Annotated in this window: 91 protein-coding genes, 14 tRNA genes and 1 rRNA gene (1 of these 106 running past the window's edge); 44 read left to right on the forward strand and 62 right to left on the reverse strand. The window is 40.9% G+C overall.

What is annotated here, in order from left to right; translation table 11 throughout:
* Positions 1 to 282 (reverse strand): 16S ribosomal RNA (locus tag BWD47_RS13130); the annotation flags it as partial.
* A 610-nt stretch (positions 283 to 892) separates the two neighbouring features.
* Between BWD47_RS13130 and BWD47_RS13135 the strand changes: the two genes are divergently transcribed.
* Positions 893 to 2,311 (forward strand): sodium:alanine symporter family protein, encoded by a 1,419-nt coding sequence (locus BWD47_RS13135; protein ID WP_036969309.1) that lies wholly within the window; start codon positions 893 to 895, stop codon positions 2,309 to 2,311.
* 17 nt (positions 2,312 to 2,328) lie between these two features.
* Here the strand turns inward: BWD47_RS13135 and BWD47_RS13140 are convergent, their stop codons facing one another.
* From BWD47_RS13140 to BWD47_RS13200, 13 genes are all read right to left on the reverse strand, one after another.
* Positions 2,329 to 2,790, reverse strand: a complete 462-nt coding sequence (locus tag BWD47_RS13140; RefSeq protein ID WP_075594111.1) for a hypothetical protein — start codon at positions 2,788 to 2,790, stop codon at positions 2,329 to 2,331.
* Between the two features lie 181 nt (positions 2,791 to 2,971).
* Positions 2,972 to 3,058 (reverse strand) — tRNA-Leu (locus BWD47_RS13145).
* A gap of 34 nt (positions 3,059 to 3,092) precedes the next feature.
* A tRNA-Cys gene (locus BWD47_RS13150) sits at positions 3,093 to 3,166 on the reverse strand.
* An 18-nt stretch (positions 3,167 to 3,184) separates the two neighbouring features.
* A tRNA-Gly gene (locus BWD47_RS13155) sits at positions 3,185 to 3,260 on the reverse strand.
* A gap of 46 nt (positions 3,261 to 3,306) precedes the next feature.
* Positions 3,307 to 3,393 (reverse strand) — tRNA-Leu (locus BWD47_RS13160).
* 39 nt (positions 3,394 to 3,432) lie between these two features.
* Positions 3,433 to 3,508, reverse strand: a tRNA-Gly gene (locus BWD47_RS13165).
* Positions 3,509 to 3,571: 63 nt separating this feature from the next.
* A tRNA-Leu gene (locus tag BWD47_RS13170) sits at positions 3,572 to 3,658 on the reverse strand.
* Between the two features lie 34 nt (positions 3,659 to 3,692).
* Positions 3,693 to 3,766: transfer RNA gene (locus BWD47_RS13175), tRNA-Cys, on the reverse strand.
* A gap of 12 nt (positions 3,767 to 3,778) precedes the next feature.
* A tRNA-Gly gene (locus BWD47_RS13180) sits at positions 3,779 to 3,854 on the reverse strand.
* 140 nt (positions 3,855 to 3,994) lie between these two features.
* Positions 3,995 to 4,540 (reverse strand): CDP-diacylglycerol--glycerol-3-phosphate 3-phosphatidyltransferase, encoded by a 546-nt coding sequence (gene pgsA / locus BWD47_RS13185; protein WP_036969313.1) that lies wholly within the window; start codon positions 4,538 to 4,540, stop codon positions 3,995 to 3,997.
* A gap of 41 nt (positions 4,541 to 4,581) precedes the next feature.
* Positions 4,582 to 6,405: an excinuclease ABC subunit UvrC gene (gene uvrC, locus BWD47_RS13190; protein WP_036969315.1), complete on the reverse strand. Its 1,824-nt coding sequence runs from the start codon at positions 6,403 to 6,405 to the stop codon at positions 4,582 to 4,584.
* Positions 6,406 to 6,413: 8 nt separating this feature from the next.
* A complete protein-coding gene (gene uvrY / locus BWD47_RS13195) occupies positions 6,414 to 7,064 on the reverse strand; it encodes a UvrY/SirA/GacA family response regulator transcription factor (protein WP_036971600.1) in 651 nt (216 codons plus the stop codon).
* A 108-nt stretch (positions 7,065 to 7,172) separates the two neighbouring features.
* A complete protein-coding gene (locus BWD47_RS13200) occupies positions 7,173 to 8,324 on the reverse strand; it encodes a dicarboxylate/amino acid:cation symporter (protein WP_036971603.1) in 1,152 nt (383 codons plus the stop codon).
* A gap of 216 nt (positions 8,325 to 8,540) precedes the next feature.
* On the opposite strand from BWD47_RS13200, the gene BWD47_RS13205 reads away from it, so the two are divergent.
* The 3 genes from BWD47_RS13205 (at position 8,541) to BWD47_RS13215 (ending at position 12,636) form a co-directional block, all read left to right on the forward strand.
* The gene (locus BWD47_RS13205) at positions 8,541 to 10,874 is read left to right on the forward strand and encodes a carbohydrate binding family 9 domain-containing protein (protein ID WP_075594112.1); all 2,334 of its coding nucleotides are present in this window, start codon (positions 8,541 to 8,543) and stop codon (positions 10,872 to 10,874) included.
* A gap of 202 nt (positions 10,875 to 11,076) precedes the next feature.
* On the forward strand, positions 11,077 to 12,045 hold the full coding sequence (gene cysK, locus BWD47_RS13210) for a cysteine synthase A (protein WP_036969317.1): 969 nt from the start codon (positions 11,077 to 11,079) through the stop codon (positions 12,043 to 12,045).
* 150 nt (positions 12,046 to 12,195) lie between these two features.
* Positions 12,196 to 12,636 (forward strand): hypothetical protein, encoded by a 441-nt coding sequence (locus tag BWD47_RS13215; RefSeq protein WP_036969320.1) that lies wholly within the window; start codon positions 12,196 to 12,198, stop codon positions 12,634 to 12,636.
* A gap of 49 nt (positions 12,637 to 12,685) precedes the next feature.
* On the opposite strand, the gene BWD47_RS13220 is transcribed toward BWD47_RS13215, so the two are convergent.
* A complete protein-coding gene (locus BWD47_RS13220; RefSeq protein WP_075594113.1) occupies positions 12,686 to 14,965 on the reverse strand; it encodes an acyl-CoA dehydrogenase in 2,280 nt (759 codons plus the stop codon).
* Between the two features lie 208 nt (positions 14,966 to 15,173).
* Between BWD47_RS13220 and BWD47_RS13225 the strand changes: the two genes are divergently transcribed.
* Positions 15,174 to 17,018 (forward strand): M2 family metallopeptidase, encoded by a 1,845-nt coding sequence (locus BWD47_RS13225; protein ID WP_075594114.1) that lies wholly within the window; start codon positions 15,174 to 15,176, stop codon positions 17,016 to 17,018.
* Positions 17,019 to 17,075: 57 nt separating this feature from the next.
* Here the strand turns inward: BWD47_RS13225 and BWD47_RS13230 are convergent, their stop codons facing one another.
* The 11 genes from BWD47_RS13230 to BWD47_RS13280 all read right to left on the reverse strand — a co-directional run bounded on the left by BWD47_RS13230 (position 17,076) and on the right by BWD47_RS13280 (position 27,679).
* A complete protein-coding gene (locus BWD47_RS13230) occupies positions 17,076 to 17,864 on the reverse strand; it encodes a putative porin (RefSeq protein ID WP_075594115.1) in 789 nt (262 codons plus the stop codon).
* A gap of 220 nt (positions 17,865 to 18,084) precedes the next feature.
* On the reverse strand, positions 18,085 to 18,459 hold the full coding sequence (locus BWD47_RS13235; protein WP_036969326.1) for a PH domain-containing protein: 375 nt from the start codon (positions 18,457 to 18,459) through the stop codon (positions 18,085 to 18,087).
* Between the two features lie 2 nt (positions 18,460 to 18,461).
* A complete protein-coding gene (locus BWD47_RS13240; protein ID WP_075594116.1) occupies positions 18,462 to 19,370 on the reverse strand; it encodes an ABC transporter ATP-binding protein in 909 nt (302 codons plus the stop codon).
* The gene (locus tag BWD47_RS13245; RefSeq protein ID WP_036969330.1) at positions 19,367 to 20,185 is read right to left on the reverse strand and encodes an ABC transporter permease; all 819 of its coding nucleotides are present in this window, start codon (positions 20,183 to 20,185) and stop codon (positions 19,367 to 19,369) included. The genes BWD47_RS13240 and BWD47_RS13245 overlap by 4 nt, the downstream gene beginning before the upstream one ends.
* 112 nt (positions 20,186 to 20,297) lie before the next feature.
* Complete coding sequence (locus BWD47_RS13250) at positions 20,298 to 21,476, reverse strand: cystathionine beta-lyase (RefSeq protein WP_036969333.1); 1,179 nt, start codon at positions 21,474 to 21,476, stop codon at positions 20,298 to 20,300.
* 17 nt (positions 21,477 to 21,493) lie between these two features.
* The gene (gene nudC / locus BWD47_RS13255; protein ID WP_075594117.1) at positions 21,494 to 22,411 is read right to left on the reverse strand and encodes an NAD(+) diphosphatase; all 918 of its coding nucleotides are present in this window, start codon (positions 22,409 to 22,411) and stop codon (positions 21,494 to 21,496) included.
* A gap of 168 nt (positions 22,412 to 22,579) precedes the next feature.
* A complete protein-coding gene (gene nagB / locus BWD47_RS13260; RefSeq protein ID WP_075594118.1) occupies positions 22,580 to 23,374 on the reverse strand; it encodes a glucosamine-6-phosphate deaminase in 795 nt (264 codons plus the stop codon).
* A 215-nt stretch (positions 23,375 to 23,589) separates the two neighbouring features.
* Positions 23,590 to 24,720, reverse strand: coding sequence for a transmembrane glucosamine N-acetyltransferase NagX (nagX, locus tag BWD47_RS13265; protein ID WP_036969338.1), 1,131 nt, complete (start codon positions 24,718 to 24,720; stop codon positions 23,590 to 23,592).
* 64 nt (positions 24,721 to 24,784) lie between these two features.
* Positions 24,785 to 25,897 (reverse strand): N-acetylglucosamine-6-phosphate deacetylase, encoded by a 1,113-nt coding sequence (gene nagA, locus BWD47_RS13270; RefSeq protein ID WP_036969341.1) that lies wholly within the window; start codon positions 25,895 to 25,897, stop codon positions 24,785 to 24,787.
* Entirely contained in the window at positions 25,897 to 26,811 is a 915-nt protein-coding gene (gene nagK, locus BWD47_RS13275; RefSeq protein ID WP_036969344.1) for an N-acetylglucosamine kinase, read from the reverse strand. Before nagK ends, nagA begins: the two co-directional genes overlap by 1 nt.
* Before the next feature lie 373 nt (positions 26,812 to 27,184).
* Positions 27,185 to 27,679: an NYN domain-containing protein gene (locus BWD47_RS13280; RefSeq protein WP_081759726.1), complete on the reverse strand. Its 495-nt coding sequence runs from the start codon at positions 27,677 to 27,679 to the stop codon at positions 27,185 to 27,187.
* Positions 27,680 to 27,835: 156 nt separating this feature from the next.
* Between BWD47_RS13280 and BWD47_RS13285 the strand changes: the two genes are divergently transcribed.
* Positions 27,836 to 28,453, forward strand: a complete 618-nt coding sequence (locus BWD47_RS13285) for a hypothetical protein (RefSeq protein ID WP_075594119.1) — start codon at positions 27,836 to 27,838, stop codon at positions 28,451 to 28,453.
* On the forward strand, positions 28,450 to 29,196 hold the full coding sequence (locus BWD47_RS13290; RefSeq protein ID WP_075594120.1) for a DUF3307 domain-containing protein: 747 nt from the start codon (positions 28,450 to 28,452) through the stop codon (positions 29,194 to 29,196). Before BWD47_RS13285 ends, BWD47_RS13290 begins: the two co-directional genes overlap by 4 nt.
* A 62-nt stretch (positions 29,197 to 29,258) precedes the next feature.
* On the opposite strand, the gene BWD47_RS13295 is transcribed toward BWD47_RS13290, so the two are convergent.
* Together BWD47_RS13295 and BWD47_RS13300 are read right to left on the reverse strand one after the other, a co-directional pair.
* Entirely contained in the window at positions 29,259 to 30,665 is a 1,407-nt protein-coding gene (locus BWD47_RS13295) for a DEAD/DEAH box helicase (RefSeq protein ID WP_036969351.1), read from the reverse strand.
* A gap of 161 nt (positions 30,666 to 30,826) precedes the next feature.
* Positions 30,827 to 31,669 (reverse strand): isopenicillin N synthase family oxygenase, encoded by an 843-nt coding sequence (locus tag BWD47_RS13300; RefSeq protein WP_036969353.1) that lies wholly within the window; start codon positions 31,667 to 31,669, stop codon positions 30,827 to 30,829.
* A 236-nt stretch (positions 31,670 to 31,905) separates the two neighbouring features.
* Here BWD47_RS13300 and BWD47_RS13305 point away from each other — a divergent pair, with 236 nt between their 5' ends.
* Positions 31,906 to 32,793 carry an MBL fold metallo-hydrolase gene (locus BWD47_RS13305; protein ID WP_075594121.1) on the forward strand — a complete coding sequence of 296 codons (888 nt, stop codon included), beginning with the start codon at positions 31,906 to 31,908 and terminating at the stop codon, positions 32,791 to 32,793.
* A gap of 17 nt (positions 32,794 to 32,810) precedes the next feature.
* On the opposite strand, the gene BWD47_RS13310 is transcribed toward BWD47_RS13305, so the two are convergent.
* From BWD47_RS13310 to aspS, 5 genes are all read right to left on the reverse strand, one after another.
* Complete coding sequence (locus BWD47_RS13310) at positions 32,811 to 33,533, reverse strand: alpha/beta fold hydrolase (RefSeq protein ID WP_178387090.1); 723 nt, start codon at positions 33,531 to 33,533, stop codon at positions 32,811 to 32,813.
* A 12-nt stretch (positions 33,534 to 33,545) separates the two neighbouring features.
* Positions 33,546 to 34,130, reverse strand: a complete 585-nt coding sequence (locus BWD47_RS13315) for a GNAT family N-acetyltransferase (protein ID WP_074989717.1) — start codon at positions 34,128 to 34,130, stop codon at positions 33,546 to 33,548.
* A 30-nt stretch (positions 34,131 to 34,160) separates the two neighbouring features.
* Positions 34,161 to 34,763 (reverse strand): pentapeptide repeat-containing protein, encoded by a 603-nt coding sequence (locus BWD47_RS13320; RefSeq protein ID WP_371915644.1) that lies wholly within the window; start codon positions 34,761 to 34,763, stop codon positions 34,161 to 34,163.
* A complete protein-coding gene (locus BWD47_RS13325; protein ID WP_036969362.1) occupies positions 34,760 to 34,966 on the reverse strand; it encodes a hypothetical protein in 207 nt (68 codons plus the stop codon). The genes BWD47_RS13320 and BWD47_RS13325 overlap by 4 nt, the downstream gene beginning before the upstream one ends.
* 107 nt (positions 34,967 to 35,073) lie before the next feature.
* Positions 35,074 to 36,843, reverse strand: a complete 1,770-nt coding sequence (gene aspS / locus BWD47_RS13330; protein ID WP_036969365.1) for an aspartate--tRNA ligase — start codon at positions 36,841 to 36,843, stop codon at positions 35,074 to 35,076.
* A 227-nt stretch (positions 36,844 to 37,070) separates the two neighbouring features.
* On the opposite strand from aspS, the gene BWD47_RS13335 reads away from it, so the two are divergent.
* Positions 37,071 to 37,919 (forward strand): DUF72 domain-containing protein, encoded by an 849-nt coding sequence (locus tag BWD47_RS13335; RefSeq protein WP_075594123.1) that lies wholly within the window; start codon positions 37,071 to 37,073, stop codon positions 37,917 to 37,919.
* A 13-nt stretch (positions 37,920 to 37,932) separates the two neighbouring features.
* A complete protein-coding gene (locus BWD47_RS13340) occupies positions 37,933 to 38,427 on the forward strand; it encodes a M48 family metallopeptidase (protein ID WP_075594124.1) in 495 nt (164 codons plus the stop codon).
* Between the two features lie 47 nt (positions 38,428 to 38,474).
* Here the strand turns inward: BWD47_RS13340 and BWD47_RS13345 are convergent, their stop codons facing one another.
* Positions 38,475 to 38,870 carry a hypothetical protein gene (locus BWD47_RS13345; protein WP_075594125.1) on the reverse strand — a complete coding sequence of 132 codons (396 nt, stop codon included), beginning with the start codon at positions 38,868 to 38,870 and terminating at the stop codon, positions 38,475 to 38,477.
* Between the two features lie 125 nt (positions 38,871 to 38,995).
* Positions 38,996 to 40,012, reverse strand: coding sequence for a DUF5924 family protein (locus tag BWD47_RS13350; protein ID WP_075594126.1), 1,017 nt, complete (start codon positions 40,010 to 40,012; stop codon positions 38,996 to 38,998).
* A 248-nt stretch (positions 40,013 to 40,260) separates the two neighbouring features.
* Here BWD47_RS13350 and BWD47_RS13355 point away from each other — a divergent pair, with 248 nt between their 5' ends.
* The gene (locus tag BWD47_RS13355) at positions 40,261 to 40,653 is read left to right on the forward strand and encodes a hypothetical protein (protein ID WP_143474495.1); all 393 of its coding nucleotides are present in this window, start codon (positions 40,261 to 40,263) and stop codon (positions 40,651 to 40,653) included.
* 46 nt (positions 40,654 to 40,699) lie between these two features.
* Here the strand turns inward: BWD47_RS13355 and BWD47_RS13360 are convergent, their stop codons facing one another.
* Entirely contained in the window at positions 40,700 to 41,380 is a 681-nt protein-coding gene (locus tag BWD47_RS13360; RefSeq protein WP_036969376.1) for a DUF3334 family protein, read from the reverse strand.
* Between the two features lie 118 nt (positions 41,381 to 41,498).
* On the opposite strand from BWD47_RS13360, the gene cmoA reads away from it, so the two are divergent.
* The 5 genes from cmoA (at position 41,499) to BWD47_RS13385 (ending at position 45,869) form a co-directional block, all read left to right on the forward strand.
* Positions 41,499 to 42,224 (forward strand): carboxy-S-adenosyl-L-methionine synthase CmoA, encoded by a 726-nt coding sequence (gene cmoA, locus BWD47_RS13365; protein WP_036971611.1) that lies wholly within the window; start codon positions 41,499 to 41,501, stop codon positions 42,222 to 42,224.
* A 26-nt stretch (positions 42,225 to 42,250) separates the two neighbouring features.
* A complete protein-coding gene (cmoB, locus tag BWD47_RS13370) occupies positions 42,251 to 43,219 on the forward strand; it encodes a tRNA 5-methoxyuridine(34)/uridine 5-oxyacetic acid(34) synthase CmoB (RefSeq protein WP_036969378.1) in 969 nt (322 codons plus the stop codon).
* A gap of 193 nt (positions 43,220 to 43,412) precedes the next feature.
* Positions 43,413 to 44,465, forward strand: a complete 1,053-nt coding sequence (gene purM, locus BWD47_RS13375) for a phosphoribosylformylglycinamidine cyclo-ligase (RefSeq protein ID WP_036969381.1) — start codon at positions 43,413 to 43,415, stop codon at positions 44,463 to 44,465.
* Positions 44,465 to 45,112, forward strand: a complete 648-nt coding sequence (gene purN / locus BWD47_RS13380; protein WP_036969383.1) for a phosphoribosylglycinamide formyltransferase — start codon at positions 44,465 to 44,467, stop codon at positions 45,110 to 45,112. Before purM ends, purN begins: the two co-directional genes overlap by 1 nt.
* On the forward strand, positions 45,057 to 45,869 hold the full coding sequence (locus BWD47_RS13385; RefSeq protein ID WP_083422938.1) for a DUF3108 domain-containing protein: 813 nt from the start codon (positions 45,057 to 45,059) through the stop codon (positions 45,867 to 45,869). Before purN ends, BWD47_RS13385 begins: the two co-directional genes overlap by 56 nt.
* Before the next feature lie 19 nt (positions 45,870 to 45,888).
* On the opposite strand, the gene BWD47_RS13390 is transcribed toward BWD47_RS13385, so the two are convergent.
* Positions 45,889 to 46,653 carry a class II glutamine amidotransferase gene (locus BWD47_RS13390; protein WP_036969389.1) on the reverse strand — a complete coding sequence of 255 codons (765 nt, stop codon included), beginning with the start codon at positions 46,651 to 46,653 and terminating at the stop codon, positions 45,889 to 45,891.
* A gap of 336 nt (positions 46,654 to 46,989) precedes the next feature.
* Between BWD47_RS13390 and fadE the strand changes: the two genes are divergently transcribed.
* Positions 46,990 to 49,446 (forward strand): acyl-CoA dehydrogenase FadE, encoded by a 2,457-nt coding sequence (fadE, locus tag BWD47_RS13400; RefSeq protein ID WP_074989728.1) that lies wholly within the window; start codon positions 46,990 to 46,992, stop codon positions 49,444 to 49,446.
* Here the strand turns inward: fadE and BWD47_RS13405 are convergent.
* Both BWD47_RS13405 and BWD47_RS13410 read right to left on the reverse strand, forming a co-directional pair.
* On the reverse strand, positions 49,443 to 50,528 hold the full coding sequence (locus tag BWD47_RS13405) for a DUF6136 family protein (RefSeq protein ID WP_256213681.1): 1,086 nt from the start codon (positions 50,526 to 50,528) through the stop codon (positions 49,443 to 49,445). The genes fadE and BWD47_RS13405 overlap by 4 nt on opposite strands.
* A gap of 8 nt (positions 50,529 to 50,536) precedes the next feature.
* Entirely contained in the window at positions 50,537 to 51,127 is a 591-nt protein-coding gene (locus BWD47_RS13410) for an ATP-binding cassette domain-containing protein (protein ID WP_036969395.1), read from the reverse strand.
* Positions 51,128 to 51,274: 147 nt separating this feature from the next.
* On the opposite strand from BWD47_RS13410, the gene BWD47_RS13415 reads away from it, so the two are divergent.
* From BWD47_RS13415 to BWD47_RS13425, 3 genes are all read left to right on the forward strand, one after another.
* Positions 51,275 to 53,200 carry a S9 family peptidase gene (locus BWD47_RS13415; protein ID WP_075594129.1) on the forward strand — a complete coding sequence of 642 codons (1,926 nt, stop codon included), beginning with the start codon at positions 51,275 to 51,277 and terminating at the stop codon, positions 53,198 to 53,200.
* 301 nt (positions 53,201 to 53,501) lie between these two features.
* The gene (locus tag BWD47_RS13420) at positions 53,502 to 53,939 is read left to right on the forward strand and encodes a SulA-like leucine-rich domain-containing protein (RefSeq protein ID WP_036969400.1); all 438 of its coding nucleotides are present in this window, start codon (positions 53,502 to 53,504) and stop codon (positions 53,937 to 53,939) included.
* 40 nt (positions 53,940 to 53,979) lie between these two features.
* Positions 53,980 to 54,459 carry a YchJ family protein gene (locus BWD47_RS13425; RefSeq protein WP_036969402.1) on the forward strand — a complete coding sequence of 160 codons (480 nt, stop codon included), beginning with the start codon at positions 53,980 to 53,982 and terminating at the stop codon, positions 54,457 to 54,459.
* Between the two features lie 171 nt (positions 54,460 to 54,630).
* Here BWD47_RS13425 and BWD47_RS13430 read toward each other — a convergent pair whose 3' ends face one another.
* Both BWD47_RS13430 and BWD47_RS13435 read right to left on the reverse strand, forming a co-directional pair.
* A complete protein-coding gene (locus BWD47_RS13430) occupies positions 54,631 to 54,930 on the reverse strand; it encodes a DUF6172 family protein (RefSeq protein WP_036969405.1) in 300 nt (99 codons plus the stop codon).
* A 158-nt stretch (positions 54,931 to 55,088) separates the two neighbouring features.
* Entirely contained in the window at positions 55,089 to 55,604 is a 516-nt protein-coding gene (locus BWD47_RS13435) for a VC2046/SO_2500 family protein (RefSeq protein WP_036969407.1), read from the reverse strand.
* Between the two features lie 112 nt (positions 55,605 to 55,716).
* Here BWD47_RS13435 and BWD47_RS13440 point away from each other — a divergent pair.
* Together BWD47_RS13440 and BWD47_RS13445 are read left to right on the forward strand one after the other, a co-directional pair.
* A tRNA-Tyr gene (locus tag BWD47_RS13440) sits at positions 55,717 to 55,801 on the forward strand.
* 48 nt (positions 55,802 to 55,849) lie between these two features.
* Positions 55,850 to 55,934 (forward strand) — tRNA-Tyr (locus BWD47_RS13445).
* 320 nt (positions 55,935 to 56,254) lie between these two features.
* On the opposite strand, the gene BWD47_RS13450 is transcribed toward BWD47_RS13445, so the two are convergent.
* The gene (locus BWD47_RS13450) at positions 56,255 to 56,944 is read right to left on the reverse strand and encodes a M48 family metallopeptidase (RefSeq protein WP_036969409.1); all 690 of its coding nucleotides are present in this window, start codon (positions 56,942 to 56,944) and stop codon (positions 56,255 to 56,257) included.
* Positions 56,945 to 57,042: 98 nt separating this feature from the next.
* Between BWD47_RS13450 and BWD47_RS13455 the strand changes: the two genes are divergently transcribed.
* Complete coding sequence (locus BWD47_RS13455; protein WP_036969411.1) at positions 57,043 to 58,023, forward strand: ion channel; 981 nt, start codon at positions 57,043 to 57,045, stop codon at positions 58,021 to 58,023.
* Here BWD47_RS13455 and BWD47_RS13460 read toward each other — a convergent pair.
* The gene (locus BWD47_RS13460) at positions 58,020 to 59,090 is read right to left on the reverse strand and encodes a GGDEF domain-containing protein (protein WP_036969415.1); all 1,071 of its coding nucleotides are present in this window, start codon (positions 59,088 to 59,090) and stop codon (positions 58,020 to 58,022) included. The two genes, BWD47_RS13455 and BWD47_RS13460, sit on opposite strands and share 4 nt — an antisense overlap.
* Before the next feature lie 138 nt (positions 59,091 to 59,228).
* Here BWD47_RS13460 and BWD47_RS13465 point away from each other — a divergent pair, with 138 nt between their 5' ends.
* Positions 59,229 to 62,546 (forward strand): PAS domain S-box protein, encoded by a 3,318-nt coding sequence (locus BWD47_RS13465; protein ID WP_036969417.1) that lies wholly within the window; start codon positions 59,229 to 59,231, stop codon positions 62,544 to 62,546.
* A 9-nt stretch (positions 62,547 to 62,555) separates the two neighbouring features.
* On the forward strand, positions 62,556 to 63,545 hold the full coding sequence (locus BWD47_RS13470) for a two-component system response regulator (protein WP_036969419.1): 990 nt from the start codon (positions 62,556 to 62,558) through the stop codon (positions 63,543 to 63,545).
* Positions 63,546 to 63,567: 22 nt separating this feature from the next.
* On the opposite strand, the gene BWD47_RS13475 is transcribed toward BWD47_RS13470, so the two are convergent.
* Positions 63,568 to 63,960 carry a VOC family protein gene (locus BWD47_RS13475; protein ID WP_036969421.1) on the reverse strand — a complete coding sequence of 131 codons (393 nt, stop codon included), beginning with the start codon at positions 63,958 to 63,960 and terminating at the stop codon, positions 63,568 to 63,570.
* 2 nt (positions 63,961 to 63,962) lie between these two features.
* Positions 63,963 to 64,610 (reverse strand): HD domain-containing protein, encoded by a 648-nt coding sequence (locus BWD47_RS13480; RefSeq protein WP_075594130.1) that lies wholly within the window; start codon positions 64,608 to 64,610, stop codon positions 63,963 to 63,965.
* 135 nt (positions 64,611 to 64,745) lie between these two features.
* Here BWD47_RS13480 and BWD47_RS13485 point away from each other — a divergent pair, with 135 nt between their 5' ends.
* Positions 64,746 to 65,936, forward strand: coding sequence for a class I SAM-dependent methyltransferase (locus tag BWD47_RS13485; protein ID WP_036969427.1), 1,191 nt, complete (start codon positions 64,746 to 64,748; stop codon positions 65,934 to 65,936).
* 12 nt (positions 65,937 to 65,948) lie between these two features.
* Here BWD47_RS13485 and BWD47_RS13490 read toward each other — a convergent pair whose 3' ends face one another.
* From BWD47_RS13490 to BWD47_RS13515, 6 genes are all read right to left on the reverse strand, one after another.
* Complete coding sequence (locus BWD47_RS13490) at positions 65,949 to 66,248, reverse strand: PilZ domain-containing protein (RefSeq protein ID WP_036969429.1); 300 nt, start codon at positions 66,246 to 66,248, stop codon at positions 65,949 to 65,951.
* A gap of 9 nt (positions 66,249 to 66,257) precedes the next feature.
* Entirely contained in the window at positions 66,258 to 66,665 is a 408-nt protein-coding gene (locus BWD47_RS13495) for a two-component system response regulator (protein WP_256213682.1), read from the reverse strand.
* Between the two features lie 83 nt (positions 66,666 to 66,748).
* On the reverse strand, positions 66,749 to 70,639 hold the full coding sequence (hrpA, locus tag BWD47_RS13500) for an ATP-dependent RNA helicase HrpA (protein WP_075594131.1): 3,891 nt from the start codon (positions 70,637 to 70,639) through the stop codon (positions 66,749 to 66,751).
* A 260-nt stretch (positions 70,640 to 70,899) separates the two neighbouring features.
* Positions 70,900 to 71,790: a peptidylprolyl isomerase gene (locus BWD47_RS13505; RefSeq protein WP_065979368.1), complete on the reverse strand. Its 891-nt coding sequence runs from the start codon at positions 71,788 to 71,790 to the stop codon at positions 70,900 to 70,902.
* A 296-nt stretch (positions 71,791 to 72,086) separates the two neighbouring features.
* Positions 72,087 to 75,788 (reverse strand): translocation/assembly module TamB domain-containing protein, encoded by a 3,702-nt coding sequence (locus tag BWD47_RS13510; RefSeq protein WP_065979369.1) that lies wholly within the window; start codon positions 75,786 to 75,788, stop codon positions 72,087 to 72,089.
* Positions 75,788 to 77,515, reverse strand: a complete 1,728-nt coding sequence (locus BWD47_RS13515; protein WP_065979370.1) for an autotransporter assembly complex family protein — start codon at positions 77,513 to 77,515, stop codon at positions 75,788 to 75,790. The genes BWD47_RS13510 and BWD47_RS13515 overlap by 1 nt, the downstream gene beginning before the upstream one ends.
* Before the next feature lie 170 nt (positions 77,516 to 77,685).
* Between BWD47_RS13515 and BWD47_RS13520 the strand changes: the two genes are divergently transcribed.
* Entirely contained in the window at positions 77,686 to 78,015 is a 330-nt protein-coding gene (locus BWD47_RS13520; RefSeq protein ID WP_036969441.1) for a ribonuclease E inhibitor RraB, read from the forward strand.
* Between the two features lie 36 nt (positions 78,016 to 78,051).
* Here the strand turns inward: BWD47_RS13520 and BWD47_RS13525 are convergent, their stop codons facing one another.
* The 4 genes from BWD47_RS13525 to BWD47_RS13540 all read right to left on the reverse strand — a co-directional run bounded on the left by BWD47_RS13525 (position 78,052) and on the right by BWD47_RS13540 (position 87,990).
* A complete protein-coding gene (locus tag BWD47_RS13525; RefSeq protein WP_036969443.1) occupies positions 78,052 to 79,800 on the reverse strand; it encodes a DEAD/DEAH box helicase in 1,749 nt (582 codons plus the stop codon).
* A 67-nt stretch (positions 79,801 to 79,867) separates the two neighbouring features.
* Entirely contained in the window at positions 79,868 to 80,173 is a 306-nt protein-coding gene (locus BWD47_RS13530) for an H-NS family nucleoid-associated regulatory protein (RefSeq protein ID WP_036969446.1), read from the reverse strand.
* Between the two features lie 91 nt (positions 80,174 to 80,264).
* A complete protein-coding gene (locus BWD47_RS13535; RefSeq protein ID WP_305954741.1) occupies positions 80,265 to 84,464 on the reverse strand; it encodes an ATP-binding protein in 4,200 nt (1,399 codons plus the stop codon).
* A gap of 628 nt (positions 84,465 to 85,092) precedes the next feature.
* Entirely contained in the window at positions 85,093 to 87,990 is a 2,898-nt protein-coding gene (locus BWD47_RS13540; protein ID WP_036969450.1) for a TonB-dependent siderophore receptor, read from the reverse strand.
* 1,100 nt (positions 87,991 to 89,090) lie between these two features.
* Between BWD47_RS13540 and BWD47_RS13545 the strand changes: the two genes are divergently transcribed.
* Positions 89,091 to 91,004, forward strand: a complete 1,914-nt coding sequence (locus BWD47_RS13545; RefSeq protein WP_065978828.1) for a S9 family peptidase — start codon at positions 89,091 to 89,093, stop codon at positions 91,002 to 91,004.
* A gap of 332 nt (positions 91,005 to 91,336) precedes the next feature.
* Here the strand turns inward: BWD47_RS13545 and BWD47_RS13550 are convergent, their stop codons facing one another.
* From BWD47_RS13550 to BWD47_RS13560, 3 genes are all read right to left on the reverse strand, one after another.
* Positions 91,337 to 92,254, reverse strand: coding sequence for a class I SAM-dependent methyltransferase (locus BWD47_RS13550; RefSeq protein ID WP_075594133.1), 918 nt, complete (start codon positions 92,252 to 92,254; stop codon positions 91,337 to 91,339).
* Positions 92,255 to 92,434: 180 nt separating this feature from the next.
* Positions 92,435 to 95,032: a TonB-dependent siderophore receptor gene (locus BWD47_RS13555; RefSeq protein ID WP_036969455.1), complete on the reverse strand. Its 2,598-nt coding sequence runs from the start codon at positions 95,030 to 95,032 to the stop codon at positions 92,435 to 92,437.
* A 231-nt stretch (positions 95,033 to 95,263) separates the two neighbouring features.
* On the reverse strand, positions 95,264 to 97,612 hold the full coding sequence (locus BWD47_RS13560) for a DNA polymerase II (protein ID WP_075594134.1): 2,349 nt from the start codon (positions 97,610 to 97,612) through the stop codon (positions 95,264 to 95,266).
* 150 nt (positions 97,613 to 97,762) lie between these two features.
* Between BWD47_RS13560 and dinG the strand changes: the two genes are divergently transcribed.
* The 8 genes from dinG (at position 97,763) to BWD47_RS13600 (ending at position 103,896) form a co-directional block, all read left to right on the forward strand.
* Positions 97,763 to 99,838: an ATP-dependent DNA helicase DinG gene (gene dinG, locus BWD47_RS13565; RefSeq protein ID WP_075594135.1), complete on the forward strand. Its 2,076-nt coding sequence runs from the start codon at positions 97,763 to 97,765 to the stop codon at positions 99,836 to 99,838.
* Positions 99,838 to 100,614, forward strand: a complete 777-nt coding sequence (locus tag BWD47_RS13570; protein ID WP_036969465.1) for a TSUP family transporter — start codon at positions 99,838 to 99,840, stop codon at positions 100,612 to 100,614. The genes dinG and BWD47_RS13570 overlap by 1 nt, the downstream gene beginning before the upstream one ends.
* Positions 100,615 to 101,223: a primosomal replication protein gene (locus BWD47_RS13575; protein ID WP_036969469.1), complete on the forward strand. Its 609-nt coding sequence runs from the start codon at positions 100,615 to 100,617 to the stop codon at positions 101,221 to 101,223.
* Complete coding sequence (locus tag BWD47_RS13580; protein ID WP_178387091.1) at positions 101,220 to 102,113, forward strand: histone deacetylase; 894 nt, start codon at positions 101,220 to 101,222, stop codon at positions 102,111 to 102,113. The genes BWD47_RS13575 and BWD47_RS13580 overlap by 4 nt, the downstream gene beginning before the upstream one ends.
* 45 nt (positions 102,114 to 102,158) lie before the next feature.
* On the forward strand, positions 102,159 to 102,437 hold the full coding sequence (locus BWD47_RS13585; protein WP_065978833.1) for a late competence development ComFB family protein: 279 nt from the start codon (positions 102,159 to 102,161) through the stop codon (positions 102,435 to 102,437).
* Positions 102,427 to 102,585, forward strand: a complete 159-nt coding sequence (locus BWD47_RS13590; RefSeq protein ID WP_075594137.1) for a YbaM family protein — start codon at positions 102,427 to 102,429, stop codon at positions 102,583 to 102,585. The genes BWD47_RS13585 and BWD47_RS13590 overlap by 11 nt, the downstream gene beginning before the upstream one ends.
* Positions 102,586 to 102,692: 107 nt before the next feature.
* The gene (locus tag BWD47_RS13595) at positions 102,693 to 103,580 is read left to right on the forward strand and encodes a DMT family transporter (protein ID WP_075594138.1); all 888 of its coding nucleotides are present in this window, start codon (positions 102,693 to 102,695) and stop codon (positions 103,578 to 103,580) included.
* Between the two features lie 73 nt (positions 103,581 to 103,653).
* A complete protein-coding gene (locus BWD47_RS13600; protein WP_036969480.1) occupies positions 103,654 to 103,896 on the forward strand; it encodes a hypothetical protein in 243 nt (80 codons plus the stop codon).
* Positions 103,897 to 103,901: 5 nt separating this feature from the next.
* On the opposite strand, the gene BWD47_RS13605 is transcribed toward BWD47_RS13600, so the two are convergent.
* Genes BWD47_RS13605 through BWD47_RS13620 form a run of 4 tightly spaced genes read right to left on the reverse strand, consistent with a single transcriptional unit; the run spans position 103,902 to position 108,866 of the window.
* A complete protein-coding gene (locus tag BWD47_RS13605) occupies positions 103,902 to 104,561 on the reverse strand; it encodes a tRNA (adenine(22)-N(1))-methyltransferase TrmK (RefSeq protein ID WP_075594139.1) in 660 nt (219 codons plus the stop codon).
* The gene (locus BWD47_RS13610) at positions 104,561 to 105,490 is read right to left on the reverse strand and encodes a class I SAM-dependent methyltransferase (protein ID WP_075594140.1); all 930 of its coding nucleotides are present in this window, start codon (positions 105,488 to 105,490) and stop codon (positions 104,561 to 104,563) included. Before BWD47_RS13610 ends, BWD47_RS13605 begins: the two co-directional genes overlap by 1 nt.
* Before the next feature lie 5 nt (positions 105,491 to 105,495).
* Positions 105,496 to 107,490 carry an excinuclease ABC subunit UvrB gene (gene uvrB, locus BWD47_RS13615; protein ID WP_075594141.1) on the reverse strand — a complete coding sequence of 665 codons (1,995 nt, stop codon included), beginning with the start codon at positions 107,488 to 107,490 and terminating at the stop codon, positions 105,496 to 105,498.
* The gene (locus tag BWD47_RS13620) at positions 107,487 to 108,866 is read right to left on the reverse strand and encodes an MATE family efflux transporter (protein ID WP_075594142.1); all 1,380 of its coding nucleotides are present in this window, start codon (positions 108,864 to 108,866) and stop codon (positions 107,487 to 107,489) included. Before BWD47_RS13620 ends, uvrB begins: the two co-directional genes overlap by 4 nt.
* Before the next feature lie 1,054 nt (positions 108,867 to 109,920).
* On the opposite strand from BWD47_RS13620, the gene BWD47_RS13625 reads away from it, so the two are divergent.
* The 8 genes from BWD47_RS13625 to rsxC form a co-directional block, all read left to right on the forward strand.
* Positions 109,921 to 109,997: transfer RNA gene (locus BWD47_RS13625), tRNA-Asn, on the forward strand.
* Between the two features lie 21 nt (positions 109,998 to 110,018).
* Positions 110,019 to 110,095, forward strand: a tRNA-Asn gene (locus tag BWD47_RS13630).
* A 19-nt stretch (positions 110,096 to 110,114) separates the two neighbouring features.
* Positions 110,115 to 110,191 (forward strand) — tRNA-Asn (locus BWD47_RS13635).
* 26 nt (positions 110,192 to 110,217) lie between these two features.
* Positions 110,218 to 110,294 (forward strand) — tRNA-Asn (locus BWD47_RS13640).
* A gap of 184 nt (positions 110,295 to 110,478) precedes the next feature.
* A complete protein-coding gene (locus BWD47_RS13645; protein WP_036969491.1) occupies positions 110,479 to 112,422 on the forward strand; it encodes an EAL domain-containing protein in 1,944 nt (647 codons plus the stop codon).
* Positions 112,423 to 112,591: 169 nt separating this feature from the next.
* The gene (gene rsxA, locus BWD47_RS13650; protein ID WP_036969494.1) at positions 112,592 to 113,173 is read left to right on the forward strand and encodes an electron transport complex subunit RsxA; all 582 of its coding nucleotides are present in this window, start codon (positions 112,592 to 112,594) and stop codon (positions 113,171 to 113,173) included.
* Position 113,174: 1 nt separating this feature from the next.
* A complete protein-coding gene (rsxB, locus tag BWD47_RS13655; RefSeq protein WP_036969496.1) occupies positions 113,175 to 113,729 on the forward strand; it encodes an electron transport complex subunit RsxB in 555 nt (184 codons plus the stop codon).
* 8 nt (positions 113,730 to 113,737) lie between these two features.
* Positions 113,738 to 115,343, forward strand: partial view of an electron transport complex subunit RsxC gene (gene rsxC, locus BWD47_RS13660; RefSeq protein ID WP_075594143.1) — the 5' portion only. Its footprint extends 1,019 nt past the window's final position; only the first 1,606 of its 2,625 coding nucleotides appear in the window; its start codon is at positions 113,738 to 113,740; its stop codon lies off the right edge, out of view.

Below are 115,343 nucleotides of genomic sequence, written 5' to 3' on the forward strand. Positions count from 1 at the left end.
TCGTCGCCTTGGTGAGCCATTACCTCACCAACTAGCTAATCCCACTTGGGCTGATCTTATGGCGCGAGGCCCGAAGGTCCCCCGCTTTGGTCCGAAGACATTATGCGGTATTAGCAGTCGTTTCCAACTGTTGTCCCCCACCATAAGGTACATTCCCAAGCATTACTCACCCGTCCGCCGCTCGTCAGCAGAGTAGCAAGCTACTCTCTGTTACCGCTCGACTTGCATGTGTTAGGCCTGCCGCCAGCGTTCAATCTGAGCCATGATCAAACTCTTCAATTAAAAGTTTTTTCTGTCCTCCCCATAAGGGAGCGGACATGCTCAATGAATTCTGAATTTATTTAACATCTTTCGATGTTGAATTGACTGTGCTGAAATAAGTAAACTTATTTCCGTTGGTCACTCAGTTCAATTGAGACTCTAAATTTGTTTGTCTTACTACCTAAGTAGATCGACTGTTAGAACTCAATCTGTACGAGTGCCCACACAGATGATTGCTTTATATTGTTAAAGAACGTTTCGAGTTGCTTTCGCGTCTCGAGGGATGCGTATAATACATCCTTAATTTTTCGAGTCAACACTTAATTTCAAACTTTCTTTCGAAGACTTAAAACCGAAGTTTTACTTAACTCTCTGCTACGTTGTTCAGCGTCTTTCGTTGCTGCCCGCCGTGTCAGTGGATGCGCATTATAGGGAGATGGATTTTTTACGCAAGCACTTTTCTTACTATTTTTTAATTATTTTTAAATACGTTAGATACCCACTAAGTACCAACATCTTACCCACAAAACCCTGTGGATAACTCTGGTTTTTTAACAGAATTACTAAACTATCCCTCTATGTTGTGGTAAGTTGCGCCGCAGATTTTCCACTCGCTCACAAGGCATGTAAAATGACAGATATTATAAATAGTATAAGTGGCCTACTTTGGGGTCACATTCTGGTTTACCTATTAATAGCTGCGGGGCTATTTTTTACTCTTCGACTCGGTTTCATTCAATTCACCCAATTCCCCCATATGATCAAGGTTATGTTTCATAGCCGCCAAGGTTCAGGAGAAGGCATCTCCTCTTTTCAAGCTTTTTGTACTTCTTTAGCAGCTCGCGTTGGTACAGGTAATATGGCGGGTGTAGCAGTTGCACTTTATTTAGGGGGCGCAGGTGCTATTTTTTGGATGTGGTTGATTGCTTTAATTGGTATGGCAACCAGTTTTGCTGAAAGTACACTTGCGCAAGCTTATAAAACGGTCGATGAAGACGGTAACTTTCGAGGTGGTCCTGCTTATTATATGGAATACGGTTTAGGTAAACGTTGGATGGGCGTGATCTTTTCGCTGTGTTTGATCCTTGCCTTCGGCCTTGTATTTAATGCTGTACAATCTAACTCTATCGCTGCAGCGTTTGACGTCGCGTTTGGTATTCCAAAGTATATTGTCGGTATTACGCTTGTGCTTGGTTCAGGCATTATTATTTTTGGTGGTTTAAAGACAATTTCTCGATTCGCAGAGATGGTTGTTCCCTTTATGGCGCTTGCCTACTTACTCGTCGCACTTTATGTCTGTGCAATCAACTATGAATTATTACCTAATGTGTTTATGCATGTAATTAATAGTGCATTTGGACTTGAACAAGCAGGTGCAGGTGCTATTGGTTATGGCGTGATGCAAGCAATGATCCAAGGTATAAAACGTGGTTTGTTCTCAAATGAAGCAGGTATGGGTAGCGCCGCGAATGCTGCTGCAACAGCAACACCTAATCCGCCACACCCAGCTTCACAAGGTTATGTACAAATGCTTGGCGTCTTTGTTGATACCATTATTATATGTACAGCCACAGCGGCTCTTATTTTATTATCTCAACAATTAATCCCAGAATCAGGGGTTACGGGTATTGCACTGACACAAGCAGCACTTGAGGAGCATGTTGGAAGTTGGGGCGCAACCTTTGTTGCAATTGCGATTTTATTCTTTGCATTCACATCGATAGTTGCCAATTACTCATACGCTGAAACAAATCTATTATTTCTAGAACATAACCACGCTGCAGGTATGGTGATCTTCAGATTATTAGTGCTGGGTATGGTAATGTTTGGCGCACTTGGTGAGTTACCTATTGTCTGGACTCTCGCTGATATATCCATGGGCCTTATGGCTATCGTCAACGTTATTGCGTTATTTATGTTGTCAGGTGTCGTAATTTGGCTTGCTAAAGACTACAACACCCAACGTAAAGCGGGCAAGCTACCCACGTTTGATCCGTCACAAAACGAAAAATTAAATCAAACAATACCAAAAGGTGCTTGGCGTAAGTAAGCTTGATAGGTCTTTGCTTAATTTAGTGTCGTATTTTCAGGGAGCTGTTCAGCTCCCTTTTTTGATTCTGCAAGCTTTTCAAAAACCGTGAGTAAGAATGTAACTTGCTGTTCGGTTAACGTTACTTTTAGCTTTTCTGTTAACTGAGCTTTGACTTTTGTTTTAAGGGCTTGCTTTTGTTCTGCCGAAAATAGCGGCTGAGTTTGTTGTTGGTAAGATTGCACTGCCGTGAGCACTTCCATCACCACTTCATTGTCAAAATCAACAAGTGCTGTTTTCGCTTTTTCGAGAGCTTGTTCTGTTTTATTAAATGCCGTTGAGACTTTTTTGACTAACACACTGACTTCATGAATCTTCAGTACGTCATTGATGTTAGACATGATAATCGCAACCGGAATAAGAACAAGCGCAATGGCGAAACATACACCAAACACTGCGCCTACCCAAAACTGATTTAAACCACGTTTAAATTGTTCCATTATCTGTCCTTGATACTTTATGAATAATACCACTGATAATGTAAGGAAATTTAACGCATACATTAATCAAGTAGCCATAAACAAACTATAAAGCTATTTTGGAAATAACAAAACTAATTAGAGTAAATAAGGAAATAGAAATAAATATGAAATAGAGTAGATATAAACTTTGAAGTATAAATGGTGCCCGGGGCCGGACTTGAACCGGCACGTCCTTACGAACGAGGGATTTTAAATCCCTTGTGTCTACCAATTCCACCACCCGGGCATCGGGTCGCTCTAAGAGCATGTGGAGTATTAAATGGAGGCGGAACCCGGAGTCGAACCGAGGTAGACGGATTTGCAATCCGCTGCATGGCCACTCTGCCATTCCGCCTTATCGCTTCCAAATAATTGGAGCGGCACACGAGGCTCGAACTCGTGACCTCAACCTTGGCAAGGTTGCGCTCTACCAACTGAGCTAGTGCCGCAAATTTAGTGTTTTATCCATACAGTTTAAACTAAATAAAGTTTAAATGGTGCCCGGGGCCGGACTTGAACCGGCACGTCCTTACGAACGAGGGATTTTAAATCCCTTGTGTCTACCAATTCCACCACCCGGGCATCGGGTTTGCTATTTAAAGCAAGTGGATAAAGCTAATATGGAGCGGCACACGAGGCTCGAACTCGTGACCTCAACCTTGGCAAGGTTGCGCTCTACCAACTGAGCTAGTGCCGCATCATATTAACTCTAAAGTTAAACTATTTTAAAACTACATTTGGTATTGTAGTTAACCACAAATGGTGCCCGGGGCCGGACTTGAACCGGCACGTCCTTACGAACGAGGGATTTTAAATCCCTTGTGTCTACCAATTCCACCACCCGGGCATCGGGTTGCTCAAAGAGCGTGTGGAGTGTTGAATGGAGGCGGAACCCGGAGTCGAACCGAGGTGGACGGATTTGCAATCCGCTGCATGGCCACTCTGCCATTCCGCCAAATTAGATAATTGGAGCGGCACACGAGGCTCGAACTCGTGACCTCAACCTTGGCAAGGTTGCGCTCTACCAACTGAGCTAGTGCCGCTTTTCTTTATCTTGTGGGCTATGCCCTCTCAACACGGACGCATTCTACAGAGATTATTAAACGCGTCAATATAAAAAATGCGAGTTTTAAACTGTTTGCTTATTTTTTATCTAAAATGGTGTGTAATTATACGTTTAGGATCAATTTTTGGTCAATTCTGACCAAGCAGCAAACAAATATTGCAGCATCGAACTCAATGTTAAGAACGTGGCAATATATAAAAGTCCATAACTTAAATAAATCATCCAGGTATCAAACTGCCAAATAAGTCCGATTATCGCCAACATTTGTGCAGCTGTTTTGAACTTGCCCATATTAGATACAGCAACGTTATCTCGTTTGCCCTGCTCTGCCATCCATTCGCGTAAGGCAGAAATAACTATTTCACGGCTAATGATAACAAGTGCGGGAATCGTCATATATAAATTCTGATAATGACTAGATAATGCCACTAATGCAGCACAGACCATTACTTTATCGGCAACAGGGTCTAAGAATGCACCAAAAGGTGTAGACTGATTTAAACGGCGTGCTAAATAGCCATCAAGAATATCAGTTATTGATGCAAGCCAAAAAACAAACGCGGCCGCGAAAAACGCCCATGAATAAGGTAAATAAAATATCACCAAAAAAATGGGGATAAGAAAAAGTCTAAAGGTTGTGAGTGTGTTTGGAATATTCCACATAACTACTTGGAGATGTCTTTTTTTCTATATTCGCATGAAGGCTACGCCTTGTCATGCAAATGATTAAATATCTTTTCAGCCATTTCAGGGCTGATCCCAGGAACTTGTTTTAGTTGTTCTATATTAGCAGCTTTTACCCCTTGCATGCCCCCTAAATATTTTAATAATGATTGTCGGCGCTTTTGCCCCACACCATTTATTTCTTCAAGTAATGATTGAGTCCGTTGTTTCTGACGCTTATTACGATGTCCTGCAATTGCGAAACGGTGTGATTCATCGCGAATATGTTGGATCAAATGAAGTGCCGGCGCATCTGAATCAAGCGGAATAGTCTTCCTACCGCCGTCAATCAATAGGGTTTCTAAACCGGGCTTACGGCTCGTGCCTTTTGCTACGCCAACTAACAGTGGCATTTTGCTATGGGGCCAATTTTCAAAATATTGCTCAGCACGCGATAATTGCCCCTTACCACCATCAATAAAGATAACATCTGGGATCTTGTCTTCATCAACAACTTTGTTATAACGCTTGTTTAACGCAAACTCCATGGCGGCATAGTCATCACCGCCAGTAATACCCGTCACATTAAAGCGACGATACTCTTTATTATTTGGCCCTTGTGAGTCAAACACGACACAACTTGCTACTGTGTTTTCACCCATTGTATGGCTGATATCAAAACACTCCATGCGATTAATGTCGTCAAGCCGAAGTGTTTCTTTTAATTGCGCATAACGCTTGTTAATTGAGTCTTGCGTGCTTTGTTTTACACTTATGCTGTTAAGCGCATTCTTATTTGCAAGCTTTAAGTATTGCGCTCTCTCACCTCGATTCGCTACTTTCAAGCTGACTTTACGTTCTGAAATTGTGGTAAGCGCATTACTCAATGGCTCACTTTCTTCAATAGCAAACGGCAAGATGATTTCTTTTGCAATTCGCCCTGTTGCACCCGGTGCTAAATAGTATTGCCCTAAGAAGGAGCTGAGAATTTCTTCTTGCCCTGAATCCTTAGGGACTTTCGGAAAATAAGTCTTACTGCCTAATACTTTATGATCGCGGATCATTAATAAATGTACGGCATTTAAACCGTTTAAATGTGCAAAGCCCACCACATCCATTTCAGCATGATTACCTGAAATAGATTGTTGCTCTTGCATTTTTCTAAGCAACAAAATTTGGTCACGTACTTTAGCAGCCAGTTCAAACTTTAGTGCTTTACTGGCCTGTTCCATTTTTGTAATTAAATCGGCAATAACTTCATGTGACTTGCCAAGTAGAAACTTACGAACAAAGTCGACTTCTTGACTGTACTCTTCATCAGATACTTTGTTGACACAAGGTGCAGAACAGCGTTTTAACTGATACTGAAGGCATGGGCGACTTCGTGCACGATAATAGGCATCTTCACATTGACGAACAGGAAAGATTTTTTGCATTAGCCGTAAGCTTTCTGATACCGCACCCGCACTTGGAAAAGGACCGAAGTACTCACCTTTAATTTTGCGACTACCACGATGAAACGCCAAACGGGGATGTTTATGATTTGTCAGTAAAATATACGGATACGATTTGTCATCTCGCAGTAAAATATTATAGCGAGGCTGATATTTTTTTATAAGGTTGTTTTCGAGAAGAAGAGCCTCAGTTTCTGTATTCGTCAGGGTAACTTCAATGCCACAGATATTGCTAACTAATACACGCGTTTTACTGTCTGTTACATTGCTGCGAAAATAACTTGTAACACGCTTTTTGAGGTTCTTTGCCTTACCGACATAAATAACTTGCCCTTCACTATCAAGCATTCGGTATACACCGGGTTCGCTTGATAGTGTTTTAAGAAAACGGGCGGAATCGAAATCAGACATTGAGCAAATTAATGCGAGCTATCAATGTCGATCATTTTATGACGTATCGCCAAATGGGTTAACTCAACATCGCCACCCACATTTAGCTTTTCAAACATACGATAGCGATAGCTATTGACTGTTTTAGAGCTGAGGTTTAAACGCTCTGCGATATCTTGTGCTTTTTCACCTTTGGTGATCATAAGCATAATTTGCAGTTCACGCTCAGATAAACTTTGGAAAGGGTTTTCATCAGTACGACCGCTAACTTGCGCAAGAGCAATCTGCTGGGCAATTTCAGGCGCAATATAACGCTGACCCGCATTAACAGCACGAATGGCATTAACCATTTCATCAGACCCAGCCCCTTTGGTTAGATAACCATGGGCACCAATTTGCATTACTTTACTTGGGAATGGATCTTCACAATGTACAGTAAGCACAATAATTTTCACATCAGGGCAGTAACGACAAATTTTCTTCGTCGCTTCTAAGCCGCCAATACCTGGCATATTCATGTCCATTAACACGATATCAGGTGAGTTTTGACGGCAAAATTGCACCGCTTCTTCACCGGTTTTAGCTTCACCCACCACTTTAAAACCACGAACATCATCAAGTATACGTCTGATCCCTGTCCGTACAAGCTCATGGTCATCAACTAAAAGTACATTAATCAATGGAACACCCTCAAATAACCCAAATATATGCTTTTGCACTATTTAATGTGCCACATTAGCACAGAAGAAGTGAAACGATAAATCAAAATATCGTTTCACTCGTTAATTTTACGCAGCGGCTTTCTCGCTAAAGCGATCAACCCACAACGCAATGATACCATCGCCTGTTACATTACAGGCAGTACCAAAACTGTCTTGCGCTAAATAAAGGGCAATCATTAATGCCACTGCACCTTCATTAAAACCGAGCATACTTGTTAACAAGCCTAACGCAGACATCACTGCACCACCTGGTGCACCCGGTGCTGCAATCATTACAACGCCTAACATCATAATAAATGGCAACATACCAAACAATGACGGCACATCCATATTAGGTGATAAAAACATGACAGCCATCGCACAGGTAACGATTGTAATCGTCGAACCTGATAAATGAATGGTTGCACATAGAGGCACAGTAAAGTTTGCAACATCTTCTTTTACATTGTTGGCTTTACTAGAGCGTAACGAAACTGGAATCGTCGCCGCGCTCGACATTGTACCTAAAGCAGTAAAATAAGCTGGCAGCATATTTTTTACAAGCTCTAATGGGTTACGCTTTAATAATAAACCAGTTGTTACATATAAAACGGTTAGCCATAACCAATGCATTATAAGTGCGGCAAGTAACACAATACCGAAGGTTTGAAGGGTATCAACGACGGTACCAGCCACTGTCATTTCAGCAAACACACCAGCAATATAAAATGGTAATGCTGGAATAATTACTTTCGCCAACAAGCCATCAATAACATCGCGACCTTGATCTGACACTTTCTTTAAAGTATCTAGCTGTAACTGGCTCATACCAATACCAAACACAAATGCGGTTGCAAGCGCGGTCATCACACCCATTAACGGCGGAATTTCTAGATCAATAAAGCTACCCACTTCTGTGGCAACTTCAGCTTCAAATGTTAAGCCACCATCAAATAATGGGATCATGGCACTGACGAGTAAAAATGCCAATGTGCCAGCAATGATGGTAGAGCCATAGGCAAAGCCAACTGTTTTGCCAAGTAAGTGGCCCGAGCCTTTTGGCAAACCAGCAATACCTGATGCAATAAAAAATAAAATAATCAGCGGAATCGTAAAGGTGATCAACTGACCAATAATTTCTTTTGCTGTATAAAGGAGTTCAACACCCGTTAGTGGCACATACAAGCCCACTAAAATACCGGCAACAATACCGGCAATTAATTTAAGAATTAACTTCATAACGATCACTTCTTTTTTTTGGTGGTAACCTTTTACCACGTTTTGATTTACTTTTGTTATAAAACAGCCAAATTTGTGTTTGATTGCCTAATTTACCACCACGATTATCCTGAATCTAATTTGAACGTAAATATATGCACCCTATCGCGTTGCATTTGTTAACAAACTCGTAAATTAATAACATGCGCGCAGTTTTGAATACCAAAAATACTACTTATGTATAAATCAATTTTAAGTGTGGCCCTTTTGTGTGCGCCTTTTACAAGCTTGGCGACTAGCCTACCCATTCAACTTCCATTTGTTGCCGAATCTGCAACAGTTGATGGTCAACTGGATGAACCTAGTTGGCAGCAAGCCAGAAAAATAGTAATCGATAATGTCACTTGGCCTTACGAGAATGCTAAGAGCCCAGTTACTACCTTTGCCTATGTCTATGAAGATGGCGAAACCTTATACATAGGTTTTGAAGCAAACGATCCGAACCCTGAACTTATTCGCGCTTTTTACCGTGACCGTGATGCTGCATGGAATGATGACCTAGTCGGCCTAAAAATAGATTCATATAATAATTCGCAGCTTGCTTATCAATTTTTTATTAATCCATTAGGTGTGCAACAAGACTCCATTGAAAATGAGCTTACAAAACATGAAAGCTCTTCATGGGATGGTATTTGGGATAGCGAAGGCGTTATTCATGAGCGTGGTTATACCGTTGAAGTGGCTATTCCACTTCGCGTACTTAACTTCGATGACAGCATTAAAACCAAAACCATGGCTATGGAGTTTGTCAGGTTCTTACCACGCAGCGAACGTTTGCGTATTTCTAATATGAAAATTGACCACGGCAATAACTGCTGGATTTGCCAAATGCCAAGCTATCAAGGTTTTGAAGAAGCCAAACAAGGGAATAACGTGGCCGTGATCCCCTCTATTGTATTAGGCAAAAATGAAACCCGAGAGATAGAGAATGCTCATATTGATGAATGGGAAAGTGAAAACACCACCGAAGCAAGCTTAGATTTGAAATGGGGTATAACACCCGATATCACATTAAATGCCACTATTAATCCTGACTTTTCACAAGTTGAGGCCGATGTAGCGCAGTTAAGTGTTAACAACAACTTTAGCTTGTTCTTTCCTGAAAAGCGGGCATTTTTTCTTGATAATGCAGACTACTTTGCTTCAACACTCAATTTAATCCACACCCGTAATATTGCTCAACCTGATTACGGCACAAAAATAACGGGTAGCAAAAATGGTCATACTTTCGCAGGCTTTATAGCCAACGACAATCAAACCAATGTGCTGATCCCTGGCAACTTGGGCTCGTCGCTTGTCTCTCTGGATAGTAAAAGTGAGAACGGTGCTTTGCGCTATCGATACGATTTTGAATCAGGTTTGTCATTAGGCTCAACAGCCACACACCGTCAGAGTGATGACTACAAAAACACGGTGTACAGCATCGACAGCAAATATAAACCAACGGTGAACGACACGTTTCTCGTACAAGTCCTGAAGTCGGAAACTCAGTACAGTCAAACATTTATCGATGAGCTTTGCGATGGCAATAACTGCACACAGCCAGAACAAGTGACATGTGAAATCAATCGCGACTGTGATTATAACGAAGGAGTTTTACGGGTACTCAACCAACAGGAGCAATCAGGGAACGGTTACTTTGTAAAATACCAACACGACGAAAAATATTGGCGTGCGTTTGCAGACTATAATTACCGCGATGCCGACTTACGCGCTGATTTAGGTTTTATTTCACAAGTTGATTTTAAAAAATTTACCACCGGTGGTGAATACCGCTGGTATGGCGATAAAGGTAATTGGTGGAATCGAGCTAACCTTTATGCCGATTGGGATATTACACATAACGAGAATAACGAACTACTTGAGAAGGAAGCGCAGTCAAGTTTTTCAGTCAGTGGCCCATTACAAAGCTTCTTTGAGTTATCAGTTGAACATCGAAACCGCAGAGGGCTTCGTCATGACAAGTCACGACTAGACATAGATGACAACACGGATCTATTTAGCGAAAACGGCATTGGCTTTTACAGTGACTTTAAGCCACAGGCAGGTTTGTTTGCCTCTCTATATATGTATACCGGAAATGCAGTCGATTTAGCGAATAACCGTGTTGGTGAAAAGCTGCATATTCGCCCTGTTCTAAATATGAACTTAGGTAAGCACTTTGAAGTACGATTACGTCATACATACGAACAACTAGAAGCTGATGGTAGCGATGTTTTCACTGCTAATTTAAGCGATGTACGTTTGACTTACCAATTTAACGTCAATAGCTTTTTACGTCTCGCTGTTATTTACACAGACCTAGAGCGCAATCAAGCTAACTATCAAGACGACGTAGACAGCCAATACAAAAAGCTCGCCACACAATTACTGTATTCATACAAATTGAACCCACAAACAGTCTTTTTTGCTGGCTATTCTGATAATGGCTACCAAGATGATAAACTGTCATCAATCACCCAAGAACAACGAACCTTATTTGCTAAGTTCAGCTACGCTTGGTTATTGTAGACTCATTGAGGGCACTCAAACGAAGTGCCCTTTTTTTCCTTTAGTTTTAAAGCTTATTCCTAAATGCTATAAGCCTATTCGCTATATGTTATAGCCAAACTTTACTTTCGTTTTTTATTAGGCGAAGTAAAGTGTGACTATTACAGATCGATAGCCTAAGCTATTTGATCCCGATTGAATAAATTGCTTCCAAGGGAACATTATGTCTAACATTTTTGAAGATAATTCATTAACGATTGGTAACACACCAATTGTAAAGCTTAACCGCGTTACCACAGGTAATGTGTTTGCTAAAGTAGAATCACGTAACCCGAGCTTCAGTGTTAAATGCCGTATCGGCGCTTCAATGATCTGGGAAGCTGAAAAGTCTGGCGTTTTAACAAAAGACAAAGAGTTAATTGAACCTACATCTGGTAATACGGGTATTGCATTAGCATTCGTAGCCGCTTCTCGTGGTTACAAATTAACTCTGACTATGCCAAATACAATGAGCTTAGAACGTCGTAAGCTATTAAAAGCATTGGGTGCAAACCTTGTGTTAACCGATGGTGCTAAGGGGATGAATGGCGCAATTGAAAAAGCGAAAGAAATTCAAGCGAGCGAGCCTGAAAAGTACATTCTTTTACAACAATTCGAAAATCCAGCCAACCCTAAAATCCACTTTGAAACCACGGGCCCTGAGATCTATGATGCAATGGATGGAAAAATCGATATCTTCGTAGCTGGTGTAGGCACGGGCGGTACAATCACTGGCGTGAGTCGTTACCTTAAGCTTGAAAAAGGCCTAAATGTGCAATCTGTTGCTGTTGAGCCAACAAATTCACCTGTTATCAGCCAAACGCTTGCTGGTGAAGAAATCAAACCAGGCCCTCATAAAATTCAAGGTATCGGAGCCGGCTTCATCCCGGGCAACTTAGATTTAGAAGTTGTCGATTCAGCGGAGCAAGTATCAAATGAAGATGCGATTGCAATGGCACATGAATTGATGAAAAACGAAGGGATTTTAGTCGGGATTTCTTCTGGTGCAGCGGTTGTTGCAGCTAAACGTTTAGCTGAAAAACCAGAAAATGCAGGCAAAAATGTTGTCGTTATTTTACCAAGTGCAACAGAGCGTTACTTATCTAGCCCATTGTTTGCAGAAGAATTTAGCGACAAAGAATTAGTACAGTAATCACACACTCAAAATCAAAAAAAAGGATGCATGTGCATCCTTTTTTATTACATAAAATTCAATATTATCCAATAAATTTACTGAGTTAACTTTACATCACTGCCATTTCGTCACACACTTAAAGTTATCTTGAACTGCCAAACAATAACAATGAAAAAAATACTCTTTATTTGTGCTCTATTAAGTGGCGTGCTGCTGTTCGGTTGCGGCTCTGAAGATTCTCCAAAAGGTGAAAAGAACACACCAGGAAACACGGCAACCTTATATTTCGATGCCCTTTATAATCAAAAAGATTTCGACCTTGCAATGCAATATGCCACCCCTAAAATGGCGCGCATTATGAAATCTTACGGCACAGCAAGCCAATTTGCGCGTAACCTTATTAATATGCAATACGATGAAGTCGTGATTGAAGTCGATATGACAAATATGAGTCTACGCGAACAGTACGGTGATAAAGCGAATATAAACCTAATATTTACCGGCTACTTTAATGGTAAGAAAATAGATGATATGCGCAGTGTTCAAATGATACGTAAAAAGAGCAATTGGTATATCGAAAAAATTAATCCAGACCCATTTGCACGATAAATAACGTTTAAAAAAGCCTTGCTCTTGCAAGGCTTTTTTATGCTATGAGCTACAGCTCACCGGGGGCAAAGTTATCAACAGCAATGGCTCGTTTTCGCAGCGCATTTGCTTCATTCATTCGCTCAACAACCGTGTCGTTAATCAAGTTTTTTTCTGCCGCCACCGCTATCGCATCTTCTAGCTCTAAATTACGGCCAATGGTGCCCTCTTTTTGCCACTTGCGCAGCTGCTTGAAGTCTTCATGAGTATCAATCATCGCCATAAAGGCATTTTCCATCACACCCGTCCCAGCATTCTCATCTACATAGCACAAGTGTGTTAACCTATCTCTGAACACACCAGGCTTACTCATGTGCTCACACATAGTTTGCGCCAGCTCATCACTTGGGCGGTGATAATGGTTGCCTAATGGAAACACAATACGTTTAAGTAAAAAGTTCACTACAGGGTTTGAGAAGTTTTTGAAAAAGCCATCAAATGCTTGGCCAATACTAAACAGTGAATGTTCTACTGCGTATTGAACAAACGGTAAATCGGCCTGTTGACGCCCTTCATCTTCGTAACGTTTAAGTACACAAGAAGCTAAATACAGGTGGCTGAGAACATCGCCTAAGCGTGCTGAAATCATTTCTTTGCGCTTTAACTCGCCGCCTAAAACTAACATCGCTACATCGGTGCAAAACGCTAAGCCTCGGCTCATGCGCCCTAATTGCTTATAATACACAGAAGTGGCACCACTCACAGGCGCTTTGGCAAAATAACTACGCGTTAAACCGTGTACAAAAGCCATCCCCGCATTACTGCCAGCAAACAAAATATGCTGTAGTAGTAGCGCGTCGAACTCTTTTAACGCTAAGTCGTGATCTTCCATTGCAGCAGCTTCCATTTCTTTAAGTACAAATGGATGACAGCGGGTTGCGCCCTGACCAAAAATCATTAAATTACGGGTAAGAATATTCGCGCCTTCTACCGTAATAGACACTGGGATCCCCATATAACCATGAGCTAGATAGTTATTAGGCCCGACTTGAATTCCCTTGCCTGAATGAATATCCATTGCGTCGTTCATAACTGTACGACCCATTTCTGTCATATGGTATTTGGCAATTGCAGTGACTACCGAAGGGCTCAATTTTAAATCAATGGCTCCTGCGGTCATGAGTCGAGCAGACTCAAGCGTGTAAGTTAACCCGCCGATGCGTGCCAAAGCCTCTTGCACTCCTTCAAATTGACCAATAGAGACACCAAACTGTTGACGAACAGTGGCATAGGCAGATGTCATCCGTGAAGCTAAATGCCCGGTTGCTGTGCTTAAGGCGGGTAACGAAATACCGCGGCCTGCGCTTAAGCATTCAACCAACATACGCCAACCTCGTCCTGCACCCTGCTTTCCACCAATAATCCAATCAAGCGGAATAAATACATCTTTACCGTACGTGGTGCCATTCATAAACGCCATATTCAATGGATAGTGGCGCTCACCTGTTTGCACGCCTTCGTGGTCGGTTGGAATTAACGCACACGTAATGCCCAGCTCTTTTTTATCACCTAGTAAACCATCGGGGTCATACATTTTAAACGCGAGCCCCAACACGGTCGCAATCGGTGCAAGCGTAATGTATCGTTTCGACCAGTTAAGTTTTAAACCAATGACTTCTTCGCCATTAAACTCACCTTTACACACGACACCCGTATCAGGAATACTCCCTGCATCTGAGCCGGCCTCAGGTCCTGTTAATGCAAAGCATGGCACATCATCACCTTTTGCAAGGCTTGGTAACCAACGCTCTTGCTGCTCCTTTGTACCGTAATGAAGCAGTAATTCTCCCGGTCCTAAGCTATTAGGAACCATAACCGTCACAGCGGCTGTTAGACTCTTAGTGGCAATTTTAGACACAATGGTCGAGTTAGCAATTGCCGAAAATTCACGACCACCAAACTTCTCTGGAATGATCAGTGCAAAGAAACCTTCTTTTTTCAGGTAATCCCATACTTCTTTAGGCAGGTCTTTATCTTTTTGAACAATTTGATAATCGTCGAGCATTGCCAGCAAGGTTTCTACTTGCTCAGCTAAAAATGTACGTTCTTTTTCGCTCAACTCAGGCTTAGGAAAGCGATGTAGCTTTTGCCAATCAGGGTTACCACTAAATAACTCACCATCCCACCAAACATCACCCGCTTCCATTGCTTCGCGTTCTGTTTGAGATAAAGGCGGTAATACCCTTTTAAACATACTAAATGTAGGTCGCGTGATCAGGTTTATGCGAATATCTTTCACAGCAAAAATCACAATCACAGCAACCAGTAACAGAATAATTACAGTAGTCATTGTGCAATCCTTTTATTTTAATCAACTGCCTCAAGTATGACTGATCGTGCCATAAATACAACGTGTCAAATTGTAACGGTGACTCAATTCGGCTCTTCGCTTGTTCTTTTTTTCGACACTGCTATTATGCCACTACCATACTAAAACTACTGACACATCAGAGCTCAGCCAGTAGTTCGATAACAATAACATTCTTTAGGGAAAAACTATGAAGACTCCATTTAAGCTCAGTGTGAGTGCTGTAATGGTCGCAAGTGCGTTGGCACTTTCTGGCTGTAACGACGAAGCGCCTACTGCGAAAACAACGACCACGCAAACACCACCCCAAGCAACAGCACAAGATGCAGATAAATTTATCGCAGAAACAGAAAAAGAATTAAGTGCACTGTTTTTAGAATCGAGCCGTGCTGAATGGATTTACGCAAACTTCATTACTCATGACAGTGCTGAGTTATCAGCAGAAGTTAATCGAAAAATGACTGAATCGGTTGTGCGACTCGCTAACGAAGCAGCCAAGTTTGACAGTATAGAGCTTGATTACGATGCGCGCCGAAAACTCGATAAACTAAAGCTAGCTCTCACATTGCCTGCACCTCAAGATGCAGCAAAAACTGCTAAGTTATCACAGCTTGTGGCTGAACTCGGCGGTATTTATGGTAAAGGGAAATATTGTAAAGAAGAGGGAAGTTGTTTAAGCCTAGGTGAAATGACCGCTAAAATGGCCACCAGCCGAGACTACAACGAACTACTCGATTTATGGCAAGGTTGGCGACAAGTATCAAAACCTATGCGCCCGTTGTATGAACAACAGGTTGTGCTAACCAATGAAGGCGCTAAAGAGCTAGGTTACGCAGATACAGGTGCAATGTGGCGAAGCAAGTACGATATGCCTGCTGATGATTTTGCCAAAGAACTCGATCGTATTTGGAGTCAAGTTAAACCACTTTACGAATCGCTTCATTGTCACGTTCGTGCAAAACTGGGTGAACAATATGGTGAAGATAAAGTACCCCAAGACCAACCAATCCCAGCACACTTATTAGGCAACATGTGGGCACAAACGTGGGGCAATATCTATGATGTTGTTGCGCCTGAAAACGCAGATCCTGGTTACGATGTGACAGCATTGCTTGCTGAACACGATTACGATGAACTAAAAATGGTTCGCGGTGCAGAAAAATTCTTTACATCAATGGGATTCGCACCACTTCCTGACACGTTCTATGAACGTTCATTATTTATAAAGCCTCGTGATCGTGATGTGTTGTGTCATGCCTCTGCATGGAACATCGATAGTAAAGACGATTTACGAATTAAAATGTGTATTCAACGCACAGGCGAAGAATTCTCAACTATTCACCACGAGTTAGGGCATAACTTTTATCAACGTGCCTACAACACTCAACCGGTTTATTATCAAGAAAGTGCGAACGATGGTTTCCATGAAGCAATTGGCGACACCATTGCCCTCTCGGTAACGCCGGGTTACTTAAAAGAAATAGGCCTGTTAAATGAAGTGCCTGATGAGTCTAAAGATATTGGGCTATTAATGAAAATGGCTCTTGAGAAAGTCGCCTTCATTCCATTCGGCCTGCTTGTCGACCAATGGCGCTGGAAGGTATTCTCTGGCGAAGTAACACCTGAAAACTATAATAAAGCATGGTGGGAGTTACGTGAGAAATATCAAGGTGTGCAAGCGCCAATCGCTCGAAGTGAATCAGACTTTGATCCCGGTGCAAAATACCATGTTCCAGGTAATGTGCCTTATACACGTTATTTCTTAGCCCATATTTTACAGTTTAATTTCCACAGAAGCCTTTGTGAAATTGCGGGCAACGAAGAAGCCATTCATCGCTGTTCTGTGTATAACTCTAAAGAGGCTGGAGAGAAACTAAATGCAATGCTTGAAATGGGCTCGAGTCGTCCATGGCAAGAAGCACTTGCAACCATTACCGGTAAAGAACAAATGGATGCCACTGCAATCTTAGATTACTTTGCACCATTACAAAAATACCTTGATGAACAAAATAAAGACCGTAAGTGCGGTTGGTAAACAACCTAAAGCAAAAAGCCCGCATATGCGGGCTTTTTCATATCATCAAATAAATGATTAGAACTGCAGGCTAACGTTTGCGAAGTATGCATCGTAATCTGAGTCATCCCAGTTGTTTGCATAACCCACTTTTAAGCCCACATTTTTGTTGAAATAATGTTGAGCACCAAAGCTGTAATCATCTTCTTTGTTAAATGTAACAAATGCCGATGTTGCTTTTGAGAAATAGTAGTTAGAACCTAACTCCCATGAACTACCTGCATTATCAGTATCAGAGATAGTCCCTTCAACCGTTAAGTAATTACCTTGTTTAAGGTCCATGAAGTACTTCGCATTCACTGCGCGATAATCAAAGTCATCATCTGCTGTTAATGTGAAGCCCACGTAATCTGTGCTGTTTAGCTGGTGATTGTACTTAAGATCAAACATCACCGAATTTTCACCGTCTTCAACGTCGATGAATGTCGCTTTTAACAGAAGGTTCGGATTCAAGAAATAACCCGCAGATACGTTAAATACATCTGTGCTCGAACCATAGTCATAATTGTTATAGCCCGCACCGAATACGAAATCTTTTACAAAGTACTCACCGCCAAGACCCGTCACATCACCAAAGTCATCATCAGCATACGAACCATACACGTTGGTTGTTTTGTTGATGTATTCAAATTGATCATACGGACCTAATGTCGTCTTTGGAGCAAAGTAGTAAGTTGAATCAACACTCACAGTGTCGTTGCCATCGGTGTCCATATACCCTAAATGGCTAATTGATTGATAACTATCCGCAGCAGTCGCGGCAGTTGACAGAAGCATACTTGAAATAATAACTGCTAACTTTTTCATAAACAGATTTCCCTATTAACATTGTTTTATTGCTATTAAAAACTAGCCTGTTGGCTAATGTGGGCACATGCTAACGTGAGAAAACTGAACAACAACTTAACTAAGCGTTTGTTTTTACTATACTAATTGTAATAAAGCGTCGACAAATGTAAAGAAAAAGTTGGCTTAAACGGATGTTCAAAGCCCCCTTTTTCTAGAAAAGAACAAGCAGTTCAGTACCTTATATAGAGAATTGGCTTATAATTTTATAAACTTCATTAATGTTATCTCCGGCTTTAAAGTCTTTAGTGATTGGTGTTGGATCTGACCCAACCCAAATTTTCAACTCCGCATCTAAATCAAAATGACCGGCACTTTCCTTACTAAACTTGGTGATTTTTGAATAAGCAATACTCAAAATTTCCATTTTAGAACCAGTAACACCTTGTTTATCAATAAGGATTAGTCTTTTATTGGTAAAGATAAACATATCGCGTACAACCTTATAGGCTTTTTGTACGCTTTCTCCTTCAATTAATGTATTGGCAATTAAATGCTCTAAGTCACTGTTATCGACTTCGCTTGCATTCCCCATTAACCCACTTAATAGACCCATGATTAGCTCTCCTTATTAAATATTTGATTTTCAAGTGTATGACCATTAACCAATTGGCGATAGTGCCAACCTTGTTGATAACAAAAATGAAGAAGATTGATATCAAATGGGTCAGCGCCTTTTTCAAACTCTATAACATATTCTTTTGATTGACTCATATAGACATGGTTGACCTCTGGCAAACTTGATAGTTTGGTCTCTACCCCGTCGTATAATTGACTCAGTTGCAAAGTGATATAATGTTTGTTGTCCTGACTTGTTGAACGAGCTTGATGCTCGCTTAACACACCTTGGTCTAAATACAGCACTTGAGAGCATAAACGCTCGAGTTCAGTTAAATCATGCGAGCTCAAAATAAAAGTCGCTTCATTGCTAAGTGTACTGACAAGCTCGCGCACTTCACGCGCATGAATCGGATCAAGGCCAGCGGTTGCTTCATCTAGCATCACGATTTCAGGTGTGCCTATTAATGCTTGCGCAATTGTGACACGCTTGCGCATGCCATGCGATAAATCATCAGGGCGCTGTTTAGCTACCTCAGCCAAACCAACCAGCTCAAGTACGCGTGCGGTTTCTTTGTTGCGTACCGCATTGCTTAAGCCTTGTAATTGACCATAAAAATTAAGTTGATGTGCAATGCTAAAGCGCGGGTCCAGTTGAGCATCTTGTGGTAATGCAGTGAGCTTACCAAACAAGGCCGCACTGCCCGGTTTATGGCCCATTACCGATAAACTTCCTGCGCTAGGTAAAATGTAACCACAGAGCAAACTAAATAGCGTTGTTTTACCGGCTCCATTTGGCCCAACCAATGCCACTGGTGCCCCTTTACTAATTTCGAAACTGACATTATCGAGCGCGCGTTTGCTGCCATAATTTTTCGATAGACCTTCGCCACGAATTAATACGGTCATAATGAACTCCTTGCAAAAATACGCTCAGCCACAACTAACAAAACAGCTGTCTGCAGCAAAGGTAAACCGACACCTAACATCAGCCCTGCCCTTTGCCCTGCCATAAGGTCAATTTGATAACCTGGAAACAGATAATTTAACACCTCAAAAATAGGCCATTGCCAGCTTAAAAGACCAATAATAATGTTCCCTGCTGCAAAAAATAAAATAGCCAAAACAAAGGATAATCGTGCAGAACGTGCAAACGTATTTAAAAAACTCATTAACGCGATAAATGGCATAACGGTGATCACTAAATGCAGTAATAAAACAACACTGCGGCTAAGCCCAGATACAAATAAGCTCGGCTCTCGGTACGCTAACATCGAAACAGTGGCCATTAAGGTCACAAATAAAAGTACGGTGAGTATTAATAACTGCCCTAAAAAGCGACCTATAATTATTTCGCTACGCGTCGCTCTCAAGGATAAAAAGCGCAGTGTGCCGCGTTGTTTATCTCCCACGGTTTGGTCACTGCATAAAAATAAACAAAAACCAGGAAAACTAAACAAAGCAATAAGCCAATACACCGCAAGCTCTGATTCTGGCCAATCGAGAAGTTTACTAATTCCGATAGCACCAAACATTTGCCTCGCAAAATCGGCAAAATCTGGCGAACTTATTAAGCTAACAGATTGCGCTATGGGGTAGCGTAAAATTAATAACCAACAAATGGCAAATGCGGCAACGGCTAGTAACCCTCTTTTGGTTAAAAAGAGTCTTACAAGCTCAAATTGTGCAATTTGCGCAAGGCGTTTAGGATGTAACTGCGTCACTCATAATCCTTAATGAATTTTAATATTTAATTTACACTAAGGTGAAACAGCTTGAATTACCAGAAAAAAAGAGCCGATAAACGGCTCTTATGTAACAAAGTATATTTTCAAGTTAGAGGTGCTGCTCATAAATGGCGAGTGCTTGATCTAAATCGGCTAGCAAATCAGCCACATCTTCTAGGCCTATATGTAAACGTATCACAGGGCCTTGCGTCCAACCTGTTTCAGAACGCAGTCCTTTCATGGTTAAATTTGCCGTAACGAGGCTTTCATATCCTCCCCATGAAAAGCCCATTTTAAAATGCTGTAAGCTATCTAGAAATGCATCAATGGCTTGCTGATTACCTGCTTTCATTACAAATGAAAACAAGCCATTACTGCCATCAAAGTCACGCTTAAAGAATTCATGCCCTGGGCATGTTTCGAATGCAGGATGGCGTACATGATCAACCAATGGGTGGGTTTCAAGCCATGTTGCAACGTCAATTGCAGCTTGCTCATGTTGTTTTAATCTCACAGCCATCGTACGAAGGCCGCGCAATGCTAAATACGCATCATCTGCTGAGGTACATTGACCCAATAAATATGAGTTTTCTCTTAATGTTGGCCAATATTTTTTGTTTGAAACCGCCACACCCATCATTACATCGGAGTGACCAACAATGTACTTTGTTGCAGCTTGAATACTGATATCAACACCGTGCTCAAGTGGGCGATAATGCAAACCGTTCCCCCACGTATTATCGAGCATGGTCATCACACCACGTTCGTTTGCTTTAGCAACCATCGCTGGCACATCTTGAATTTCCATGGTGATTGAGCCCGGCGATTCTAAAAATAGCACGCGGGTGTTGTCTTTTATAAGCGCACTAATGCCCGCGCCAATGCCTGGCGGGTAGTAAGTGGTTTCTATGCCCAAGCCCGCCAGTATTTTATCGCAAAAGTCGCGTGTCGGCTCATAAGCCGTGTCGACCATTAAAATATGATCACCCGTTTTTACAAACGACAATAAAGCGTTACTAATCGCCGCAGCGCCTGATGGATAAAGCGCACAGCCTTCGCCACCTTCAAGTTCAGCGATGGCTTCTTGTAATGCAAAGTGTGTTGTTGTTCCTCGTCTGCCATAAAACAGTGTTTTATCACCCCGTTTTTTTGCTGCTTCTTTTAACTCTGCAACTGAGTCGAATACCACCGTTGACGCACGTTGCACTACCGGGTTAACAACGCCTTGTGTATAGGCTTTCTTACGCCCTGCAGAGACGAGTTGGGTATTTCTATTTATCTTTTTCATTTGTTTTCCAATCTGCTTTACAGGTTGCGCCAGTGCTCAACCAAAAATCGTGAAATAGAATCTTGTCGCGTTAGCTTAAGGTGATTGCCTTGTTCATGCCATTGCCCAAATTCATTAAGTTCTGCACGACTAAACCATCTCGCATCGTCTAATTCGTCTTTATCAACTAAGATATCTTCTGACACGGCGGTTGCCATAAAACCAAACATTATAGAGGAAGGAAATGGCCACGGTTGAGAGGCAATGTATTGAATGTCTGTCACCTCAATCCCCGCTTCTTCCATTACTTCGCGTGCAACGGCTTGTTCTAACGTTTCGCCAGGATCAACAAATCCAGCAAGCGTTGAATAAACCCCTTCGGGCCAGCTGGCTTGGCGACCTAGTAAACAGCGCTCAACGCCATCAGCAAAGGTTTTTGTTACAATCATAATAACGGCAGGATCAGTGCGCGGGAATGTTTGATGTTGGCAGGTTTGATTTTCACATAAGCGTGAATGACCCGCTTCAACCATGTTATTTTCATGACCACATCGACCACAAAAACGATGCGTTGCATGCCAAAAGCATAAACCTCTGGCAAGGGCTGCAATAGAGCCTTGTTTAAGTTCAACTTGAGGGCCTAACTTGCGAATATCAACAAATTCAGCACCATCAAGTACGGGGGCTATTACCGATTCTGGAACGTCACTTACATCCAATGCAAAATGAGCAATGTCCTGCTCATCAAGGCCAAGCAAAATGCCTTTTGATAAGTCTAAATGATCCACTTGCGATAACCGTAAATAACATACTTGCGGCGTATCTTTTACGAATAAACTTTGATTTTTATTAACCAATAACCAGCGGCTTTGCGAATTTATTTGTGCCTTCAGCCACTTAGGATCTTTGCGACGATTTGATGCACGGTCCAATGGCATTTGAGAGTAATTCAGCATGACGTTCCTTTGAAATAATTTACATCTTCTACTCTAACCATTTAAAGAAACTACGTTTTAGTATCCTAAAAAGGTTCGTCTACGAAATTACCATAAGCTGATGATAAACCCAATTTATAACGGGCATAAAAAAAGCCCAAATGGGCTTTTTTATGCTCTCTCACAATTTTACAAGCTCGCTAGGTGTGCCTGTAATTTTTGGTTTTCAGCCTCTATGTGCTGATAAAACGCCAAATCTTCTAATTTACTTGCGGCAGCTTTATCGATAATAATCACTGCATCTTTGTGTAGCTGCAATGCTGATGCTGGGCATTTCGCCATTAATGGGCCTTCAACCATCGCATGTACAGCATCGGCTTTACTTTCACCTGTAGCTAGCAGCACCACTTTTTTAGCGTCGAGAATGGTGCCAATCCCCATCGTAATTGATAAATGAGGCTGGTATTCGCCCTCAGCAAAAAAACGCGCGTTATCATCTATCGTTGCTTTAGTCAGTGTTTTAACACGTGTGCGTGATGCAAGCCCTGACGACGGCTCATTAAAGCCAATGTGACCGTTACGACCAATGCCCAGTAATTGCACATCGATGCCGCCCGCATCGACAATTTTTTGCTCGTAGTCTTTACACGCAACCAAAGGATTCTCTGCATCCCCTGGCGGCACATGCGTATTGGTTTTATCGATATCAATATGATTAAACAGCTGCTCATTCATAAAGTATCGGTAACTTTGTGGATGCTCACCTGTTAAACCTAAGTATTCATCTAAATTAAATGTTGTCGCTTGGCTAAAGGAAATATCACCCGCTTTATTTTTAGTAATGAGTTCTTGATATAACGCAACAGGTGTTGAACCCGTTGCTAGACCAAGTACTGACGCTGGCTTTTTTAATAATTGTTTTGCAAAGATGTCAGCACCATAGGCTGCGACTTGTGCGGCATCATCAAGAATCACTATTTGCATATCGATTAGCTCTAATTTTAAGTTGGAAAAAAATGGGATCTAAAACCCAACCACACGTGCAATCTAATTGGGTTTTAGATCAAGCCACTGCCAGGATACGGTACAGTGACTACAACCATTATGACAACGCTGTCATTATCACTTTTAGATTTAAGTTTGTAAAGTAAAAGTGAATAAAAAATAACTGTTTTCGACAAAAATATGGGGCTATTTTGTCATACACTCACGAAAATTTTGCGGCGGTACATCCAATGTAACACCAGCATTTGAACGGCCAGTAATGCAATAACACTCATTAAAGGCTGCCATATTTCTGGTGTTGAGCGGATCACTCCACCAAACACACTTTGGCTTACATAACCCCAATTCACCAAACTTGATGCCAAATAAATAATAATTGAATTAGCACCAATGATCACAAATGGATACGCTGCTCGCTGGCCTGGCAGAATATCCACCAGCGCGTAAAACACAGCAAGTAACATCGCACTCCAGCCAACAGTGACCAATACAAATGAACTCGTCCATAATTCTTTATTTACCGGAAAATGTAAGTCCCATAACCAGCCTAAACACACACAGATAACCCCTGAGGCAAACAGTATCACCGACATTTTCCATTCACCCATTTGCTGAGCTCGGGCAATAAGTTGGCCTGCAAACACACCGATTAAAGCATTAACAATCGCTGGAACATTCGACAGCACGCCTTCTGGGTCAACGACACGGTTTTGATAGCTAATACCTGGTAATAAATGTGCATCAAACCATGCATTCCAACTCCCCGCTGCAGATAAGTCCCCTGCACTGCCACCGGGTACCGGCACAAAGCACAAAAGCACCCAATAACCGACTAAAATAGACAATGCCGTGATAACTTGAGTACGCAGACTCGTGTGCCACACTAGCATGGCACAAAAAAACCACGCGATCGCAATGCGGCCAAGTACACTGGCATAACGGATTTCATCAAGCGCCACAGGCATGCCTGTGCCCCAACCATGATTATACAAAACCCCTAATAGGCACAATAATAACAAACGTTTAGCTGCCTTACGGTAATACACTTTACGCTCATCCCAACTTAAGTGGTCAATGCGCTTCGGTGCAAGCCCCATAGCAACGCCTGATAAGAAAATAAATAACGGGAAAATTAAGTCATAAAAAGTAAAGCCATGCCAGGCACTGTGCACAGTATGTGCTTCAAATACTTTCCAGCCAGTCCAGCCTGTTAACACAAATAGCGCTGCGAATATCGACTGACCACCTAATATCCAAAACATGTCCATGCCACGAAGCGCATCTAATGAGGCTAAACGTTTTTTTGTAGGGTGTGTTGTTGTCATGTTATTACCTCGAATACAAAAAGCCCCGCGATACAACGGCGGGGGTTTTTACCAGGGAAGTTAATTACAGCGCTTTACCAGCAATAAAAGTAGCTGTCACACATTGATGCTCATCAAGTACGACAAAATCGGCATCATAGCCTTCTAGTAAGCGGCCTTTTTTCTTTAAACCGAGGTACTGTGCAGGATACAGTGACGCCATGCGTAATGTTTCCGCTAAACTAACATCTAAGGTATTCACGGTGTTTCGCACCGCGCTTGCCATGTCTAATACACTGCCCGCCAACTCGCCCGTCGTTGAATTTAAACGATCACCTGTTCGAATTACTTTTCGACCATCAAAAAAATCAAATTCCATATCATTTGTACCCACAGGTGGCATCGCATCTGTGACTAACATGATTTTCCCACGTTGCTTGGTACGAATTGCCAACTTGGCTGATGATGGGTGTACATGGTGACCATCAACAATCAATCCGCACCAGCTGTTATCATCCCAAAGTGCGGCACCAACAACACCAGGCTCTCGAGAAGTGAACGCTGACATAGCATTAAATAAGTGTGTAAACCCATCGGCTCCCGCAGCAAGTGCTGCATTAGTTGTCGCAAAATCAGCATTCGTGTGACCAATAGATACTTTTACACCACACTCGATTAAACGAGCAATGTCGTCGGTACTGACACTTTCAGGTGCCAAGGTCACCATTTTTATACCCAAGTCTTGACGTGCATAAATCGCAAATTCTTGTTCTGTTATTGGTCGAATGAATTGCTCACTGTGTGTGCCTTTTTTAGGGAATGATAAATGTGGGCCTTCAAAGTGTATTCCTAGTACCCCAGGTACCCCCTCAGCAAGTGCTTTGGCTGTTGCATCAGCCGCCATCGCCATTACTTCGACTTTATCGGTGATCAAGGTGGGCATCAGTGCCGTAGTGCCAAATTGACCATGTGCTTTCGCTATTCGGTCTAAGCATTCTGTTGTTTGCTCAGCATTAAAGAAGGCACCGCCTCCTCCATTCACTTGTACATCAATGAAACCCGGAGCGACTAAGCCATCTAATTCAATCGCATTATCAACAGCATCAACAAATGTCATCACCCCATTTGCAACACTAAAAAAAACATTTTCTAAAAACTCGTCACCGGTAAACAATGACGTAGCATGATAAGTAGCCATTACAGAGCAACCTCTTGATTTTGTTCGAGCACTGATTGTTGTGCGAAATACACAGCGCCCATTTCTGGTGGCTGAATAGGCGCTTCTACGCGTTTTGCTATCTCGGTATCAAGCCATTTATTAAGGGGCTCTGCTAGGCCACCAATCATCGATAACCGAGGAGGCTTATTTTCAAGTAAACGGTGCGCTAATTTACTCACATAATCAGCACCATCTTGAACGATAGCAGTGGCAACCGCATCGCCATTATTAGCAGCGTCAAACACATAGCGCGCTAGTTTTGCATAACTACTTGAAGGCTGTCCCGACATTTGCTCAACAATACCCATCGCATTTTCAGCAGAAAAATGTTCAGTAATCACTCTTGTTAAGCTCGTTGAAGGCCCTAAGCCATCTAAATTAAGTAATGCGGCTTTAATTGCTTCTAAGCCCATCCATGCGCCACTTCCTTTGTCACCTAACGCAAAACCGTGGCCACCAAAGTTAGTCGTGCGACCATTTACGCATGAAAAACCACATGAGCCCGTGCCTGTAATAATAACAGCGCCATCACTGCCCTCATGTGCCCCTATACACGCGGTGTGTAAGTCGGTCGTTAAGAACATTTGTTTGAATGGATGATCCCATTCCATAATTTTATCGTAAAGGCTCGGAAGATTTACACCCGCTAATCCTAAACCAGCATAAAGTTGATGAACCGTTTCAAGGGGTAATCCCGCGTCTCGAAGCGCAAGCTGTGTGGAAACCATGATTGATTCAAGTGTGCGTTCCAAACCATGTAATGGATTCGCTGGACCACCCAGGCCGGTTCCTAATACACCCTGTTTAACAGAGTAGATAGTTGCTCGACATTTCGTTCCGCCACCATCAATACCAATAAACAACTGGTCCTCACTCACACTCTTCGCCATCATTTAACGACCCCTAACCTTCGTTTAGTTTTTGTCTCAATCGCACTTTTTTTCTTATCTGAATGCGAAATCATCTCGACCCATGTTGATTTAATGTTACACAACAAATGACAGCGTTGTCATTATATTTTTTATAAAAATTAGCATTAGTTTCATATTTATTCATAATCCACTGAATTAAATGGCTTTATTTAAAGGTAAGAAATTTTAATTCTCCACCAAGGATGGCTGATAACGCTTTCATTCACACCTTTTTTGGCATAAATCTGGTTTTGACAAACCACGTTTCCTTTATTTGTAATCAGTGTAACTCATGTTAGCTTAGCTGAAATAATACTTTATTTAAATATTTTATTTATTATGGAATAATTTTTCTTCACTTACCGAGCAACAAAGAATCATCAATACAATGAAACTCAGCAGCAGCGTGTTTAAGCACATCGGCTGTAAGGTATTCAGCGCCATACACATCGCAAGGAATGTGGTAGTTGTGTGCTAGGTGACCAAGCAATAAGGCAAAGTCACCATCGCCGGAGAGCAAAATCATTTTATCGAGTTGTTTTGCATGCTCAAGCATATCAATGGTGATACCAACATCCCAATCCCCTTTTGCGCTCCCATCGCGGCGTTGAATAAAAGGTTTAAGTTTTACCTCAAAGCCAATCGCACGAAGAATATTTTGAAACTGAGACTGTTTCTCATCACCGCGATAAATTGCATACGCAATCGCGCAATCAATCTGATACCGTTCGCTCATTTTCGCCCAGAAGGCATTGTAATCAAAATTCTTTTTATAGCTCTCTCTGCAGGTATAATAAATATTCTGCACATCAACAAAAATGCCGACTTTTGGCTTATCAACTGCTTGCATACTGATTCTATTCTTAGTGGTTTGATCACACTGTAGCATATCTTGGTTGAAATTTACGAAAGAGTAACCTAAATTGGTTACATAAAACAAAGTAACCGAATTTGGTTACTTATCGCGATGTAACCGAATTAAGTTACTTTAAAAAGGAAATCCATAATGATAGCGGTGATCAGTGGTGATTTAATTAAGTCACAAAAAATCCCCCAGCAAGAATACGACGCGATGCTGTATCAGCTTGATCAGAGTCTACGCTTTATTGCTAATTGGTTCGACGCTGACTATACCATTTACCGCGGCGATGCTATGCAACTGCATCTAGCGACGCCTGATACAGTATGTTGTGCGGCGATACTTTTATATTTGCAAATGAAAGCCGCTAATTATGAGCTCAGACAAAGCCTGGCCATTGGAAAGGTTGATAATCCACGGGCTGATATAAAAACAGCCACAGGCAGTGCCTATACTCTATCTGGCAGGGGGTTAGATAATATGGGCCATCAACGACTCATTTTACAAATAGACAATCAGCCCCTTGACGAGGGTTTTTTACTCAATATTGAACTAATTGAAGTATTACTTGAAAAAATGAGTCAAAAACAAGCAAATGCGTTGTTTTATTATTTAACAGCAGAACACAACAATCATGCCGAACTTGCTAAAGAACTCGCAACAAGCCGAGCCAATGTCACAAAACTTTTAAATTTAGCTCACTACCAATTAATTGAACGTTTTATGCAGTACAGCCAAACCACACTCAAAGGAATGACAACATGAGTTTTTCATTACTTATCGTAAGCTTAGTTTTAGCGCATTTAATTGCCGACTTTTACTGGCAACCCATGAGCTGGGTGCATGACAGAAATACACGCCACTTTCGTGCCAGTAAACTTTACTTACACGTGCTCACCCACGGTGTTAGCTCATTTTTGGTGCTATTACTTTGGGAGTTTAATTATGGTTGGCAAGCACTTTCAAGCGTCGTTATCGCCACGGCAGTAATTATGGTTACACATTATGTAATCGACCTTGCTAAATCTTACTCAAGTAAAGGCGTGGTTCCTTTTATTGTCGACCAACTTGCACATTTAGTTATCTTGTTATTGCTGGCTATATGGTTAAGCGACAACGATGAATTTTTTACACATAGCTGGGAATGGTTGATGCAACCGGCAACATTATGGGTGCTGTGTGGCTATTTATTGGTTTTAAATCCAACAGCGGTGTTTATTCGCATGATGTTAGAGCGCATCACATCTGGCTTCAGCACCACTGGCAGTTTACCAGCCGCAGGACAAAGTATCGGCATGCTTGAGCGCGTATTAATGCTAACATTTATCTTACTGGACCAATTTGCAGGCGTTGGCTTTTTACTTGCAGCAAAATCCGTATTCCGCTTTGGTGATTTAAGTGCCAGTAAAGATAAAAAACTGACTGAATACGTTATGCTCGGTACCTTACTCAGTGTCAGCATGACTTTATTCATTGGCTTAGCGGTTAATTACCTCAAAGCAGTGTAACTTTGCAGACCCATAAAAAAACGCGCCAAAATAGGCGCGCTTTTTATTAATCAACCGATAAATTAGCTGTTATTTGAGCCACCGTTTTTAGGGCGGCGTTTGCGTTGAGCATTCCCCCCTACAGACTGACGCTTAGCCCACGGGCTTTGTGTTTGCTCGTCACTTCCTTTAGTGGCATTAGATTTTTTTCCCGAACCACCGCGGCGTGGACCTATGCCACTGCCATTGCTATTTGGTTTTTTACTATCCGACTTCGGCTTAGAAAACGGCTGTTTGGCTTTTTTCGGCTTTTTAGGTTTAATTGGGCGTGCATCAAGCTCTCTTTCAGGCACGGGATTGCTTGGTTCAAACCCCGCTTCAGTCGCGCGCGGGATCAATTCACCAATAAAACGTTCAATACCGTATAGATCAATAGCATCCTCGGCTGTCACAAACGAAATAGCATGCCCAGAAGCACCTGCACGACCAGTTCGACCAATTCGGTGTACATAATCTTCGTACACATTCGGCAAGTCGTAATTGATAACGTGCGGCAGCTCAACAATATCAAGCCCTCGGGCTACGATATCTGTGGCAACTAATACACGTACTTCGCCATTTTTAAAACCTTCAAGCGCTTTAACACGCGCACCTTGCGATTTATTACCATGAATAGCCGCGCCCACAATGTCATCACGCTCTAACTGTTTAACCAAACGGTTAGCACCGTGTTTGGTACGGCTAAAAACTAATACCTGTTGCCAATTGTTGGTACGAATCAAATGGCTCAATAGGGCTGTTTTTCTTGACTTATCAACCGCGTAAACCGATTGTGACACAGATTTTGCGGTGGTGTTTTTAGCTGCTACAGAAATCTCGACTGGGTCGTTAATAAGTCCCTTTGCTAAGGCACGTATTTCATCAGAGAACGTCGCTGAAAACATCAAATTTTGACGCTGAGTAGGTAACTTCGCAATGATACGTTTAATATCGTGAATAAAGCCCATATCAAGCATACGGTCGGCTTCATCAAGCACTAACACTTCTAAGGTATCAAACTGGAGCGCATTCTGATTATGTAAATCCAGTAAGCGTCCCGGTGTTGCAACTAAAATATCAACACCTTTACGAAGGCGCATCATTTGCGGGTTAATTTTAACGCCACCATACACCACAAACGAACTAATATTAGAATGCTTAGCATATTCTTCTACGTTTTCGCTCACTTGTAATGCAAGCTCACGTGTAGGTGCAAGCACAAGCGCGCGCACGCGATTTCCACTTGCCTTTTTGCCTTTGGCTAAACGCTCGATTAACGGTAAAGTAAAACCTGCTGTTTTGCCTGTACCGGTTTGCGCCGCGGCCATCACGTCTCTACCCGCTATAATCGCAGGGATCGCTTGTGTTTGAATAGGCGTAGGTGTTTCATAGCCTTTTTCTAAAACTGCATTAACTAAAGACTGTGATAATCCTAAGCCATCAAAACTCATAGTGTCTCTCAAATTCAAAAAGTCAGCTGAATTGCCGAAGTGCGCGCATTATACCTATGATAGCCAATAATGCATGGAATTATTTTATAACGGCGATTTATTGGTATGTGTATTAAAGACGAAAAAAGCGGCCTGAGCCGCTTCTTTCTAGTCGTTTGCTTTTACTTAACGCCTAGCTCACGTAAACGTTCTTGTAAATAACTATCGGCAGTATAGCGCTCAGACAAAACAACATCTGGACGCGGGTGAAGGAATAACGGTAACGAAATGCGTGATTTCGTTGACGCTTTACCCGTTGGGTTGATCACACGGTGAATAGTCGATGGGAAGTAACCACCTGACGCTTCTTGTAACATGTCACCAATATTGATGATCAGGTTACCAAAATCACACGGAACATCTAACCAACCGCCATCTGTTGTTTGTACTTGCAAACCTGGTTCGTTCGCTGCTGGTAAAACCGTTAATAAGTTAATATCGCCATGTGCAGCGGCGCGAATCGCACCCGGCTCTTCATCACCCGTCATGGGGGGGTAATGTAAAATACGTAAAAGTGTTTGCTCAGAGTCTGCAATCATATCTTTAAGATCGATAGAAAACTTAGCACGCACGTCTTCTGGTGCTTCAGCTTGAACCCAGCTTAAAAGTGTGGCTGCAAACTCATTGGCTAAGCGATAGTACTCACGAATTTCTTCTTCTAATTGTGCGGGCACTCGGCCTTTAGGATAAACGTGGTAGTACTCTTTAATATCTTTTACGGTAAAGCCTTTTGCAACTTCAGACACAGACGGCGGGAAATAACCATCTTGTGTTTCTTTTGAGAATAAAAACGCATGCTTTTGCTCAGAATTAAAGAATTCTTGCCAATTTTTATAGATTGATTCAACTAATGACTGAGGAATTGGGTGATTTTTTAATACACCGAAACCTGTGTTTCTTAGTGACTCAACAAATTGAGCGGCCGCATCGCTCGCTTTATAATCAACGGTAGGTAAATGTTGCATTGTCTTTTCCAGTGAATAAGGTTCTAGAAGTCTGTGCTAAGCATAGCATTTCTTCATTATAGCGCTTCGCGAGGATAGAGAAACGCAGTTAAAAATATAAGGACTTATGTCCTCCCCTACAAGCTGAGTTCCTGAAATTTGACACAGATCAACTAAACTTTATCGACTATAATACACACGCTAGAACGCACTTTAATGTGCTTATTTAGATACGTTTCAACGTAAAAGGATTGTTTATGTTCGCCAGGCTTCACCTTGTACTTTTCAGCTTACTAATGCTACTCGGTCAATATACCTTTGCAGTAGAACAGACAAGCTATAAGGTTGAAAATATTAAAGACAATATATACCGCTTTAGTGCCGGCCATTACCACAGCGCCTTTATGATCGTTGATAAGGTTGCATTAGTGACTGACCCACTCAATAGTGATGCCGCAAAATATTTAAAAAGTTATATAAAGAAAACGTTTAACGCCGACATTAAATACATGGTGTACAGCCATAGCCATGTTGACCATGCGATGGGCGGTAATGAACTCATTGATAAAAACACCACCGTCGTTTCTCATAAGTTTGCCGCTGACGATCTAAGATTGAATAAAGTGCCGACAGCCCTGCCTGATCTGACATTTACCGATACACTCAAAATCGAATTAGGTGATAGTTACGTGCTTCTTAATTACTACGGGCCAAATAATGGCCGAGGTAATGTCAGTATGCGTTTTATGCCAGCTAATGTACTTTACGTTGTTGATTGGATTGTACTTGGCCGCATGCCTTATAAAAACCTCATAGGGTACGATATTAACGGAATGCTCTCTTCCACAAAGGCCATTCTTAATGAGCCACCTTTTGCTGTGTTTATAGGTGGGCACGCTGATACTGGCAACCGCGATGATGTGGTGTCTTACTTACACTATATTGAAGACTTACATGCAGCCGTTCGCGATGGCATGTTAGCAGGCAAAAAACTCTCAACCTTACAAAAAGAAATTACTTTAGAGAAATACAGCCATTTAAAAATGTATCAACAATGGCTGCCACTAAATATAGAAGGTGTGTATAACAACCTCGTTGAGATGGGATATTTTAATTTCCGCAGCGATATTGATGCCCAGTTTTAACTGAATATCAAAAATAATTAATAGCGTGATAAAAACGCATCGAGCTCTTTGCGCATACGCTCGACCAGTACTTTTGGACCACCATCATACATATCATTATGGCGAGAACCTGCCATTGTTACTTGTGTAACAGGGTATAAAGCCAACTCTTGCTGTGTGAGCAATACGTTGTCATCTGCAGGGTAGTCACTGCCGCGTAGCGTAAGCACAGCAATGTTTTTATTACGTGGTATCAGCATACGACGATGATCAAGGGTGATCACTTTACTCACTTTCGCTGGGTAAATAGCGGCATACAAGGCTGCAATATCGCCGCCATTTGAATGCCCAAACAAGGTTAACTGGTTAAAATCATACGCAGGATAACGCCCTTTAAGTTCATTCACTAAAAACATCAGCGTTTCTACACCGCGATGCCAATTTTCCATCCGCGTCGTCATGTAAGGCGGCTCAGGACTTAAACTTGGGTCACCGTTTAATTCATGCGCAACTTCAACCGTTAAATAGCCATGCTGATGAAAAACCTGCTGCGCAAATTGATAATCTGTATGCGCCATACCGTAACCTGCGCCAATAAAAACAACGGGGCACTTTTTCTGCGCGGTGCATTTACTATCGATAGGCGTTATCGTCACTGGAATATGGCGCGATCGTTGGGTATCAAACAAAACCTCAGTTTCAGTAGCAATGGCTCTCTGTCCAAAAAGCGTAAACGCTAATAACAAAGTTATTTTTCTTATAGTCAACACTTTCTACTGCTCTAATTTATATTCTAAACTGCGTTTAACCATCGGCCACTCGCCATCAATAATTGAAAACACCACCGTGTCACGCACATGCCCATCGGCCATTACTTGGTGGTTTCGAAGTACACCGTCTTGTTTAGCCCCTAAACGTGCAATAGCATTGCGTGATGCCATATTATGCCAATGAGTACGAAACTCTACAGCAATCACATGCAGCGTTTCAAAAGCATAATTAAGCAGTAACTTTTTGCATTCGGTATTGACGGCTGTGCGCTGAAAGCGCTTGGCATACCAGGTATAACCAATTTCTAAACGGCGGTTTTTAGTATCAATATTACAAAAACGGCTTGAACCGATAACCTCGCCACTTTGCTGGTCTATAACTGCAAATGGTAATGCTCGGCCCTGAGCTTGTTGCTCAAATGCCATGGTTAAATAGTCATCAACTCGCTCTTCATTGGGCACAGAGGTAAACCATAATTTCCACAACTCACCATCTGCGGCTGCATTTACAAGTGCATCACGATGCGCTGGTGTTAATGGCACTAATTTAATAAATTTTCCTTCCAAGGAGGTGGGACTTAAATTCATGGCTTTCCTTAATCCTATTAGTAATGGTACTTAATCCACCAGCTCTATATCGAGCCCGGCGAGTAAGTCCAAAGCTGCATAACGCTCGAATTTAGCTTTACTTATATTATTAGCGGTTATATCAATAGCAAAATGGCTGGCGCCAATAAAATTAGCTTTACTGAGATTCGTTTGTTGAAACACGCTGTCACGAAAATCAGTATCAGTAAAATCAGCAGATGATAAATCCGCATGCCTAAAATCAACATCTTTGGCAAAACAGCTGCGCATTTTTAAGGCCTTTAAACTGAGTTCAAAAAAGCTGCTATGGCTAAGTTCACAGCCAATAAAACTCACAGGGGCACGGGTGGCAAGCAGCGGCCAATCAACATCTGTAAAGCGTACACTGGTTAATTTACACGCTTTAAAGCTCACCTCTTCAAGTGAGGTATACTTGAGCCCAAGCGCCGCTAAATTACAGTTTTTAAACTCGCATTCTATAAACCGACAGTTTTCAAACTGGCTGTGGCTAAAGTCGCAATCGATAAATTCGCATTGCTCAAATTCGCAATGCGAAAATGTTTGCCCTGCTAGGTTTACTTCAAAGGTGTGTTCAAAGGTGTGTTCAAAATAAAGCGAATGGCTTGTGATCACGCGCTCGTCTCAATATCTTTTTTAAGCGCCAGTACAGCAATAAATACCAGACCAAATAAAGGCATTAAACCTAACAAACCACCGATAATAGCGACAATGATAGGGGTTGTCGTTTTACGTTTACCGAGGTAATAACTCATTACAGCAAAAAACGGAACTAAAATAAGCATTAAGTAATTAATAAAGCTGGCGTTTATATTCATACCCTCTCCTTGAAATACACCATATAAAAATTAATTTAAACACAAAAAAGCCCTAAGGGGTACACCTTAGGGCTTTCATTAAAGCTTATAATTCAGTTTATTAAGAATTACTCAGCGTCTTTTGCAACCACATTAATCGCAAGCTCTGTTAACGAATCCGCATTGGCTTTGCTTGGTGCATCTGTTAATAAACATGATGCTTGCGTTGTTTTAGGGAATGCAATTACGTCACGAATGTTATCAGTACCGCATAACAGCATAACTAAGCGGTCAAGACCAAACGCAAGACCTGCATGCGGTGGTGTACCGTATTTTAGGGCGTCAAGTAAGAAACCGAACTTGTCTTGTTGCTCTTGCGCATCAATACCTAAAATTCTAAACGCTGTTTCTTGCATGTCGGCGTTGTGAATACGTACTGAGCCACCACCTACTTCATAGCCATTCAATACCATGTCGTATGCATCAGAGATTGCTGCGGCAGGGTTTGCCTCAAGCTCTGCTGGCGAAATTTCTTTTGGAGCCGTGAATGGGTGGTGAACCGCATGTAATGTACCTTCGTCGTCTTCTTCGAACATTGGGAAGTCAACAACCCATAGCGGTTTCCAGCTATCAAGGTTTGTAATACCTAAATCAACACCAATCTTAAGACGTAGCGCACCCATTGCTTCGTTAACCACGTTGCGTTTGTCTGCACCAAATAGAATGATATCGCCCGATTGCGCATTAGTACGCTCAAGTAATTGGTTAATCACGTCTTCATTTAAGAATTTAGCGATTGGTGATTGTACACCTTCAACGCCCGCAGCACGGTCGTTAACCTTCATCCATGCAAGGCCTTTCGCCCCATAAATACCGATGAATTTCGTGTAGTCGTCAATCTGCTTGCGAGAAAGCTCTGCACCGCCTGGTACAGTTAACACGGCAACACGGCCTTTTTCGTCGTTTGCAGGGCCTGAGAAAACTTTAAATTCAACGTCTTTGACTAAGTCAGCAACATCAACAAGTTGCATTGGGTTACGTAAATCTGGCTTATCTGAACCGTATAAACGCATTGCTTCGCTGTAAGGCATGACAGGGAAGTCACCTAAATCAACGTCAAGCAGTGATTGCCACATTTCACGGATCATTTTTTCTGTCATCGCACGAACTTCATTAGAGCTCATGAATGACGTTTCTAAATCGATTTGTGTGAATTCTGGCTGACGGTCAGCACGTAAATCTTCGTCACGGAAACATTTAACAATTTGATAGTAACGGTCAAAACCCGACATCATTAGTAATTGTTTAAATAACTGTGGCGACTGAGGCAATGCATAAAAGCTGCCTTTGTGCACACGGCTTGGTACTAAGTAGTCACGCGCACCTTCTGGTGTTGCTTTTGTAAGTACGGGTGTTTCGATATCTAAGAAACCATTGTCATCTAAGAAACGACGCACAAAGCTGCTCGCTTTTGCACGTAGTTTAATACGGTCACTCATTTCAAGACGACGTAAATCTAGGTAACGGTATTTTAAACGGCGCTCTTCAGAGTTTTGCTGATTAAAATCAAGAGGTAATGGCTCTGAACGGTTGATGATAGTTAAGCTTGTGCCTAAAATTTCAACTTCACCTGTTGCCATGTCTTTATTTACTTGGCTTTCAGGGCGTGCGCGAACAACACCTTTTAACTGCACACAAAACTCTTGGCGTAGTTTATTCGCAGTGTCCATTAATCCTTCTACTTCAGGATCAAAAACCACTTGAACGAGCCCTTCTCTGTCACGCAAATCGACGAAAATAAGTCCACCAAGGTCACGGCGTTTATTGATCCAACCACATAGTTCAACTTCTTGATCTACGTGAGATTTATTTAGCTGTCCGCAATATATAGAGCGCATAGTATTCCTGTCAGTTAAAGACTTATAGCCGCCTGCTCTTAAGAGTTCGCTATTTTGAGAGCAAAAGCCACTATACAAAGTAATCATTTAAGGCTGAGCATTATACCCAAACCATCTCAAAATGCGAGTGCCAGCAGTGCGCCAAGAAGCCTAAATATGCGCACTGACTTCTGAGCATTCATTTCTTTTGTTACACTACGCGCAGTTTAAATTTATTGGTTGATTTAATGCTGTACTTAGGTTGTCCACAGTGGTCTAGCACCGCATGGAAAGGAAGTTTACTTTCTAGTCACTGTAAAAGTGCCGACATGCTCAACGAGTATGCGCACACCTTCAACTCGGTTGAGGGCAATACCAGCTTTTATGCTGACCCAAGTCACGAATCACTATTACGCTGGTACGATGCTGTACCCGAAGACTTTAAATTTACTTTTAAGTTTCACCGGCGTTTTAGTCACGAATTACAGCTCACCAATATAAACAATGAGCTAAATGCATGGCTGACCCTGTTTGAACCTATTTTTGCCAAAACTGGGCAAATTATGTTGCAGTTACCAAGTGCCTTTGGCCCTAATGCTCTGCCCCTGCTGACTAATTTTATTACCCAGTTACCCAAACACCTCAATTATGGTGTTGAAGTACGCCACCCCGCGTTTTTTCAAAAAGGTGATGCTGAAATTCGCCTTAATCAGCTACTAATTGAAAACAACATTAATCGCATAAGTATGGATACACGGGCTTTATTTGCAGTGCCCGCAGAAACAGATGCATTGATTGATGCGCAAAAGAAAAAGCCTTATTTACCTGTCCATGCTATAGCAACGGGCAGTAATCCGATGCTGCGCTTTGTGATTGCAAGCCTTAACCATGAATACAAATCGTATTACCAACCTTGGCTTAAAAAAATAAAACAATGGCTTGAAGAAGGTAAATCACCATATGTGTTTTTTCATACCGCCGATAACCGCGAATCGCCACTATTGGCGAGGCAATTTTGCCAAGATTTAGGTTATAATCACCCGGTGCTCGCGCCTTTTGCAGGTGAGCGAGAAGCCAGCCAAAGCAGTTTATTTTAATTTCAGAGTGCATATGAAAGACTACAGCCGTTATTTTCAAGGTTACCCGCCCCATATCGTTGACCAAGTATTACAGCTTTTTAATAATGACAAAGCCGCACAGTATTTAAAAGGTAAATACCCTGACGCGCATAACATCACCAGTGATAAAGCCTTATACAATTATGCAACCGAGCTTAAAAAACGTTACCTTAAAAACGCCCTGCCTTTTGGTCGTGCCGCGTTTAAAAAACAAGGCGATATGGTCACCAATGCGTTAGGTACGCATACTTTTCGTATGCAAGGCAAAACGCGTAAGCACGACCTAGCCATTAACAGCGACTTACTATGCGCACCAGAGCCGTTATTAAAAGCATTGGTTGTTCACGAACTTGCACATTTTAAAGAAAAAGATCATAACAAAGCGTTTTATCAACTCTGTTGCCACATGGAGCCGCAATACCATCAACTCGAGCTTGATTTAAGAATATTCAGTGTGTTGGTAGGTGAAGGGAAAAACCCTTATTAATGCTATCAGTAAAAATAATATGAGATCTAATACCAAAAATAGACTGTTTACTTAAGCTTTTTTATAACATCATCACTAAAGAGCATTAAAATCAATGCACCTTCGCAAAGAGTAAGTAAATAACCAATAGATGCATCAAAATACATTGTGACATATAGCCCAAGAATGTAAGGGCTAACAAGAAAGTTAAAGGCAGTCAGTGAACAAAATAACCACTTTGCTAATTTTTTGTATAAATAAAGACCAAGTAGACTTAATACATATACCATTGAGTAAATATATGGAAACGAGCTTTGAGGATCGATAATTCCACCTGTTCCTGCAGCAGATAATAAGTAAGAAATGTCTTCAGAGTAAATATATTGCCAAATATACGGTAAGAAAAAAAACGTCGAGTATAAAACTGCTGTAACCAGCACAGTAAACTGAAAATACCTAGTCATGCTTTTCTTGCCAAAAATTTTAAACTTAATATTTACAATAATTAAGTTATTGGTTCATAGCAACATGTTCCTCATAAACGTTCAATCAAAATTGCCCCTCTCTCATTTCGGCTAAAAACTGACAGCTAAACTTCAGTTACCTCAAACCTTCTCTGACCTATCAGCTGCCCTGATTCGGTAACCACTTTAACGACCCATTTTCCTGCCGCATTAGCAGGGAAATTCGTTTTGTGGCTCCATGCTCTATAGCCTTTTTTACGACCGCCGGAAATATCCAGGGCTATGCGTTCAACTTCTTTACGATTATGCACCCAAACATGGAAGACTTTTTCATTTAAACCTCTCGGGGCTTTAACTGCGCTAAAGCTGTATAGACCTTTTTGATGTAAATCATACTCGGTTAACTTTTGGATAGGCTCTATTGGTTTACGGGCTTGTTCATCAAGCTGATACGACACGCTCATATCGGTTAAACGCAGTGCCGCAGGCGGTACAAAGCTACGTAATTGCCAAAGCCCGGCACTTAAAGCGCAAAGCAATAGTACCAACAGCGGGAAACGCCACCATTTTGCATTCGGCATCAAGTTTCCTAAACTCGGGATAGTTAAAATAACCGCTGTCACCAGCGCAATTTCAAAACTCTGACTGGTCGTTAATTTTAATAAAATAGGTAAGGTAACCGACAACACGACAAACAAGGAAAAGCTATGAAACACACTAAACCAGACACTGTGCCTTGCGAGCTTTTTGTAATAGAGGGGATCAACAACAGAAACGAACGCACAAAGAATGATTAAGGCGGTAAACGCAGCCTGACCATGATCCCAGGTTGTCACCGCTAAGAAAAATGGTAAAGCAAAGAACAGGCTTTCTTGCTGCACAACTTGCAGCGCAAAGCGCACCACGTTGGGCGACACCGCCACACCAAAACGCTCCTCTACTTTATCTCTTAGCCAGTTATCTATTAACAACCACAACCAAGTGACTAATAACAAAATAGAGATAAGTTGCGAAAACGATTCTTTTCGCTCAACAAATACATAGCTTGCCACACCACTGCAAAACGCTAACACCGCCATTAACCCTGGGCGCTTTTGCATCATGAAAACAAATTTAGTTATAACGTTTTTTAAGTAATTCATGCAGTCATCAAATCCTTTTTAGGCCTTATGAGTAAAGCATAAATTGGATGAATGTAGGCTTTAAAACGAGCTTTTAGTTCAAAGCTGTAAGATATTTAGATAAAGTTAACGAGCATCGAGTATTTTTTCTAAAAGGAACAAATGAAATGTTATATAGAGTCTTGATAATACTTTTATTACTTTTTAAGTGTACAACTGCGAATGCTTTTGACGATTATAACTTTTTAAATGGTGAATGGGCTTGCAAGATGAAATCAGTATTAGAAAACGATGCAATACTTGAAGTTGATAGCCACATAACTACTTCAATTAAAAATTTAAACTCATACGCAAAAAGCTTTTTTAAAATTTATTTTAAGCAAAACCCTGATTTGGCCTCTATTATCTCTGTTGAATCGTCAGAAAAAATGGATTTTGAGGGTGATATCATGATCAGCTTTGATTCTAAAACCCATAAAACAGATTTAATCAAAGATGAGCTAAATATCTTTTCACCAGAATCTGTGAAAAGCTTTACTCGAGGGCCTTCAGTGACAGTTAAATCAAAAATTCAAAAGATAGACGATGAGACTATTACGTTAATTGGGATCCCTGCTAAAGATGTTATCAATTGCTTTAAAGCACAAAAAAGCGCGGTCTAAACCGCGCCTCTGTTTTATCTAACAGCTGAAAGCCCAAGTCGTTGAGTTACAACCCTAATTCGGCCATAAAATCATCATCGGCATCGTCTGCTTGTGATGCTGCTTTTTGCTTTTCAGCTTTTTGTTTTGCTTCGTTTTCAATGATGTCATCAGGGTCAACCGCTTCTGAAATATCAAAGTCATGAAGCTTGATAAACTCAGTTTTATCCATCGCAAGCTCAAGATAGAAGATATTTTGCTTCGATGTAGTGAATGTCACGCGGCGTGCTTGTGGTCTATCCATAGTGGTATCAACCGAAATCTGTACTTGCTTGTTGATTGCCATCATTTTAGGTTGGTTTTGGGTGATAGACGTATGCAATTGGTCGCGTACTTTAGAAGTAAAGTCGCCCACGATTTGGTTCATCAGCTCACCAAGTACGTTGGCAACGTCGTCTGATAAATGGCTATTGGCTATTTCTTCTTCTGGCATACCCATACTGCGCATATAATCATGGTAAATTTCCATCGCCGCTTGTGCCGTGAAGTTTGTTACCACCAGGCCTGTAAAACCACCATCGAACAATACAAAACAACCTATATCTGGGCGCATGCAGGTACGGGTTATTTTTTGTACCATAGCCGAATAGCTAATTTTATTGCCACTTGCTGACGATAATACGCCGGTAACTGAATGACACAGAGTTGATAAGATATCTTCTGTACTGATCACTTTGCTTTTAGTCATTAAACTTCTCTTTCTTGTACTTGTTATTGATAATTCTAGCCAAGCTACTGAATTTATCACTGACTATCCAGCTAAAAATGCTAAAATAGCGGTATTATTTTTTAAAGAGACTGTTCACGTGACGCAAAAAGACAGTATTTATGCCACTGAGCAAGCGGTTAAAGACTTTAGTTTTGACCAACATGTAGTTGAAGTATTCCCAGATATGATCCAGCGTTCGGTGCCGGGTTATGCCACTATTGTTAGTACCATGGGAAAACTAGCTGGTGAGTACGCACAAAGTAACTCAAACCTATATGATTTAGGCTGCTCGTTAGGCGCTGTAACATTAAGCATGCGCCGTAATATTCGTACAGATAACTGTAATATCATTGCGGTAGATAACTCACAAGCCATGGTTGAGCGTTGTAAACTGCATTTACAAGGCTTTCGTTCTGAAGTTCCCGTTACAGTTACCCTTGGTGATATTAACGATTTAGCCATCGAAAATGCTTCTGTTGTAGCAATGAACTTTACCCTGCAGTTTATTCCGCCTGAAAAGCGCCACGCAGTGCTTGAGAAAATCTATGCTAATTTAAAGCCCGGTGGCGTATTGCTGCTTAGCGAAAAAATTAAAGGTGAAAATGAGCAATGCAATAATTTGCTGATTGATTTACACCATGATTTTAAACGTCACAACGGTTACTCAGAACTTGAGATCAGCCAAAAACGCACTGCGATTGAAAATGTTATGCGCCCTGATCATTTGAGTACTCATTTAGCACGCCTCACTGAGATTGGCTTTAGCCAAACCCAAGTATGGTACCAATGTTTTAATTTCTGCTCGATGATTGCCATCAAGTAACAGCACAACGATATAAAGAGTATTTCATGTCTCAATGGTTTAACCAATTTTACGCTGCAATAGCACAAAGCCCGCTCAGTCATTGGCTCGAAACCTTGCCTGCTCAACTTAAGCATTGGGAGCAAGAAGCAAGTCATGGTGATTTACCCAAATGGCAAAAGGTATTAAAAAACTTACCAGAAATCAGTACGGATCATGTAAACCTGCAAGATAAAGTACAGATAGGCACAGGCGATGAGTTATCAGAAGGTCAACAAAAGCAGCTCACCCATTTATTAAAACGCATGATGCCTTGGCGTAAAGGCCCATTTAGCTTACACGGTATCGACATTGATACTGAATGGCGCAGCGATTGGAAATGGGATCGTTTGTTGCCGCATATTGAGCCATTAAAAGGCCGTACAGTACTTGATATTGGCTGTGGTTCTGGTTACCACTTATGGCGTATGCGTGGTGAAGGTGCCAACTTTGTGGTGGGCATTGACCCCTCTGATCTATTTTTATGCCAGTTTCAAGCGATTAAACATTACCACCAAGATGACAATGTTCACTTATTACCACTCGGTGTTGAAGCACTGCCAGAGCTTAAAGCGTTTGATACCGTGTTTTCGATGGGGGTGTTATATCATCGTCGCTCGCCTATCGACTTTTTAGCCCAATTAAAAGCACAGCTTCGTCCTGGGGGTGAATTAGTGTTAGAAACGCTGGTTGTCGAAGGTGACGAACACACGGTACTTGTGCCCACCGATCGTTACGCAAAAATGCGCAACGTGTGGTTTATTCCAAGTACGGCAGCATTAAAGCTGTGGATGGAGCGCGTTGGTTTTAAAGATGTCCAAGTTAAAGATTGTGCAATCACCACACTTGAAGAACAACGCAAAACCCAGTGGATGGAAAACGAGTCACTGGTTGACTTTTTAGACCCCACCGACACCAGCAAAACGATTGAGGGCTACCCTGCTCCTCTGCGGGCTATTTTAACGGCGAAAGCCTAACCTATTTTACCCCTCTTTATTTAGGCGCCAGAACACAGTGGCGCCTCTATCCTTACACCTTCATTCTCATTTTGCGGACAACTGTCCTTGTCAAGTCGGTTAAAGTGATTTTTCAACTAGCCGCGCCAGTGCAATTGTTGTAAAATACGCGCGTTTCTAAGCAACCCACATGCAACTTTTTTGAGGAAAACCTGTGAGCGAACAAAAACAGTCTCTTAGCTATAAAGACGCGGGCGTAGATATCGATGCCGGTAATGCACTTGTTGAGCGTATTAAAGGCGTCGTTAAAAAAACCAAACGTCCTGAAGTAATGGGCGGTATCGGTGGTTTTGGCGCACTTTGCGAACTACCAACTGGCTATAAAGAGCCTGTCCTGGTTGCTGGCACAGACGGTGTTGGTACAAAACTACGTTTAGCAATCGATCTTAAAAAGCACGATACAGTGGGTATCGACCTTGTTGCTATGTGTGTGAACGACCTTATTGTACAAGGTGCTGAGCCACTATTTTTCCTTGATTACTATGCAACGGGTAAATTAGACGTCGACACTGCAGCTGATGTTGTAACAGGTATCGGTAAAGGCTGTGAGCTTTCTGGCTGTGCGTTAATCGGTGGTGAGACTGCTGAAATGCCAGGTATGTATGAAGGTGAAGACTACGATATGGCTGGTTTCTGCACCGGCGTTGTAGAAAAGTCAAAAATTATCGATGGCACTAAAGTGGCTGCTGGCGACCAATTAATCGCTCTAGCATCAAGTGGTCCTCATTCAAACGGCTTCTCATTAATTCGTAAAGTACTTGAAGTATCAGGTGCTGACACAAGCGCTGACCTAGACGGCAAAACACTGGGCGATCACCTTTTAGAGCCAACTCGCATCTACGTTAAACAACTTCTTGAGTTATTTAAGCAGGTTGACGTTCACGCGTTATCGCACATCACAGGCGGTGGTTTCTGGGAAAATATCCCACGTGTTTTACCTGAATCTGCAAAAGCAGTGATCAAAGGTGACAGCTGGGAATGGCCTGTAATTTTCAACTGGTTACAAGAAAATGGCAACATCACAACTCACGAAATGTACCGTACATTTAACTGTGGTGTTGGCATGGTATTAGTTGTTCCAGCCGATAAACTTGAGCAAAGCTTAGCGATTCTAAAAGATCTTGGCGAAAATGCATGGCATATCGGTGAAATCCAAGATGCAAAAGCTGGCGAAGAGCAAGTTGAAATTCTAGGTGGCCGTGATTAATGGCCCCTTGTCGTCTTGTTGTATTAATTTCTGGTAGTGGTTCGAATCTTCAGGCCATCATTGATGCCTGTGGACGTGGTGAAATTAACGCCAATATCGCCGCTGTAATTAGTAATAAAGCCGACGCCTATGGCCTTGAACGAGCAAAGAATGCAGGTATACAAACACGTGTACTTAGCCATAAAGACTTTGACTCACGCGAGGCCTATGATGCAGAGTTAATGGACATTATTGACAGTTTTGAACCAAATCTGGTTGTATTAGCTGGTTTTATGCGTATTCTAACACCTAACTTAGTGCAAAAATTTAAAGGAAAAATGTTGAACATTCATCCTTCTTTGTTGCCTAAGTACCAAGGGCTGAATACCCATCAAAGAGCTATAGACGCAAAAGATGATGTTCATGGCGTTAGTGTTCACTTTGTGACAGAAGAGCTAGACGGTGGTCCCGTTGTGCTTCAAGCCAAAGTGCCGGTACTCGAAAACGATACCGCAGAAACACTCGCACAACGTGTTCATCAGCAAGAACATATAATCTATCCTTTGGTGGTCAAGTGGTTCAGTGAACAACGACTCAAGATGGAAGCAGATTATGCAGTTTTTGACGAAAAACAACTTCCTGCACACGGCGCGCACTACCCAGAATAAAAATCGAAGTGCCCTACTCGCGTGTGTGGGCACTTTATTACTTCCTACCAGTGTTTTAGCTGGCGATCTCACTCAATACCAAGCCAAATACGATGTACTTCGTAAAGGTGAAACCCATGGTAAAGCAGTACGCGAACTTAAAAAAACAGCCAACGATAGCTATGTGCTAACTTATCATAGTGAAATCGAATGGATGATATTTTCTGATTCACGAAAAGAAACTTCAAAATTTACCTATCAAGATCAAAAAGTATCGCCTTTAAGCTACACAATGGAGCGCTCTGGTACAGGACCTGATAAAGAGTACACATTAAAATTTGATGCTGCACAAAAGCAAGTGAACAGTAATCAAAGTAAATACCCGCTAAAATTTGATTGGTCAGATGATTTTCAAGACTCTCTGTCGTACCAAGTTCAAGTGCGCGAAGAGTTAAAGCAAGGTAAAACCCAGCTTTCATACCCATTAGTAGATAAAAAAGGAAATCTGCGTAGCTACGACTTTGAAGTCATTGGCACCGAAATGATTTCTTTACCAATCGGCAATATTGAAGCCATTAAAGTAAAACGCTTATACGATAACGATAAACGTCAAGCCCTTGCTTGGTTTGCTCCCGAAATGGATTACATGTTAGTGCGTATGTGGAAAGGCGAAAAAGGCGTGGAACAGTTTGAAGTACAACTTAACTCATTCACAGTAACAGCACCTGTGAGTACGCCGACTGCGGTTAAGCAAGAAATGAGTAACGAAGCGCCGTAAAAGCGCTTCGATTTTATCGTTATATTTTCTCACCCATTTTAAATAGCACAAACTCACCTGGTTCCATTTTTTGCCAGCGCTCATCGTGGGTAAGTGGTCGGGTTGCAATGACAGTAACCACATCATTCGGTGTGGTTTCTTTTTGAAAATCAACCACCATATCAGCATCAATTAATGTGGCTTTGCCAAACGGCGCACGACGGGTGATCCAATGCAGATTATTAGTACAATAAGCCAACACATACACGCCATCCGTTAATAGCATATTAAACACCCCCTTTTCTCGCAGAGTATGGGCGAGTTTTGCGGCATAACGGAAAACCGACGCCATGTTGGATGGGCGCTTAGGGTACTTTTCACGAATTTTATCGAGTAGCCAGCAAAAAGCCAATTCACTGTCGGTGTTGCCAACTGGCCGATAGTAATCAGGCTTTAAGTCATGATAATTAGACAACTGACCATTATGTGCGTAAGTAATTTCGCGGCCCCATAATTCACGCGTGAATGGGTGTGTATTTTCAAGACACACGCGGCCACGATTGCCCTGACGAATATGACTAATAACCGAAATACTCTTTATAGGATACGCTTTAACAAGCTTTGCAATCTCAGATTGGCAGCTTGGCTCAGGATCTTTAAACGTACGGCAGCCTTTTCCTTCATAAAAAGTAATGCCCCAGCCATCTTTATGTGGTCCGGTGTTACCGCCACGTTCTAATAAGCCTGAAAAACTAAAACAAATATCCGTTGGTACATTGGCAGACATGCCAAGCAACTCACACATAGAACTCTTTACCTATAAAACTAAATGAAGGAATGGCATTAATAGCGAAGCTGTGCCAGCAGTTATTGTTAAACATAGCGACACTATTAGCAACTACCCTATTTGTATTTTATTAACTATCTGGTTGAACACGCTAAATTTTTACTTTTATCAACATTATTATTTATTAAATCGCAATAATAAACCTAAACGCCAATCTGGTTGTCTGCTCATCATGGTTTACACTGTAAAAAAATGAACAGGTAAAATTAGTTTTATCCGTGTCCCCCTCTTGATAATTAGCGTATCTAGCGCTACTCTAAGAGAGGTGGTCTGACCTCTATTAAGGAATAATCAATGACTCTCTTATTTTTACTTGGTTTACTCGTGCTGCTTAGTATTGCGAGTTACCACAGAGCAAGCTGGAATACCTGCTTAGGTATTGCCATTGCGACCTTACTTGTTGGCACTTTTGCTGGCGCGTTTGGCGCAATTAGTTGGCTACTATTCTTATTAATTGCTGTGCCACTTTCTGTGACTAGCATTCGTCAACAATACATTATCAAGCCTATTTTTGCTGCATTTAAAAAAGTCACTCCGACAATGTCGGATACAGAAAAATCAGCAATCGATGCCGGTACAACATGGTGGGAAGCAGATCTATTCTGCGGCCGTCCTGACTGGAATAAATTACATCAATACCCAGTACCCAAACTAACCATTGAAGAGCAAGCCTTTATTGATGGTCCTGTTGAAGAAGTATGTGGCATGCTTGATGATTGGCACGCAACTCATGAATTAACCGATTTACCACAAGATGTTTGGCAATATCTAAAAGATAATAAATTCTTTGCCATGATCATCAAAAAAGAATACGGCGGTTTAGAGTTTTCTGCGTTTGCACAATCATGCGTACTGCAAAAGCTTACGAGTAAATCAACACTACTTTCTTCAATTGTTGGTGTGCCTAACTCGTTAGGTCCAGGTGAGCTGCTTCAGCACTATGGTACTAAAGAGCAAAAAGATCATTACTTACCACGCTTAGCAAGTGGTCAAGAAATTCCATGTTTCGCCCTAACCTCACCTGAAGCCGGTTCAGACGCGAGTGCTATTCCTGATTACGGTGTCGTATGTAAAGGTCAGTGGAATGGTGAAGAAGTGGTAGGTATTAGCCTAACATGGAATAAACGTTACATTACCCTTGCACCTGTTGCGACAGTGCTTGGTCTTGCTTTTAAATTACAAGATCCAGACGGTTTATTAGGTGATGACAAAGAGCCAGGTATTACTTGTGCGCTCATCCCAACAGACACCCCTGGGGTTGAAATTGGTCGTCGTCACTTCCCGCTAAATGTTCCATTCCAAAATGGTCCTACTCGCGGTAAAGATATTTTCGTTCCACTAGATTACATCATTGGTGGCCCTAAAATGGCTGGCCAAGGCTGGCGTATGTTGGTTGAATGCTTATCGGTAGGCCGCGCAATCACCTTGCCGTCTAATTCAACGGGTGGAATTAAAACCATCGCACTTGCTACTGGTTCATACAGCCGCATTCGTCGTCAATTCCGTTTACCTATCGGTCAAATGGAAGGGGTTGAAGAGTCACTCGCAAAACTTGCAGGTTATGCCTACAGCTCTGATGCCGCAGTCAGCATGTCGACCGGTGCCGTTGACCTTGGTGAAAAGCCGTCAGTGGTATCAGCTATCATTAAATACCACTTAACAGAACAAATGCGTGAAGCAACCATTCACGGCATGGATGTTCACGGTGGTAAAGGCATTATGCTTGGTCCAAACAATTATTTAGGCCGTGGTTACCAAGGTGCGCCAATTGCAATAACAGTTGAAGGTGCAAACATTCTTACGCGTAACATGATCATTTATGGTCAAGGTGCAATTCGTTGTCATCCGTTCGTACTTACTGAACTAGGTGCATGCTCGATTGAAGACCGCGAAGAAGCACTTGCAGTATTCGACAAAGCACTTATGGGTCATATTGGTTTTACCATTTCGAACCTAGTACGTACTAAGTGGTTAGCATTCACCGGTGCGCGCTTTACAAGTACGCCGTACAAAGATGAAACCGCAGAGTTTTACCGCGTAGCGTCACGTTTTAGTGCTTCACTTGCATTAATGTCTGACATCAGCATGGCTGTATTTGGTGGTTCATTAAAACGTAAAGAGCGTATCTCAGCACGTTTAGGTGACTTACTAAGCTACTTATACCTAGTGTCTGCAACACTTAAACGTTACAACGACGAAGGCCGTAAAAAAGAAGATTTTGCGCTTGTTCAATGGAGCTGCCAAGATCACCTTTATCACTGCCAACGTGCACTGGCTGACTTAATTAATAACATGCCGTCTGCTGCGCTTCGTGCGATGCTTAAAATCATGTTATTCCCATTTGGTCGCCCAGTACGCAAACCAACAGATAAGCTTGAGCACAAACTCGCACACTTATTACAAGTACCTAGCGAAACACGTAACCGTTTAGCAAGTTATGTATACCTTAAAAATGAGCCACTTAACTTAGTGGGCCGTCAAGAGCAAACGCTTAAAGACGTACTAGAAGTTGAACCATTATTTGATAAAGTATGCCGCGAAAAAGGTGTAAAACTGCCTTTCTTCCAACTTGATAAAGTGGCACAAATGGGCCTTGAAGCAGGCATTTTAAGCCAAGCCGAAGCTGATAAATTAGCTGCTGTTGAAAAAGCTCGTCTCGATGTAATTAACGTAGACGATTTTGACCCAGCTGACCTCATTGCAGGTAAAGCTGCACGTAGCGGAAATAACAGCAAAGCTGATGCAGCTTAAGCAATTAACGCTATTCCAATTGTTATAACACACCAAACCAGCGCATAATGCGCTGGTTTTTTTTGCGCTAAAAGCTGCTGTAAAAAGCACCACACAGCAGCCAAAGCGACCAGCGGCCATTGTAAAACATTTAACAAAAGCATTGCCGCCAATGTCGCTGCACCATAAAACAGTAAACTGGGTATAAAATGACTTAAATAAAACCGTCTGTACTGACCATTTGTTTGAAAAAACACTCGGTATTTTTGAAGCACAGCAAAGCAATCAAACTGTAATGAACTACCTAGTAATACACAGTTTGCCAACACCATAACCTGTATCGCATGATTAAAGTCGCTACGAATTTCAACTAGTTGCACTGCGGCTAATAGGCTTGCAGTAAACAAAGCACTTCGCCAAATTACACTCCAGCTGTGCTCCAAAAAGTAACTAATCCAAAATGAAGTGAGTGAACTAACCACACGTTTATGACTGAGGTTCATGTTAGGAAAAAATAAACTCCCCATAAAACCAATTAAAAAGCCGCTATGGTAGTGTAAGGAATCTAAACTAAACGGTAAAAGAACCAGAATACTACACGCTAAAAAACCATAAAATAGCGAATAAGGTCTATAAATTACCATTAAACCGCACAGCCACTGCAACAGCATAAATAGAATAAAATGAGGAACCTGCAACCATTGCTGAAGACGAAGGTCAACGGCTATCAATAAGCTTGCCATTAACCACACATTACTGAGTAGTAAAAGCTTACAGTCGATTAAAATTAGCCAAGCAGGCTTAAAGATATGTGCTTGAAAGGCTCTATTTTCTGAGTTTGTTATAGCAGGAGCAACAGCCCATAACATAACGGCTTGCAGTGCCAGATAGAGCAAAGCTAACTGGGCGCTAAAACGGGCATGTTCATGGCTGTCTACAATTTTACCCAGCCCCAAAAATAACAACAGCGCGATGCCTAAAACCGCAGGCCCAAGCACTAACGCAAACAACAAACCAAAGTTTTTAAGCTGCGCCAGTAAGTTCTTAAGTGCAGTTGTATATGCTAAATAGCGGTAGCTCATTAATGCATTATAACGTGACAAGCTCTCTATCATAATGGCGTACACTCAAAGCCTTGGTGTAAAAACACATCTGGCTCGTGGCTGGTTAAAATGATTTGCCCATCGGGTTTATCACTTAAATAGTTATCAAGCAAATTTAGTAAATAATGGATACTTGCTTGGTCAAGTGCTGCACTCGGCTCATCTAAAAGCAAATAAGGCGCCCGCTTCATAAACGTGATTATAAGCTGGCATTTTTTTTGATTGCCTGTCGATAATGCGCTAAAACGGGTGTGTAAGTGTTCGCTGAACTTAAATCCGTTAATAAGGTCAATTGGCGCAGGCACATTTAAGGCTTTACAGGTCAGTTGAATAATTTGCTGAGCCGTTAAAAAATCAGGTAAACAAATGCGATCGCTGGCAATAGCCACATACTTTTGTGGTGAACTATGCTGTTTATTAGCATACATTATTTGCCCCGACTGTGGTTTTTCAAGGCCAGCAATTATCATCAGTAACGTGGTTTTGCCACTCCCATTGCTCGCCTGTAAGCACATTTTCTTACTGTTAAATTGCTTATTATAATTTTCGAACACGGTTGCTGTAGCAAAACGCTTATTGAGATTTTTTATTTCTATCATTGCCATTCCTTTGCGAAATTTAAATTGTAACACAGCAATGTCCCTAAAAAGTTACATGCTTTGTAACAATTATTTAGCTGCAAAACTTGCGTTTATATATTGAACAAGTAAGACTCAATAACGGAAAAATAATAAGGAATAATTAAAATGAAACCGAGTTTTCAACTAGCAGCCATTGCGTGTGCATTAAGCCTTGCATTAGCAGGATGTTCACAATCAAACCAAACGACCACCAGCGCAATTAGTCAGCAACAAGAACACACTATTAAACAGTATGACGCTGAAACATTTTTTGATACCACTTCAATTATGGGCAGCAGCTTTTCACCTAAAGGTGACAAAATCCTTGTTAGCAGTGATGAAAGCGGCATCTATAGCCTCTATGAAATTGATATTAAAACAGCGAACAAAACACGTTTAACAAACTTTGAAGACAGCACCTATGCTGTTCGCTATTTTCCAAACGATGAGCGCGTATTATTTACCAAGGACTCAGGCGGGAACGAGCGCTATCATATTTATGTACGTGAGACAGACGGCACTGTCAAAGACCTGACTCCTGGCGATGAAACTCGTGCCAGCTTTGCGGGCTTTACAGACGATGGCAAGCACTTTTTTATAACGAGTAATCAACGCGATCCTAAGTTTATGGATTTATATCGCGTAGACAGTTCACGCTATGAAATAACACCTGTTTATCAAAATACTCTTGGTCTAGATGTCGGGGCGATTAGCCCTGATGGCCGCTTTATTGCCTTATCAAAAAATAACTCTAATAAAGACAGTGATGTGTTCATTCTCGATACAATGAAAAAAACGCTCAAACCTGAGCTAATCACTCGTCATGATAATGAAGCGCAATATGGCCCTGAAACATTCTCAAAAGACAGCAAGTCTCTGTATTACTCGACCGATGCAAAAGGTGAATTTTCACAGGTTTGGCGCTATGACTTAACGACAGGTGAGCACAGCCCCGCCCTAAAAGATGACTGGGATGTCAGCTTTATTTACTTCTCAAAATCAGGGCGTTACCAAGTAAGTGGGGTTAATGCTGATGCCAGTACTAAAGTGACAATCATTGACACAAAAACCAATAAACAAATCGATATGCCTGCCTTGCCCCCGGGCAATTTACGTGGTGTAAGCTTTTCAGCTGATGAAAAGAGCATGGCGTTTTACCTAAATTCAGATACCTCGCCAAGTAACTTATTTGTTTGGCAATTAGGCGAAACGAAAGCAAAAAAACTGACCCATACTTTAAGCGATGCAATTGATCAAAATGATCTCGTTGAAAGCACGATTGTGCGTTTTAAAAGCTTTGACGGTTTAGAAATCCCTGGCGTTTTATATAGGCCCAAACAGGCTAATAGTAATAATAAAGTTCCTGCTCTAGTGTGGGTGCATGGGGGTCCGGGCGGCCAGAGCCGCACAGGTTACAGCGCAATGCAGCAGCATTTAGTTAATCATGGCTATGCTATATTTGCTGTAAACAATCGCGGTAGCTCTGGCTATGGTAAAACTTTTTTCCATTTAGATGATAAAAAGCATGGCACAGACGATTTGCAAGATATTGTCTACGGGAAAAAACACTTACAGAGCTTAGACTGGGTTGATGCTGATAAAATTGGCATTATGGGTGGCAGTTACGGTGGCTTTATGACGGCAGCGGCGCTGGCTTTCGAACCTGAAGAATTTAAAGTAGGTATTAATATTTTTGGCGTAACTAACTGGGTAAGAACATTAAACTCTATACCACCTTGGTGGGAAAGCTTTAAAAAAGCACTGTACGATGAAATGGGTGACCCTGCAACTGATGGCGAACGCCATCGAGCGATATCTCCCCTCTTCCATGCTAAAAACATTACGAAACCACTGATGGTTATTCAAGGTGCAAACGACCCTCGTGTATTGCAAGTTGAGAGTGATGAGCTTGTTGCCGCAGTAAAAGCGAATGGTGTCCCCGTAGAATACGTGTTGTTCGATGACGAAGGTCATGGTTTTACTAAAAAAGAAAACCGTATCAAAGCATCAAACGCGTACCTTGAGTTTTTAAATACGTACTTGAAAAACTAAATTTTAGAAGCCGGTGTACACCGGCTTCTTTATCAAAACACCTGTATAAACCTCAAATATCCTGCATACAAACTACTGTATAAACTTCGATATAAAACACTGTATATATTATTTCATCCATTTTTCACAAAATATCACACTGCAAAGAAACAAAATAACCAATTGTTTTTAAAGATTTAATTTTTTAAAATTATTAAAAACTGAATAATTGGTTAAAAAAATAGCAAAAAAACACTTGCGCAAAAACACTGTATAAACTACTGTATACAAATACTGTATAAACAACCAGTGAGTGAAAGTTATGTTACAGCCAATTACCTTAAGAACCGTTAAAAGCTATCAACAAGATAACGACAAAGCGTCGGTTAATTTAATTCAAATTGAAGACGAAATTTCAGCAACATTTGAGCTATTAAAGGTATTACATCACTATAACAGCCAAAGTGCGTGGACATTGTTAATTGCACCTGATCATGTGCCAAGTAAAGCATTACTCGATTCATGTTCAATCGACACCAGTAAACTGTTAGTGATCAGACAAAAGCACCTTGTGAATCTTGAATATGTGTTAAGTTCGGCGCTGCACAACGGTAACTTTGCCGCAGTGATCACCTGGACAGATATTGTCAGCAACAATCAACTAGATTCTATGACTCTTAATTTAGAACATGCATCTGCAAAGTTTTACTGCTTCACCAAAAGCAACCCATTAAACAATTTAGTACCGCAGCCACAATAGGCTTGCTAAAATAGCAATTTATTGTTTTAGGTAAGTTGTTATGACATCACTCACACACTCCCTTTGTCCTTGTGGCAGCAAACAAGATTTCTCGCTTTGCTGCCAACCTTTGCACGCAGGCGATAGCCAAGCGCAAACGCCGGAACAACTTATGCGTTCTCGCTTTAGTGCTTATGCCTTAAAAGATGCAAAATATGTCTTTACAACATACGCACAAAGCCAACAAACCGCTAACCCTGTTAGCGAAATCAAAGATTTTGCTAATAGCTGTCGTTTTACCAAGCTAAGCGTTTTAGATACTGAATATAACGAGCAAGAAGGTTTTGTAGAATTTAAAGCAAATTACTTTTACCAAAACTTGTATTGTGAGTTACACGAGAAATCGCGTTTTATTAAAGAAGATGGACTATGGCGTTACCTTGATGGTGAAATAACGCCCGTTGCTGATATTAAAATTGGCCGTAATGATGAATGCCCTTGCGGTAGCGGCAAAAAATATAAAAAGTGTCACGCAATTTAAATCACGGCTATTCACTTTTTATATAGCCAATCTAAACCTTGACTAGCCATTGTAGGGAAAGCCGTTGCGTGGTGGGCATGTGATATAAATCAACACACAATAATGTCATTGTATTTCAGACAATAAAAATGGGCCTCAAGGCCCATTCTTAAATTCTATGAATTATAACGACTATTCTTCGTCAAATTCTTGTAACTGGCGTTGTGCTGGACGCGCTAGAATCTCGACATAAAACGATGTAAGCCCTTTTGCTTCAATATCGCTAATGCATTTATTAATTTCCGCCACATGAACGACTTTCGCGTCGTCAGCTGACTCTCCAAATTTACAATCAAATGCCCAGTAATCGGCATCTTCTGGGAGAGTTTTATTACGCTCACGTTTTAAATACTTCTTCACTTCGTGCTTAGCTGCATCAACCATGCGAGGGTATTTAATTTTCTCATGGTTAAGCGTGAATGTTTTCTTCATTATAGTCCTAATAACTTGGTTCAATGATAATGGCATAAAGCCATTTGGGCGCATTATAACAAGCACATAAAAAATTAGCTGTACTTTTTACTGATTTGCACCAATTTACCTATCTTTGTAAGTGTAGCGTACAAGGCGAGTATGACAATTTCAATTAATTAAGCAGTTGCCAATTGCAAAGGCTGATGAATCGCGTCGTCCGTTAAGCTGTCATAAAACGCAGCTGCATCCATTTGCATACGCTCTGTGGGTGCGTTTTTATCGTAATAGCGTTTTCTGACTGCTGGCTCACAGTTATCGATGACTTCTAACGGCACATGATTTTTATCATCGCGGATAGCAAGCGGCTCAGGACTGAGACAATTACGTAGGCGAATATCTGACAAGCCACCTTGTAAAAGTCGCAGCCCATTATTCTGCCCGATTAACATATCATATTGTTCAGGCGCTAATGGTTGTTTTGGGCCTGCCCCTAACTCATTTCTGAGTACGTGTTCTGAACTCTGAGTATCGGTTAATTCTGTTTTCGGTAAATGAAACTGGCTAAAATCAAGCGCATCATGAGACAGCATCGCCAATAATAAGGCAAACTCACCTTGGCGGTGTTCATGAACACTTTTGTTAAGACGATTATCAAGTTGACTCTCGTTGAGCAACAAACCATCAATTTGCATAGACTTTGGCCGAATAGTTTCAAGATTAACCAGTTATCGGCATTAATCTATTTTTCTTTAGTTTTTTTCTTTACTTAAAGAGCCAGTTTGCTATTATCAGCGCCGTTGCATTGGAGGGGTTCCCGAGCGGCCAAAGGGATCAGACTGTAAATCTGACGGCTCAGCCTTCGCTGGTTCGAATCCAGCTCCCTCCACCACTTTTCTACGCTCAGTTAAGTGGGGCCAAATGCAATAAAAATTAGTGTGGAGGGGTTCCCGAGCGGCCAAAGGGATCAGACTGTAAATCTGACGGCTCAGCCTTCGCTGGTTCGAATCCAGCTCCCTCCACCACTTTCCTTCTCTGCTAATTCACTATTCTATTTTTCATATTATTGTTTACTTCTCTTTTCCTAAATCGTTAAACTAAAAATACAGCTATTTTCAATTGAATTATCCTTTTGTTATACCATTACGCTTAATTATGTGGTCTATTTTGAGGCAATAAAACCGCGTTGATAACAAGGCAAAAATGTAGTTATTTAGTTGTTCTCGGCAATTGCTCCTGCATTGCTCTACCTCCTGCATCCATGCAGTCGTAAATCAGACATTTTTAACGCAGGTAGCGACTGGTTTAATCACTCAAAATGATTAAGTATTTTTGCGGATTAGTATTAGAGCCAGCGTAAAAATGGACCATTCACTTTCAGCCAATTGCTTGCTTTTTTATGTTCGGGATAAAACTCACTCACCCGTTGCCAAAATGCCGCACTGTGATCCATATGCTTTAAATGCGCAAGTTCATGAACAACAACATAATCAATAACCCATAGGGGCGCACTGGCTAAGTGCAAATTAAAGGTTAACTCTCTTTGGCGATTACAACTGCCCCATCGACGCTTGTAATGTTGAATTTTAAGACGTGTTGGTAACGCTTCTCTCATTTGAATACAGTAGTTTTGTATACGCATCTCAAGGTAGGTTTCTAACTTGTCATGTAAAAACTCTTCCATCAATGCAAGATACTTTGCGTCTGTGAGTTTAACGCGCGGTGAAATAGCAAGGGTTAATTCATGAGTATCAGTGTCTTGATACCATTGGCTGCAATTTTCTTGCTTAAATACAAGGGGAATTACCTGATCAAATAGCTTGATTTGCGAATTTTTAATGGGAAATTGACACTGCTCAGCGTGTAATGATTGTTTAGTAACTTGCTCTGCAACCCAATGCTGCTTTGTTTTTAACCACGCTTCAATATCTTTACGCGGGACAAAGTGAGGTGCATACACAGTCAACTGCTGCTCGGCGACTTTAATCGCGACAGTTTTTCTACGTTTACTGCGTTTTAACGTGTACTCAAACAAAATAAGCCAATGTAATTAATAAAATCTTTGTATTATATTTTACCCCGTAAAATACCTGCTAATCTATAAAGATGACTCATAAATAAGTTTTTATTCTTATGCCTGATAAACCGTGTTGTAGCTACATTTCACCAACAGGTAACACGTGTCAAGAAACCGATATGGGTTCTGGGTATTGCTTTTGGCATGATAATAAATTTGATAAATCAGGCTTAGAGCTGACTCAAAAACTTGAACGATATGCAAAAAAGGGCGGGTTACTTCAGGGTCTGCAATTACAACGTGCAAATTTAGTGGGTCTAAATTTAATAAAGAAAGATGATGAAGAAGGTTATGATCTTTCTTACTGCAATTTTTATCGAGCCAATTTGTCGGGGGCACATCTTTTCAACAATAAAATTGCCAATGCATCCTTAATGAAAGCGAACCTTCATAGCGCCAGCTTACACTACTGCGATTTGCGAAATACCAACCTACTTGGGGTTAAACTCAGTGATAGCCGCATTGATAATATCGATTTAGGCGAACAATTACTACAAGAAGCCGAGGCGTTTAAAGCTCGTCGAAATAGGCAATACTCGACTGCGCGCGACTTATTTGAACAATCCGAAGAAATATACAGAAATTTACGTAAAGCGTCTGAACACCAAGGGCTTTTCGAGCTCGCGGGTAACTTTACCTATAAAGAATTAAGAATGCGCCACGCACAGTACCCGAAAGGATCAACGAAACAAATTACTTCCAGCTTTATTGACATGTTATGTGGTTATGGTGAAAAACCTGAAAATGTCATTCGCTTTAGTCTGTCTCTTATCGTTTGTTGCGCAATATGTTACTTTTTATTTGGTGTCAGCTATCAAGATTCATTGCTTAGATTTAGTTTTGATAATTCGTTCGATGATAACGTATCAGCACTTTTAAACAGCATTTACTTTAGCGTTGTTACTTTTACAACGCTAGGCTATGGCGATATTACCCCCATTGGATTATCAAGGCTCATAGCAGCGATTGAAGCATTTTGTGGCAGCTTTTCGCTAGCGCTGTTTGTGGTTGTGTTTGTAAAGCGTATGACACGTTAATGGATTATGTGAGAACCTTGATGCTTTTTAGCCTCGTACATTTTCCGATCAGCACGATTTATAAGCTCCTCAGCACCGACGGTGCTGTCTAAAGGCGCTGAAATAATGCCAAAACTCAAATGTAACGCGGGGTATTTTGCTTCAAAAGCAACGATCAGCTTATTACATATCGCAATGGTGTTTTCTACGTCGCAATCTGGCATGATCAGGCAAAATTCATCTCCCCCATAACGACAGGCAATGTCTATTTCTCTTGTATTCTTTTTAAGATATTTCCCGATGAATTTTAATACCTCGTCACCTTTCAAATGCCCTTGTGTGTCATTCACTGATTTAAAGTTGTCTAAATCAAAATATACAATAGTCAAAGGTAGCTTCTGACGGCGCGCTCTTGCTAATTCTCGCTGAAACAACTCTTGCATTTCTCGGCGATTATACAAATTTGTGAGGGGGTCTAGTTTGGCAAGTTTTTCAAGTTCATGTGTACGCTGCGCCACTTTCTCTTCAAGCCCTTTCGCATACACTTCTGTTCTTCGTTTCGCATTTTCTATTTCGCCAACAAGACTCGCAATGTACGTATCAAACACTAATGTTGTATCAAAATAAATAAGCTTATCAATAATGGTTAATGTTTGATTTAGCTCTGCATGGTCTTTTATGGTGTTTCTTAACACATCAAAAATGAGCTCTTTAAGGGTACATACCGCCGATAAATAAAGTTTGGGCTCTACCCCAATTCGCTTATGTACCATGCCAATACGTAGCCGATTATTAACGTAATCATTTTCATAACAGCCGCAAAATAAATCTATAATGTATTGTCTTTGTGCATCTCTTAAACGTGTCAGTGTGTCAGCATCTCCAATAAGTAATGAAATTTCATCGACTTCTGTTTGCTTTTTATAGAACTCATCAACCATTTTTTCAATCGCCGACTCGATAAGTGGTTTATAGTTAATGAGTGATGCTAAGCATTGTGAAGAGAGCCCTAATAAATTCATTCTATGCTGAATTTCAACATCATTTATTTGCATTTGCTCGACGAGTGTCTGCTCAGTCCTGCGCATGGGTAGTCTCACACTTAAGTATTTTCTAATTAAATATAGCTAATGAAATAAATCCTACTTAGTCTGTCATATCTTTTTTCTCTAAATCTAGCGCAAATTGTATTAGACTGACATTACTTGCAGTCTGAACGAATTATTATGCTCGCGAAATTTTTTATTACCGATCAAAATCCAAGCTTAATCATAAGTGGGGTGTACAATCCTAGTTTAGTTGTCCTTTCGATTGCTACCGCTATTTTTGCTGCATATTTCTCATTGCATATTATTGATTTAGCCAATAAAACCCGCTTTGAATCATACAGAAAACTAGGCAATGCAACCGGCTCTCTAGTCTTGTCTGGCGGAATTTGGAGTATGCACTTTATTGGTATGCTTGCATTTTCTTTATGCACAACCATTAACTATGATCCTGCTCTGACATTTTTTTCGTTTATTCCTGCTTTTTTAGCCTGCTACACAGGTATGTCACTAATACGCAGTAAAGACATTGCACATATTCCCGCAGGGTTAAAGTTACTCATGAGTTCTGTGTTAGTGGGCGCAGGTATTGGTACCATGCATTACACGGGTATGGCGGCAATGGAAATGAGCCCATTACTTCGTTATGACCCTATGTGGTTTGCTGCATCCATTTTTGTTGCCGTGTTTTTATCATTTATTGGGCTGTATACTCGCTTTCATTTGAACGACCACTTTCAAAATTTAACCGCATTACAAAACCGGATTATTTGCGCCATTATTTTAGGTTTTGCTGTCGCCGGTATGCATTACATGGGCATGGCTGCAACGCGATTTGTCGCGACCTCCCCTTTTTTATCCGATAACACAGACAATACCAATCTTGTTTTTATTGCTGCCATGGTGTCATTTGCTACCGTGTTATTAACCGCTGTCGTTGCGATTATCAATGGTATGGTGCGCTATCGTATGCTGCTTGCTGAAAAATCGGCAGAAGAATCACGACTCGATGCCATTTTAAGTACGGCAATCGATGGTATTGTGACAATTAATTGTCGCGGTATTATTTTAAGCTTTAATAAATCTGCAGAAAGTATCTTTGGCTGGAAACAAGAAGAAGTGCTCGGTCAGAACGTGAAAGTGTTGATGGATGACGACATTGCGGCTCAGCACGATGGTTATTTGCTAAACAGTGGCAACCACGCTCTTAAAAAAGTGATTGGCGTTAACCGCGACGTGTGTGCAAAACACAAGGAAGGTCATTTATTCCCTATTCGCTTAGGTCTTGGTGAAGTGAAACAACCCGATGCAGAAACGTTGTTTGTGGGCTTCATAACCGATTTAACTGAACAACGCGCATTACAACGCAGCCTAGAAGAAAAAGAACAGCAATATCGCACGTTAATGAATAACACGCCTGGCGCTGTATTTCGTTGTTTGCTCGATGACCATTGGAGCATGCTGTTCATTAGTCCCAATGTATTTGATCTAACGGGCTATACTGCCGAAGAATTTACGTCAAAAGCCATCAGTTTTGCTGACATTATAAATAAAGAAGACGAAGCGCATATTAATGAGATCATGACAAAAGCAATCTCTGAAAAAAATCAATATGCACTTGAGTATCGCGTACGCCATCGCAGCGGTAAGGTCGTTTGGGTATTAGATCAAGGTTCTATTAACAAAACGGATGATTCTGAAGTTCAGTGGATTGATGGTGTATTAGTTGATATTACCGCACGCCATATCTATGAAGAATCATTAAAACACGCAAAACAAGAAGCTGAAGCCGCTGCACAAGCTAAACAGGCATTTATGGCAAATATGAGCCATGAAATTCGCACGCCCATGAATGCAATTATCGGGTTCAGCGATATTTTAATGGACAGCCCACTTAATAAAGAACAACAAAAGCACATCGTTACCGTAAATAATGCAGCACGCTCATTATTGCATCTTCTTAACGATGTTTTAGACTCGGCAAAATTAGAAAAAGGCAAACTCGATATTCATCACGAGCACTTTAATTTACAAGCCCTTCTCGATAACATCGTTTCTACCTTTTGGCTTGAAGCAAAGCGCAAAAACCTGTTATTAGATTTAAAAATTGCTGATGATGTCGCACCAATTTATATCGGTGATGACGCGCGTATTCGTCAAGTACTCAATAACTTAATTGGTAATGCGGTTAAGTTTACAGAATCAGGTTCTGTCACGATTAGTGTAAGTAAGACACAAAACAATCAGCTCTTTTTTGAGGTGCAAGACACTGGGATTGGCATTGCAAAACACCGCTTGAAAGCAATTTTCCAACCTTTTGAACAAGCCGATGGAACGATGACGCGTCGCTTTGGCGGCACAGGCTTAGGCACCACCATAAGCAAGCAATTGGTCGAGCTTATGGGAGGCACAATAAGTGCCGTGAGTAATGAAGGCGAAGGCAGTTGTTTTTTCTTTTCTCTTCCTTTGCAAGAAGGCGACATTAATAAAGTAGATAAACTCAGTAATAACCTACTTACATTACCACCTCTTCGTGTCTTAGTGGTTGATGATATTGAACAAAATGTCGAGCTATTAAACATATTACTCTCACAAGCTGGCCACACAGTGTATAAAGCAAAAAATGGGCTAGAGGCTATTGCTGAATTTAAACAACACAGCTTTGATATCATTTTAATGGATATCCACATGCCTGAATGCGATGGTATAACTGCTTGTAAAAAAATTCGTGAATTAGAGCAGCAACAACAATTAAAGAAAACACCTATCATCGCGTTGACCGCCAGCGTGCTTCAACAAGATAAGCTCACAGCTAAGCAAGCAGGTATGAATGGCTTTGCAAACAAACCCGTCGATATACAACAAGTTAATCATGAGATAGCGAAAGTGCTCGGTTTAGAAATTAAGCACATCACAGCTAAGCCTGATAACAAAGCAAAGCAACATATCAATTATGTTAAAGGTATCCAAATGTGGGGTAGCAAAGAAAAGCTTAATACTGAAATACGCTTATTTCTTGCTAATCATCAGCAGAGTATTCTACGTTTAAAAGAGTCAACACTTAATGCATCTGAACAAACGACACTGTTACACACGCTAAAAGGTGTGGCGGGCAATTTGACACTAACGAAATTACTGTATTTATTGTCGCAGGCCGAAAAAGAACAGGGTAAAGAAGACTTTTCTAAATTAATAACTGCGTGCTATCAAGAATGGCAAGCACTGGCTACTTTACTCGATGAGCAAGAGCAGGTTAATACTGATAAAACACCTTCGCAAGCGGTATCGATAAGCGTATTTTTAAATCACATCGAGGCACTACAAAATCAAGCCGAGCATGCTGAAATAGATGATGAACTACTGAGTGATGTTCAAAACAATGCCCCTGTCGAGTATAAAGACGCAGTCGCAGAGATAGTTGGACATTTTGATAACTTTGACTTTGATGCAGCAAGTACTGCATTAGCCAATTTAAAGCACCGCATTGCAGCTGATTAAGGAGCAGTCATGAGTCAAATTACTGATCGAGCAAGAATTCTTGTCGTTGATGATGAGCCCGCAAATCTTAAGGTCATGCGTGAAGTTCTTGCAAATGACTATCGGTTATCATTTGCTAAATCGGGTGATTTAGCTCTGCAGCTCATTGAAAATGAACCTCCAAAACTAATTTTACTGGATGTCATGATGCCAGATATGAATGGCTTCGAGGTATGTAAAATTTTAAAAGCGAACCCTGAAACAGCTCATATTCCCGTGATATTTGTCACGGCACTGTCCCATGAACAAGATGAGTCCGAAGGCTTTTCACTTGGTGCTGTTGATTATATAACCAAACCCATCAGCCCTGCTATTGTGCGAGCCCGAGTGAAAACACATTTATCGCTAGTGCAGGCCGAGCAATTACAATTAGCCCATATCGATTTAATTAATCGCTTAGGCCGAGCGGCAGAATATAAAGACACAGATACAGGTGAGCATATCGCCCGTATGAGTCGCTACAGCAAAGTACTCGCGTTAGCTTATGGTATGACTGAATACCAAGCTGAACAGTTGAAACAAGCCGCCCCTATGCATGATGTTGGCAAAATAGGCATACCAGATTCGGTACTTTTAAAACCCGGCCGTTTAGATGCCAACGAGTTTGAGCATATGAAGCAACATGCTGTCATTGGTGCAAAAATACTCGAAAATTCAAGCTCTCCCCTATTACAGCTCGCTCATAAGCTTGCACTGGAGCATCATGAAAAGTGGGATGGTACGGGTTACCCTCTTGGTTTAAAAGGAGAAGAGATCAGCATTGAAGGTCGTATCGTCAGTATTGCTGATGTATTTGATGCACTCACCTCTGTGCGCCCATACAAAGATGCGTGGCCGGTTGAAAAAGCAGTAGAGCTGCTACAAGCCGAATCAGGCAAACACTTTGATCCCCAACTCGTCGATTTATTCATTGGCCAAATCGACGCAATTATCGAGATTAAAAATACTTACTCTCGCTAGTTTATACCCATTAAAAGGGGCCTTACTTAAGCCCCTTTTTAATTTGCTCATAATCATGAGAGGTAATTTCATGACTGTTGCCAGCACAGTCTTTAAAATACATAGAATAAGTCACGCCATGGTCGGCAATCACCGTTTTTATATTAAATTGAGCTAAATGCTCAAGCCACGCTAAAAATTGCGCTGCGTTTACACTAAAAGCGATCCCTTTACTATTACCGGGCGCTTCAAATAATGCGAGACGGATTGTTTTTGCCTGATCTTCAAGGGTTAATGGACCTTTACCTTCATCCCAAAAAGCAAGCTCAGGAACCACAGAAAAACCTAACACATCACGGTACCATGTCACTGCCCGCGCCAAATCATCAACATTTAAATGGCAGTGATCAACCCCGTTTAATAAAGGTACACCCATGGTTACTCACCAATCTCAGATTTAAGTTGCTCTAGAAAGGCCAACATATACTCTGTTCGTCTTTTTGCTTCATCTTTCGCCGAAGGTGTATTCATACTTTGGGCGATATGCAATAGTTTAATAAAAAAGTGATCAAGCGTGTATTTAGTGTCATCAGGCTCACGATGTAAACAGAATGGATCGTCTTTATGGTAAAGGTAACGCCCTATCGAGCCACCCACTTTCATGCAGCGACTTACCCCAATAGCCCCTAATGCATCCATTCGATCAGCGTCTTGGACTATTTGTGCTTCAACACTTTGTACTGCGATGTTAGCGCTAAAACTATGTGCAACAATGGCGTGATGAATTGCGGCAAAGTATTGCTCAGGGTAATTAATGGATGATAAAAAACTCAACGCTTTATCTGCAGCCATTGTTGACGCTTTCGCTCTATCAGGGTGGTTTTTAGCAACCGCAACGCAATCATGTAACCAGGCTGCAGGTAACACGACTGCCATATTAGCCTCTTCTGCAGTGCACAGCTGTTTTGCAACCCTCACCACTCGCTCAATGTGGCTAATGTCGTGTGCCACATCGGCATGAAGTAAAGATAAAATAAAATCTCGACACTGGGTTTCAAGTTCTGCAACGTCTATTTTTGACTGCATAAAGCGGCTGTTACCATTAACTGATTGAAATTATGCTTACTTTAACGTGGTTACTGGATTTGTTCAAAACATTCATTGTATGTTTGCCAGTGCTTCATTAAACTATGCCCCCTTTTGTTTGACGCGAGAATCCCTATGTCATCTGCTATTTACCTACAAGCTGGACGAGAAAAATCATTAAAAAGAAAACACCCTTGGGTGTTCTCTAAAGCCATTAAAAAAGTAAAAGGTAAACCAGGACTAGGTGATACGGTTACTATTTATGATAATGACGGTAAGTTTCTCGCCATTGCAGCTTACAGCCCAGAGTCACAAATACGCGCACGTGTATGGAGCTTTGACCAAAACGAAGTGATTGATCAAGCATTCTTCGAAAAGCGTCTTCGCCGTGCGTACGATGCACGCCAGCAAGTGATCAGCGAGGGAGGCTTAACAGGCTTTCGTTTAAGTGCTGCGGAGTCTGATTACTTACCGGGTATCACAATCGACAAGTTTGATAACGTATTAGTATGTCAGTTACTCAGTGCAGGTGCAGAGCGCCATAAGGGCGAAATAGTCGCGGCACTAATGGCTATTTTTCCTGGCTGCGATATCTACGAGCGCTCTGATGTCGACGTGCGAACAAAAGAAGGGTTAGATCCAATCAAAGGTGTTCTGTGGGGTAATGCACCGACAGAGCCCGTATTAATTGAAGAAAACGGCCTAAAGCTAGAAGTCGATATTATAGAAGGTCATAAAACAGGCTTTTATTTAGACCAACGTGACAGTCGTGCGGCTCTAGAACGCTTCTCTAAAGATAAAACAGTGCTTAACTGCTTCAGTTATACTGGCACATTTTCGCTTTACGCATTACGTGGCGGCTGTCAACATGTAACCAATGTGGATGTATCACAACCTGCGCTCGATACCGCCAGACGCAATGTAGAGCACAACAACCTAGATTTGAATAAAGTCGATTTTGTTAAGCAAGACGTCTTTAAGTTACTGCGTCAATACCGTGATGAAGGCAAGCTGTTTGATACCATCGTGATGGACCCGCCTAAATTTGCAGACAATAAAGCACAGCTGACCGGCGCATGTCGCGGCTATAAAGATATTAATATGATTGCGATGCAAATACTAAAGCCCGGTGGCACCTTATTAACGTTCTCGTGCTCTGGCTTAATGGAACAAAACTTATTTCAAAAAGTGGTTGCCGATGCAGCGCTAGATGCAGGTAAAGATTTACTGATTATGGAACGATTAAACCAAGCTGCCGACCACCCTATTGCTGGCAGCTACCCCGAAGGTTTTTACCTAAAAGGCCTTATCTGTAAAGTGTACTAAAACAGCTAAAACCTAGTTAAAGTGAACAATTTCAAGTCCTGCACTCAAGGAGCCATCTTGCTCCTTGGTTGCTCTAATAACTTTAACTGTTGCATCAAACGAGGTGATTGCTGTGCTCGTAGAGGCAATCACCACTCGGTAAACACTGCCAATTTCTAATACTTCATCACAACATATTGCTAAGCCTGTTGCACTTAAATCAGTGCATGTAACGACTATTTCGGTGTGACTATTTTCGCCCTCTAAAGGTATTAACTTTGCGGGGGTATGAATTTGCATGCGGCGAAAATCGCGCTTTTCCTCATGGAACATGACGCCTCCTTACACAAGTGCTTTTATTTTTTCTATGAGTGTTTTTACAGAAAATGGTTTCACTACATAGGCGTCACATCCAGCATCAAATCCTGCTTTTTGCTCAAGTTCAGATTCTAAGCCAGATACCATAACAACGGGGATATTTTCTGTTTCCGGGGTGTTTTTTAATAACCGACACGTGTCATAACCATCAAGACCAGGCATACACACATCTAATAAAATGGCATTGGGAGGGTTTGCAATAGCCGATGCCAAACACGATGTTCCTGAATCTGCATAGCTTAACGAAAACTCATTACTTAAGGTTGCTTTGAGCATTTCGAAGTTAAAATATTCATCGTCAACAACCAAAATTTCTGGTCGTACTCGACGTGAAGTGTCTGCTGGAACTGCAATCGGTTTATCCTTTTCTATGCCCACATAATCTCCTTTTAGCATTTGTGTTACTAATTCAAGCGCAATGAATTCACTGTTTCATTGCGCATACCTTTACTGAATTATAACTCACATTCTTTGATTGCGTTTAAAACACGCTTTGCAGATACAGGATAAGGTGTCCCTAGTGTTTGTGCAAATAAAGAAACACGTAATTCCTGCTGCATCCAAAAAATAGACCTGATTTCATCAGGTACGGGCATTCCTTTGGGAATTTTATTCGCCAGTTTTTGATACTGTTCAGCCACTTTTTCTAGTTCAAGTACACATAAACGATCTCGATTAGGATCAACAGGGAGTTTTTCTAGACGACGTTCAATCGCTTTTAAATAACGAATTAAATCCGCCATTTTTGCCGCGCCGTGCTGACTTACAAACCCTTTAAAAACGAGGCTTTGTAATTGTGATTTAATATCACCATGAGCAGTGATCATGGTTAAATCTACGCGCCCTTTCATACGCTTATTAAGACTGTGAGCAATGCTGAGCACTTGCTCAACTTGCGTTGCTATGTCGACCACCGTATCGCCCAACTCACCACGAATTTGCTCTTTAGCCTGCTCAAATGCTTGCTGAGTACGAATGTTGCCGTACTTTATCAATAAACTATCAACACCTGCAGCAATACAATCATCAATCAAATCATTCACTTTACCAAAGGGGTTAAAATACAACCCAAGCTTAGATTTATTAGGTAAATTTTGCTGCAAATACTTAATCGGTGACGGTACATTTAAAAGCACTAAACGACGTAAGCCCTGTTGGTGCGCCTGCTGTGCTTTTTGTTCGTTATCAAATAACTCAACCGCAGCGGAGTCTTTTTTATCGACTAAAGCTGGAAACGCTTTTATTTCATACTGACCTTGCTTTTTAACATAGGAAGCTGGTAACTCACCAAAGCTCCACTGTGTTAAGTCGGCTTTTTCTATGCCTTTATCAGCCACTTTTGATAAGGTATCGGTGACTTTGCCCTGAAGCTGAGCTTTCAGCTTAGCCAAATTTAGACCTCGAGCAAGTAACTTATCGTGCTCATCGCGAACTTCAAACTGCAAACGCAAATGAGGGGCCAACGTTGAGTAATCCCAAGCGTCTGGCTCAACACGTACCCCTGTCATACGCAGCAAACGAGTGCTTATGGCGTCAATTAAATTGCCTTGCATAGGCTCAATTGCCGCTAATACAGCATCGGCGTAGTTCGGAGCTGGAACAAAATTACGGCGTAGTGTTTTTGGTAATGACTTAATTAATGCGCAAATCAACTCATGCCTAAACGCAGGAATATGCCAATCAAAGCCGGTTTCTTGTACTTGATTAAGTAATGCAACCGGAATTTGAACCGCAACACCATCAACAGCTTGCCCTGGATCAAAATGGTACGTCAGCGGCAAGAGTAAGTTTTCTTGTTGCCATGTATCTGGGTAATCAAATTCGGTGACATGATCAGCACCATGCTGCATTAACGCTTCACGTGACATGTGCAAAAAGCGTTTATCTTTTTGTTTTTGTTGCTTCCACCAGGCGTTAAATGCCGCACGATTGTTGATATCAGCAGGAATTTTTTTGTCGTAAAACTCATACAGTGTTTGCTCATCCACTAAGATATCGCGACGACGAGACTTATTCTCAAGCACTTGAATATCATCAATAAGCTCTTGGTTATACTGTAAAAAGCCTTCATTCTGACCAAGCTCTTGTTCTACCAAAGCGCCACGAATAAACAACTCTCGGCTCACTTTAGGATCAATTTTGCTGTATACACAACGACGCTTATTAACAATAAGCAGGCCGTATAAAGTTTGCTGCTCGAAGGCGATAACAGCACCCGGTTTTTTCTCCCAATGAGGCTCGCTGTAGCTGCGCTTCACTAAATGTTGAGCAAAACCTTCAACCCATTTAAGGTCGATACGGGCATTTATACGAGCGTAGAGTTTACTTGTCTCCACCAGCTCCGCAGCCATAATCCATTTAGGGCTCTTTTTAAATAATCCTGAGCCCGGAAAAATATGGAACTGACTATTACGTGCGCCTTTGTAAATTTGTTTTTCGTCTTTAAAACCAATGTGGCTCAACATCCCGCTTAAGAGTGACTGATGAATTCGGTCGCTGTCGGCTACGTTAGTTGTTGCTTTCATGCCCATTTCATTACACACGGTCGACAGTTGATAAACGATATCTTGCCATTCTCGAATACGCATATAAGCTAAAAAGTCTTTTTGACACAGTTTTCTAAACTGGCTATTGCTTAACTCACTTTGTTGCTCTTCAAGATAATTCCACAGATTTAAAAATGCGATAAAGTCTGAATCTGGATCATCAAATCGGCCATGTTTTTCATCAGCTGCCCCCCGCTTTTCTTGGGGTCGCTCACGAGGGTCTTGAATCGAAAGCGCAGCAACAATAATAATGACTTCACGCAATGCCCCAAGGCTATTTGCAGTTAGCACCATTTTGGCTAAACGCGGGTCGACGGGTAAACGACTTAAACTACGTCCTGATTTAGTCAGCTCAGTTTGCTTATGGCGCTTAGCAGGTTTAACCGCCTCAAGCTCTTCGAGTAACGTTAAACCATCATTGATGTTACGACTGTCTGGCGCTTGTACAAACGGAAATTGTTGCATATCGCCCAGCCCAAGGCCTAGCATTTGCAAAATAACCGACGCTAAGTTAGTACGTAGAATTTCAGGGTCAGTAAATTCTGGACGCGAATTAAAATCATCTTCGCTGTATAAACGAATACAAATACCCGCTTCGATACGACCACAACGGCCTTTACGCTGATTGGCACTGGCTTGTGAAATTGGCTCTATTGGTAAGCGTTGTACTTTTGTACGGTAGCTGTAACGGCTAATTCGCGCGGTGCCTGGGTCAATAACATACCGAATACCGGGCACGGTTAACGAGGTTTCTGCCACATTTGTGGCTAAAATGATGTGGCGACGTGAATGCGGTGCAAAAATACGATTTTGCTCGGCATTTGATAAACGCGAATAGAGTGGCAGGATATCTGCGCCTTTTAAGTTGCGTTTAGAAAGCGCATCGGCAGTGTCGCGTATTTCACGCTCACCATTCATAAAGATAAGAATGTCACCGGGTCCTTCGTCACACAGCTCGTCAACGGCATCAAAAATACCTTGCAGTTGGTCACCATCGGCTTCCATCTCTTCTTTATTAATCTCTGTAGTTGGGCGATAACGTACTTCTACAGGGAAAGTGCGTCCTGACACTTCAATAATCGGGGCGTCATCAAAATGCTGAGAAAATCGCTCTGGATCGATGGTTGCTGAGGTAATAATGACTTTTAGATCGGGGCGTTTTGGCAATAAATTCTTTAAATAGCCCAAAATAAAATCGATATTTAGGCTACGCTCATGGGCTTCATCGATAATAATCGTATCATATTGATTTAAAAAGCGGTCTTGCTGAATTTCAGCCAGCAAAATACCATCGGTCATCAATTTTATATAACTATTATCTGAGACCTGATCACTAAAACGAATTTTAAAACCGACTTGCTGACCAAGCTCACATTGCATCTCTTCAGCAATACGGTTAGCAACACTGCGAGCTGCCAAACGCCTTGGTTGAGTATGCCCTATGTAGCCCTCTACCCCACGACCAAGCTCTAAGCACATTTTTGGAATTTGTGTTGTTTTACCCGAGCCAGTTTCACCTGCAATGATCACCACTTGGTTGTTGGCAATCGCCTGCTTAATATCCTCTTTCTTTTGGCTAACAGGAAGTTGCTCTGGATAGGTTACTGATGGTAATGCCGCTATACGTTGAACACGCAATTGCTGTGAGCGAGCAATATCATCCGCAATTTTTTGCGCTATGTTCGCTTGCTTTGTTTCATCGTTTATTTTTTTGATGCCATGCAGGCGTTTTTTGAGGATGAATTGATCTTTGCGTAAGCATGTTTTTAATTCGCCGAACAGCGGACCTAGGTTAACCACCCGATACCCTTATAGTTATTTGCCAATAGGGCAACCATTGTATCAAATAATCTATTGGGTGGTCATGGCTTATTTATGCCAATTCGCTCAATTAAATGAACAGTTTTGAGGCAATCAAAACGGGTTGATAACAAGGCAAAAATGTCGTTATTGGGGTGTTCTCGGCAATTGCTCCTGCATTGCTCTACCTCTTGCATCCATGCAGCCGTAAATCAGACACTTTTAACACAAGTAGCGACAGGTTTAATCCCTCAAAATGATTAAGTATTACTGCGACTTGGCATTATTCGCTCGGTTGGAATAGGCATGGCACATACGTCGATGTAATGTGGGCTTTCAACGAACCAATCTTCTACTCGATTTTTGCGCGCATCGATTAACTGTTTAAAAGCTGTTGAATCTGTTTTCATTACTTTAAACTGGCTTGTATCAATGTCTGTAATATCAGCCAGAACTTGCATATCTGTAATAGGATTAAATACCGCACCTTCAATGGGCTTTCGCATTAATTGGTTAAAGTGCTCCATCCCCTCTAATACACGCCCAAATACTGTAATATTTCGGTCTAGGTAGCGCTGTGCATTACCTATCGTGACATAAAATTCTGTGCCACCACTGTTAATATCGTTATCACGAGCCATTGCAAAGATGCCGGGGCAATGCACTTGCCATGTTTGTGTTTGACTTTCATTTTGCGCAACCGCGAACCCATTTAGAAAGCCCGTTTTTACTGCGTAACCATCTGGGCCTTTTAATTCAGTGATCGCCAGTGGTGTATCCGTTTTGAAGTAAAATTCAGCAGGCAGCGCTTTTTTCGCCTTTTTAACCGACTTTGTTTCATTCGCGTCACCACCTTGCGCGACAAAACCTTCAACAAAGCGGTAAACACTCAGCCCTTGATAAAAACCTTCTTGGGCGAGTAGTCGCATATTTTTGGCGTGCAAAGGCGCCAAGCCATCATTGAGCTCAATATACGCGGCACCCGTCGGGAGAGTAAGTTTAAGAACGTTGTTTGGTTGCACAATGCGCCATTGAGACTCATCTGCGGTTTCAATAATTTCAGCTGCTGAGCGTTTTTCAACGTTATCAGCAGCGTGAATAGGCCCTGTTAAAAGTGCAGCAACGCATACCGTTAATAGACTAAATTTCATTATTATTATCTTTTAAGTAATTGACAATTCAGCCTATTAACTTCTTAACAATTAAGCAAGTAAAAATACCCCAACGCACTGTGATACGATTCGCTTAATTAAGTGCTCTATGTTGAGGCAATATAACCTCGTTGATAACAAGGCAAAAATGTCGTTATTGAGGTGTTCACTGCAATTGCTCCTGCATTGCTCTCCCCCCTGCATCCATGCAGTCGTAAATCAGACATTTTTAACACAGGCAGCGACAGGTTTAGTCCCTCAACATGATTAAGTCTTATTGCGGATTGGTATGGTTATTAATCCCAATCAAACTTATACAGAATATCAACATTTTGATAAAGACCGCTGGTTACTTCAATATACAGTTGTGACAAGAGTTGATAGCGCACTGCCACCTCACTCAATGAATCAAAAATCCCCACGCTGTATTTCACTTGAATACCGGGCGTAACATAGCCTGATATTTCAACTTTAGTATCATCGCCACTGCCTGTAGAACTCAAGCTCACATCCGATAAACCAAAGCTTTCGCCAATTTTAGATACCACACCTTCACTGCGGTTAACACCTTGCGCTAATAATAGTTGCGTCAACATTGCATCGGTTGAGCTGTCCCCTTCGTCAAGTGGCTGACCATTCAATAAGTAAGCCAATGCTTGTGCTTGATCCATTGCCGGCTCTGAGAACACTTTTAACGATGGCTGTTCCACATTCCCGGTTAAAGTAATACCCGCAACCACACCATTTGCGGTGTTATCAGGGTTGCGAATAGCTTTAATATTTAAATACGGTTTATCTATAGAGCCACTAAAGCCAACTTGACCTGTCCGTATTTGTAAATCTTGGCCAAAAGCGCGGTAGGTTCCTTCAACAAGGTTTAATTCTCCGGTGGCAATCATCGGTGTCGTTTGGTCCATGTTGATATTAATATCCCCTTCGACTTTTGACTGTAATCCAAATGAATCAATACGCACGTCTCTTTCAACCAGTACCTTTAAGTTGATAGCGTAATCGAAAGGAACTTTTTCAGCTTGTTGTTGTTCAATATCCACAATGACTTCATCATCACTGACTTGCACAGCCCCCTCGGGTAGCTCCTCAATGGCAATCCGCCCCCACGGAACAACAACCTGCCCTTCAAGGTTAAAGGCATTATTTTTTAATGACATAGTGAGCTCAGGCGACACTTTAAAGGTGACATCTTGTTGCGCACGTACGAAGAACTCATTGCCTTGCAATTGTAAATTTACATCGGGTAAATCTGCATGCCAATCAACACCCCCAGATAACTTTAGCGCTCCCCCTTCACGGTCTTTTAGCTCACCAGTCACTGTCGCACTTTGATTATTAAAAGCGATATTCACCTGTGAGTTTTGCAATGAAACAGGAAGCGTTGCTCCTTCTAAGTTAATGCTGTCAACATTAAGCTCACCATTAATGAGTGGCTCTTTTAATGAACCTGCCAAGGCCAGCTGACCCTTAATATCACCATTTAGCTGCTCTAACGTGCCAATAAAAGGCTGTATATTCGTGAGTAGAATTTTTTCAATAACCAGATCACCCGAGAGTAATTGCTGGTTTTGAATATCCTCTACATTAATTTGTGAGGTTACTTTTCCAAGTACTGATGAGTCGAGTGTCGCTTCAAGCTTCGCCGTTTCTGCATCACTTATCGCAGACAGGCTGAAGACCTCAATCGGTAGCTTATAAACTGTCGCACCATCGATTAGTGATGCAGCTAGTTCTTGCATATTTATGTTAGCTCGCAGGGTTTTTAGCTCTGCGTTATGCCAGTTGGCAACAAACTCACCTTGCGCTAAGCCGGTTAAATCGAGATTATCAGGTAAGAAATGTTTAAACTCTGGTATCGATAACGCCCCAAGTTGCGCATTAAGTTGACCCAATTGCTTTGTTTGCTGCAAGGTGTTTACACACAACTGAGACTTTTCACTTTGCCAACAGTGTGCCGAGACATTAAAGTCTTGCGTCTGCGTATTTACACTGACATTAATGGCTTTATCTGTTCCAAAACGAACTTTATTATCGGTAACAAGTATTTGACTTAACGCCCCTTGCCACGTGTTCTTTGTGAACTTTCCATCTAAATCAAACGACACTTTACCTTGATCAGCATCCAGTAAAAATACGACATGGTGATCCGTTTTGTCACCTGAAGCATTAAGTTCAATCTGATTAATTTTGTGCTCAGCAAAACTAGCTGAATCCAAAATAAGCGATATCTCTGTTTGCCAGTCCGCAGCATAATCAAACTGCCCGTTTAACGCTAAACCCTCAACTTGGATATCCTGATAACTTAAAGTATTGAGGAGCAAGTTCACATTGGCTGTCGGTTCAAGGCGTGCTCCGCGCAATTTAAGGTCTGCACTTCCTTTACCCTGCAAAGGAAGCACACTTTGTTCACTTGCATCAAGGCGGATTTTACCGTCAACAAGCCATGTATCATCGACTTGACCCGATAGTGTAATTTCGTTATTTCCACTTTTAAGCTCAAGCTTATCAAAACTCGCGTGAAGGCTGCTGTCGAGTTTAAAGTCAGAGGCGACGTTCACAGGGATATCATTTACTGTGCCATCAATCACTGTGTTTGCTAAGATTAGCTGCCAATCCTCGTCTTTTAGAGTGAAGGAGCCATTAAACTTGCCAGATAAATTACTGCTTACGGCATCCGTTAAGTACTGAGCTTTTAAATCGCTTAACGTGCCTGAAAACTGACTTGTCACGCCCTCAGACCAATCTGCTGATGCGTTAACCGTAGCTTGGCTGTCGTTAGCACTGAGCTTTAGTTGATCAATTTTGACTCGTGTAAGGCCTCCATTTGCCTGCATTTCAGTTAACATCGCAGGGTATGCACCTAGCCGACTTGTTAAATTGACATTAATGGCGTAATCATCCGCATCGCCTTGCATACTGATAGCAAGGTCAGATAAACGTAATTGCGCAGCTTCTGTGTCTAACAGCCACGTATCAATGCCACCTTTTAGGCTAAACGGGTAATTCGTTTGTTGTAGATTGACTTGACCACTCAGTGTAGCTGGGTATTGACCCTGCGTAGTGAGGTTTAAGTTTAAATCCCCTAAACGCCCATTTAAGCCAAGAGTTGCTTGGTGCTGAGAATTAACCACAGACAACGAGGCATCAACTTTATTATCACCCCTTAAAAGCGCATGAAACTGGGTATTCAACTGCCAGTCAATGTAACGTGCAGCCAATTTCTCGACGCTGATTTCACTCTCTTTCGCTATCGCTTCAAGTTCAATGTTGTTAATAACGTGCGCACTTTCAGCTGCAAAAGGAGTTATTGCAACTTTATCGACCTTAAATGCGTGCAATTGCACATTAATTGGTAAGGTAAAATCAAGTGATGGTAGAGCTGGCAGCTCATTCAGCGGCGCACTTTTTGGGGCTTCTTTTACTTCATGCAATGCAACTGCAATATCGGCGATAGTAAATGCGTGTACGTTGATATCAGATTGTGATGCATAGGCTGTCAGGTTTAATTTGCTCACCGTCACATCAGCACTTGCATGCTCCAAGGTAAAACGATTAACAGCAATGCGTTTAACCGTGACATTTATCGGCAACGTTATTTGCTCAGCCGTGGTGGGCTCACCGTCAGTCATTTCTGTATCGGTTGGTTGTGGGTTTTCTGCCAAAGAGGGGGGTGTATCAAGTTTTAAATCTATTGTTTGCGCACTTAAGTTGTCTACACAAACACCATCACACCCCCACCAGTACAAATCAATTTTTAGTTGTTTTGCTGAAAACTTGAGTCCTTGTTTATCGTACGAGATATCGAATGCATCATTGTACAAAAAACGCCCGCTCGGTAAATTTATCTTCAAGCCATCTACTAATTTATTAGCTGAATATGCAATAAAGTGATTTCCTGGCGCGGTGAATAATAAACAAAAAAGTATGACGCCTACGCTGACTAATATGGCTGATAAAATCGTCGTCGTTTTTTTAAACTTGTTCATTAAATTTCAGGCCCTATGGTAATACTTAAACGGGTACTTTTACTCTCTTTTGTTAGCCCCCATGCATGATCAATGCGAACGGGTCCAACAGGCGTTAAGTAACGAAAACCAAAACCAGCACCTACTTCAACACGATCAGTAAAATCATTAGTCGCTGTACCACTGTCTACAAAGACGGCAGCTCGCCAATGTTCTGCAAATTGATAGTTATACTCAACAGTTCCAGTGGCTAGGTATTTCCCCCCAATAAGGCGACCTTTTTCATCTTCAGGAGAAATTGATTGATATGCAAAACCACGGACACTTTGGTCCCCCCCCGCATAGAAACGCAGTGAAAAAGGCACATTGTCAATATCATCCACTAACATGGCCCCCAAATTGGCACGTAAAAATATCATGTGACGATCAGCAACGGTTGTAAGCCAAGCGTTCTGCAATTGAAGTCGCAAAATATTTGTCGTTGAAAACATGTCTTTTAAACCAAATTCAGCAGATATAAGCCATTGATAACCCTCGTAAGGTGTTGTGCCACCTTCGGTGTCTTTTTTCGCGTAACTAATGCCTGGCATCAGCATTTTAGAGCTTTGCTCTTCATCGCCAATTTGGTAGGTTTCTCTATCGCGTCTTAAAAAGGCAGTACGCACCCACTCATCATCAGTTAACCACTGGCGCTGCAGTTGGGCTGTTAAAATTTTACTGTATACATCATTTGTCAGCTTATCTTCGAGCTTATAACCAACTGAAAAACGCCATAAATCATCATTTGGATCATTTACCGGCACAGTATAACCTAACGATATGTCTTGTTGCTTTTCAGAGACATTCAGGTTGCTTTCGAGATAGTGTCCGTCTTGTGTAATCCACGGTTTAGACCATTTAAAACGCACTTTTGGGCCTAGGTCGGTACTAAATCCTCCCCCCACTTCGTAACTATTTGCAGGCTTGTGCAAAACATCAACATTCACTGGCACCTTGCCATCTTTTCGATTTGCTATGTCGGCATAGACTCGTACACTCGTAAAATAAGGGGTACTCGAGAGCGCTAGATTGTAGTCGGATACTTCTGTTGATTTGTAAGGTTGACCTGCCTTAAATTCAGCTAAAGATCGAATGTATTTTTCAGCTGGCGTTTGATTACCTATCGTTATTTCACCAAATTGATAACGAGGACCGGTATCAACATTGAAGGTAATTTTCGCACTGTTTTTCTTAAGAGATACAGCCAAGGTATGTGCATGCCATTTAGCATCAAAATACCCCAGCTCTAAAAGTTGACTTTCAATACGCTTCCTTGCCGCTTCATATTTAGCGTGATTTAAAAAATCACCCGGTTTTAAACTAATACTATCTACAGCAACCATAAACTCAGGATCCGCTTTACCGGCCCCGCTAATGGTAATATCGACGTCGGATATACGTGTCACTGGCCCACGCTCTATATCAACGATGATCAACTGCTCGGCGTTATCAAATTTTATTTTAACGACAGGCTTATAATACCCCAGTGCTTTTAAGCTCGCCTTTACTTGGCTTTTAGCATGACGCTGCAAGGCTTTAGACGTTTTTTCATCTATTAACGGTTTAATGTAAAGCGCGACGTTTTTTTCAAGGTCGCCATTGACCCCTTGAATTTTATAATCTTTGATGATCGTTTCAGCACTAAATGCATTATTACTCAGTGAAAAAAATAAAATTAAAAAGACAAAAAAGAAATGCCGAATGTACAAAAAATATCCTTACTTTTTTGAAAGTGTCATAAATCAGATAAATACAAAATGATACTAGCACAGTGAAATAGCCACTGACATAATTGAAGTGTTAAAATTAGTGCGCGTTAACCAATTATTTTCGCTACAATAGCTAACAATTCCTAGATTTATAATGAATGAGCGATTAAATGCATTTCCCTGACGACGAAAATGGTCAATTATTAGCAGAAATTGCAGCGGCTGGTGTTGATTTAACCAGCATGCAAGTAATAGATTTCTATATTCTTTTTGAACAAAAACCTGAAGCAGAAAAGTTCGCAACGGCAATTGCAAGTGATGAACTAGCGCCTGCAACAGAGTTAGTAAAGTGTCCCGACACCGGGGTGTGGGAAGTCGTTACACGTGTTGAAATGGTCCCTGACCACACGCTATTAAGCCAAACTGAACAATACCTCGAGAGCATCGCAAATAGCCACAACGGCTATGGTGATGGTTGGGGTTTAATGGCTGACGAATAAACACGCGACATAACGCCTGCATATGGCAGGCGTTGATTACTTTAATTGATTGGCTTTTCTATAATTACCCTGATAATCAAATAGTTTCTGGGCAACTTTCCAACCATACTTTTTGTTCTTTCGGGCAATAACAAAATCTGGCGCGACCAATACATGTTGTTGTTCAATAACCTGTTCTGCTGTTTTCCAGGTAATCGGGGCACTATTCCCTTGAGCTCGCCGACCAAATTGCTTGTTAAAGATAAAACGGCCTGTGTCGTTACTAAGATTAAAAACTTCGTCGCAACTGGCACCATCCTCATCAAAATAGCTAATTTTCAACAGCCCATTTGCGATAAGTTGTGCCGATAAACCACTACATCGAAGCACCAACGCATCTTTTAAATTAAGGGCTTCACGCAACTTATCATCGGGGTCTGTCATCATGGCTGAGCAAGCTTGGCATTGCCTCGCTGCTATATCATTTTGCTCACCGCACTGCTCACATTCTTTAAACCTAAAACGGTAGTCGCACTGTATTTGCGTGCCATCATCATCGTCTAGAAGACCTTGGCAGCGACGCCCAAAGTGCTCAATGACATTGCCTGCGGCATCTGTTTTTCCCCAAAAAATATTCGCAAAGCCACAACCAGGACACAGTACTTGCACAGGTTCGTTGTCACTTTGGGCTTTTTTACTGCCCACCTCTGGGTAAAATAAGTCAAAGCCATTGCCTGCGTAATCAATCACTAAGCACTCTTTTTTCCCCTCACTTAATCTAAGCCCCCTGCCAACAATTTGCTGATATAAACTGACTGACTCGGTTGGACGCAAAATGGCAATAAAATCGACATGCGGCGCATCAAATCCGGTGGTGAGTACAGACACATTGACCAAAAATTTCAACTTTTTCGCTTTAAATTGATTGATGATAGTGTCGCGCTCGTTGTTATCTGTATCACCAGTAATTAATGCGGTATTGTCAGTTGGCAAGTAGCCGACGATTTCTTTGGCATGCATGACTGTTGCCGCAAAAATCATGACGCCGTGCCGATGCTCACTGTAGTCAATAACCTGCTCAATAATCGCCTTCGTTGCGCGGGTATTATCTTTGAGGAGCGCATTCATATTTTCAGCACTATAGCGTCCAAATGAATCGCTGGGTAAAGATGAAAAATCATAATGGCTTATGGCTGCGTCTACTTCATGAGGCGGCGTTAAATAGCCATGTTTAATCATGTAACGAAGCGGTAACTCAAAAATACACTTTTTAAAGGGTGCGTCTTTATCTCCCCTTACAAAGCCATGATAATGATGATGATAAACCCACCCCATTCCCATACGAAAAGGAGTCGCGGTTAACCCCAATACTTTTAGCCGGGGGTTCTGTTTCTTAAGGCTGGATATCACTTGACCATACTGACTTTGATCATCCCCACTGACGCGATGACACTCATCAATAATGAGTAATGAATACGTATCACTAAGTTGCGCCGTATTGCGCGCTAGTGACTGCACACTTGCAAACGTAACCTGTTCTTTAAGCGATTTTTGTTTAAGCCCTGCAGAGAAGATACTCGCTTCAAAACCAAAGCTGATGTACTTTTGCGCGTTTTGCTCTACGAGCTCTTTAACATGCGCTAAGACTAAAATTTTCTGTTTAGCAATACGTGCTAATTCAGCAATCACTAAACTTTTGCCCGCGCCTGTTGGTAATACAATCAGTGCCGCCTCGTCCGATTGCTTAAAGTGGCTAACCGTTCGCTGTACGGCCTCTTGCTGATAAGGTCTAAGTACGTATTTCATTATTTTGTGCAGTAATAAAGACAAAAAAGGGAAGCATGTGCTTCCCTAAAAGTTCATATGGGTGAAATTAAGCGAGGTGCTTAGTTAAGTCAACACCTTGGAATGCTTTAGGGCGTTTACCACGGCCTGTCCACTCAATAATTTCACCATTGTATTCGATGCGGTATTTAGGTTTTACTTTCGTACGCTTATCTGTGCCTACTACATCTTGTAAATCTTCTAATGTAAGTCCTTTTTCTTTTAGCAGATCGAGTACTTCTTTTTTAGCTTCTTGCTGTTGAGTATATTTCTCGATAGCTGAATCAATTAACTGTTTTGCTTTTTCAAGTTCAGTTAAAGACGCAGATTTGACAAAAGATCGGATTTCTTTCATTTAAAGCTCTCTTAATTATAAAAGTTAAAGATACATATCAATACACAGCTTAGTATATGGTGAAAAAATAAAATAATCTAATTTAAGTTTATTATAACCATAACTTTATTTTTTCGATCACGTCGCTTAACTCTACAATTAATTCCCTGACTATTAATGTCTCTTTTTCTTGATTAAAGCGATTTTCAGTTGTCACTATAAGTTTTGATAATGGCGGGTATTGCAACATCACAATAGCCCCCTTAAGTTTATGAATAGCAGGGGAAATTTTTTCTATATCTTGGTTATCCACATGTGCAGTTAGCGTGTTTAGATCTTGTTTCAAGCTCGTAATAAACACCTCTGCTAGTGTTTTAGCATCATTTTCATTACCAAAAACATTTAACCAATGTTGTTTATCTTTTATACCTTGCAGGTTCGATACTGGCACCTCATCTTGTACCTGTATTTCATCTTTATTTACATCAATAAACTCGGCTAAACGATTATATAACTCGTTAAGTTTATATGGCTTAAATAACACACTGTTCATGCCTGCATCTAACGCTTTATTTAGGCACTCTTGTGAATCGTCAGCAGTAAAACCAATGATCGGTAAATACTTAAACTTTTCTTTATCACGTAACTGTTTAGCTAATTTAAAGCCATCTAAATGAGGCATATGACAGTCAGTTAGTAATACATCAAAATTATCATTTTCTAGGGCTTTTAATGCGGCTAAACCGTCTTCAACCATCACGGCTTTTATGCCTAATTTTTGACACTGTTTTTCTAAAAGAAGCTGATTAGTTTTATTATCTTCTGCAATTAGAATCTGCCCATGCAACGCAGTTGTGAGGCTGTGTGGTAATACGTCAACACCACAATGAACATTGTTAACCAGCTCTCTGAGTAAATCGGGATAAAGAGGATCAACAAGTAAAATATGGCAACTACATTTTGCGGGAGTTTGAGTATCATTAGTGCTGGCCACGATGATGTATTTATTTTCAATATTACAAATATTCTTTTGCCAATTTTTACCCCATCGCTCAATGGCATACTTTTCATCAATAATCATATTATCAACTTGCTGAAATACGTTAGCATCTAAAGGATGACTGAGCTGATTATGTTTAACTCCCATGCTTGCTAAATTATTCAGTAATAAATGATTCTGAGTACAAACAGACCAATAAACAGAACTCGCTGCTAAATCAGGTTTAGCGACTTTAGTCAAAGGAACCGAAATAAATACATTCGTACCTTTTCCAAATGTACTGGAAATATTAATTTCACCTTTCATCGCTTCTATTAATTGCTTAGCAAGTGTTAAACCAAGCCCTGTGCCGCCATAACGTCGCTCTGTCGAGTTATCAGCTTGCTCAAAGGGTGTAAAAGTATGCGCAAGTTGCTGGGCAGTCATTCCTGCGCCGGTGTCGGATATCTCAATCTTCAAGGTCTGTTTTTCAAATAAAACGTCGCAGCTAATCGCGCCTTTCTCAGTAAACTTAACGGCATTATTTAAAATATTAGACAAAACTTGCAGTAAATGACTTACATCTATACGCGCTTGAGTAAAAGCAGCTGTTCGCCACGTTAAACGGAATTCGAGACCCTTTTGTTTTGCTAAATATTCATGCGCCCTTAAAACACGGCACAGGTGGGACTCGAGATCTACATCTTGGCAATCGATTTCAATTTTACCTGAGCTTGTATTTGCAAAATATAAAATGTCATCAACCAAGTTACGTAATTTCGAAATTGCACTGTCAATATGTTCTACGAGGTAGAACTGCTCTTCATCTAAATAAGAAGCCCGCAGTAGTTCAATAAAACCATTAATGCCAGATATGGGGGTTCTTAACTCGTGACTCATGGTCGCGATGAATCGGCTTTTAGCTAAATCGGCCTGATGAGCCAGTTGATTTGCTTTACTTAAATCTGCTTGCTGACGCTTGAGTAAACTAATATCAAGCAATATACCATTCCAGCGAACGCCTTGAAGTTGATCATCAGAATTTTTTTCGCCTGTCGCAATGTAACGACACCATATTTTCTGCCCTAAGTTATTAACCCTAAACTCAATATCAATCATTGAGTTACGCTTTGCCGCTCGCTTAAAACTCTTCGCAATTTTTACTCTGTCTTCATCAACAATAAGCGGTGAAATACACCCTGTCATACCGCGTTGGTTAATGGTTCGAGATGTAATCCCTAAAAGGCTTTGCGCTCCTTTACTTATGTAAGTATAAAACCCCTCACCATTGTCATAGTATTCATATTGAAATACCCCGCCGGGTATCGTATCAGTGATCGTCTTTAATAATTTTTGAACAGATTCATTTTCTCGCTGCAGATTATTATGCTCTGTGACATCAGTTATCACAGTCATGATCCCTGCGATATGGCCGTCAATCCCCAAAAAAGGCTTCTTTGTATAAAGCAATTCGAGTGGTTTACCCAGACGATTGGTGAAGCGGATATGTTGATTAATTATTTTACCCGAAGTAAGGCTTTGCTTATTTTGATCTAATAATTCTTTAACGACTGCAAGATCACTGCGCAAAAATTGCTGCTCGTCATCCCAAAGATGCGCGAAATTATCTTTATACGCTTTATTCCACATGATGCGTTTTTGGTCTTGATCCTGAATAACAACCATCGTGGGTAAATCATCAATTAACTTTTGCGTAAAATTAAGCTTACTCAGTGCAGCCTGTTCTGATTGCTTACGACTCGCTATTTCCCTATTTATATTGAGACGCCGATTGATAAAGTAAGTCAGTGATAAAACAACTAAAATCAACACCAAAATTGCAGTGATATTGACCGTTTTTTTATCATAACCACGCTCTATATTAAAAATACCATGACGATTTACTACATGGCTAAAATCATTACTGGTTAAGGTTTTAAATAAACTGTCTAGCAACGTTGTTAATTCAGAAAAGTGCCTATTAATTAAAAAATAAATTGGCTGTGTATATCGATATTTAGGGTTGATATAAAACTCACCAATATAAAACTGGTTTAGCTGATACGCTGCAATGCTCTGCGGTAGCATAGCCGCATCAACAGCATCATTTCGTAGTGCATAGAAAAGCGTTTGAATTGAGTCAAATGACACGGTTTCGATAGGCTCGCTACCAACTAATTTTTCTTTAGGATCTGCAAACGCCTCAATATAACCAATACGGCGAATTTTACTCGCACGCTTAGAAACCAATACCATTTCGAAGCTATAATGTGAGGGTAACGCAATTAATATTCCTTCATCTATTTTGTCAGGTGTCATCGATGGAATGATATCGATTTTATTTACAAGAAATAGCTTTTCTAACTCTTTACTATTTGCAGCGGGTATATATTTAAACTGTATGCCACTTCTCTGTGAGAGCAATGCAAGAGTATCATTTAAATACCCAGTAGCTTCGCCTGTTTTACTGGTTGAATTAACGGGGTATAAACCATCAATAAACGAGAATGTGAGTAAATAGTTAGTACTCTGCTGTGCATCAATACGGTTAAAATCACGCTTGAATTTACTGTATGCCTTTGCAGCGATGTATTCTTCACTGGCAGAACTTTCCCACAGCTGTTTAGTTGCAGGTGAAATAGAGGCGAGTACCGAGTTAACTTGATTTCGTAATGCGGTTTCCTCTTTATTAAACATGACGTGAAGGGTTTCACTCTCGAGCCAAATAGGACTAACAACCTTTAAGTTATTTTTAGAGTGATTTTTTAATTGGTGAGACAACACTGAATAGTCCCCCATAAACGCGTCAAACGTACCATCAGCAACCTTGTCTATCGCATCTTCAGGTTGAATAAATCGGTTTATGAATAAAGCACCATTTTCGGCTAAATACTCACAGTGTGAGCTCCCCGTTATACATACCCAACGCAGACTCGCTAAATTCTTTAATGCATCATTAGCAATAGACTGGTTTGCAACAATGCCCCGTGGGGCTTCCATAAATGCGGAAGAGAATAAAAAATGCTTTTTACGTTGCTGGGTTTTATTAAGACCCACAGTAAAATTAATTTCGCCCGCCTGAAGCGCATCTAACAGTAAATCGAGACTGTCGTATACATGATATTCTAATTCAGCATCTGCTAATCGCGCAATCTCATTACTGTAACCAACGATGACCCCCGAAAACCGGCCATTTTCATCACGTGTATGATAAGGAAAGAAGTTATAATTAACGATACCTGCTTTGAGCTGCTTTGCATATGCACAACTTGAAAGGAAAGCAAATGTTAACGCAATGAAAAATAAGAATAGCTTATTCAGAATGATGCCAATAAGAAGGTTAAAATTTGTTACATTTTAGCAGTGTAAATTAAATACAACAATTCAGAAATCCCCACTGCTTAGATTTCTTTACGGCAAAGGCTATTTAAAAACCCTAACAACAACTTTACGTGTATCACTTAAGCTAACTCGTTTTAACGTGTGAACAACACCACTCTAATTCACCTTAGTTCAAATACAGTTTATAAGGTGATAAAAAATCATGGTTTATGCCAGGCATAAGCAAGCTGTAAACAGCAAAAATACTTCACCTAAATGACGATGGATATTTGACTACCCAAATTTATACCATTCCGCTTAATTAAGTGGTCTATTTTGAGGCAATAAAACCGCGTTGATAACAAGGCAAAAATTTAGTTATTTAGTTGTTCTCGGCAATTGCTCCTGCATTGCTCTACCTCCTGCATCCATGCAGTCGTAAATCAGAAATTTTTAACGCAGGTAGCGACTGGTTTGATCACTCAAAATGATTAAGTATTTTTGCGGATTGGTATTAATATTAAGAATATTCTTGTACGAAGGAAAGGCTATTGGAGCGTAATGATGAATGATACACCATAAAGAACAGGAACGTTCTTTATGGTGTATTTTATTGATAATACAAACTAATTATACTGTATTAAAATTTATAAGATGCTTGAAGGTAACCAAATCGACCGATATTGTCATAGATGGCTGAGCCTGCACCTGTACCCGTTGTGCTTCCTGGTAACCTACGGTTAAATAAGTTGTCAACACCCAGTTTAAGGCCAACGCCATTTTCAAAGTTATATGCGAATGAAGCATCAGTTATAAAGTATGAGCCATAACGCATTTCACTTGATGGATTTGGGTTAGTATCTAACGACGTGTGATCATATAGTTCAACACCATCTATAAAGCGTGTGCTAAAACCAACTTTATAGTTATTGTAAGTATAATCAACGGTTAGATTACCTTGCCATGTCTCTTCACCTAAAACACCTTCATAATCAGTGTAGTTTTCTGGCTCTGCTGAGAATGGATAATCTTTTGCTTCAATTAGGTATGTACCAATGAAGCTAGTATTGAATCGACCACCTAGTGCGTCAAAGTCATATGCAAACTCAAAGTCAACACCAGAATTTAAACTACGAGCAATGTTAAGCGCAAACCCTTTTAGTAGGGTAATTTCGCTCGTTTCAGGATCGCGAGTAATTAAATTACAGAATTGATTATCAACACCTGTAGGCGAATCAACACAACGGTCAATAATAGTTTGGAAACCGATACCACTAATTGTATCGTCAATGTCAATTTCCCAGTAATCCGCAGTTACGCTGAAGCCTTCTAACCAACTTGGTTGATAAACGATACCAGCCGTAATTGATTTTGATTCTTCAGGTTGCAAATCAGGATTACCACCGACTAAAGTTTCAAGAGTTGCGCTATCGTAGTTAGAATCGAAGTCTGCTGGAACACCTAATGCAGCACAGTTTGCAGCACGTATTGCTCTGCCCTCAGCGCTTAACTGATCCAACTCAGAAACCTTACAACTATCATCTACATTAGTAAATGACTGGCTCTGACCAGAGAATAACTCGTCGATGTTTGGTGCTCTCATTGCTTCTGAAACAGTGAAACGTGCTCTCAACTCTGGGTTAATGGTCCAATCTAAACCTAACTTCCAGCTTGTTGCATCACCAATTGTAGAATAATCCGCATAACGAACAGCCGTATCTAAAACGAGTGAATCGATTAAAAAGACTTCTTCTAGTAATGGAATCGATAATTCAAAGAATGCTTCAGATACATCATATCCACCATCGGTTTCACCTAGGGCATTAAAGAAAGTAGCCCCGGTTTTAGCAAATGGGTCTTCAATAGTGACGCTTGATTCGTCTCTATATTCGATACCACCAGCGAAACCAACCATACCCGCAGGTAATTCAAAAAGTGCAGAATTAGAGAATGTCGCATTAAACACAGTTTGCTCAATCTCTGAAGTTCCTACAGACGTCGTAGTAACATAGTCAATCGCTTGCTGGCTAATAGCACCATCGCCCATAATATTAGCAGCTACACAGCCATCAGCACGGGCTTCTTCACTTCGACAAACAATATTTCCTGCGTCATCAAAAACCGCATCTATTGCATTGGCATAATTAGCCATGATGACGTTTGCACCATTAATACGTTCTATCTCTGACTTACCATGTACCAAAGATATATCCATGCTCCAGTCTTCAGTCAAGTTACCTTTGAACCCTGCTACGAATCGTGTTGTCTCACGCGTATTTTCTTCTAAGCGGCGACCGATATCATTGTACATTTTATTGACACCAATGATCGATAGACCTTCTTGATCCATTAGGGCTGCTGTATCTTCAGATAAGAAAGCATTATCACGCTTTATTAAGTTTGCACCACTGAAGAAGCGGAAGAAAGGCTGACCAATATTTTCCCCTTCGGTTTTAGAGTACTTTGCTTGGAAATATGCATTCAAGTCATCTGTAACATCATAATTAACTTTGAAATTTAAGTTAATGCGGTCAAACTTTGGCTGAATTTCCGAATATTGGCGTAAATTAATATAATCACAATCTGGGCCACCACAATATGAGCCGTCCTCAAAACTGCCTGTATTTACAGGTCCTAACGTGCTGTCTGGGTTAAATCGACCCATAATCGCACCAGTGTTAGGGTTCCAAACTGTACCCGCGTTAGAGATTAAATAATAGCCCGCATTTGGTACTACTATTTTGTCTGGAAAATCTTCACTGTCTAGCATATCTTCAGGTCTTTGCATACCTGTCACGACTTCATATGGCATCGAAGCATAAGATGTCGAAGTCCACGGGTTATCTAATGCATTTAGAGAATCCTGTGAATTGTATTCGAAAGAGATAGCCGCATTACCGCGCCCTTCTGAAAAATCTTGACCGTATGAAAAAGTAAACTTCTCATTTTCATAATTATTGTTATCCGCAAACCCTTTCGTTGCAGATACATTAAGGCCTGTTATTTCTTCTTTTAAAATGAAGTTAACAACCCCCGTTACAGCATCAGCACCATATACAGCTGACGCACCACCGGTGATAATCTCAACTCGTTCAATCCACGCACTAGGAATAGTATTTGTATCTACAGAAGATGTACCTGGGGCACTAGAAACGTGACGTTTTCCATCTACAAGTACCAACGTACGCTCACTACCCATACCACGTAAATCAAGTAAGCTTACACCGGCTGTACCAATAAATCGGCCTGAGTTAGCCAGTGAATACGTCGTTGCTAGTGCAGGTAGCTTGTTTAAAACCTCACCGATATTCATTGCACCAGTGCTGACTAAATCTTCACCTGTAATTACAGTAACTGGTGATGGAGAGATAGCCCCTTCACGAAAAATGCGCGAACCTGTAACCTCAATACGCTCAACTTTTTCTACGCCTTCATCATTTTCATCTGCCGCAATAGAGCTTGCAGAGAATAGTGAAGTTGACGCTGCACTGAAAGCAAGTGCTAAGCGAACGGCCTTCGAAACCTGATTATTTAACATTGTATTCTCCCTGGTCATATCCATATTATGACTTATTAATTTTTATTTAACCCCGCCATAGGCACTAATACCTTAATGCGGTGATTAAATACTAATATCCTAGATAACTTCTGGTCAACATGTTTTTAACTTGCGCTTTTTAAAATAAATTCAATATAAATACAAACGCAACAAAAAATAAAAAATTTAAAATAAACCAAACAATGTAAAAACAAAATTGCAACAATATATTAATAATGCATATTTAAAAAAAACATTAAAACCCCACTATTTTAAAGGGAGACAGTCTAAAAACGCAGGAAAGAAGAGAGCATCAACCTTAAAACACATAAATCCAAAAAACAGAACAATTAACAACCACTAAGCTCATCACCTATAACGTCCTCATAAGTCAAAAAGGTTATAAACACTGATGATTTGCGAACATAAAATACTAAAGACACAACTTTTCATAAATAAAAGTAACTTTGATAGCCTTCGGCATAATTACCACCCGATAGACGGATCAGCTATGTACATTTACATGTTAAACTCATCATTTAAGCATAAGCACTTGATTTTAATCTATTTTTAGTTTAAATGGCCAGAAAGCTAAATTTGAGACGCAGGAAAGATTTTAAATGTTCGAGATTAATGGCATATAAGTGTCAAAATATGCAGCTGCTATGCGAAATGAAATGGACGGCTACTTCATAACTGGAAGCACTACCCTATTCTTAATTCAATATTGTTGAATGACAAAAGATCTAATATAAAAAGTAAAGAAGTGACATTTCTAAAAAACACCATTACAAATATAAAGTTTATTTTCATTCACGTGAAAATTAATAGTACAAAATATTAAATATAATCTTCCAAAACTTATTATAAAAACCCCTCATAAAAACACAAAAATTTAACAAACGTAAAAACAAGCATTAAAAATAAATAAAGACATGAAACCATTGCACTCAAAGCCAATACGAAAGAGCTGGAAATGCCACTTGTATTTACATTTAATTACATATGATAAGGCAATGTTACAACAATGTATTTACAACACTTTCAACTCTGATATTCTTAATACCTACAATTAAAAAACCAAAAACAATTGGATTGATATGAGATATATAAAAAGTTTAGGCCTCTTACTTTTACTATTTAGCCAAATGACTTTTGCTAAAAACACCCTTGAAGACTTCTTTAACAGCAAAGATTATCAACAAGTAAAAATCTCGCCTAATGGAAAATACTTTTCGATTACATTTCAAGATGAGACACAAGTTAAGCTTGTGATTCTCGATAGAAAGACAAAAAAAGTGCTATCCAGTTATGGATTTGGTGAATATCAAAAAATAGCTAACGTCATCTGGGTAAATGATGAACGCTTCATCATGTCAGTCAAAAAAACCGTTGGTTATTTAGATACTAAAGGTGGTTCACCTTACTTCATAGCTTCAAACTTTGACGGCTCTAACCGACGGGAATTGTTAGCGTCACAAACATCGTTTTACAACATTTTAAGTATTTTACCTGACGACAAAGAAAACATATTAGTTACAAAACAACATTATGCTGATGATTTTGCAGTAAAAGTTCATAAGGTAAATGTTTATAATGGTCGTTCTAGTTATCAAGCAGATCAACCTAAAGAAGATGTCTTTGGCATGGTTGCAGATGTGTCAGGCCAACCAAGAATTGCTTTTAGTTATGTTGAAAAAGAAGAGCATGAAATGGGGAAAGGTGAACTCAACATGTTCTATAAAAAGACACCTAATTCAGACTGGGAGACATTTAACCTAGGAATCTTAAATTATAATCCTGGTGATAACCTTTCAATTATTGGCATGAACAAGTCAGGAAATTTAGCGTACTTTACTAATGACTCTACCACTAAGAACATAGCTGTATTTTCTTTTAATTTGGAAACAAATGAACTTAAGAAACTGATAGAAGACGCAGATGTTGATATTTCAACACCTATATATGGCTTTTCAGGTGAGGTTGTGGGTGTTACGTATGATCCCAATTATCCTGCATATCATTATTTCTCGGATGCAGGGGATAACGATGTTTTAAAAAGGCTAAGTGACTCATTCCACGCATATAGGCTAAGATTTACAAGTCATGCCAAAGAACAAAAGCTTTCTGTCTTTGAAGTTTCATCAGATAAATCACCCACAGAATTTTACCTTTACGACATTACCTCGAAGAAAGCGAGTTTTGTCGCTTCGATGAACGAGAAAATAAACAAAAAGGAACTAGCAACTGTAGAGCCATTCAAAATATCAGCACGAGATGGTGTCGTATTACACGGTTATATAACGATACCAAATAATAAAAAAGAACCTTACTCTGCAGTAGTAATGCTGCATGGAGGACCTCATGGTGTCAGAGATTTCTGGGGGTTTAATGCTGAAGCTCAGTATCTCGCAAGTATTGGATATGCAGTGTTGCAAGTAAACTTCAGAGGCTCTGGTGGCTATGGTAGCTCATTTTTAAAGAGTGGTTACAAAAATTGGGGTACAAAAATGCAAGATGATGTAACTGATGCCACCCACTGGGCTATAAAGCAAAAAATTATCGATAAAAATAATATCTGTATATATGGTGGGAGTTATGGTGGTTACGCAGCACTAATGGGCGCAGTAAGAGAGCCTGACTTGTACAAATGTGCTATTGGATATGTAGGCGTATACTCTATCCCTGAAATGTTTTCCAGTGGAGATATCCCAACGAGAGATTCTGGGGTGAAATTTTTAAATACTGTGCATGGTATGGACGTAGAAGATCAGAAATCTCGTTCACCTGCATATAATGTTGATAAAATTAAGGCTAAACTTTTTATAGCTCATGGCTCGGATGATATTAGGGTTCCTATGGAGCAATATGAAGCGCTAACTTCAGCCCTTGATAGAATTAATTACCCTTATAAATCAATGGTAAGAAATGAGGGGCATGGTTATCATAAGCCTAAAAATCGCACTGATTTTTACAATGCTATGACAAAGTTTTTAGATGAAAATCTTAAATAGAGTTTAAAGAACCAGAAATAAAATTAGCAAAATTTTAAGCCGTTAGTTAAATAACCTCTAACGGCTTAATGTTAAACAGAGTGTAGATAATTAAGTTTATTAACCTAGTTGTGATACGCTTTGAGAAAATAAAAAAGTTCACTGCTCTTATAAATAGCGTGCAGTAATTAATCTGAGCAGCTTATATTTACTAGGAAGTTTTTATAATGTTCATGCTTTTTTGTAACGCTAACTTAAATTTAAAGTCCTTTTATTAGTGATAAATACACAGAAACACAATAGAAATATTCAGCGGGAGATTCGTTTTAACGAAACAAGGGGCCCTTGCCTCTTTACTCGATAACAACGGTCCATGCAAAGTGTTCTTCATCAACTGACATTGAGTTAATACTTTTAATCTTTAATTCTAGACTCGCTTCATCGAATGCGCTGCGAATAGAGTTTTCAGTCATTGACACACGTGTTTGCTCTTCAAGCCGTTTAATTTGAAATTCAACATTAGTCTGTAATTTATCAATTGCAGTATGCGACTCTGAATTAATGTTTTGCATTATTTTTGCAACATTACTTACAACATCTTGAAACCACTGTAATGAATTATTGTCCAGTGAAAACTCATTTAGTGATTTAATGAGTTGTTTATTTTTGTTAGTAAACTCAAGCTGCTGATTTGTAAGCTTGAGATCAACCAATGTTTTTAGTTTTTCAAACAGTTCCAACTCAACCAAAGATTTAAACACTGACAGTCCTGCTGCCGAGTTTAGTGCAATTTGTGATGATGCACTGTGCATCATAAACACCGCTTGGCCACCTGGTTTTAAAACCCGGGTCACTTCTTTGAGGGATGATTCCCACGACGAATATTCGAAGCCAAATTGACTAACTAACAGATCAAAACAATCATCTTCATAAGGCAACTGTTCAAGGTTAGTCGCAAATGAAAAATTTATATCTTTAATGATTTTTTCTAATTTCACATCATTTGACTTTATCGAACTTACGTCTATGTCAGCCGCATCACAAGCATAAATATCAACCAACTTATTCTGTGAATTTGCCGCAGCTTTTAGCCAAATAGCAAGTGCCCCCTTACCGGTTGCTAAATCAAGTACCTTTAGATTTTCACTGCTTATTTCACTAAGAGTTTTCTGCCAAAAATGCAGTATTTCTTTAGGGTAACCAAACTCATTTTTAAGTTCTGCAAAACTTGAAAAACCATCTGTTGAATTCCAATATTGTTCCCAATGCATAATAAAGTCCGAATTTGATACGCACACACTCCAGCTCATATTATAAAGAATCAAAAAACTAGATTCTATAATTAAAGTCTCTACTGTGTATTCGTATTAATAAAGAGGGGCGAAAGAGGTTATAAAATAAAAGAGCGACATATAATAATGTCGCTCTTTTCTAGTTAAACTTAAACAATATTAGAATGATTGTTTAAAGTTGAAGTACATGATACGACCGAAACCTGAGTATAGGTTGAAGTTGTAGTCACGACCATCATAAGCAAATAGAGGTGGCTCTTTACCAAATGCATTTTGAGCACCGAAGCTGATCTTAGAGTTCCAAGGCGTGTTATACGCTACTTGAAGGTCATGAGTTACCCACGTAGGAATATGACCAATACACTTACCATCTGCATCGATGTCTTCACATTGGCTATCAATAAGGTTTAAGTTCCAAGTTACATCAAAATCAGCAACTGAATAAACATTTGATAATGTTAGACGTTGTTGTGGTACACCAGGGTCTTTAACGAAGTTACGACCACCGTCCGTGCTGTAATCAAGGATGTGAGAGATGTTTAAGTTAGTTGTTAAACGACCTGCATCACCGAAATCAAAGCTTGAACGTGCTTTAAAGTCTAAACCAGAAGTTTCAAGTGTACCATCGTTACCGAAACCACGAACTACATTAGTAATACCGCCATTTGGTGCACGAGTTACTGTAAATGCTGGCGGAAGTGAGTCACCACGTAATGTTGCATCAATAATGTATTGAGAACCAAACGCACGGATACGGTTAGTAATCTCGATATCATAGTAGTCTAGCTCAAAATCGATGTTATCAGTCGCTTGATATACGATACCTAATGACATTTGCTCTGATTGCTCAGATTGTAGATCAGGGTTAGAGATAACAGTTGCATTAATTTGTGATGAACAACCAGCTGCCTCACCGATTGCCGCACATGTTAAATCATCGCTTACTGAGTCAGCAGACTCTGCTGGCTGTTGTGTAAGGTCTGGTAATGACGGTGCACGGAAACCTTTACCCCAAGAAGCACGAAGTACTAACGCATCAATTGGGTTATAACGAGCAGATACTTTTGGTGAGAAATCTGAACCATAGTCAGAATAATCATCGTAACGACCAGCGAAGTTTAGTTCAAATTGCTCAGTTACTGGTACTAGCGCTTCGAAGAATAGACCTCGAACAGAACGTGAACCACCTGCAGAGCTACCTGATGAACCACCTACTTGACCCGCTTCAGAAAGTGAATCGTAGTTATCAGCATAATCTTCTGTACGGTATTCAAAACCTACGAAACCTTGGATAGCACCAGCATCAGTTTCCATGATGTCAAATGCCGCATTCGCAAAGACTTCTTCTTGGTTAAATTTACCAGTACGAGACGTCGTTACAGTCATCGCGTTACGTACTTCTGCTGAAGCACCAAACGGGTCGTTTAACATGTAAGTACCGTCATTGATATACTGACGAGCGATACTACGAAGAATGTAACCACTACCTACGTTGTGGCTTTCGTTGATTGTTTTACGTGCGCCAGCTTCAACTGAAACACTACCAATCATACCATTAGTACCGAATGTGATATCTTTCAACTCTGTAGAAAGGTTGTTATCACGATTACCTAGAGCAGCAAAACGGTGCCAAAAATCGAGTGGCTGTTGCTCAAGCTCTAACGAAGGATCGTAAATAGGGCTATCAGGGTTAGTTGGGTTATTTGGGCTATCCGCATCAATTTGGTCTGGGCCATATGCAGTCTCATCTAGACCTGGTGCGTAACGACCAAATGACTTAGTTTGTGCGATATTGATGTTAGAGAAAATGCTCCAGTCATCATTGATGTCAAAACGTGCTTTTACGAAAGCTGAACGGTTTTTAATTGACGCTTCATCAGCAGATACAGCTGCGAAGTTAAAACCACAACGCGCACCAATTCGGTAGAAGTTTTCGTTACCAACACCTTCACAAGTAGCTTCTGGCGAGAAGAAATCAAAGTTACTTGCACCTGGGATGTAATTACCCTCATCATCTTGTGCCATTGTTGTGAAGTTGTTTGAGTACACTGAACCACCTGGTGAATACCAAGGGAAGTCACGAGCGTAAACAATATCACGACCATTCCATGAAGCACCTGCAAGCACTGATGCATTATCAGAAGAAGCACCGAAAACTACAGAACCATTTTCACGATCGCCACCTTCATGCTCAATACGACCAGAACCTAATGTAACTTCTGCGCCGTTGTAATCTTTACGAGTGATTACGTTGATTACACCACCAATTGCATCTGAACCGTACAATGCTGATGCACCATCTGAAAGAATTTCAACACGCTCAACAGCTGCCATTGGGATGAAGTTTAAATCTTGGCTAGAACCAGTAAGTGTTGACTTAGGTAAACGACGACCGTCAACTAGAACTAATGTACGGTCAGAGCCTAGACCACGTAAACTTACAGTAGTAGCACCTTGCGCAGAGCTACCAGACTGTGGACGAAACGAACCCAGACTGTTGAAAGTTGTGTTACGAAGTAGATCAGCAACTGAAGATTCACCACTAAGCTCAATTGCTTCACGGTCAATTACTGTGATTGGTAAATCAGTAGCCATATCAACACGCTTAATGCGTGAACCAGTTACTTCAATTCGCTCAACCTTTTCAGCACTTTCTTCATCTTCTGCTGCCATAGTGCTAACAGAAAAAGAAGCAGCTGAAGCTGCACCAAAAGCGATCGCTAAGCGAACAGCTTTTGAAACTTTATTATTTAACATTTGATTCTCCCTGGACCACTATACTGTGGCTATATTTTGCATAAGCTTGTTTATTATTTGTTATCGGACATGCGTCGCGACCAACAAATAATAAACAAATTAAACAAAATATCCAGAGTTTTGTTTATAAAAAATTAATAAATTGATACAAAAATTAATTAAACGCTCAAAAAAAGCACTATTTTAACATTAATAAAGCTGTGAAATTTACAACACTTGGGCAAAAAACAATCAGAACAGCTGAATTTGACTAGAATATAGCCCCTTTGAATTAGTCCCTGAAACCTCAATAATCATGTTAACCAGTGGCAACAGCTGTTTATTAACATAAACACCATAATCGAACTTGTGATTTCCGGTATAATACTCAGCGCCTTTCAGCGTATATACGTATTCAATTACTTGACCTCGTTGTATTTGAGCATTGGGGTTATGTGCTAAATATTGCTTCGCAGCTTTGACATGAGGAGGGATATTTTTTTGATAGTCTGTTAGGTGTTGACCTAGACGTTTTCGATAAACCAGTAGCGAGTCATACTCGCCTGCGTAAAGCTTTTCCACATAGTTATCAAATAGCTGCCTGATCAGCTCTTGGTTGTATTGTTCGCTAAATAAAATTTCAAAGAGTGCGACCTGAAACCTCTGAGCAAGCTCTGTCCAATCACTTCGCACTGTTTCCATTCCTTTAAACACAAGTGCTGTTTTGCCATGTTTTTCTACTCTACCTACATAGCGTTTCTTTGAACCGGTGGTTTTGCCCCTAATTGTCGGCATAAAAAATGGGCTGTAGTGAGTTTCAAACTCAATTTCTAAGAAATTTTCTAATTTGTATGTTTCCTGTAATACACTTTCCCAGCGTTTGTTTATATTTCTTGCCAGCTTTGTACCAATTTCGTTACAGCTCTGAGAATTTAATTCATCATCAAGTTTCACAAACGTGGAGTCAGTATCACCATAAATTACCTTATACCCCCACTCTTCTAGCCACTTTTTAGTAGTTTGCATAATTTCATGACCACGTAATGTAATTGAACTTGAAAGACGAGGATCGTAAAAACGACAGCCTTTCGAGCCTAAAACGCCATATAAACTATTCATGATGATCTTTATAGCCTGAGAAAGCATCGGCTGTTCATTGTCTTTAGCAAGTTGCCTCGTTGCGGCAAGTTCACGAATAAGCTCAGGTAGGTGGTGCTCTGTTCTTGAGAAAAGGGCTTGATTAAAACCTTCAATTGCGTGATTAGGGTGTTTTAGCCCCTCCACCATACCAAGTGGATCTATACAAAAAGTGCGCATTATTGATGGATATAAGCTTTTGTAATCAAGTACTAATATATTTTTATATAAACCAGGCTCCGAGGACATGACATAACCACCTGGACTATCAAAGCTAAGACCATGATCGCCTGAGTTTGGAGCTACATAACCACTGCGATGCAATAAAGGAAGATAAAGGTTAGTAAAGGCCGCAACGGATCCACCCATTCTTTCAAGCTCTAAGCCGGTTAGTTGACTTCGAACAACGGCAAAATCGAGTAACTTAAGCTTTTCGAAAATGCGTTGTACTAAAATACAGTCTTGGCGGTTATAGCAAGCAAGTGCGAGCTTATCTTCATTAAATTGACGAACGATTTCTGCTAAGCGGTTATCTGAAGAAATTAGTTTTTCTTCACCTAACTCAATACTCGCCACATTCGCGAGGCTAAAGCTATCGTAGTGATACGTTGCATTTTTAAGTGTATCAATACCATCAATAACAACCCTGCCTGGGATCGTTAAACGTGTAAAATTACCAGTTCTGAGGGTCATTTTTTCATTGTTACGACCCAGAGACAGCCCTACACCTAATGCTTCAGAACGAGCATGAAGTACTGTAAAATCAAACTCAATAACGTTCCAGCCAATAATAACGTCAGGGTCAATGACTTGCACACACTCACAGAGCTTATACAATAAGTCGATTTCATCCTCACACCATATAACATTGAAGTTAAGATCAGCGGTGTCCTCAGCTTTACCGATCATAAGAACAGCATCTATGCTCTTCCCGACTAGTCCTACTGAAAACAGCACCCCTTCTCCATCACATTCGATATCTAACGATACAGTAGTGAAAGTGGGTGTGAACTCGGTATTTTGTTTAAACTGAACGTCTGCTAATACGGGGTAAGGCTGACCTTTAATTAACCGCCCTTTGGCCCACACCGAACCTTTGATAAAACGCTCCATTAAAAACCGGTCAACCGGTCTAATATCGTCTTCGTAAACTTTGATGAAATGGGCTTTTAGCTGTTTTGCAGCGCGGTAATAATGCTTAAGTGAAGAAAAATAGCACGACACAACAGCCTGCTGCTGGAAGCTTTTTAATTGCACTGGCTTAAATTCACATGCCACATTGTGCTGTGCCAAGATTCGAGTTGCCGCAGCAACATCTTTTTCATTAATGAAAAAGAGCACTTTTTGCGGTGGGCTAATCAGCTTGACAGGTCCTTGCTCAGACAAAATCCACACCACAATGGATACGCCATGCGTACTATCAAAGCATTGTGTTGAAAGAATAAAGCCAGAAGTTAATTGCATCTATATGACCCTTTAAACCCAAATATGAAAATGCGAAATGCATAAAACAAATGCTAATCAACAAATTTACTAACAAGTCGCTTGTAGTTACTCAGTTAACTCTCTAAAATTAATTACTGTAATTATATACATACTTTAGGTTATCTGGGCATGCTTTCTGACTCATTAAAAAAAACTATTCGGCAAATTCATAAGCATGTAGCTGATAATCTCACTGATTACCGCCCACGAAGTAGTCAAAACTACTTAGTTGCTGAAATAGCCAAAACACTGGCGGGTGAATACCATAAAAGCCAACGTATCTGTGTTATAGAAGCCGGCACAGGCACGGGTAAATCGTTAGCGTATTGTTTAGGTGCGCTGCCACTCGCTATGGCAAAAAAGAAAAAACTGGTTATTTCAACGGCGACCGTTGCCCTGCAAGAACAGCTAATTAACAAAGAGCTGCCTTTTTTCAAAGAGCATTCAGGCCTCGATATCAAGTTTGATCTTGTTAAAGGTCGACAACGATATATTTGTGCACAAAAGCTCAGCAACGCGGTCAATGGCGATAGCCAAACCCAAATGGAGTTCATGCCCACACTTTCTTCTCCATTAAGTGATATGGAAACAAAGTGTTTAAAACAGCTGTACGATGCGTATTCAAAAAAACAATGGCAAGGCGATCGCGATAGCTGGGCCGACACAATTCCCGATAAAGTATGGGGCCTTATTGCTTGCGATAAGCACTCATGCCAACGACAAATGCGTGCTCATCAATTATGTCCATTTCATATGGCGCGCCAGCGGTTAATGCAGATGGATGTGCTTGTTATCAACCACTCATTATTGCTTGCCGATCTTGATTTAGGCGGCGGAAAAATACTGCCTGAACCCGATAACACCATTTATGTTATTGATGAGGCGCATCACTTAGCCCATATCACTCGCGACTTTTCATCTGCCGCAGCGACCATCAAAGGCACGATAGAGTGGCTTGATAAACTGGTAAAATTTGCAGGCAAAATGGCCAACGTTTTGGTAGGCCAAAAGGCCATTGGGCAAAATTTTAAACTGAGCGACAGTATTAATGATGCGGCTAAAAACTTAAAAGTGGTGCGCGACATACTCGACAATGCCAACTTTAATTACAACAGTGATGATACCTATCGCTTTGAGCACGGTGAAATCCCAGCCTCGTTACATGCCAAAGCAAAAGACATTAGCGACGCAACGCTTGATGCTCTGCGTGCCTTGAATAAAATGCATGACACGCTCGTACAAGATGTGAGTGATGGCGATATAAAACCCTATGTTGCCGACCCTATTTTAGGGGAAAGTGGTCACTACATAAATCGTTTGGAATTATTAAATAAATTATGGTTTAGTTATGCCACAAAGGGCGAAGGTATTCCCCATGCACGCTGGATTAAACGTTTAGAATATAAAAATCATCATGATCATTTACTCAGTGATTGCCCAATTGAAGTTGGTTATTACTTAAAAGATAAACTTTGGAATCAATGCGCGGGAGCCGTACTTTGCTCTGCAACTTTAACCGCACTAGGGTCATTTGACCACTTTGCTTACGAGTGTGGCCTTGCCAAAGAAGAGGGTGTTAAGTATATCAAAGTGCCGTCACCTTTTGATTACCCCAAACAAGCTACATTACATATTCCGAACACACTTATAGAACCGACAGACAAAGCATTTAGTGATCATTTAGCCGAAAAGTTACCAAGTTACCTTGATGATAAAAAAGCAAATTTAGTGCTTTTTGCCTCATATTGGCAAATGGACCATGTGGTCAAAGCACTTAGAACGAAAGGGATAGATGTCTTAGTTCAAGGTGAAATGTCGCGCGAGGCCTTACTCAAAAAACACAAAGCTAATGTCGATTTAGGGAGGCCAAGTTATTTATTTGGTACACAAAGCTTATCAGAAGGGCTCGATTTACCGGGTAAATACCTAGAAAACCTCGTCATTACTAAAATTCCTTTTGCGGTGCCAACTTCACCGATAGAAGAAGCACAGGCCGAGTTTGTGCAAAGTAAAGGGGGCAATCCATTTTTATCAATCACAGTTCCTGATGCAGCAAAGAAATTAGTTCAAAGCTGTGGTAGACTGCTTCGCAAAGAAAACGATCAAGGTCGCATTACCATTCTTGATCGCCGTTTAGTGACCAAGCGATATGGCAAAGCCATGCTCGATACCTTGCCACCTTTTAAAAGACAAATTGATTATTAATGTTTGAACTAGCTTTAGAACCAACCACATGGGCATTACTTTGCGCTGTCGCGCTGGCCGCTGGATTTATTGATGCCATTGCTGGCGGTGGAGGTATGCTTACCGTCCCCGCGTTACTGACAGCCGGACTTCCTCCCCATCTTACGCTTGGCACCAATAAATTGGCAGCCAGTTTTGGCTCATTAACAGCCAGTGTCACCTACTTTCGTAAGAAGTTATTTAGCCCTCGTTTTTGGGCTGCATCCATAATAGCAACAGCAATAGGGGCATTAATTGGTACGTTGGTTGTTGATTATTTAAGTATCGATTTTTTAAATAAATTGCTCCCTGTGGTAATCATTTTGGTTGCCTGTTACAGCTTATTTGGCAGCCTAAGCACAACAGAGCATAATGAATTACCAACACTTGATACTAAAACAAAGATTAAACAATGGTTACAAGGGTTAGGACTTGGCTTTTTTGATGGTCTTGCAGGCCCCGGTACCGGCACGTTTTGGACGGCTTCAAATAGTCTATTATATAAAATGAGCTTATTGCTTAACTGCGGCCTTGCTCGGTCAATGAACTTTGTCTCAAACTTTATTTCATTGATTACCTTTGTCGCATTAGGCCATGTTAATTTTTTATTAGGCATCACGATGGGCTTATTTTTAATGCTAGGCGCATGGCTAGGTGCGCATTCTGCGATTAAATTTGGTGGTAAAATGATACGCCCTGTCTTTAATACCGTAGTCATTATTTTGGCATTAAAGCTAATTTATGAGGCTTACTTATAAATGCATTCCCCTGCTTTTGATAAACTATGTGAACAAATTGCTCGGCTTAAACATCAAGCCACACAATTCGATCAGAGCAATTTATTTGCTAAAAACCGCTACATGCAAGCGCAACCAAGTTTATTTGATAGAGGGGTGTTTACAACAAAAAGTATGAAGCTTGCTGACTACGTGAGTGAAATTGAAGACGAGTTAAAAAGTTTACCCCCGGCAGAGCATCGCCATGCGTATCAATATGCCTTAGAACGGATAACTCAGCAGGTACAAGCCGTCTTCAATGTAATAAAGTCTACTCCTGTTTGGGCAAAAGAAAATAAATACAGTTTTAAGCCTAAAACCAAACCTCAGGTATACAAACAAGCCGTACAAAAAATGATGCAATCGTCGCATGAACTGTATGACGAACTGAAACAGAACCATGAGTTTGAACGTCGTTTAGTACTGATGATCGAAGAAAGAAAACTCAAACTAGACGCAGCCAGCGCAGCAAAAGCAGCAGAAATAAATCAAGAGATACTGGCATTGCATGCACGCTTAGGAAGGTGTCGTAAAGCAATTTCTGCCACCGAAGACAAAATTCAACAGGTCGAAAAACAGCAGCTTAGATAATGTTTTACTATCATCCCAGTTATTCTGCGCTTAATTTACCCGCACGGCATCGCTTCCCTATTCAGAAGTACAGCTTACTCAAACAAAAATTAAGTACCTTTATAAGCGACGATAAGTTTATTACACCTAATAAAGCCACAACAGCACAATTAGCGTTGTGTCATGACCCGGCTTACATTAATGCATTTTTAAATGGGACACTTGAGGAAAAAGCCATTAAGAAAATGGGCTTTCCTTGGTCAAACGAGTTAGTTGAACGCACCTTACTTTCTGTCGGTGCAAGTATAAATGGCGCTGAATTCGCATTGCAGCACGGTGCCGCTTTTAATCTAGGCGGCGGTTATCATCACGCCTTTAGTGATCACGGAAGTGGTTTTTGTATTTTTAACGATTTAGCGATTGCTGCAAACCACTTAATAAACGAAGGGCTGGCTGACACTGTTCTGATTTTCGATTGTGATGTACACCAAGGAGATGGCACCGCAGAAATTGTAAGCCATCACGAACAAGTGATTAGCTGCTCAATTCATTGTGAGCAAAATTTTCCGCGCATCAAGCAACACTCTCACTACGACATCGCACTTGAGCATGGCACCACTGACCAACACTACTTTGAAACAGTAAAACAAGCATTCCAACTAACCGTTCGACTTCATCAACCCGATATCATTTTATATAACGCCGGCGTAGATATCGCTAGCGACGATGAGTTAGGGCATTTTTTTGTTAGCCTTGATGGGGTATACCAACGTGATCACTTCATATTAAGCCAAGCAAAAGCGCAGCAAATTCCTATTTTTTCGGCTTTAGGTGGGGGCTATCAACGAAATATAAATCGCTTAGTTAATGTTCATACTCAGCTTTTTAGAGCTGCTGTCGATTTATTTTAAAGCTTGGTATACACTGAAATGACTATCACTTTGGATTCAAACTGTATGAAATTGCATGATGATATTCATAACTATTATGAAAAACTGGTTGTCGAAGATATAGCGCAACGAGAGTTAGATTCCGTATACAATGACGATGTGATGGCCGATTTATGCTGCACAGTACTCAACCAGCTTCCCGCTCGTTACATTCGCTACGATGTCGATATGGAGTTTTATTTACCGCACAGTGAGCGAATGCTAATGGAACAACAAGTACAAACGGCTATCGATGTTGCAATCAGCCAGGTTGCAAAGAAAAAGGAATTACAGAATGGGCAATGAATTAGAAGCCGCTCCTAATTATATTAAAGTGGCTGTCGACCTTATTATGCTCTTAGAACAAAACGAAGTCCCTGCGGAGGATGTGCTCGCAGCATTAGAAATAGTCAAATCAGATTACGAAAAAAAACGTGTGAAACCTGCTGAATAGAGGCCTTCTATTCAGTGCTTACTCTACACTTACAAGCCCGAATAAGGCGAGTTTATCAGGCAGTATCTGATATGCTCGTGCTTTATTATTTTGAATGATTCATCATTATGCCAATACACAGCTTACTGCGCTTATTTTTTCTTGCCGCTATTTGGGGCGCATCATTCTTGTTTATGCGTATGGCGGCCTCAAGTTTAGGGCCTGCCGTTTTAATTGAACTACGCGTAGGGTTTGCTGCCTTAACACTCTGTGTCTTTGCCGTGTATTTTAATAAAAAGCTTGCTTTTCTTACCTACAAAAAGCACTTTTTTATTATTGGTGCACTCAATTCTGCGATTCCATTTTTATTATTTGCGTTTGCCGCACAAACTATTAATGCCTCGACATTAGCGATTTTAAATTCAACAACCCCCATTTGGGGAGCCATTGTTGGCATAATTTGGAGTAAATCGACACCGAGTAAAAGTATGATACTGGGACTCTTAATCGGTCTCATTGGGGTTGCTATCCTAGTTGGACAAAACAGCCTAACTATCAATACCGCCACAGTAACAGCAATTATTGCATCCCTGTGTGCCTCACTTAGTTATGCTATTGCCTCGCATTACACCAAACACGCCCCCAAACTGTCAGCTTTCGATAATGCGCATGGCAGTATGTGGGCCGCAAGTATGCTCGTATTACCATTGATTTTTGTGATGCCAATAAGAGAAATGCCAAGTCAAACCGTAATGGCGGGTGTTATTGCTCTGGGTATTGTGTGTACTGCAGTGGCGTATATTCTCTTTTTTCGTTTAATTGACGAGATTGGTCCAACCTCTGCGCTCACCGTTACCTTCTTAATTCCTTTGTTTGGCATTATATGGGGCAACCTGATACTCAACGAAGAAATAGGGCCAAATACGTTACTTGGCGCTCTGTGTGTTATTGCTGGCACCATGCTTGTGACTGGGTTTATTCGTATAAAATCGCTTTTTAAACGACATACCTTGTAACAGAATCCCCTTTGCTTTTTAAAATCCAGTCTATACTCTATTGGATAAAGATACTGATAAAAGGAGAATTATGATGTCAGGCACTACGATGGTGGTATTAATTGTACTGATCTCGGTTGGTTCAGGCGTTATCTTCGATATGTATAAAAAACATTTAGAATTTAAATCGCGCACCCTAAAAGACAATAAAGAAGCGAATGAACAAGTTGCAGCGGTTACCGCTGAGCTTCTTGAGTTAAAACAACGCGTACAGACCCTCGAAGCCATAGTCACAGACTCAAGTTACAGCGTAAAACAAGAGATTAACAAGCTTTAAAACAATTAGGTTCGCATTAAGCGAGTATACTCATTAAGCACTTGCTGATAATAATCAGCATCTTGGTTTAGCATGCGTTGGTAATGTGCACATAGTTGCCCTAAGTAAGCTTGGTGATCCTTATTCGTTAATTGCCACATCCCCTGTCCTACTCGCGTTATTGGCGTTTTAGCCGATGCGCTCACGAACATTAACTCATAAAAGCGTCTATTTTCAGAAATAAGGTGCTCGGCGACTAAACCAAAATCTAATGACTGTAGGTGGCTGCGTACTTTATAGCTATGGTGCACAGGACAAACTATAAAATCGATGTGAGCAAGATGATTGTGAGCCTGAATCTGCGAAATAAACTGACACATTAAATCCCCCCCAACTCCTGCAATAATCACGAGATGACGTTTTTGGGGTGTTAAAGAAATAGTGGCCACATCTTGGCAATGTACCTGCCAATGTCCGCGTTGTTCTTCAGTTGAAAAACGCGCCAGTGTCTGTTGGAGTGACTGCATCAACTCAGGCACGATATCTACAAAGTGGATTTGATCGGCTCTATTATCTTTGAGTAACTGCATGCCTAAAAAGCCATGATCGCAGCAGCAGTCCCAAATCTCATCATACTCATTTGGGACCATTTGCGCGATCGCTGATAAACGCTTACTTAACGCCATTACTGTGTGGTTTTATAAACAAGCGCTTTTAAGCTTCTATCGCTGTCTACTTCAATAAAACCAGCGGTAGGCGCTAAACGTTCAACGAATGTAATTGCACCTTCTGTGTGCTCTGCAATCAGTGCTTTAAATGCTTGTTCAGACATTTCAGGGCTATTGGCACACAACAATAAAAGGGTGTTTTCGTTGAGCAGCTCAGGCAAACGGCGCAATATTTTTTGATAATCTTTCGTCAAAATAAAGCTGCCTTTTTGAAAGCTGGGCGGATCGACAATAATCAACTCATAAGGTGCTGACTTTTTAAGCTTACCAAATGATTTTAAAATATCATGAGGCAAGTAACTAACACCCCGTGTAAACCCATTAAGTTGGTGATTTTGTTTACCTGTTCTGAGCACGCCTTTATTCATATCCATATTAATGACTTGCTCAGCCCCCCCTTGCATTGCCGCAACGGAGAATCCGCAAGTATATGAAAATAAATTCAGTACTTTAGCCCCCTGACTATGAGCCTGCACAAACTCACGGCCACGACGCATATCAGGAAAAATACCGGTATTTTGCCTGCTCAATAAATCGACTCTAAATTTTATGTCATTTTCTTGAACAACATGCTCGTCAGGAAGTTCGCCGTGTACCACGCTATTAATCGTATTTATACCGCTACGCTGTTGATACACCAACGCAGTAATTAATTCTGGGGCATTATTTTGCACCCATTGCCAAAGTACTTCAGTGAGTTGACCTAGTTGATCGTCAGGGATGCTCTCATACGACACTAAAAATAATGCCGGAGGGTAAAAATCAACATTAATATGGCTTAATTCAGCCACACTGTGGCCGCGGCCATGAAAAATACGGCAAAGTTCGTTAGCCGAAAGTGGCGCATCTGCTAACGCAGTTAAAATGGCTGAAAAATCGTTTGTCATAGTACTTAATTTATTAGCTGTTGTTGTAATTCATGTATTTCGTCACGCACTGAGGCTGCTTTCTCAAACTCCAGATCACTTGCGTACGCGTGCATTTTAGTCTCCAGTGCTTTAATTTGACTGGCAATCTCTTTAGCGCTTAGCACTTTTTTAGATTCTTTACGGACCAATCGAAGGTTATCTTTAGGGCCAGCCTCTTCACCAACATCCATAATATCCGTGATACTTTTCACTAACGCTTGCGGTACAATGCCATGTTCTGCGTTATGAGCTTGCTGTTTTTCACGACGACGATCAGTTTCATCAATAGCCTGACGCATTGAATTCGTTATACGATCACCGTACAGAATCGCTTTACCATTTAAATGACGAGCAGCACGCCCTATTGTTTGTAATAAAGAACGCGTCGAACGTAAAAAGCCTTCTTTATCAGCATCGAGTATCGCAACAAGTGAAACCTCTGGCATATCAAGGCCTTCTCGTAATAAGTTAATACCCACTAACACATCGAAAACACCAGCGCGCAAATCACGAATAATCTCAACTCGCTCAACTGTGTCGATGTCAGAATGCAAATAACGAACTTTTACATCATGATCATTTAAGTAATCCGTTAAGTCTTCTGCCATACGTTTTGTTAAGGTCGTCACTAAGACACGCTCATTTACCTCAACTCGTTTGTAAATTTCAGACAATAAGTCATCAACCTGAGTACCCACAGGGCGCACTTCAATTTCAGGGTCTACTAAGCCTGTAGGACGAATAACTTGTTCAGCCACTTCACCTGCTGAGCGCGTTAGCTCAAATTCGCCTGGCGTTGCCGATACATAAATCGTTTGCGGTGCAATTGCTTCGAACTCTTCAAATCGAAGTGGCCGATTATCCAATGCAGAAGGAAGACGAAATCCATATTCAACTAAGTTCTCTTTTCGACTACGGTCACCTTTGTACATTGCACCAATTTGCGATACGGTCACATGCGACTCATCGATAATCATCAAGGCATCATCAGGTAAATAGTCAAGCAATGTAGGCGGCGGATCGCCCGGAGTACGCCCCGATAAATAACGGCTGTAGTTCTCAATACCAGAGCAATAACCAAGCTCGGTCATCATTTCTATATCGTATTGTGTTCGCTGTGCAATACGTTGCTCTTCGACGAGTTTATTTGCGCTAAGCAACTGGGCTCTGCGATCTTTTAACTCGACCTTAATATTTTCAATCGCATCAAGAATTTTCTCACGGGGTGTCACATAGTGTGTTTTTGGGTAAATAGTCGCGCGCACAATGTGCTTTTCAACAGCCCCTGTTAATGGATCAAAGATACTTAAACGCTCAATTTCATCATCAAACATTTCCACGCGCACCGCGTATGTATCTGACTCAGCAGGGAAAATATCAACCACTTCACCGCGCACACGGTACGTACCACGACTAAATTCAATGTCATTACGCGTATATTGCAACTCGGCTAAGCGACGAAGCATATCACGCTGGTCGACTGTTTCGCCTACTTTAAGTAACAACATCATCTTCATGTACGAGTCAGGATCGCCCAAACCGTAAATAGCCGAAATAGATGCAACAATAATTGTGTCACGGCGTTCAAGTAACGCTTTGGTTGCACTTAAGCGCATTTGCTCAATATGCTCGTTAATAGAGGCATCTTTTTCTATAAATGTGTCACTGGCAACAACATACGCTTCAGGCTGATAGTAATCATAATATGACACGAAATATTCAACCGCATTATGAGGGAAAAACTCTTTCATCTCTCCATATAACTGGGCTGCAAGCGTCTTATTATGCGCCATGATAATCGTTGGCCGATTTAGATCATGGATTATATTTGCCATGGTAAAGGTTTTACCCGTCCCTGTAGCACCTAACAATGTTTGATGAGCAAGCCCTGCTTCAAGGCCCTCAGATAATTGAGCAATGGCCGTGGGTTGGTCACCACTTGGTTTAAATTTTGAAACCAGTTGAAAATGATCACTCATAAATGACACTCCTTCATCGCCGTTGTGCTTAATGCATTTACTTCTTTTATAAACCACTTATAAGCCACAAAAGCCGTAAACAAATTACCCACAGCTGCGCCTATAAACAAGCCTGTTAACCCTGCAATTTCACTCCCGACATAAGCAATTGGCACATAAAAGACAAATAAACGAATGATACTTAAAATCAGCGCATTCATTGGCTTATGTAAAGCATTAAATGAAGAGTTAGAGAGAATTATCACACCTTGCAAACCGTAACTTAATGGCAAGATATAAATGAAAAGTTTAATGACATCAATAACCGCCTGCTCTTTACCAAAGACATGCGCAATAAAACTAGAGGTCAAAAGCAACAGTAAATAAATGCCGAATTGCCAAATCATCACAAACTTCAACGTAGTAATATACGCTTCTTTTACACGGCCTAACTTTCCGGCTCCGAAGTTTTGACTAACAAACGGTGGCAATGTCATCGACAATGCTAAAACCACTAAACTGGCTATTGACTCAATTCGGCTACCCACACCAAATGCAGCGACGGCTTCAGGGCCATGCTTAGCCACTAACGCCGTCATCACAGCCATTGCAATGGGTGTCAACATGTTCGCCCCTGCTGCAGGTAAACCTATTTTTAAAATTTTTCTTATTGCCCCAATAATCGTTTGTTGGCCAGCGTACAAGCTCAACAAACCATTTTTAATTGCCAGTATATAAAGAATAATCACCACCGCGAAAGACCATGCAATTACACTGGCAATGGCAGCGCCTTGAATACCCAATGCCGGTATTGGGCCCAAACCAAAAATTAAAATCGGATCTAACACGGCATTAATGAGACCCGCTCCCCCCATTACTAAACTCGGCGTTTTTGTATCGCCACTTGCGCGCAAAACAGAATTACCAACCATCGGGGTAATCAAAAATACACTGCCTAAAAACCACACACTCATATAGTCGTGTATTAGCGGAAGTACTTGCTGCCCAGCTCCCAACAATTCAAAAATAGGGGTAATAAATACATACCCAACAACAGACAAGCAAAACACCAAAACCACAGAAATGAGTAAAGCAATACTGGCATCAAACCGAGCTTCATCTAATTTGTCACTCCCTAATGCTTTCGCAATTACCGCTGAAGTGCCAATACCGAGGCCAATGGCAAGACTAATAACCGTAAAGGTTACAGGAAAAGTAAAGCTCACTGCTGCAAGGGGTTCTGTACCAAGTAGACTAATAAAGAAAGTATCAACTAGGTTAAACATCATTAAGGTGATCATCCCGAAGATCATAGGGATAGTCATTTTTTTCAACGTTGGCAGGATTGGAGAGTTTAAAAGATCAGGTTTAGATTTGCTCTGCGACGTCACGGTCATGGGAATACTTTGCCTCTTTTACTGAGCTGATAAGTTTAAAGCATCCTCGCCTTGCAAGCCACGGTTAATTTTAAACAAAGAAAACTGTCACTTTTGAGGCTTTAACATAAAAACAACCACGAACATCGTTAAAAAACAAAATAAGAACATCATTAATAGCATTGTTAAAATAAAATGGCAGTAACCGCTGCTTTTTTACACAACAAACCGTGTCATTTTATCGTCACGAATAACATTACTTATCAATTCAGCGTCGCTTCAGATACAAAACTTAACTGATTGATTTTAAATAAGTAAAAAAAATATGATTAAATGCTTGAAATTGCTGCAGCGCCCTAAAATTCTAGCGCCATAGCTGTTCTTAAAGTTTAATAAACAGAGTTATCCACAGAAACCGTGGATAACTCTCTGAAAGCCGCAATTATAAAGGCTTTTGAGCTCAGTATTTATCGCAACCTATGAAAATCACGCAAGTGTCTTGTTTTAACCCTTTTGTTAGATTCTTTTAAAGAATGCCTAATTATTGTTCACACTCACCCTGCAAATAAATATGACAATTCAAAATAAAGTGGCTAAAAAACAGCCTAACACACTGATAAAAAACACTTAAACCACTCTTCCATCTGTCTTTACATTCACAATTCAGGATCAATTAATGCCGTATTTAACGTTTTTTCTCAACCGACAGACCGATTTGAAACCTCTAAAATGGAAGAATTTAATGCGCAAATAAAAATGATTAGATTAAATTTTTATAGCGAGAATAAAATCTGAGATAAATGACAATTTCCTCTCTTATAAGCCAAAATTCTATACAACGAATACTTTTGGCTAATTTATAATATTGCTCGTGGTCAAAAAGCATGCAAAAAATCACATGATCCAACATGAAATTTTACTTTAACCGCGAAAACATCTGTGTTTTTCAGCTACATTTTGTTCAGATCGAACATAAAAACATCGAATACACTTCTTTTTTGAATTTATGAAGTTTTTATGTTGACACTTTGCAATGCTGTCATTAATATTTCGCCCCGTTGAAAGGCATGACGCTTCCCCCTTAGCTCAGTTGGTTAGAGCGACGGACTGTTAATCCGCAGGTCCCCCGTTCGAGTCGGGGAGGGGGAGCCAAGTTTTTCGACCATAAACGTTTCCCCCTTAGCTCAGTTGGTTAGAGCGACGGACTGTTAATCCGCAGGTCCCCCGTTCGAGTCGGGGAGGGGGAGCCAAGTTTATGATTATGATTGTTCCCCCTTAGCTCAGTTGGTTAGAGCGACGGACTGTTAATCCGCAGGTCCCCCGTTCGAGTCGGGGAGGGGGAGCCAAATCATAAAGCACACTACTCTATTGTTCCCCCTTAGCTCAGTTGGTTAGAGCGACGGACTGTTAATCCGCAGGTCCCCCGTTCGAGTCGGGGAGGGGGAGCCAACTTCCAGAATATATTAGACTTTTATCATCTTTCACATTCTGCGAATCTATTAGACTTTCTGCCTTATATATTCTAATCTATCCTGAGTTATTTCTTTTTTGCTATTTAAATAGAATTCACTGTACTTAAAGCAATCAATCAGGGAATTGATTCTTCCTTTTAGGCTTTTATAAGATAAAAAACATGGCAGGCTTTAAAAAACTAATATTTGTTCAACTTATTTCTTGGCTACTATTTGCATTGCTCGGTGGGTATTTTATTGCACTGGGGTTTGACAACGCAGTTAGCGATGCTCAGAAAAAAGCGCAATTCGTAGTGAATACTTACATAAATAGTTTAACGATGGACGAGCTTGCGCCTGAAAAAATACAAAAAGCGCTTGCCGACGGCACTACTTTCTCTAAATTTATAATACGAGATCAAGCAGGTAACCTCGTTACCATGGTTGAATCGCCACAGCCCCTGCCCCTCTTTGCAGATATTGTAAATACGAGCTTTAATTCGATTCGCCCACAATTTGCTGTTAACCAAGCTTCTGACATAAAAGTTGAATTCACAATCAACGCAAACAATCTGGCAAACCTGCTACAACAGTCCATGTTTATTGTCATTTTAGTCTCAGGCTTAATTGCTTTGTTGCCTATTATATATATGCAAAGCATGTTCAGACGCTTAAACCGAAAAGTGAGCACCACCATTGCAGATATCATCGATATCTATATCAATCAAAATCAGGTTAATGGCGATCTTGAACAAGCAATGGACACAACACGCTTGAAAAAGCTTAGTAAAGATTTAATACCTACTTTCAATCGTCTTTCGCACTTTTTACAAACCAAGCATGATGATATTGAAAACAATGCAATGAGCATTAAGCAAGAAGCGTATAAAGATGTCATTACAAATCTTGGTAATCGTAATATGTTCGTCGAATACTACGAGAAAAACATCGAAAATGCCGATAAAAGTACCTTTGGTTCTTTAGCTATGGTGCGTTGTAGTGAACTACAAGCAATTAACCAAACTCGCGGTTATCAAAAAGGCGATGAATACGTAAAAGGTGTTGCCGATATTATTAAACATATCAGTGGTACTTACACCAATAGCCAAGTATTTCGGGTAAACAGTTCAGACTTTGCTGTTATTTTACCTAATACCCCCCTAAAAGAAGCTGAACGATTCGGTGATAACTTACAATCGCGTTTTACGCAGTATCAGCAGAACCAAGAATTAAGTTCAGTAGCAAATACAGGCATAGTTGGGTACGAAAAAGGCAAACCTTTAGGTGAACTACTGTCAATTGTTGATAACGCTATGAGCATGGCACAATCTAAGCAGGCAAATGCATGGCATGTTCAACGCGAAACAGATTTAGTAAACAATGTGAGTGCTGGCTTTGGTAATCAAAACTGGCGCAAAGTGATAAACGAAGTGATCGAGTCAAAGCGTGTTCACTTAGTTATGCAAAATATCATGCCAATTGGTAAAAGCATCAAAGCCTATGCCGAAATTCAAGTGCGCTTTAAAACAGCCGAAAATCAAATGCTTCCTACGGCGTCTTTTTTAGCGATGGCCGAAAAACTCGGTATGGCAATGGAAATTGATCGATTAATAATCGACACCACCCTTGAAAAAGTGAAGACACGTAACTTCTCACAAAAGTTTTTTGGTATAAATGTCACAGCATCCAGTGCGCATAATGATCAGTTTCTTATTTGGTTAGAACGTCGTTTGTTAAAAGATAACAATATTGCCACTAAATTAATTTTTGAAGTCAGCGAATTTGGTCTTCAGCAAAATATAAAAGCAAGTAAGCGTTTTATTGATATGGTTCATCGTGTCGGTGCGCGTGTGACTGTTGAACGCTTTGGTGTAGGCTTAACTTCATTTAAATTCTTCAGAGACTTGAAGCCTGACTTTATTAAAATGGATGCAAGCTATACCCGCGGTCTTGAAGATGATAAAAACAATCAATATTTTATGCGCTTAATGGTAGATCTTGCTCACCGGATTGGGGTTAATGTTTTTGCCGAAGGTGTAGAGAGCCAGGAAGAGAAACACATTATCGAAACCCTTTGCTTAGATGGCGTGCAGGGCTATTACATAGAAAAACCAAAAGACATCTAAGATCTACGCCAATAAGACCTAATAAACCGACTGTTTATCAGGTCTTTAACGTAACTTTAACACTTCAAATACAAACAGCTTTGTTAATTTAAGCTAATCGCCTCGCATGTGTTGTGTCAGCCTCCAGAAAAAAGGATAATGACGTTGTTTTTATTCTCGTGAGGCACGCATGACAGAGTATGTCTTGTTACTGATTGGTACCGTACTAGTCAACAACTTCGTTTTAGTTCAGTTTTTAGGTTTATGCCCGTTTATGGGTGTATCAGGTAAACTCGACACTGCTATTGGTATGTCTTTAGCGACAACCTTTGTGCTAACACTCGCCTCTGTTACCAGCTATCTGGTGAATCACTATATTTTGATTCCACTCGATATCGCATTTTTACGCACCATGAGCTTTATTTTGGTGATTGCTGTCGTTGTGCAATTTACTGAGATGGTTGTTAGAAAAACCAGTCCAACTTTGTATCGTTTGCTCGGTATATTCTTGCCCCTGATCACAACAAACTGTGCAGTGTTAGGTGTTGCCCTTCTTAATATCAAAGAAGACCATTCATTCTTACAATCAGCCGTGTATGGTTTTGGCGCAGCAGTTGGTTTTTCAATGGTGTTAATTCTTTTTGCCGCATTACGCGAACGTTTAGCTGTTGCAGACGTTCCTTCACCATTTAAAGGTGCATCGATTGCGATGATCACCGCAGGCCTGATGTCGATGGCCTTTATGGGTTTTACAGGATTAGTGAAGTTTTAATATGACCTTGTTTTATGCCTTAATTGCGCTAGGTTCATTAGCGCTAATATTTGGTTTGATTTTAGGATTTGCTGCCGTACGTTTTCGGGTAGAAAGCAACCCTATCGTTGATCAAATTGACACCATATTGCCACAAACTCAATGTGGACAATGTGGCTACCCTGGTTGTCGCCCTTACGCAGAGGCGATAGCGAATGGTGACGAAATAAATAAATGCCCGCCGGGCGGCGAAGCCACTGTAAAAAAACTGGCAGATTTAATGGGGGTTGAAGCAAAACCTCTTGCTGGCGGCGAACAAGCAGAGCCAGTAAAAACCGTTGCATACATTCGAGAAGACGAATGTATTGGCTGTACTAAATGTATCCAAGCCTGCCCTGTTGATGCCATTGTTGGTGCGACCCGTCAAATGCATACCGTACTCATTGACGAATGCACTGGCTGTGATTTATGTGTTGAACCTTGCCCAGTTGACTGTATTGATATGCTGCCTGTAAAAGAAACCAAACAAACTTGGAAATGGCAATTAAATGCAATCCCTGTGACTCAGGTAGATTAGGAGCGCAGATGGAAACGTTAATAGAACAAATCAAACAAGGTAAAGTCTGGCCATTCGCTGGGGGGATTCATCCACCTGGACAAAAGCAACAATCAACATCACGTGCAATTGAGCGACTAGAGCTGCCAGATAAATTAGTTGTGTCACTAAAACAACATATTGGTGCCAACGGCAAATTAATCGTAGAAAAAGGCCAATCAGTTCTTAAAGGTCAAGCGTTAACGAAACCTAGCGGTAACTGGTCAGTACCTGTACATGCGCCTACTTCTGGTGTGATCACTGATATCAGCCCGATGCCATCTGCGCATCCATCAGCGTTGCCTGAGCTCAGCGTCATTATTGAACCAGATGGCAAAGATACATGGTGTGAACTAAACCCTGTTGATGACCCTAAAGCACTCTCACATGATGAGCTAGTCGATATTATTCATCAATCAGGTATTGCAGGGATGGGGGGAGCTGGTTTTCCCACTTACGTAAAAGCAGATACGCGAAAAAGCATTGAATTTTTAATTGTAAATGCCGTTGAGTGTGAGCCATACATCACTGCAGACGACATGTTAATGCGTGAACATGCACACGGAATTATCGCCGGTATTGAGTTAATGCAGCACTTGCTCAACCCAACACTGACAATCATAGGTATTGAAGATAATAAGCCAGAAGCTATTGCAGCAATGCAACAAGCAGCAAAACATAATGAGTCTATCATTGTTCAAACTGTCCCTACTGTTTATCCTTCTGGCGGTGAAAAACAATTGATAAAATTGCTAACAGGCAAAGAAGTACCTAGCGGCAATATTCCTGCTGACATTGGTATGTTAGTGCACAATGTAGGCACCCTGTTTGCAATTAACCAAGCGGTTTATGAAGGCAAGCCATTAATTGAACGCGTGGTCACAGTGACTGGCAATACAATCCATAAACAAGGAAATGTATGGGCGTTACTTGGCACTGAAATAAAACACTTACTAGATTGCCAAGGCTTTTCACCGGTGCCACAACAACGAGTTGTCATGGGCGGCCCTATGATGGGCTTTACCTTACCAACGGTAAGAATCGGCATTGTAAAAACCACAAACTGTATTTTAGCCCCTGATCATCAAGAGCTGGCTGAACCAGGAGACGAAAAAGCCTGTATTCGTTGTAGTGCCTGTGCTGATGCCTGCCCTGCTTCGCTATTACCCCAACAGCTGCAGTGGTTTGCTAAATCAAAAGAATACGACAAGTTAAATGAGCATAACCTATTCGATTGCATCGAATGTGGAGCCTGCGCCTATGTCTGCCCAAGTGAAATTCCACTTGTGCAATACTACCGAGTTGCTAAAGCCGAAATCAAAGAGCAACAAGCAGAACAAATAAAAGCTGAGCGCGCCAGAGAGCGCTTTGAAGCACGCAAAGAGCGTTTAGAGCGCGAGCAAGAAGAGCGACAAAACCGTCATAAACGCAAGCCCGCGACGAAGTCGAGCGATGAAAAACAAAAAGTGGCTGATGCCCTCGCCCGTGTTAAACCAAAATCTGACGATAAAGACAGTAAATCAGCTGTTGCAGCCGCTATTGCCCGTGCCAAAGCGAAAAAACAAGGCGCAGAACTGGAACCAGATAATTCTGAAG

The organism is Pseudoalteromonas sp. PAB 2.2, from assembly GCF_001938575.1.
Lineage (GTDB): Bacteria > Pseudomonadota > Gammaproteobacteria > Enterobacterales > Alteromonadaceae > Pseudoalteromonas > Pseudoalteromonas lipolytica.

Excerpts from the sequence above, each read along its gene's own strand:
- BWD47_RS13135 (WP_036969309.1), top strand. The coding sequence starts at position 893 with ATGACAGATATTATAAATAGTATAAGTGGCCTACTTTGGGGTCACATT.
- BWD47_RS13140 (WP_075594111.1), bottom strand. The coding sequence starts at position 2,790 with ATGGAACAATTTAAACGTGGTTTAAATCAGTTTTGGGTAGGCGCAGTG.
- pgsA (WP_036969313.1), bottom strand. The coding sequence starts at position 4,540 with ATGTGGAATATTCCAAACACACTCACAACCTTTAGACTTTTTCTTATC.
- uvrC (WP_036969315.1), bottom strand. The coding sequence starts at position 6,405 with ATGTCTGATTTCGATTCCGCCCGTTTTCTTAAAACACTATCAAGCGAA.
- BWD47_RS13200 (WP_036971603.1), bottom strand. The coding sequence starts at position 8,324 with ATGAAGTTAATTCTTAAATTAATTGCCGGTATTGTTGCCGGTATTTTA.
- BWD47_RS13205 (WP_075594112.1), top strand. The coding sequence starts at position 8,541 with ATGTATAAATCAATTTTAAGTGTGGCCCTTTTGTGTGCGCCTTTTACA.
- cysK (WP_036969317.1), top strand. The coding sequence starts at position 11,077 with ATGTCTAACATTTTTGAAGATAATTCATTAACGATTGGTAACACACCA.
- BWD47_RS13215 (WP_036969320.1), top strand. The coding sequence starts at position 12,196 with ATGAAAAAAATACTCTTTATTTGTGCTCTATTAAGTGGCGTGCTGCTG.
- BWD47_RS13220 (WP_075594113.1), bottom strand. The coding sequence starts at position 14,965 with ATGACTACTGTAATTATTCTGTTACTGGTTGCTGTGATTGTGATTTTT.
- BWD47_RS13225 (WP_075594114.1), top strand. The coding sequence starts at position 15,174 with ATGAAGACTCCATTTAAGCTCAGTGTGAGTGCTGTAATGGTCGCAAGT.
- BWD47_RS13230 (WP_075594115.1), bottom strand. The coding sequence starts at position 17,864 with ATGAAAAAGTTAGCAGTTATTATTTCAAGTATGCTTCTGTCAACTGCC.
- BWD47_RS13235 (WP_036969326.1), bottom strand. The coding sequence starts at position 18,459 with ATGGGTCTATTAAGTGGGTTAATGGGGAATGCAAGCGAAGTCGATAAC.
- BWD47_RS13240 (WP_075594116.1), bottom strand. The coding sequence starts at position 19,370 with ATGACCGTATTAATTCGTGGCGAAGGTCTATCGAAAAATTATGGCAGC.
- BWD47_RS13250 (WP_036969333.1), bottom strand. The coding sequence starts at position 21,476 with ATGAAAAAGATAAATAGAAATACCCAACTCGTCTCTGCAGGGCGTAAG.
- nudC (WP_075594117.1), bottom strand. The coding sequence starts at position 22,411 with ATGCTGAATTACTCTCAAATGCCATTGGACCGTGCATCAAATCGTCGC.
- nagB (WP_075594118.1), bottom strand. The coding sequence starts at position 23,374 with ATGCAAATAGTGATTCTTGATGATGCCGCACAAGTCGCAGCCTATGGT.
- nagX (WP_036969338.1), bottom strand. The coding sequence starts at position 24,720 with ATGACAACAACACACCCTACAAAAAAACGTTTAGCCTCATTAGATGCG.
- nagA (WP_036969341.1), bottom strand. The coding sequence starts at position 25,897 with ATGGCTACTTATCATGCTACGTCATTGTTTACCGGTGACGAGTTTTTA.
- nagK (WP_036969344.1), bottom strand. The coding sequence starts at position 26,811 with ATGATGGCGAAGAGTGTGAGTGAGGACCAGTTGTTTATTGGTATTGAT.
- BWD47_RS13280 (WP_081759726.1), bottom strand. The coding sequence starts at position 27,679 with ATGCAAGCAGTTGATAAGCCAAAAGTCGGCATTTTTGTTGATGTGCAG.
- BWD47_RS13285 (WP_075594119.1), top strand. The coding sequence starts at position 27,836 with ATGATAGCGGTGATCAGTGGTGATTTAATTAAGTCACAAAAAATCCCC.
- BWD47_RS13290 (WP_075594120.1), top strand. The coding sequence starts at position 28,450 with ATGAGTTTTTCATTACTTATCGTAAGCTTAGTTTTAGCGCATTTAATT.
- BWD47_RS13295 (WP_036969351.1), bottom strand. The coding sequence starts at position 30,665 with ATGAGTTTTGATGGCTTAGGATTATCACAGTCTTTAGTTAATGCAGTT.
- BWD47_RS13300 (WP_036969353.1), bottom strand. The coding sequence starts at position 31,669 with ATGCAACATTTACCTACCGTTGATTATAAAGCGAGCGATGCGGCCGCT.
- BWD47_RS13305 (WP_075594121.1), top strand. The coding sequence starts at position 31,906 with ATGTTCGCCAGGCTTCACCTTGTACTTTTCAGCTTACTAATGCTACTC.
- BWD47_RS13315 (WP_074989717.1), bottom strand. The coding sequence starts at position 34,130 with ATGAATTTAAGTCCCACCTCCTTGGAAGGAAAATTTATTAAATTAGTG.
- BWD47_RS13325 (WP_036969362.1), bottom strand. The coding sequence starts at position 34,966 with ATGAATATAAACGCCAGCTTTATTAATTACTTAATGCTTATTTTAGTT.
- aspS (WP_036969365.1), bottom strand. The coding sequence starts at position 36,843 with ATGCGCTCTATATATTGCGGACAGCTAAATAAATCTCACGTAGATCAA.
- BWD47_RS13335 (WP_075594123.1), top strand. The coding sequence starts at position 37,071 with ATGCTGTACTTAGGTTGTCCACAGTGGTCTAGCACCGCATGGAAAGGA.
- BWD47_RS13340 (WP_075594124.1), top strand. The coding sequence starts at position 37,933 with ATGAAAGACTACAGCCGTTATTTTCAAGGTTACCCGCCCCATATCGTT.
- BWD47_RS13345 (WP_075594125.1), bottom strand. The coding sequence starts at position 38,870 with ATGACTAGGTATTTTCAGTTTACTGTGCTGGTTACAGCAGTTTTATAC.
- BWD47_RS13350 (WP_075594126.1), bottom strand. The coding sequence starts at position 40,012 with ATGAATTACTTAAAAAACGTTATAACTAAATTTGTTTTCATGATGCAA.
- BWD47_RS13355 (WP_143474495.1), top strand. The coding sequence starts at position 40,261 with ATGAAATCAGTATTAGAAAACGATGCAATACTTGAAGTTGATAGCCAC.
- BWD47_RS13360 (WP_036969376.1), bottom strand. The coding sequence starts at position 41,380 with ATGACTAAAAGCAAAGTGATCAGTACAGAAGATATCTTATCAACTCTG.
- cmoB (WP_036969378.1), top strand. The coding sequence starts at position 42,251 with ATGTCTCAATGGTTTAACCAATTTTACGCTGCAATAGCACAAAGCCCG.
- purN (WP_036969383.1), top strand. The coding sequence starts at position 44,465 with ATGGCCCCTTGTCGTCTTGTTGTATTAATTTCTGGTAGTGGTTCGAAT.
- BWD47_RS13385 (WP_083422938.1), top strand. The coding sequence starts at position 45,057 with ATGCAGTTTTTGACGAAAAACAACTTCCTGCACACGGCGCGCACTACC.
- BWD47_RS13390 (WP_036969389.1), bottom strand. The coding sequence starts at position 46,653 with ATGTGTGAGTTGCTTGGCATGTCTGCCAATGTACCAACGGATATTTGT.
- fadE (WP_074989728.1), top strand. The coding sequence starts at position 46,990 with ATGACTCTCTTATTTTTACTTGGTTTACTCGTGCTGCTTAGTATTGCG.
- BWD47_RS13410 (WP_036969395.1), bottom strand. The coding sequence starts at position 51,127 with ATGATAGAAATAAAAAATCTCAATAAGCGTTTTGCTACAGCAACCGTG.
- BWD47_RS13415 (WP_075594129.1), top strand. The coding sequence starts at position 51,275 with ATGAAACCGAGTTTTCAACTAGCAGCCATTGCGTGTGCATTAAGCCTT.
- BWD47_RS13420 (WP_036969400.1), top strand. The coding sequence starts at position 53,502 with ATGTTACAGCCAATTACCTTAAGAACCGTTAAAAGCTATCAACAAGAT.
- BWD47_RS13425 (WP_036969402.1), top strand. The coding sequence starts at position 53,980 with ATGACATCACTCACACACTCCCTTTGTCCTTGTGGCAGCAAACAAGAT.
- BWD47_RS13430 (WP_036969405.1), bottom strand. The coding sequence starts at position 54,930 with ATGAAGAAAACATTCACGCTTAACCATGAGAAAATTAAATACCCTCGC.
- BWD47_RS13435 (WP_036969407.1), bottom strand. The coding sequence starts at position 55,604 with ATGCAAATTGATGGTTTGTTGCTCAACGAGAGTCAACTTGATAATCGT.
- BWD47_RS13455 (WP_036969411.1), top strand. The coding sequence starts at position 57,043 with ATGCCTGATAAACCGTGTTGTAGCTACATTTCACCAACAGGTAACACG.
- BWD47_RS13460 (WP_036969415.1), bottom strand. The coding sequence starts at position 59,090 with ATGCGCAGGACTGAGCAGACACTCGTCGAGCAAATGCAAATAAATGAT.
- BWD47_RS13465 (WP_036969417.1), top strand. The coding sequence starts at position 59,229 with ATGCTCGCGAAATTTTTTATTACCGATCAAAATCCAAGCTTAATCATA.
- BWD47_RS13470 (WP_036969419.1), top strand. The coding sequence starts at position 62,556 with ATGAGTCAAATTACTGATCGAGCAAGAATTCTTGTCGTTGATGATGAG.
- BWD47_RS13475 (WP_036969421.1), bottom strand. The coding sequence starts at position 63,960 with ATGGGTGTACCTTTATTAAACGGGGTTGATCACTGCCATTTAAATGTT.
- BWD47_RS13480 (WP_075594130.1), bottom strand. The coding sequence starts at position 64,610 with ATGCAGTCAAAAATAGACGTTGCAGAACTTGAAACCCAGTGTCGAGAT.
- BWD47_RS13485 (WP_036969427.1), top strand. The coding sequence starts at position 64,746 with ATGTCATCTGCTATTTACCTACAAGCTGGACGAGAAAAATCATTAAAA.
- BWD47_RS13490 (WP_036969429.1), bottom strand. The coding sequence starts at position 66,248 with ATGTTCCATGAGGAAAAGCGCGATTTTCGCCGCATGCAAATTCATACC.
- BWD47_RS13505 (WP_065979368.1), bottom strand. The coding sequence starts at position 71,790 with ATGAAATTTAGTCTATTAACGGTATGCGTTGCTGCACTTTTAACAGGG.
- BWD47_RS13510 (WP_065979369.1), bottom strand. The coding sequence starts at position 75,788 with ATGAACAAGTTTAAAAAAACGACGACGATTTTATCAGCCATATTAGTC.
- BWD47_RS13520 (WP_036969441.1), top strand. The coding sequence starts at position 77,686 with ATGCATTTCCCTGACGACGAAAATGGTCAATTATTAGCAGAAATTGCA.
- BWD47_RS13525 (WP_036969443.1), bottom strand. The coding sequence starts at position 79,800 with ATGAAATACGTACTTAGACCTTATCAGCAAGAGGCCGTACAGCGAACG.
- BWD47_RS13530 (WP_036969446.1), bottom strand. The coding sequence starts at position 80,173 with ATGAAAGAAATCCGATCTTTTGTCAAATCTGCGTCTTTAACTGAACTT.
- BWD47_RS13540 (WP_036969450.1), bottom strand. The coding sequence starts at position 87,990 with ATGTTAAATAATCAGGTTTCGAAGGCCGTTCGCTTAGCACTTGCTTTC.
- BWD47_RS13545 (WP_065978828.1), top strand. The coding sequence starts at position 89,091 with ATGAGATATATAAAAAGTTTAGGCCTCTTACTTTTACTATTTAGCCAA.
- BWD47_RS13550 (WP_075594133.1), bottom strand. The coding sequence starts at position 92,254 with ATGCATTGGGAACAATATTGGAATTCAACAGATGGTTTTTCAAGTTTT.
- BWD47_RS13555 (WP_036969455.1), bottom strand. The coding sequence starts at position 95,032 with ATGTTAAATAATAAAGTTTCAAAAGCTGTTCGCTTAGCGATCGCTTTT.
- BWD47_RS13560 (WP_075594134.1), bottom strand. The coding sequence starts at position 97,612 with ATGCAATTAACTTCTGGCTTTATTCTTTCAACACAATGCTTTGATAGT.
- dinG (WP_075594135.1), top strand. The coding sequence starts at position 97,763 with ATGCTTTCTGACTCATTAAAAAAAACTATTCGGCAAATTCATAAGCAT.
- BWD47_RS13570 (WP_036969465.1), top strand. The coding sequence starts at position 99,838 with ATGTTTGAACTAGCTTTAGAACCAACCACATGGGCATTACTTTGCGCT.
- BWD47_RS13575 (WP_036969469.1), top strand. The coding sequence starts at position 100,615 with ATGCATTCCCCTGCTTTTGATAAACTATGTGAACAAATTGCTCGGCTT.
- BWD47_RS13585 (WP_065978833.1), top strand. The coding sequence starts at position 102,159 with ATGAAATTGCATGATGATATTCATAACTATTATGAAAAACTGGTTGTC.
- BWD47_RS13590 (WP_075594137.1), top strand. The coding sequence starts at position 102,427 with ATGGGCAATGAATTAGAAGCCGCTCCTAATTATATTAAAGTGGCTGTC.
- BWD47_RS13595 (WP_075594138.1), top strand. The coding sequence starts at position 102,693 with ATGCCAATACACAGCTTACTGCGCTTATTTTTTCTTGCCGCTATTTGG.
- BWD47_RS13600 (WP_036969480.1), top strand. The coding sequence starts at position 103,654 with ATGTCAGGCACTACGATGGTGGTATTAATTGTACTGATCTCGGTTGGT.
- BWD47_RS13605 (WP_075594139.1), bottom strand. The coding sequence starts at position 104,561 with ATGGCGTTAAGTAAGCGTTTATCAGCGATCGCGCAAATGGTCCCAAAT.
- BWD47_RS13610 (WP_075594140.1), bottom strand. The coding sequence starts at position 105,490 with ATGACAAACGATTTTTCAGCCATTTTAACTGCGTTAGCAGATGCGCCA.
- uvrB (WP_075594141.1), bottom strand. The coding sequence starts at position 107,490 with ATGAGTGATCATTTTCAACTGGTTTCAAAATTTAAACCAAGTGGTGAC.
- BWD47_RS13620 (WP_075594142.1), bottom strand. The coding sequence starts at position 108,866 with ATGACCGTGACGTCGCAGAGCAAATCTAAACCTGATCTTTTAAACTCT.
- BWD47_RS13645 (WP_036969491.1), top strand. The coding sequence starts at position 110,479 with ATGGCAGGCTTTAAAAAACTAATATTTGTTCAACTTATTTCTTGGCTA.
- rsxA (WP_036969494.1), top strand. The coding sequence starts at position 112,592 with ATGACAGAGTATGTCTTGTTACTGATTGGTACCGTACTAGTCAACAAC.
- rsxB (WP_036969496.1), top strand. The coding sequence starts at position 113,175 with ATGACCTTGTTTTATGCCTTAATTGCGCTAGGTTCATTAGCGCTAATA.